This is a genomic window from Nonomuraea sp. NPDC001636, from assembly GCF_040298265.1.
In the GTDB taxonomy this organism is placed as follows: Bacteria; Actinomycetota; Actinomycetes; order Streptosporangiales; family Streptosporangiaceae; genus Nonomuraea.
Window position 1 is genome coordinate 1 of the sequence record NZ_JBEOZT010000037.1, and the last position, 84,459, is coordinate 84,459.

The 84,459-nt window shown below is 71.2% G+C and carries 81 protein-coding genes and 1 pseudogene; 26 read left to right on the plus strand and 56 right to left on the minus strand.

The window, feature by feature from the left end:
* Nucleotides 1-91 precede the first annotated feature (91 nt).
* From ABT158_RS44485 to ABT158_RS44510, 6 genes are all read right to left on the minus strand, one after another.
* Nucleotides 92-697 carry a response regulator transcription factor gene (locus tag ABT158_RS44485; protein ID WP_352364364.1) on the minus strand — a complete coding sequence of 202 codons (606 nt, stop codon included), beginning with the start codon at nt 695-697 and terminating at the stop codon, nt 92-94.
* Entirely contained in the window at nt 694-1,827 is a 1,134-nt protein-coding gene (locus ABT158_RS44490; protein WP_352364366.1) for a sensor histidine kinase, read from the minus strand. Before ABT158_RS44490 ends, ABT158_RS44485 begins: the two co-directional genes overlap by 4 nt.
* Nucleotides 1,824-2,558, minus strand: coding sequence for an ABC transporter permease (locus tag ABT158_RS44495; RefSeq protein WP_352364368.1), 735 nt, complete (start codon nt 2,556-2,558; stop codon nt 1,824-1,826). The genes ABT158_RS44490 and ABT158_RS44495 overlap by 4 nt, the downstream gene beginning before the upstream one ends.
* Nucleotides 2,558-3,442 (minus strand): ABC transporter ATP-binding protein, encoded by an 885-nt coding sequence (locus tag ABT158_RS44500; RefSeq protein WP_352325526.1) that lies wholly within the window; start codon nt 3,440-3,442, stop codon nt 2,558-2,560. The genes ABT158_RS44495 and ABT158_RS44500 overlap by 1 nt, the downstream gene beginning before the upstream one ends.
* Before the next feature lie 70 nt (nt 3,443-3,512).
* A complete protein-coding gene (gene hisG / locus ABT158_RS44505; protein WP_352325534.1) occupies nt 3,513-4,358 on the minus strand; it encodes an ATP phosphoribosyltransferase in 846 nt (281 codons plus the stop codon).
* Nucleotides 4,359-4,417: 59 nt separating this feature from the next.
* Nucleotides 4,418-4,681: a phosphoribosyl-ATP diphosphatase gene (locus ABT158_RS44510; protein ID WP_189652386.1), complete on the minus strand. Its 264-nt coding sequence runs from the start codon at nt 4,679-4,681 to the stop codon at nt 4,418-4,420.
* A 150-nt stretch (nt 4,682-4,831) separates the two neighbouring features.
* Here ABT158_RS44510 and ABT158_RS44515 point away from each other — a divergent pair, with 150 nt between their 5' ends.
* A complete protein-coding gene (locus tag ABT158_RS44515) occupies nt 4,832-5,854 on the plus strand; it encodes an aminotransferase class V-fold PLP-dependent enzyme (RefSeq protein WP_352364371.1) in 1,023 nt (340 codons plus the stop codon).
* 74 nt (nt 5,855-5,928) lie between these two features.
* On the opposite strand, the gene ABT158_RS44520 is transcribed toward ABT158_RS44515, so the two are convergent.
* The 11 genes from ABT158_RS44520 to ABT158_RS44570 all read right to left on the minus strand — a co-directional run bounded on the left by ABT158_RS44520 (nt 5,929) and on the right by ABT158_RS44570 (nt 16,715).
* On the minus strand, nt 5,929-7,869 hold the full coding sequence (locus tag ABT158_RS44520; protein ID WP_352364373.1) for a DEAD/DEAH box helicase: 1,941 nt from the start codon (nt 7,867-7,869) through the stop codon (nt 5,929-5,931).
* 308 nt (nt 7,870-8,177) lie between these two features.
* Nucleotides 8,178-8,537, minus strand: a complete 360-nt coding sequence (locus tag ABT158_RS44525; RefSeq protein ID WP_352325530.1) for a metal-sulfur cluster assembly factor — start codon at nt 8,535-8,537, stop codon at nt 8,178-8,180.
* Nucleotides 8,534-8,971 carry a Fe-S cluster assembly sulfur transfer protein SufU gene (gene sufU / locus ABT158_RS44530; RefSeq protein WP_352325531.1) on the minus strand — a complete coding sequence of 146 codons (438 nt, stop codon included), beginning with the start codon at nt 8,969-8,971 and terminating at the stop codon, nt 8,534-8,536. The genes ABT158_RS44525 and sufU overlap by 4 nt, the downstream gene beginning before the upstream one ends.
* A 2-nt stretch (nt 8,972-8,973) precedes the next feature.
* Nucleotides 8,974-10,230 (minus strand): cysteine desulfurase, encoded by a 1,257-nt coding sequence (locus tag ABT158_RS44535; RefSeq protein WP_352364375.1) that lies wholly within the window; start codon nt 10,228-10,230, stop codon nt 8,974-8,976.
* Nucleotides 10,227-10,973, minus strand: coding sequence for a Fe-S cluster assembly ATPase SufC (gene sufC / locus ABT158_RS44540; protein ID WP_352325533.1), 747 nt, complete (start codon nt 10,971-10,973; stop codon nt 10,227-10,229). The genes ABT158_RS44535 and sufC overlap by 4 nt, the downstream gene beginning before the upstream one ends.
* A gap of 2 nt (nt 10,974-10,975) precedes the next feature.
* A complete protein-coding gene (locus tag ABT158_RS44545; RefSeq protein ID WP_352325535.1) occupies nt 10,976-11,293 on the minus strand; it encodes a non-heme iron oxygenase ferredoxin subunit in 318 nt (105 codons plus the stop codon).
* On the minus strand, nt 11,290-12,411 hold the full coding sequence (sufD, locus tag ABT158_RS44550; protein ID WP_352364378.1) for a Fe-S cluster assembly protein SufD: 1,122 nt from the start codon (nt 12,409-12,411) through the stop codon (nt 11,290-11,292). Before sufD ends, ABT158_RS44545 begins: the two co-directional genes overlap by 4 nt.
* The gene (gene sufB, locus ABT158_RS44555) at nt 12,411-13,823 is read right to left on the minus strand and encodes a Fe-S cluster assembly protein SufB (RefSeq protein WP_352364380.1); all 1,413 of its coding nucleotides are present in this window, start codon (nt 13,821-13,823) and stop codon (nt 12,411-12,413) included. The genes sufD and sufB overlap by 1 nt, the downstream gene beginning before the upstream one ends.
* Nucleotides 13,820-14,518, minus strand: a complete 699-nt coding sequence (locus ABT158_RS44560; protein WP_352328768.1) for a helix-turn-helix transcriptional regulator — start codon at nt 14,516-14,518, stop codon at nt 13,820-13,822. Before ABT158_RS44560 ends, sufB begins: the two co-directional genes overlap by 4 nt.
* A gap of 91 nt (nt 14,519-14,609) precedes the next feature.
* Nucleotides 14,610-15,845 carry a multidrug effflux MFS transporter gene (locus tag ABT158_RS44565; protein ID WP_352364382.1) on the minus strand — a complete coding sequence of 412 codons (1,236 nt, stop codon included), beginning with the start codon at nt 15,843-15,845 and terminating at the stop codon, nt 14,610-14,612.
* A 93-nt stretch (nt 15,846-15,938) separates the two neighbouring features.
* Nucleotides 15,939-16,715 carry a VOC family protein gene (locus ABT158_RS44570; protein WP_352364384.1) on the minus strand — a complete coding sequence of 259 codons (777 nt, stop codon included), beginning with the start codon at nt 16,713-16,715 and terminating at the stop codon, nt 15,939-15,941.
* 156 nt (nt 16,716-16,871) lie between these two features.
* On the opposite strand from ABT158_RS44570, the gene ABT158_RS44575 reads away from it, so the two are divergent.
* From ABT158_RS44575 to ABT158_RS44585, 3 genes are all read left to right on the plus strand, one after another.
* Nucleotides 16,872-17,780, plus strand: coding sequence for an ABC transporter ATP-binding protein (locus ABT158_RS44575; protein WP_352364386.1), 909 nt, complete (start codon nt 16,872-16,874; stop codon nt 17,778-17,780).
* Nucleotides 17,777-18,547, plus strand: a complete 771-nt coding sequence (locus ABT158_RS44580) for an ABC transporter permease (protein WP_352328760.1) — start codon at nt 17,777-17,779, stop codon at nt 18,545-18,547. Before ABT158_RS44575 ends, ABT158_RS44580 begins: the two co-directional genes overlap by 4 nt.
* A 128-nt stretch (nt 18,548-18,675) precedes the next feature.
* Nucleotides 18,676-19,593: an EamA family transporter gene (locus ABT158_RS44585; RefSeq protein WP_352364388.1), complete on the plus strand. Its 918-nt coding sequence runs from the start codon at nt 18,676-18,678 to the stop codon at nt 19,591-19,593.
* Nucleotides 19,594-19,847: 254 nt separating this feature from the next.
* On the opposite strand, the gene ABT158_RS44590 is transcribed toward ABT158_RS44585, so the two are convergent.
* From ABT158_RS44590 to ABT158_RS44600, 3 genes are read right to left on the minus strand one after another with little or no spacing between them, the layout of a single operon-like run.
* Nucleotides 19,848-20,516 (minus strand): GntR family transcriptional regulator, encoded by a 669-nt coding sequence (locus ABT158_RS44590; RefSeq protein ID WP_352364390.1) that lies wholly within the window; start codon nt 20,514-20,516, stop codon nt 19,848-19,850.
* Nucleotides 20,517-20,528: 12 nt separating this feature from the next.
* A complete protein-coding gene (locus ABT158_RS44595) occupies nt 20,529-21,500 on the minus strand; it encodes an ornithine cyclodeaminase family protein (RefSeq protein ID WP_352364392.1) in 972 nt (323 codons plus the stop codon).
* The gene (locus ABT158_RS44600) at nt 21,497-22,537 is read right to left on the minus strand and encodes a proline racemase family protein (protein WP_352364393.1); all 1,041 of its coding nucleotides are present in this window, start codon (nt 22,535-22,537) and stop codon (nt 21,497-21,499) included. Before ABT158_RS44600 ends, ABT158_RS44595 begins: the two co-directional genes overlap by 4 nt.
* Before the next feature lie 117 nt (nt 22,538-22,654).
* Between ABT158_RS44600 and ABT158_RS44605 the strand changes: the two genes are divergently transcribed.
* Together ABT158_RS44605 and ABT158_RS44610 are read left to right on the plus strand one after the other, a co-directional pair.
* Nucleotides 22,655-23,641, plus strand: a complete 987-nt coding sequence (locus ABT158_RS44605) for a COX15/CtaA family protein (protein ID WP_352364394.1) — start codon at nt 22,655-22,657, stop codon at nt 23,639-23,641.
* A gap of 22 nt (nt 23,642-23,663) precedes the next feature.
* On the plus strand, nt 23,664-24,371 hold the full coding sequence (locus ABT158_RS44610; RefSeq protein ID WP_352364396.1) for a SanA/YdcF family protein: 708 nt from the start codon (nt 23,664-23,666) through the stop codon (nt 24,369-24,371).
* Here ABT158_RS44610 and ABT158_RS44615 read toward each other — a convergent pair.
* Entirely contained in the window at nt 24,347-25,537 is a 1,191-nt protein-coding gene (locus tag ABT158_RS44615; protein WP_352364398.1) for a PrsW family intramembrane metalloprotease, read from the minus strand. The two genes, ABT158_RS44610 and ABT158_RS44615, sit on opposite strands and share 25 nt — an antisense overlap.
* A gap of 125 nt (nt 25,538-25,662) precedes the next feature.
* The gene (locus ABT158_RS44620) at nt 25,663-26,607 is read right to left on the minus strand and encodes a heme o synthase (protein WP_352364400.1); all 945 of its coding nucleotides are present in this window, start codon (nt 26,605-26,607) and stop codon (nt 25,663-25,665) included.
* A gap of 335 nt (nt 26,608-26,942) precedes the next feature.
* Here ABT158_RS44620 and tkt point away from each other — a divergent pair, with 335 nt between their 5' ends.
* The 6 genes from tkt to pgl are packed head-to-tail and all read left to right on the plus strand — an operon-like array spanning nt 26,943 to nt 35,002.
* A complete protein-coding gene (gene tkt / locus ABT158_RS44625) occupies nt 26,943-28,973 on the plus strand; it encodes a transketolase (RefSeq protein ID WP_387680351.1) in 2,031 nt (676 codons plus the stop codon).
* 7 nt (nt 28,974-28,980) lie between these two features.
* Nucleotides 28,981-30,072, plus strand: coding sequence for a transaldolase (gene tal, locus ABT158_RS44630; protein WP_352364404.1), 1,092 nt, complete (start codon nt 28,981-28,983; stop codon nt 30,070-30,072).
* On the plus strand, nt 30,069-31,685 hold the full coding sequence (locus ABT158_RS44635) for a phosphoglucose isomerase-related protein (RefSeq protein WP_352364406.1): 1,617 nt from the start codon (nt 30,069-30,071) through the stop codon (nt 31,683-31,685). Before tal ends, ABT158_RS44635 begins: the two co-directional genes overlap by 4 nt.
* Before the next feature lies 1 nt (nt 31,686).
* Nucleotides 31,687-33,288 (plus strand): glucose-6-phosphate dehydrogenase, encoded by a 1,602-nt coding sequence (gene zwf, locus ABT158_RS44640; RefSeq protein ID WP_352364408.1) that lies wholly within the window; start codon nt 31,687-31,689, stop codon nt 33,286-33,288.
* The gene (opcA, locus tag ABT158_RS44645) at nt 33,288-34,202 is read left to right on the plus strand and encodes a glucose-6-phosphate dehydrogenase assembly protein OpcA (protein WP_352323011.1); all 915 of its coding nucleotides are present in this window, start codon (nt 33,288-33,290) and stop codon (nt 34,200-34,202) included. Before zwf ends, opcA begins: the two co-directional genes overlap by 1 nt.
* A gap of 26 nt (nt 34,203-34,228) precedes the next feature.
* Nucleotides 34,229-35,002 carry a 6-phosphogluconolactonase gene (gene pgl, locus ABT158_RS44650; protein ID WP_352364410.1) on the plus strand — a complete coding sequence of 258 codons (774 nt, stop codon included), beginning with the start codon at nt 34,229-34,231 and terminating at the stop codon, nt 35,000-35,002.
* A 39-nt stretch (nt 35,003-35,041) separates the two neighbouring features.
* Here pgl and add read toward each other — a convergent pair whose 3' ends face one another.
* Nucleotides 35,042-36,061: an adenosine deaminase gene (add, locus tag ABT158_RS44655; protein WP_352364412.1), complete on the minus strand. Its 1,020-nt coding sequence runs from the start codon at nt 36,059-36,061 to the stop codon at nt 35,042-35,044.
* Nucleotides 36,062-36,237: 176 nt separating this feature from the next.
* Here add and ABT158_RS44660 point away from each other — a divergent pair, with 176 nt between their 5' ends.
* Nucleotides 36,238-37,029, plus strand: a complete 792-nt coding sequence (locus ABT158_RS44660; protein ID WP_352364480.1) for a class I SAM-dependent methyltransferase — start codon at nt 36,238-36,240, stop codon at nt 37,027-37,029.
* A gap of 225 nt (nt 37,030-37,254) precedes the next feature.
* Here ABT158_RS44660 and ABT158_RS44665 read toward each other — a convergent pair whose 3' ends face one another.
* Together ABT158_RS44665 and ABT158_RS44670 are read right to left on the minus strand one after the other, a co-directional pair.
* Nucleotides 37,255-38,124 (minus strand): oxidoreductase, encoded by an 870-nt coding sequence (locus ABT158_RS44665; protein ID WP_352364414.1) that lies wholly within the window; start codon nt 38,122-38,124, stop codon nt 37,255-37,257.
* 39 nt (nt 38,125-38,163) lie between these two features.
* Nucleotides 38,164-38,958 (minus strand): hypothetical protein, encoded by a 795-nt coding sequence (locus ABT158_RS44670; protein ID WP_352364416.1) that lies wholly within the window; start codon nt 38,956-38,958, stop codon nt 38,164-38,166.
* Nucleotides 38,959-39,031: 73 nt separating this feature from the next.
* Here ABT158_RS44670 and ABT158_RS44675 point away from each other — a divergent pair.
* A pseudogene (locus tag ABT158_RS44675) lies at nt 39,032-39,553 on the plus strand (Clp protease N-terminal domain-containing protein); the annotation flags it as partial.
* A gap of 54 nt (nt 39,554-39,607) precedes the next feature.
* On the opposite strand, the gene ABT158_RS44680 reads toward ABT158_RS44675, so the two are convergent.
* A complete protein-coding gene (locus tag ABT158_RS44680) occupies nt 39,608-40,630 on the minus strand; it encodes a GNAT family N-acetyltransferase (RefSeq protein WP_352364418.1) in 1,023 nt (340 codons plus the stop codon).
* 107 nt (nt 40,631-40,737) lie between these two features.
* Between ABT158_RS44680 and ABT158_RS44685 the strand changes: the two genes are divergently transcribed.
* Together ABT158_RS44685 and ABT158_RS44690 are read left to right on the plus strand one after the other, a co-directional pair.
* Entirely contained in the window at nt 40,738-42,114 is a 1,377-nt protein-coding gene (locus tag ABT158_RS44685; RefSeq protein WP_352364420.1) for an NAD(P)/FAD-dependent oxidoreductase, read from the plus strand.
* 51 nt (nt 42,115-42,165) lie between these two features.
* Complete coding sequence (locus tag ABT158_RS44690) at nt 42,166-43,770, plus strand: amidohydrolase (protein WP_352364422.1); 1,605 nt, start codon at nt 42,166-42,168, stop codon at nt 43,768-43,770.
* A 49-nt stretch (nt 43,771-43,819) separates the two neighbouring features.
* On the opposite strand, the gene ABT158_RS44695 is transcribed toward ABT158_RS44690, so the two are convergent.
* The 5 genes from ABT158_RS44695 to gap form a co-directional block, all read right to left on the minus strand.
* Nucleotides 43,820-44,164 (minus strand): RNA polymerase-binding protein RbpA, encoded by a 345-nt coding sequence (locus ABT158_RS44695; protein WP_082310244.1) that lies wholly within the window; start codon nt 44,162-44,164, stop codon nt 43,820-43,822.
* Between the two features lie 74 nt (nt 44,165-44,238).
* Nucleotides 44,239-44,469 (minus strand): preprotein translocase subunit SecG, encoded by a 231-nt coding sequence (gene secG / locus ABT158_RS44700; protein WP_352364424.1) that lies wholly within the window; start codon nt 44,467-44,469, stop codon nt 44,239-44,241.
* Between the two features lie 99 nt (nt 44,470-44,568).
* The gene (gene tpiA, locus ABT158_RS44705; protein ID WP_352364426.1) at nt 44,569-45,354 is read right to left on the minus strand and encodes a triose-phosphate isomerase; all 786 of its coding nucleotides are present in this window, start codon (nt 45,352-45,354) and stop codon (nt 44,569-44,571) included.
* Between the two features lies 1 nt (nt 45,355).
* Complete coding sequence (locus tag ABT158_RS44710) at nt 45,356-46,543, minus strand: phosphoglycerate kinase (protein ID WP_352364428.1); 1,188 nt, start codon at nt 46,541-46,543, stop codon at nt 45,356-45,358.
* Nucleotides 46,544-46,580: 37 nt separating this feature from the next.
* Entirely contained in the window at nt 46,581-47,585 is a 1,005-nt protein-coding gene (gap, locus tag ABT158_RS44715; protein WP_352364430.1) for a type I glyceraldehyde-3-phosphate dehydrogenase, read from the minus strand.
* 182 nt (nt 47,586-47,767) lie between these two features.
* On the opposite strand from gap, the gene ABT158_RS44720 reads away from it, so the two are divergent.
* Complete coding sequence (locus tag ABT158_RS44720; protein WP_352364432.1) at nt 47,768-48,502, plus strand: hypothetical protein; 735 nt, start codon at nt 47,768-47,770, stop codon at nt 48,500-48,502.
* 187 nt (nt 48,503-48,689) lie between these two features.
* On the opposite strand, the gene whiA is transcribed toward ABT158_RS44720, so the two are convergent.
* The 7 genes from whiA to ABT158_RS44755 all read right to left on the minus strand — a co-directional run bounded on the left by whiA (nt 48,690) and on the right by ABT158_RS44755 (nt 55,286).
* Entirely contained in the window at nt 48,690-49,670 is a 981-nt protein-coding gene (gene whiA, locus ABT158_RS44725) for a DNA-binding protein WhiA (protein ID WP_138714326.1), read from the minus strand.
* 72 nt (nt 49,671-49,742) lie between these two features.
* Complete coding sequence (locus tag ABT158_RS44730; RefSeq protein WP_352323040.1) at nt 49,743-50,699, minus strand: gluconeogenesis factor YvcK family protein; 957 nt, start codon at nt 50,697-50,699, stop codon at nt 49,743-49,745.
* A gap of 11 nt (nt 50,700-50,710) precedes the next feature.
* Nucleotides 50,711-51,577 carry an RNase adapter RapZ gene (gene rapZ, locus ABT158_RS44735; RefSeq protein ID WP_352323031.1) on the minus strand — a complete coding sequence of 289 codons (867 nt, stop codon included), beginning with the start codon at nt 51,575-51,577 and terminating at the stop codon, nt 50,711-50,713.
* A 44-nt stretch (nt 51,578-51,621) separates the two neighbouring features.
* Nucleotides 51,622-53,526 (minus strand): excinuclease ABC subunit UvrC, encoded by a 1,905-nt coding sequence (gene uvrC, locus ABT158_RS44740; protein WP_352323041.1) that lies wholly within the window; start codon nt 53,524-53,526, stop codon nt 51,622-51,624.
* 129 nt (nt 53,527-53,655) lie between these two features.
* Nucleotides 53,656-54,093, minus strand: a complete 438-nt coding sequence (locus ABT158_RS44745; protein ID WP_352364435.1) for a Rieske (2Fe-2S) protein — start codon at nt 54,091-54,093, stop codon at nt 53,656-53,658.
* A gap of 76 nt (nt 54,094-54,169) precedes the next feature.
* Nucleotides 54,170-54,610, minus strand: a complete 441-nt coding sequence (locus ABT158_RS44750) for a Rieske (2Fe-2S) protein (RefSeq protein WP_352364437.1) — start codon at nt 54,608-54,610, stop codon at nt 54,170-54,172.
* Between the two features lie 259 nt (nt 54,611-54,869).
* Nucleotides 54,870-55,286 carry a Rieske (2Fe-2S) protein gene (locus ABT158_RS44755; RefSeq protein WP_352364439.1) on the minus strand — a complete coding sequence of 139 codons (417 nt, stop codon included), beginning with the start codon at nt 55,284-55,286 and terminating at the stop codon, nt 54,870-54,872.
* Nucleotides 55,287-55,528: 242 nt separating this feature from the next.
* On the opposite strand from ABT158_RS44755, the gene ABT158_RS44760 reads away from it, so the two are divergent.
* Nucleotides 55,529-56,275: a DUF2306 domain-containing protein gene (locus ABT158_RS44760; protein WP_352364441.1), complete on the plus strand. Its 747-nt coding sequence runs from the start codon at nt 55,529-55,531 to the stop codon at nt 56,273-56,275.
* Nucleotides 56,276-56,389: 114 nt separating this feature from the next.
* On the opposite strand, the gene uvrA is transcribed toward ABT158_RS44760, so the two are convergent.
* Complete coding sequence (uvrA, locus tag ABT158_RS44765) at nt 56,390-59,230, minus strand: excinuclease ABC subunit UvrA (RefSeq protein WP_352323036.1); 2,841 nt, start codon at nt 59,228-59,230, stop codon at nt 56,390-56,392.
* Between the two features lie 217 nt (nt 59,231-59,447).
* Between uvrA and ABT158_RS44770 the strand changes: the two genes are divergently transcribed.
* Together ABT158_RS44770 and ABT158_RS44775 are read left to right on the plus strand one after the other, a co-directional pair.
* The gene (locus tag ABT158_RS44770) at nt 59,448-60,239 is read left to right on the plus strand and encodes a maleylpyruvate isomerase family mycothiol-dependent enzyme (RefSeq protein WP_352364443.1); all 792 of its coding nucleotides are present in this window, start codon (nt 59,448-59,450) and stop codon (nt 60,237-60,239) included.
* Nucleotides 60,236-60,892 (plus strand): MBL fold metallo-hydrolase, encoded by a 657-nt coding sequence (locus ABT158_RS44775; RefSeq protein WP_352364445.1) that lies wholly within the window; start codon nt 60,236-60,238, stop codon nt 60,890-60,892. The genes ABT158_RS44770 and ABT158_RS44775 overlap by 4 nt, the downstream gene beginning before the upstream one ends.
* A 4-nt stretch (nt 60,893-60,896) precedes the next feature.
* Here ABT158_RS44775 and ABT158_RS44780 read toward each other — a convergent pair whose 3' ends face one another.
* The 13 genes from ABT158_RS44780 to ABT158_RS44840 all read right to left on the minus strand — a co-directional run bounded on the left by ABT158_RS44780 (nt 60,897) and on the right by ABT158_RS44840 (nt 73,969).
* Nucleotides 60,897-61,172 (minus strand): hypothetical protein, encoded by a 276-nt coding sequence (locus ABT158_RS44780; protein ID WP_352323039.1) that lies wholly within the window; start codon nt 61,170-61,172, stop codon nt 60,897-60,899.
* 35 nt (nt 61,173-61,207) lie between these two features.
* Nucleotides 61,208-62,035, minus strand: coding sequence for a CDP-diacylglycerol--serine O-phosphatidyltransferase (gene pssA, locus ABT158_RS44785; protein ID WP_352364447.1), 828 nt, complete (start codon nt 62,033-62,035; stop codon nt 61,208-61,210).
* A complete protein-coding gene (locus tag ABT158_RS44790) occupies nt 62,022-62,663 on the minus strand; it encodes a phosphatidylserine decarboxylase (protein ID WP_352329585.1) in 642 nt (213 codons plus the stop codon). Before ABT158_RS44790 ends, pssA begins: the two co-directional genes overlap by 14 nt.
* A gap of 108 nt (nt 62,664-62,771) precedes the next feature.
* Nucleotides 62,772-63,755 (minus strand): TerC family protein, encoded by a 984-nt coding sequence (locus ABT158_RS44795; protein ID WP_352364449.1) that lies wholly within the window; start codon nt 63,753-63,755, stop codon nt 62,772-62,774.
* A 176-nt stretch (nt 63,756-63,931) separates the two neighbouring features.
* Entirely contained in the window at nt 63,932-65,032 is a 1,101-nt protein-coding gene (locus ABT158_RS44800) for a glycosyltransferase (protein WP_352364483.1), read from the minus strand.
* Nucleotides 65,033-65,524: 492 nt separating this feature from the next.
* On the minus strand, nt 65,525-67,117 hold the full coding sequence (gene murJ, locus ABT158_RS44805) for a murein biosynthesis integral membrane protein MurJ (protein WP_352364451.1): 1,593 nt from the start codon (nt 67,115-67,117) through the stop codon (nt 65,525-65,527).
* A gap of 72 nt (nt 67,118-67,189) precedes the next feature.
* Nucleotides 67,190-68,041, minus strand: coding sequence for a hypothetical protein (locus ABT158_RS44810; protein ID WP_352364453.1), 852 nt, complete (start codon nt 68,039-68,041; stop codon nt 67,190-67,192).
* Between the two features lies 1 nt (nt 68,042).
* Nucleotides 68,043-69,017, minus strand: a complete 975-nt coding sequence (locus ABT158_RS44815) for a copper transporter (protein ID WP_352364455.1) — start codon at nt 69,015-69,017, stop codon at nt 68,043-68,045.
* Entirely contained in the window at nt 69,014-70,210 is a 1,197-nt protein-coding gene (steA, locus tag ABT158_RS44820; RefSeq protein WP_352364485.1) for a putative cytokinetic ring protein SteA, read from the minus strand. Before steA ends, ABT158_RS44815 begins: the two co-directional genes overlap by 4 nt.
* Before the next feature lie 73 nt (nt 70,211-70,283).
* Nucleotides 70,284-71,993: a DNA repair protein RecN gene (gene recN, locus ABT158_RS44825; protein WP_352364457.1), complete on the minus strand. Its 1,710-nt coding sequence runs from the start codon at nt 71,991-71,993 to the stop codon at nt 70,284-70,286.
* A gap of 94 nt (nt 71,994-72,087) precedes the next feature.
* Entirely contained in the window at nt 72,088-72,990 is a 903-nt protein-coding gene (locus tag ABT158_RS44830) for an NAD kinase (protein WP_352364459.1), read from the minus strand.
* Nucleotides 72,987-73,799: a TlyA family RNA methyltransferase gene (locus ABT158_RS44835; RefSeq protein WP_352364461.1), complete on the minus strand. Its 813-nt coding sequence runs from the start codon at nt 73,797-73,799 to the stop codon at nt 72,987-72,989. Before ABT158_RS44835 ends, ABT158_RS44830 begins: the two co-directional genes overlap by 4 nt.
* Nucleotides 73,796-73,969 (minus strand): hypothetical protein, encoded by a 174-nt coding sequence (locus ABT158_RS44840; protein ID WP_352326208.1) that lies wholly within the window; start codon nt 73,967-73,969, stop codon nt 73,796-73,798. The genes ABT158_RS44835 and ABT158_RS44840 overlap by 4 nt, the downstream gene beginning before the upstream one ends.
* Before the next feature lie 127 nt (nt 73,970-74,096).
* Between ABT158_RS44840 and ABT158_RS44845 the strand changes: the two genes are divergently transcribed.
* The gene (locus ABT158_RS44845; RefSeq protein WP_352364463.1) at nt 74,097-74,444 is read left to right on the plus strand and encodes an SCP2 sterol-binding domain-containing protein; all 348 of its coding nucleotides are present in this window, start codon (nt 74,097-74,099) and stop codon (nt 74,442-74,444) included.
* A 437-nt stretch (nt 74,445-74,881) separates the two neighbouring features.
* Here the strand turns inward: ABT158_RS44845 and ABT158_RS44850 are convergent, their stop codons facing one another.
* Entirely contained in the window at nt 74,882-75,853 is a 972-nt protein-coding gene (locus ABT158_RS44850; RefSeq protein ID WP_352364465.1) for an HAD-IIA family hydrolase, read from the minus strand.
* A gap of 122 nt (nt 75,854-75,975) precedes the next feature.
* On the opposite strand from ABT158_RS44850, the gene ABT158_RS44855 reads away from it, so the two are divergent.
* Nucleotides 75,976-76,413 (plus strand): TipAS antibiotic-recognition domain-containing protein, encoded by a 438-nt coding sequence (locus ABT158_RS44855; RefSeq protein WP_352364467.1) that lies wholly within the window; start codon nt 75,976-75,978, stop codon nt 76,411-76,413.
* Between the two features lie 813 nt (nt 76,414-77,226).
* On the opposite strand, the gene ABT158_RS44860 is transcribed toward ABT158_RS44855, so the two are convergent.
* Nucleotides 77,227-77,652 (minus strand): tetratricopeptide repeat protein, encoded by a 426-nt coding sequence (locus ABT158_RS44860; protein ID WP_352326203.1) that lies wholly within the window; start codon nt 77,650-77,652, stop codon nt 77,227-77,229.
* A gap of 144 nt (nt 77,653-77,796) precedes the next feature.
* Here ABT158_RS44860 and ABT158_RS44865 point away from each other — a divergent pair, with 144 nt between their 5' ends.
* On the plus strand, nt 77,797-79,320 hold the full coding sequence (locus ABT158_RS44865; protein WP_502911621.1) for a DUF1015 family protein: 1,524 nt from the start codon (nt 77,797-77,799) through the stop codon (nt 79,318-79,320).
* 241 nt (nt 79,321-79,561) lie between these two features.
* Nucleotides 79,562-80,782 carry an IS110 family RNA-guided transposase gene (locus ABT158_RS44870; protein ID WP_352364487.1) on the plus strand — a complete coding sequence of 407 codons (1,221 nt, stop codon included), beginning with the start codon at nt 79,562-79,564 and terminating at the stop codon, nt 80,780-80,782.
* Between the two features lie 106 nt (nt 80,783-80,888).
* Here ABT158_RS44870 and ABT158_RS44875 read toward each other — a convergent pair whose 3' ends face one another.
* Complete coding sequence (locus tag ABT158_RS44875) at nt 80,889-81,281, minus strand: single-stranded DNA-binding protein (RefSeq protein WP_352364471.1); 393 nt, start codon at nt 81,279-81,281, stop codon at nt 80,889-80,891.
* An 83-nt stretch (nt 81,282-81,364) separates the two neighbouring features.
* On the opposite strand from ABT158_RS44875, the gene ABT158_RS44880 reads away from it, so the two are divergent.
* A complete protein-coding gene (locus ABT158_RS44880) occupies nt 81,365-82,318 on the plus strand; it encodes an MBL fold metallo-hydrolase (protein WP_387679901.1) in 954 nt (317 codons plus the stop codon).
* An 81-nt stretch (nt 82,319-82,399) separates the two neighbouring features.
* Here the strand turns inward: ABT158_RS44880 and ABT158_RS44885 are convergent, their stop codons facing one another.
* Complete coding sequence (locus tag ABT158_RS44885; protein ID WP_352364474.1) at nt 82,400-83,413, minus strand: hypothetical protein; 1,014 nt, start codon at nt 83,411-83,413, stop codon at nt 82,400-82,402.
* Here ABT158_RS44885 and ABT158_RS44890 point away from each other — a divergent pair.
* Nucleotides 83,357-84,459 (plus strand): hypothetical protein (locus ABT158_RS44890; protein ID WP_352364476.1); only part of this gene is annotated, 1,103 nt, incomplete at its 3' end. The two genes, ABT158_RS44885 and ABT158_RS44890, sit on opposite strands and share 57 nt — an antisense overlap.

Genomic DNA, 84,459 nt, shown 5'->3' on the forward strand with positions numbered 1-84,459 from the left:
TTCGTTCTTCTTGGTCGTTGAACCAACTACCGGAGACCTCTTCGTTCAACGATCACCGACACGCCTCACACGCGATCTTTCGAAACACGGCCTAGACCCAGCCCTGCGCCTTGGCCCGCCGCACCGCCTCGATGCGGTTGCGCGCGTGCGTCTTCTGGATGGCCGAGGACAGGTAGTTGCGCACCGTGCCCTCCGACAGGTGCAGGCGGACGGCGATGTCCCCGATGGTGGAGCCGTCGGCGGCGGCGGCCAGCACGTCGCGCTCGCGCGCCGACAGCGGGTTCGGCCCCGCGCTCAGCGCCGCCGCGGCCAGCCCCGGGTCGATGACCCGCTCCCCCGCCTGCACCCGGCGGATGGCCGCCGCGAGATCCTTGGCCGGGCTGTCCTTGACCAGGAACGCCACCGCCCCGGCCTCCATCGCGGTGCGCAGGTAGCCGGGCCGCCCGAACGTGGTCAGGATCATCACCCGGCAGCCCGGCACCCGGGCGGCGATCTCGGCGGCGGCGGTCAGGCCGTCCTTGCCGGGCATCTCGATGTCCAGCAGCGCGATGTCGGGGGTCGCGGCGACCGCGACGGCGACGGCCTCGTCCCCGTCGGCCGCCTCGCCGACCACCTCGATGTCGGGCTCCAGGCCGAGCAGCGAGGCCAGCGCGCCGCGGATCATGCCCTGGTCCTCGGCCAGCATCACCCGGATCACGCGGCCGTCCCCACCCTGACCGGCACGAGCACCCGCAGCCGGAATCCGCCCTTGGGCGCGCCGCCCGCCTCCATGGTGCCGCCCGCGCCCGTCACCCGTTCGCGCAGGCCGCTGAGCCCGCTGCCGGTGCCCTGCGGCTCGCCGCCGCGTCCGTCGTCCATGATCTCAAGGGTGGCGTGTTCGCCGTCGTACGTCACCTGGATCTCGCAACGGGCGGCCCGCGCGTGCCGTACGACGTTGGTGACGCCCTCGCGCACCGCCCAGCCGAACAGCCCGTCGAGCAGGTCGGGCAGCGGCGTGCCGGACACCCGCACCTCGGCCCGCACGCCCGCCGCCCGCAGCACCGTCCGGGCGCCGTCGATCTCCTCCGACAGGCTGCGCTGCCGGTAGCCGGTGACCGCCTCGCGCACCTCCACCAGCGCCTGCCTGGCCACGGACTCGATGTCGGCGATCTCCTGCCGCACCTGCGGCGACTCCTCGGCCAGCCGCCCGGCCAGCTCGCTCTTGAGCACGATCAGCGACAGGCTGTGGCCGAGCAGGTCGTGCAGGTCGCGGGCGATGCGCAGGCGCTCCTCCGTGGCCGCCAGCCTGGCCACCTCGCCCTGCGCCTCGTGCAGCCTCAGCGTCAGCACCCGGCTGTTGCGGATGCTGATGAACAGCACGCCCAGCGTGACGACCTGCAGCCCCAGGACGACGACGCCGGCGAACTCGTCGCCGGTCAGCACCCCGGCCGCCACCACCACCGCCAGGTTCACGCCCACCCCGCCCAGCGCCCAGGCGGGCGGGAGGGTGAACCCGTAGAGCACGACCGTGTAGACCGGCAGCGTGAGCCAGGCGCCGCCGAAGGCGAACGCGCTGACCACCGCGATCACCGCGGTCACGCCGAGCAGGGGGAAGGTGGCGCGCGAGCGCTCGTGGAAGCTCTTGGCGCTGATCACCGTGCCGGCGAAGCAGCCGATGAACGCGACCAGCGCCACGGCCCCCCAGATCGCCCGGGCGCCCGTGACGCCGCCCGCGACGATCTCGGCGATCGGGAAGACGAGGTAGACCATGCCGACGGACATCCCGAGCAACCGCCGCCTGGGCGACGGCCGCTCGTCACCGAAGTGCAGCTTGTCGGCGAAACTCATGCCCGAACAGTAGCCCGGCGGTAGAGGTAGGCGGCAGCCCCGCCCAGGACGACCGCCCATCCGCCGACCACCAGCACGTCGGTCAGCGCGACGCCGTGCCCGGCGACGATGCTCCAGCCGAGGCTCGCGTAGTGGTAGGAGGGCATGATGTCGGCCACGGTCCGCATGGTGTCGCCGAACACCTCGGGCGGGAACCACAGGCCGCCCGCGATGGCCAGGACGAACATGCAGATCATCGCGGCCGGCTGCGCGGCGTCGGCCGTCAGCAGCGACCCGATCGCCAGGCCCAGCGCGATGAACGGGATCGTCCCCAGCCACATGGCCAGCAGCAGCGGCACCCACCGGCCGACCGGCATCGACACGCCCTGCTGGACGATCCCGACGACGGCCACCAGCAGCAGCGAGGGCAGCACGAGCAGCATGGCGGTGCCGAGCTTGGTGGCGATGATCATCCAGTTGGGCAGCGGGGTGATCTGGAGCTGGCGCAGCCAGCCGGACTGCCGTTCGGTCGCCCACGGCACCGCCGAGCTCATCATCGACGAGGCCAGCGCCCCGTAGGCGGCCATGGAGACCATCAGCACGACGCTGTAACTCACCCCGGCGCCGTCGGTCTGCTTGCCGTAGATGTTGGCGTTGATCAGGTACAGCACGACCGGGAAGATGACCACGAAGATGATGTAGCGCCGGTTGCGCAGCATGCGCATCGCCTCGGTCTTGGCGTAGAACAGCATCAGGACTCCCTGGTGAGCGCGAGGAAGGCGTCTTCGAGGTCGGCGCCGGTGAGCTGGAGGCCCCTGACGTCGAGCTCGGTGCCCCGGAACAGGGCGGCCACGGTCGCGTCGGGGTCGGAGGTGTGCAGCGTGGCGGTGCCGGCGGCGACCTCGACGGCGGTGACGCCGGGCAGCCGGTCGAGCCCGGCCGCGGGCTGGTCGCCCAGCGTGAAGCGGACGACCTGGCCGCCCACGCCCGCCTTGATCTCGGCGGCGGTGCCGTCGGCGGCCAGCCGGCCGCGGGCGATGACGATCACCCGGTCGGAGTGCTCGTCGGCCTCCTCCAGGTAGTGGGTGGCGAACAGCACGGTCCTGCCGCCGGCGGCGTAGTCGTGCATGCTGGCCCAGAACCGCAGCCTGGACTCCACGTCCATGGCCGCGGTCGGCTCGTCGAGCAGCAGGATCTTCGGCGCGCCGGCGATGGCCAGGGCGAACCTGACGCGCTGCGTCTGGCCGCCGGACAGCTTGTTCGCGCGCCTCTTGACCAGGTCCGACAGGTCGGCCAGCTTGAGGATCTCGGCCAGCGGCAGCGGGTCGGGATAGAGCCGGCGGACGACCTCGATGAGCTCCTTGACCGACAGCTCGGGGATGAGGGCGCCGTTCTGCAGCATCGCGCCCAGCTCGCCGGAGCGCACCGCGTGGTCGGGCGTGCGGCCGTGGATGGTGATCGTGCCGCTGGTGGGGCGGAGCAGGCCGAGCAGCATGTTGATCGAGGTGGACTTGCCCGCGCCGTTGGGGCCGAGCAGGGCCACGGTCTTGCCAGGCTCGATGGCGAGCGAGAGGTCGTCGACGGCAAGCACGTCCCCGTAGCGCTTGCTGACCTGGTCGAACACGATGGCGTTCATGTCAGCAAACGCTACGGGCGCGGCTTTTCCCCCGTTAGTGTGATCCTTCCGGGGTTGACGGTGACATTTGTCAGAGGCGGCAGGCGTAGATGTCGGTGACCAGGATGGCCCGCGCGCCGATGTCCCAGAGCTGGTCCATCACCTGCTGGTGGCCCTTGCGCCGGACCATGGCCCGGACGGCGACCCAGCCCTCGCGGTGGAGCGGCGAGACCGTGGGCCCCTCCATGCCGGGCGTGAGGGCGATGGCCTCCTCGATGCGCTCGGCGCGGATGTCGTAGTCCATCATGACGAAGTCGCGGGCGTGCACGACGCCCTGCAGGCGGCGGACGAGCTGGCCCATGCCCGGCGTCTCCGGCGCGCTCTGCCGCTTGATCAGCACGCCCTCCGAGCGCATGATCGGCTCGCCGAACACCTCCAGGCCGACGTTGCGCAGCGTGGTGCCGGTCTCCACGACGTCGGCGACCGCGTCGGCCACGCCGAGCCGGATCGCGGTCTCGACGGCGCCGTCGAGCTTGATCACGCGGGCGTCGACGCCCTGGTCGGACAGGTACTTGTCGAGCAGCCCCGCGTAGGAGGTGGCGATGCGCTGCCCGTCGAGGTCTTTGACCGACGACATCGTGCCCGCCTTGGCGGCCAGGCGGAAGGTGGAGCCGCCGAAGCCGAGCGGCATGATCTCCTCGACCGGCGCGCCGGAGTCGATCAGCATGTCGCGGCCGGTGATGCCGAGGTCGAGGGTGCCCTCCCCGACGTAGACGGCGATGTCGCGGGGACGCAGGAAGAACAGCTCGCAGCCGTTGTCCTCGTCGACGACGACGAGCTCCTTGCTGTCCCTGCGGGACCGGTAGCCGGCCTCCTTGAGCATGTTCTGGGCGGCTTCGCTGAGCGCGCCCTTGTTCGGTACGGCCAGACGCAGCATGTTCGGGTCTTCTTCCTCACTCATGGTCGACGGGACTCCGGAAGCGGGCGCGGGGCGCCCTAGAGATGCTTGTACACCTCGTCGAGCCCGATGCCCTTGGCGATCATGAGCACCTGCACGTGGTAGAGGAGCTGGGAGATCTCCTCCGCCGCCCTGTCGTTCGACTCGTGCTCGGCGGCCATCCAGCTCTCGGCGGCCTCCTCGACGACCTTCTTGCCGATGGCATGCACGCCGGCGTCGAGCGCGGCCACGGTGCCCGAGCCCGCGGGCCTGGTACGCGCCTTGTCTGACAGCTCGGCGAACAGCTCTTCGAAGGTCTTCATGGTCTCTCTCGTCGGTCGGTTGGCGTGCCTGACAAGCCTAGTCTGCGCGCGACGGTGACGCCGCCCGGAGTCCGCCACGCGAGACGGCCGCTTCCTGCCCGTCGTCCGGCCGCCGCTTGGTCTCCGGAGGGCCGTTCTAGGCTGGTGGTCATGGACATCGCGACCGTGGGCAAGCTCTGGGACGCCGATCCCGGCTGGCTCAACACCCCTTCGTACGGCCTTCCGCCCCGCCCGGCCTTCGAGGAGCTGCAGGCCGTGCTCACCGAGTGGCGGCACGGCAGCGGCGACTGGGCGCCCTGGGACGCCTCGGTCGGCCGGTCCCGCAGGGCCTTCGCCCACCTGGTCGGCGCCGAGCCGGCCGACGTGACGGTCGGCTCGACGGTGTCGCAGATCATGTCCACGGTGGCGACCGCGCTGCCGCCGGGGGCGCGGGTGCTGGTGCCGGAGATCGAGTTCACCAGCAACCTGTTCCCGTGGGCGGTGGCGGCCGAGGTCGAGACCGTGCCCGCCGAGCGCCTGGCCGACGCCGTCACGAGCCGGACCGACGCCGTCGCCTTCAGCCTCGTGCAGTCGGCCACCGGCTACGTGACGCCGCTGCACGACGTCGTCGCCGCCGCCCGCGCCCACGACGCGCTGGTCATCGCCGACGGCTCCCAGGCGTGCGGGTGGCTGCCGGTGTCGGTGGCCGACGGGATCGACGTGCTGGCGTGCGCGGCGTACAAGTGGCTCATGGCGCCGCGCGGGGCCGCGTTCGGGTACCTGTCGCCCCGGGTGCGCTCCCTGATGCGCCCGCTGGCGGCCAACTGGTACGCCGGCGACGATCCGGGCGGCTCCTACTACGGGCCGCCGCTGCGGCTGGCCTCCGACGCCCGCGCCTTCGACCTGTCGCCGGCCTGGTTCTGCTACGTCGGCGCGGCGCCCGCGCTCGAACTGCTCAACGAGATCGGCGCCCAGCGCGTCCACGAGCACAACGTCGGGCTGGCCAACCGGTTCAGGGCCGGGCTGGGGCTGGAACCGTCCGACTCGGCGATCGTGTCGGTGGAGGCGCCGGGCGAGCGGCTGGCCGCGGCCGGCATCCGCGCCGCGGTGCGCGCCGGCCGGGTCCGCGCGGGCTTCCACGTCTACAACACCACCGACGACGTCGACCGCGCTCTCGACGTCCTGACCTCGTAACACGCCCGGGAACGACGAAGCCCGCCGCCCTCCCCCGCGGGAGGTGCGACGGGCTGTCGTTCGTTCAGCCGGCGTCAGCGCTCGAAGCGGCGGCCGCCGTTGTTGCGGCGGAACCCGCCGTTGCCGCGCTCCTCGGAACGGAAGCCGCCGCCGGGGCGGAAGCCGTCGCGGGGGGCGCGCTCGTCGGAGCGGGCGGGCCGGTCACGGTCGCCCGAGAACGGGCGGCCACGGTCGGCGCCGAAGCGGCCGCGGTCGTCGGCGCGGAAACCGCCGCCGCCACGCTGGCCGTCACGGAACCCGCCGCCACGCGGCGCCTCGGACCGGTAGCCGCGGTCGTCCTGGCGGAACGCCGGGCGGTCGTCGGAACGGAAACCGCCACGGTCGTCCTGACGGGCGGGACGGTCGTCGGAACGGAAACCGCCACGGTCCGCGGAACGGAAACCACCGCGGTCGTCCTGACGGGCGGGACGGTCGTCGGAGCGGAAACCGCCGCGCGGCCGGTCGCCACCCCTGCGGTCGTCGCCGAACGTGCGCGGCTCGGCCGGACGCTGCCCGCCGCCGAACGGCCGCTCGCCCTCGGCGTGCCGGCGCGGACGACGGTCCTCACCGGACTCCTCGTGACGGCGCGGACGACGGTCGTCGCCGCCGGCGAAGGTGCCGTCCTCGTGCCGGCGCGGACGGCGCTCGCCGTCGAACTCGCGGCGCGGACGACGCCCGCCCCGGCGCTCGGCGCCGCCGTGACCGCCCTCACGGCGCGGGCGCAGCGGCTTGCGGACGTCGGGCTCCCACACGGGGATGGCCTCGCCGCTCGGCGTCCTGGCCCCGGCCACCTCGGCCAGCCGGGGGTGCCCCGGGGTGGCCTTGAGCCGGAACGGGTGGATGCCGGCGCGCCTGGTCAGGGCGTCGGTCGAGCGGCGCTCGTTGGGCAGCACCAGGGTGACGACGGTGCCCTTCTCGCCCGCGCGGGCGGTACGGCCGCCGCGGTGCAGGTAGCTCTTGTGGTCCTGCGGCGGGTCGACGTGCAGCACCAGGCTGATGTTGTCGACGTGGATGCCGCGGGCCGCGACGTCGGTGCAGACCAGCACGTTGATCGAGCCCTCGCGGAACTCGGCCAGGATGCGGGTGCGCTGGTTCTGGCGCTTGCCGCCGTGCAGGCCGCCGGCCTTGATGCCGACCCGGGCCAGCTGCTTGCACAGCCGGTCGACGCCGTGCTGGGTGCGGACGAAGATGATCGTACGGCCCTCGCGGTTGGCGATCTCGGCCGTGACGTCGAACTTGTCGTCGCGCGTGACCTGCATCACGTGGTGCTCCATGGTGTCGACCGGCGAGGTCGCCGGGGCCACGGAGTGGGTGATCGGGTCCTTGAGGAAGCGGCGCACCAGCTTGTCGACGTCGCCGTCGAGGGTGGCCGAGAACAGCAGGCGCTGCCCGTCGGTCGGGGTCTGGGCCAGCAGCTCGGTGACGACGGGGAAGAAGCCGAGGTCGCACATGTGGTCGGCCTCGTCGAGGACGGAGACCTCGACCTGCGCCAGCGAGCACTCGCCCTGCCGGATCAGGTCGCCCAGGCGGCCCGGGGTGGCGATCACGATGTCGACGCCGCGGCGCAGTGCCTCGATCTGCTTGCCCATGGACATGCCGCCCACGACGACCTTCATCCGCAGCCCGAGGCCGCGGCCGAGCGGTTCGAGCGCGTCGTGCACCTGAAGGGCCAGCTCACGGGTGGGCACAAGGATCATCGCGCGCGGGTGGCCGGCGGCGGGCCGCACCCCCGCGATGCGAGCCATGGTCGGCAAACCGAAGGCCAGGGTCTTGCCCGAGCCGGTCTGGCCACGGCCCAGGACGTCATGGCCGGCGAGCACATCCGGGATCGTCGCAGTCTGGATGGGGAACGGGCTGTCGATGCCCTGCTTGGCCAGGCCGGTGATGAGCGGCTTGGGAAGGCCGAGCAGTTCGAACTCCGACGGGCCCGTCTCGGGGGCGGTCTCGTCGAACGCGGGCATGACAGCGTCAAGCATGGTCACGAAATTCGTGCCTTTCAGTCGAAGTGGCGCGTCACTTCTGCGAAAGGACGAGCCGGGACATACGGCCTAATGCCGTACACGTTGCGTTACGCCCGCCGTCGAGGCGGGACTTCCCAGGGGGGATACACCGGGGCACCGGCCGCAGGCGGCGCGATGACGCGAGATGAGGCGTCTGGTGTATACCTGGTGCCAACGCCGGGGATGTTATCGGATATTCCCTGGACGGGTACGGACCTTCCGAAACCCTTCCTTGGCACACTGAAACGGCTGACGCCCAACGCCAGCCGTTACAGCTAGAAAGATCAGACGTTGAAGCCTAGCATACGGAGCTGCTCACGCCCTTCGTCGGTGATTTTGTCCGGGCCCCACGGCGGCAGCCAGACCCAGTTGATCTTCACGTCGGAGACCATGCCCTCCAGGGCGGAGTGGGCCTGGTCCTCGATGACGTCGGTCAGCGGGCAGGCCGCGCTGGTCAGCGTCATGTCGATGGTGGCCACGGGCTGACCGGCGTCGGACGGGTCGAGGTTGAGTCCGTAGATCAGCCCCAGGTCGACGACGTTGATGCCGAGCTCGGGGTCGACGACGTCTTTGAGCGCCTCCATGACCTCCTCGACGGTGGTGTCACCGTCGAAGCCGGTCGGAGTCTCCACGGGCTTGCTCATTGGGCACTCCTCACCACAGCGTCCTTGTAGGCCATCCACGACAGCAGCGCGCACTTGACGCGTGCCGGGAACTTGGCCACGCCCGCGAACGCCACCGCGTCCCCGAGCACCTCCTCGTCGGCCTCGACCTGCCCCCGGCCCTGCATGAGCCGGGTGAACTCGTCGACCACCGACAGCGACTCCTCGACCGTCGAGCCGGTGGCCAGCTCGTGCAGCACGGAGGCGGCCGCCTGGCTGATCGAGCAGCCCTGGCCGTCGTAGGAGACGTCCTCGATCTTACCGGCGTCGCCCACCCTGACCCGCAGCGTGATCTCGTCGCCGCACGTCGGGTTCACGTGGTGAACCTCGGCGTCGTACGGCTCGCGCAGCCCCCGCCCCTGCGGGTGCTTGTAGTGTTCCAGGATCAGCTCCTGGTACATCGACTCGCCGATCATGGCTATGCGAACACCTTCTGAACGTGATGGAGGCCGCGCACCAGGGCGTCGATCTCGCCCGTGGTGTTGTACAGGTAGAACGACGCCCGCGTGGTCGCCGGTATTCCGAACCGCAGGTGCAGCGGGCGCGCGCAGTGGTGCCCGACGCGGACGGCGACCCCGAACTGGTCGTCCAGGATCTGCCCCACATCGTGGGGGTGTATGCCTTCCAGCGTGAACGACAGCGTGCTGCCACGCTGGTCGAGGGAGTCGGGCCCGATCAGCCGCAGCGACGGCACCTCGCGCAGGGCGTCGAGGGCGTAGGCCGTCAGCGAGCGCTCGTGCGCCTCGATGGCGTCCATGCCGACCGCGGTGAGGTAGTCGACCGCCGCGCCCAGGCCGATGGCCTCGACGATGGGCGGCGTGCCGGCCTCGAACTTGTGCGGGATCGGCGCGTACGTCGAGCGGTCCATCCAGACCGCCTCGATCATCTCGCCGCCGCCCAGGAACGGCGGCATGGCCTCCAGCAGCTCGGTACGGCCCCACAGCACGCCGATGCCCGAAGGGCCGACCATCTTGTGACCGGTGAAGGCCACGAAGTCGGCGCCCAGCGCGGCCATGTCCACCGGGTGGTGCGGCACGGACTGCGAGGCGTCGAGCATGATCAGCGCGCCGACTTCGTGCGCCCGCGCGGCCACCGCGGTGACCGGGTTGACCGTGCCGAGCACGTTCGACTGGTGGGCGATCGAGACGATCTTCGTACGCTCGGTGACGACGGCCGGGTCGAAGTCGAGCCGCCCGTCGTCGGTGACGCCGAACCACTTCAGCGTGGCGCCGGTGCGCTGCGCGAGCATCTGCCACGGCACGATGTTGGAGTGGTGCTCCATCTCGGAGATGACGATCTCGTCGCCGGGGCCGAGGGTGAAGCGCGGGTCGGTGCCCGCGGGGTTGCCGAAGGAGTAGGCCACGAGGTTGAGGGCCTCGGAGGCGTTCTTGGTGAAGATCACCTCGTCGCGCGAGCCCGCCCCGACGAACGCCGCCACCTTGTCGCGCGCGCTCTCGTACGCCTCGGTCGACTCCGCGCCGAGCACGTGCATGGCCCGCCCGACGTTGCTGTAGTGCAGCGCCAGGTGGTCGCGCATGGTGTCGATGACCTGGTTGGGCTTCTGCGAGGAGTTGCCCGAGTCGAGGTAGACGAGCGGGCGCCCGTCGGGCAGCTCGCGGGAGAAGACCGGGAAATCCTTCCTGATCTTCTCCACGTCCAAGCTGGTGGAAGTCATGCAGATGCCTTCGTGTACTGCTCGTAGCCCTCGGCCTCGAGCTTGTCGGCCAGCTCCGGCCCGCCCTCCTCGACGATCCGGCCGCCGGCGAAGACGTGCACGAAGTCGGGCTTCACGTAGCGCAGGATGCGGGTGTAGTGGGTGATCAGCAGCACGCCGGTCTCACCCGTGGAGCGGAAGCGGTTGATGCCCTCGGAGACCACCCGCAGCGCGTCGACGTCGAGGCCGGAGTCGGTCTCGTCGAGCACGGCGATCTTCGGCTTGAGCAGCTCCAGCTGGAGGATCTCGTGGCGCTTCTTCTCGCCGCCGGAGAAGCCCTCGTTGAGGTTGCGCTGGGCGAAGGCGGCGTCGATGGACAGCGCGTCCATGCCGGCCTTGAGGTCCTTGGCGAACTCGCGCAGCTTGGGCGCCTCGCCGCGGACCGAGGTGACGGCCGAGCGCAGGAAGTTCGACACCGACACGCCGGGGACCTCGACCGGGTACTGCATGGCGAGGAACAGGCCGGCGCGGGCGCGCTCGTCGACCGACAGCTCCAGCAGGTCGACGCCGTCGAGCAGCACCTGGCCGCCGGTGATCGTGTACTTGGGGTGACCGGCGATCGCGTAGGCGAGGGTGGACTTGCCCGAGCCGTTGGGGCCCATGATGGCGTGCGTCTCGCCGGACTTCACCGTCAGGTTGACGCCGCGCAGGATTTCCTTGTCCTCGACGGCGACCTTGAGGTCACGGATCTCTAGGGTGGACACGTTTATGACTCCTTCGAGAGCGAGACGAGGACGTCGTCGCCGTCGATCTTGACTGTGTAGACGTTCACGGGCTTGGTGGCGGGCGGGCCGGTGGGCTTGCCGGAGCGCACGTCGAAGCACGAGCCGTGCAGCCAGCACTCCAGCGTGCCGTCGTAGACCTCGCCCTCGCTGAGCTTCACCTCGGCGTGCGAGCAGACGTCGTGCAGGGCGAAGACGTCGGCGCCCTTGCGCACCAGCGCCACCGGGGTCTCCCCGACCTCGACGCCGATGACGCCGCCGTCGGGGATGTCGGCGACCTGGCAGACCTTCTCGAAACTCATCGCGCGAGCTCCGCCTCCACCGCGGCCAGCACGCGGTCGCGGATCTCCTCGATCTGGATCTTCTCGATGAGCTGGCCGAGGAAGCCCCTGATGACCAGGCGGCGGGCCTCGTCGTAGGGGATGCCGCGGGCCTGGAGGTAGAAGATGTGCTCGTCGTCGAGGCGGCCCGAGGCCGAGGCGTGCCCGGCTCCGGCGACCTCGCCGGTGAGGATCTCCAGGTTGGGGACCGAGTCGGCGCGGGCGCCGTCGGTGAGGATGAGGTTGCGGTTGAGCTCGTAGGTGTCGGTGCCCTCGGCCTCGACCCTGATGATCACGTCGCCGATCCAGACGGCGTGCGCGTCCTGCCCCTGCAGCGCGCCGCGGTAGTCGACGTTGCTCTTGCAGTTGGGCTGGGAGTGGTCGACCAGGAGGCGGTGCTCCAGGTGCTGGCCGGCGTCGACGAAGTAGACGCCGGACATGTCGGCGTCGCCGCCCGGCGCGGTGTAGGCCACGCTGGGCGAGAGCCGGACCAGGTCGCCGCCGAGGGTCACCACGAAGCTGCGGAAGGTCGCGTCCTTGGCGAGCTGGGCGTGGTGGTGGGAGACGTGCACGGCGTCGTCGTCCCAGTCCTGGAGGCTGACGACCTTGAGGTTGGCGCCGTCGCCGACGACGAACTCGATGTTGTCGGCGTAGACGGCGCTGCCCTTGTGGTCGAGCACGACCACGGCCTCGGCCATCGGCTCCACCTTGACCACGATGTGGCCGTAGGCGGCGCCGTCGCCCTCACCGGTCAGGGTGAGCACGGTCGGCTTCGACGTGACGGCCTCGCGCGGCACCGTGATCACGGTCGCCTTCTCGAAGCTGTTCCACGCCTGCGCGCTGACCCGGTCGGTGGGCGTGAACGCCTTGCCGACGCGGGCGTCGTCGCGCCCGACCGTCTCGACGACGACCTCGGGCGCGGCCTCGACGTCGAGGCGCACGTGGCCCACGGGGTCGGCCTTGCCGTTGTGCAGGCCCTTCAGGCGGGACAGCGGCGTGAAGCGCCACGACTCCTCGCGCCCGGTCGGGACCTCGAAGTCGTCCAGGTCGTAGGACGCCTTCTCGTGCAGGGTCGACAGGGGCTTCTCGTTCAGGCCCATCAGCCGACGGCTCCTTCCATCTGCAGCTCGATCAGCCGGTTGAGCTCGAGCGCGTATTCCATGGGCAGCTCGCGGGCGATCGGCTCGACGAAGCCGCGCACGATCATCGCCATGGCCTCGTCCTCGCCGAGCCCGCGGCTCATGAGGTAGAAGAGCTGGTCCTCGCTGACCTTGGAGACCGTGGCCTCGTGGCCCATCGAGACGTCGTCCTCGCGCACGTCGACGTACGGGTAGGTGTCGGAGCGGCTGATCTGGTCGACCAGGAGCGCGTCGCACTTGACGGTGCTGGCGCTGCCGTGGGCGCCCTCCTCGATCTGCACGAGACCGCGGTAGGAGGTGCGGCCGCCGCCGCGCGCCACCGACTTGGAGATGACGCTGGAGCTGGTGTTGGGCGCCAGGTGCACCATCTTGGAGCCGGCGTCCTGGTGCTGGCCCTCGCCGGCGAAGGCGACGCTCAGCGTCTCGCCCTTGGCGTGCTCGCCCATCAGGTAGACGGCCGGGTACTTCATCGTGACCTTGGAGCCGATGTTGCCGTCGATCCACTCCATGGTCGCGCCCTCGTAGGCGACGGCGCGCTTGGTGACCAGGTTGTAGACGTTGTTCGACCAGTTCTGGATGGTCGTGTAACGGCAGCGGGCGTTCTTCTTCACGATGATCTCGACGACCGCGCTGTGCAGCGAGTCGGAGGAGTAGATCGGCGCGGTGCAGCCCTCGACGTAGTGGACGTAGGAGTTCTCGTCGACCACGATCAGGGTGCGCTCGAACTGGCCCATGTTCTCGGTGTTGATCCGGAAGTAGGCCTGCAGCGGGATCTCGACCTCGACGTTCGGCGGCACGTAGATGAACGAGCCACCGGACCACACGGCGGTGTTGAGCGCGGCGAACTTGTTGTCGCCGACCGGGATCACCGAGCCGAAGTACTCCTTGAAGAGCTCCTCGTGCTCCTTCAGGCCCGTGTCGGTGTCGACGAAGATGACGCCCTTCTCCTCAAGGTCCTCACGGATCTTGTGGTAGACGACCTCCGACTCGTACTGGGCCGCGACGCCGGCGATGAGGCGCTGCTTCTCCGCCTCGGGGATGCCGAGCTTGTCGTAGGTGTTCTTGATGTCGGCGGGCAGCTCGTCCCAGGAAGCGGCCTGCTTCTCGGTCGAGCGCACGAAGTACTTGATGTTGTCGAAGTCGATGCCGGTGAGGTCGGAGCCCCAGGTGGGCAGCGGCTTCTTGGCGAACAGGCGGAGGCCCTTCAGGCGAAGGTCGAGCATCCACTCCGGCTCGTTCTTGAGCGCGGAGATGTTGCGGACGACCTCCTCGGACAGGCCACGCTTGGCCGCCGCGCCCGCGGCATCCGGGTCGGCCCAGCCGAACTTGTAATTCCCGAGGCCTTCCAGCTCCGGGCGGTCGGTGACAGTCACCTTCCGGTCTCCTTGCTCTTGTCTCTGTGTGCGGATTCAGCCAGCGACTTGGGGCTCACGTGGGTCGTGCAGACCCCGTCGCCGTGCGCGATCGTGGCCAGGCGCTGCACCGGGGTGCCGAGCAGTTGCGCGAACGCCTCCGTCTCGGCCTCGCAGAGCTGCGGGAACTCCGCGGCCGCGTGAGCCACCGGGCAGTGGTGCTGGCAGAGCTGGTCGCCGCCCGACTTGGCCTTGCTGGCCGAGGCGGCGTATCCCTCTGCCGACAGCGCCTGCGCCAGCACCTGTACGCGCTGGTCCGCCGGCACCGTCCGCATGACCGGCTCCAGCCGCGTCAGCAGGCTCGACACCTGCGAGCGGGCGAAGTCGGTCACGGCTTCTCGCCCCATGCGCTCGGCCAGGAAGCGGAGTGCGCTCCCGGCGAGGTCGTCATAGGCGTGCTCGAAAGCACTGCGCCCCGCGTCGGTGATGGCGAACAGCTTGGCGGGCCGTCCGCGCCCGCGCTGACCGCGCGGCCTGACCGTGCGAGGCTCTATCATTCCCTCGGCCAGCAACGCGTCGAGGTGCCTGCGCACCGCGGCGGGCGTCAGCCCCAGCCGCTCGCCGAGCGAGGCGGCCGTCACGGGACCATGCTCAAGGATCAGCCTGGCGACACGCGCGCGGGTGCTGCGCTCGCTACCGGGCTCGATCGTGGGCATGTTTTTCACAACATCAGTGTGCCGTAATTCCTTCCCGCTGCACAAACGAATCGGAGCAGGCCACCAATGGAATTGCTCACGCAGGTAAGGCTTACCTAACCTTTCGGCGTCCCAGGATCGCGAACGCGAGCGTGGAGCAGACGATGAGACCGAGCATCACGCAGGCCATCGGCACGGCCGTGCCCTCGCCCGCCAGGCCGACCAGCGGGGCGGCCAGCGCGCCCAGCGCGAACTGCAGCACGCCGAGCAGCGCCGAGGCGCTGCCGGCGATCTGGGCGGGCTGCCCCGCCAGCGCGAGCGCGCCGGTGCCGGGCAGGACGAGTCCCTGACCCAGCATGATCACGAACAGGCCCGCCACGATGCCGGTCAGGCCGAGCCCGGCGAGCGCGGCGGTCAGCAGCAGCGCGGCGCCCACCAGGCCGGTGACCAGCCCGACGACCACCAGGCGGGCGGGCTCCACACGGCCCGACAGGCGGCCGCCGAGCTGGGCCATCGCGGTCAGGCCGAGCGCGTTGAGCCCGAAGATGAGCGAGTACTGCTGCGGGGTGGCGCCGTACACCTGCTGGAGCACGAACGGCGAGCCGGAGATGTAGCCGAACATCGCCGCGAAGGCCAGCCCGGCGGTGAGCGCGCAGCCCATGAACGCGCGGTCGCGCAGGAGCTGCCAGAAGATGCGCACGGTGTGCGCCAGCCCGCCGCTCTCGCGCCGCTCGGCGGGCAGCGTCTCGCGCACCCCCGGCAGCACGGCCAGCAGCAGCACGAGCCCGGCGAGGCTGAGCGCCACGAACACGCCGCGCCAGGAGGTGAAGGCGAGCAGCTGGGCCCCGGCGATGGGGGCGAGGATCGGCGCCAGGCCGCTGACCAGCATGAGCGTGGCGAAGATGCGGGCGATGGCGGCGCCGTCGTACAGGTCGCGGACGACCGCGCGCACGATGACCAGCGCCGCCCCGCCCAGGACGCCCTGCAGCAGCCGCAGGACGATCAGCACGGGCACCGACGGCGCGAACGCGCACAGCAGCGAGGCCACCATGAACCCCGACACGCCCACGATCAGCGGGACCCGCCGCCCGCGCACGTCGCTGACCGGGCCGGCGACGACCTGGCCGACGGAGACGCCGATCAGGCAGGCGGTGAGGGTGAGCTGGACCTGCGCGGGAGCGCTGAGCATCTCCTCGGTGATGGCGGGCAGAGCGGGGAGGTACATGTCGATGGACAGTGGGCCGATCGCCGACAGCGCGCCCAGGATGACCAGCAGCAGCCCCCGCCTCCCGCCCTTGGTCTCGCCCTTGCTCCCAATGGCGGCGGACGCGGCTTCTGCCACGGACATGCGTGAACCCCTTCCCCTCGCAGGCCGATGACCCACGAGGGCCGAGGGATCAAACCGGAATTCGGTCCTCCTAATTCCCGGTTATCAGATATTTCATGATGTTTCGTTGAGCTGGATGACCCCGAACGCCGCGCCCTGCGGATCGATGAGCTGCGCGAACCGGCCGGGCGGCGCCTCGGTCACGCCGGTCAGCACGTCGGCGCCCGCGTCGGCGGCGGCGTGCAGGGCCGCGTCGAGGTCGGCTACCGCGAAGTAGGTCAGCCAGAACGACGGCAGCTCCGCCGGGGCCTCGTCGGGCATCGGGATCATCCCCGCGACGGCCGCCTCCCCCGCCACCCACTCCGTGTACGCCATGCCGCCCAGGTCGGACGTGCGGGACGTCCAGCCGAAGACCGCCGAGTAGAAGCGCTCGGCGGCCGGCGCGTCCCGGGTGCACAGCTCGTTCCAGCAGAACGCGCCGGGCTCGTTGACCAGCTCCGCCCCCGCATGGGCGGCCGCCTGCCAGGCGCCGGCGGAGGAGCCGTCGGGGGCCCGCAGGACGACCATGGTGCCCTCGTCGAAGACCGCCATGGGCTCCGCCACGACCGTGCCGCCGGCGTCCCTGACCCGGCCGGCCAGCGCGGCGGCGTCGTCGGTGGCGACGTAGGTGTTCCAGAGCGAGGTGGAGCCGCCGTCGCGGACGGGGCCGATCCCGGCGACCTTGCTGCCCTCGTGGACGAACATCCCGTAGCCGCCGGCCGCCGGGTCGTCGACCATGTCGGCCCGCCAGCCGAACAGATCCCCGTAGAACCGGACCGAGCCGGGGACGTCGGTGCTGGCCAGGTCCACCCAGCACGGAACTCCTGGGTCGTATGCACTGCGTCGCGACATGTGGAGCTCATCGCCGTCCTTCCCCCGGTTCTCACGCCTTTCCGGGGAACGGTCCGGTCAAGGGCCGTCCATTTCCGGACAGGGCCGCCCGACGGGCGTTCGCCGGGCGCGTACCTGGGGGCAGGACCGCCCGGCGCAGTCCCTAAACTCGTGGCCATGGATTCCCCAGCCGTCGAGATCGTCGACCTGGTCAAACGCTACGGCGGCCGGACCGCCCTCGACGGCCTCACCCTGCGGGCCGGCCGCGGCGCGGTCACCGCCGTCCTCGGGCCCAACGGCGCGGGCAAGACGTCCACGGTCGAGATCTGCGAGGGGTTCCGCAAGGCCGACTCCGGCACGGTCCGGGTGCTCGGCATGTCGCCCACGCTGCCCGAGCTGCGGCCCCGCGTCGGGGTGATGCTCCAGGCGGGCGGGGTGCCGCCGGCGATGCGCTGCGCCGAGTGGCTGCGCCTGGTCGCGCGCTTCTACGCCCGTCCCCACGATCCCGGCGCGCTGCTGACCCGGCTCGGGCTGGCCGAGCACGCGCGCACCCCCTACCGGCGGCTGTCGGGCGGGCAGCAGCAGCGGCTGTCGCTGGCCGCGGCCGTGATCGGCAGGCCGGAGCTGGTGTTCCTCGACGAACCGACCGCCGGGCTCGACCCGCAGGCCCGGCACGCCTGCTGGGACCTGGTCGGCGAGCTGCGCGGCGCCGGGGTGTCGGTGGTGCTGACCACCCACCACATGGAGGAGGCCGAGCGGCTGGCCGACCACGTCGTGATCATCGACAGGGGGCGCGTGGTGGCCGAGGGCAGCCCGGCCTCGCTGACCGGGGCCGAGCGGCAGCTCAGGTTCAGGGCCAGGCCGGGGCTCACGCTGGAGGAGCTGCTCAACGCGCTCCCGGTGGGCAGCGCGGCCAAGGAGTCGCCGGCCGGCCACTACATCATCGAGGGCCAGGTGGGTCCCGAACTGCTGGCCACCGTCACGGCCTGGTGCGCGGCCGAGGGCGTCACGGCCGACGACCTGCGCATCGAGCGCCGCACCCTCGAAGACGTCTTCCTCGAACTGACCGGCAGGGAGCTGCGATGACCCCCGTGCTCGACCTCTCGCCCGCGCCGGGCGCCGCGCCGTTCCCGCGCATGGTGCTCGCGCAGGCCGGCTCGGAGGTCCGCACGATGCTCCGCAACGGCGAGCAGCTCCTGCTCACCCTGATCATCCCGGTGCTGCTGCTGGTCGGCTTCTCGCTGGCGCCGCTGGTCGACGTCGGGGGCGGCCGGCGGGTCGACTTCCTGGCGCCGGGCGTGCTGGCCCTGGCCGTCATGTCCACGGCCTTCACCGGGCAGGCCATCGGCACGGGCTTCGAGCGCCGCTACGGCGTGCTCAAGCGGCTGGGCGCGACCCCGCTGTCCAGGGCCGGGCTCATGCTGGCCAAGACGGCCGCGGTGGTGGCCGTGGAGGTCATCCAGGCGGCGGTGATCGTGGCCGTGGGGCTGGCGCTGGGCTGGCGGCCCCACGGGTCGTTCCTGGCCGCCGCGGTGCTGGTCGTGCTGGGCACGGCGGCCTTCAGCGGCCTCGGCCTGCTCATGGCGGGCACGCTGCGGGCCGAGGCGACGCTGGCCGCGGCCAACCTGGTCTACCTGGTGCTGCTGGGGGCGGGCGGGGTGATCTTCCCGCTGTCGAAGTTCCCCGAGGGCGCGCGGCCGGTCCTGGAGCTGCTGCCGATCTCGGCGCTGACCGGCGGCCTGCGCGCGGTGCTCGCCCAGGGGGCGGCGCTGCCGCTGGGGCCGGTGCTCGTCCTGGCCGGCTGGGCCGTGCTGACCCTGGCGCTGGTCTCGCGGCTGTTCCGCTGGGAGTGAGGCAGCTGTTCCGCTGGGAGTGAGGCTGTTCCGCTGGGAGTGAGGGGGCGCGCCACCCCGCGTGCGGAAATGTCGTCCGAGGTCAGTACGCTCTGGACGACCGCCCCACCTTCCGCGCGAGGAGTTCCGTGACCGACTTCGCCCTCGACGATCCCTTCGATCGCCGCCCGGCGCTGCCCCGTCCTGGCCGCCTGCTGCGCCAGGCCGCGGACTCGATCCCGCCCTCGTCGCTGGTCCTGCTGTCCATCGTCTCGGTGCAGCTCGGCGCCGCGTTCGCCAAGAACCTGTTCGCCGTCCTGCCCCCGAGCGCCGTGGTGTTCCTGCGCATCGCGGCAGGCGGCCTGATCATGGCCGCGGTGGCCAGGCCGAAGCTGCGGGGGCTGGGGTGGCGCGACTGGGCGGTCGGGGCCGGGTTCGGCCTGACGCTCGCGCTGATGAACCTGTCGTACTACGAGGCCCTGTCGCGGCTGCCGATGGGCGTCGCGGTGGCGATCGAGTTCCTCGGCCCGCTGGGCGTGGCCGTGGCCGCCTCCCGGCGCAGGCTCGACCTGGCCTGGATCGGCCTGGCCGGCCTCGGCGTGGCGCTGCTGGCGCCGTGGGGGCAGCAGGCGTCGGCGGCCTGGTGGCTCGGCATCGGGTTCGCCCTGGTGGCGGGCGCGTGCTGGGCGGCCTACATCCTGCTGTCGGCGGCGGCCGGGCGGCGTTTCCCCGGCACCACCGGGCTGTCGTTCGCGATGATCGTCTCGACCCTGGTGATCGCGCCGGTGGGCGTCACGACCGGCGGCGCCGACCTGCTGCAGCCGTCGCTGCTGCTGATCGGGCTGGGCGTGGGGCTGCTGTCGTCGGTCATCCCGTACTCGCTGGAGCTCCACGCGCTGCGGCGCATGCCCAAGCACGTGTTCGGCATTCTGATGAGCCTGGAGCCGGCCGTGGCGGCGCTGTTGGGCGTGCTGGTGCTGGGCGAGGTCCTGCACGTGCAGCAGTGGGCGGCGATCGTGTGCGTCGTGGCCGCCAGCCTCGGCTCGACCAGGATGACCGGGCGCTGATCACCGGGCGGTAGGGAGTACCGAGGAGGTGCCGCCGCGCGCCCGCGGGGATGGGGATCTCTCGGGCGCGCGGCGGAGGGCTCGGCTTGAGGTGGGCGGGTCGCCGAGCCCGGTGAAGGTCAGCGGACGCGGGCGTCCGCGTGACCGGGCTTATGAGGCTCTCAGGAAGATCAGTTCGTGAAAGCTTTCACCAACACATTACCTCAAAACGGACAAACCCTCTTAATTCGGACGGTAAAGAAACGCGGCAGACGTCAGTGCTCGGCCCAGATGCCCCGGACGTGGCCGATGTGCTCGCCCATCAGGTGGCCGACCGCCTTGCCGTCGCCGCTCTTGAGCGCGTCGAGCATGGCCAGGTGCTCCCGGGCGGAGTCGGTCAGCGAGCCGCGCTCGGCCAGCTGCGACAGACCGTAGAGCCGGGCCCGGTTGCGCAGGTCGCGCACCACCTCCACCAGGTGCACGTTGCCCGCCAGGGCCAGCAGCTCCAGGTGGAAGCGCAGGTCGGCGTCGATGTAGGCGAGCAGGTCGGCCCGGTCGGCGGCCGAGACGATCTCCTCGGCGATCGGGCGCAGCCGTTCGAACTCCTCGGCGCGGGCGCTGTCGGCCAGCCGCGAGACGGTGGGCACCTCGATCAGCTCACGGATCTGGGTCAGCTCGTCGAGGTCGCGGTCGGACAGCTCGGTCACCCGAAAGCCCTTGTTGCGCACGGCCTCGACCAGGCCCTCCTTGGCCAGGTCGAGCATGGCCTCGCGGACCGGCGTGGCCGAGACGCCGAACTGCGCGGCAAGCACGGGCGCGGAGTAGACCACCCCTGGCCGCATCTCGCCGGTGATCAGCGCGGCCCGCAGCGCGTGCGCGACCTGCTCGCGCAGGCTCTGCCGCTCCCCCACCATCGGCAGGTCGAGCCGGTCCTCGGCAGCCATCCGCCTTCCCTCCTACTTCCACGCCTCGTACGCGGCCGCGGCGACCACCAGGTCCTGCCACGCCATGCCCGTGCTCTTGAACACCCGCGGGCCGGGACCGGCCACCACCCTCCCGGCGATCAGCTCGGCGAGGTTCCCGGCGAGATGACCAGAGGTGATCGTACCGTGGCGGATCGGGATGATCACGTCGCCGGCTTCCTCCAGGGCGGCCGATCTGGCCTCGACGACCACGGTGGCGCGGGCGACCAGGTCGCCGTCGAGCTCGCGGACGCCGGGCTCGTGCGACCCGACCGCGACCACGGTGACGCCGTCCCGGGCGAGCTTACCGGGGAACAGCGGCTGCGCGGCCGTGGTGCAGCAGGCGACGAGGTCGGCGGCCCGGATCGCGTCGGCCACCGCGTCGGCCACCGCGTCGGGCACCACGCCGGCGGGGGTTCCAGCGGTCAGGGATTCGGCGGTCAGGCCCAGGGCGCGGCAGCGGGCGGCCAGGGCGGCGGCGCGGGCGGGGTCGCGGCCCACGACCGTGACGTGCTCGACGGGCCGCACCTCGCGCAGGGCCAGGACGTGCCCGTACGCCTGCGGCCCGCTGCCGAACACCACCAGGCGGCGCGCGTCCGGCTCGGCCAGGTGGGCGACGGCCAGGGCGGAGACGGCGGGCGTGCGCAGGGACGTGAGCGCGATGCCGTCCAGGGCGGCGAGCGGGGCCAGGGTCGGGCCGTCCAGCAGCAGGTACGTCCCCTGGATGCGGGGCAGCCCGCGCCCGGGGTTGGCGGGCGTGACGGTGACGGCCTTGACCCCGGCGTAGCGGCCGGCGGCGGCGGGCATGAGCAGCAGCTGCCCGGCCGGCAGGTCCACCGTCGGCCGCCGGGGCGTCAGCTCGGGGTCGAGCCCGTCGCGCAGGGCCTGTTCGAGGACGGCCACCGCGCGGCCGACCGGCACCAGCCGCTCCAGCACCGGCCCGTCGATGTAGGGAAGAGCGCTCATCGCAGCGTGAACCCCGTTCCGATCGGGTCGTCGGGATCGAGCTCGAAGGCGTGCCGGCCGGTGCGGTAGGCCATGCCTTCGATCTCCGGCACGATCCCCTCGGCCGTCACCCCGGCCACCCGCGCCCGGAAGACGGACCCGACGACGCTCTCGTGCACCAGGGTGCCGCGCAGGCCCGCGTCGTGCAGCAGCGCCATCCTGGCGGCGGTGCCCGACCCGCACGGCGACCGGTCCACCTCGCCGTCGGCGAAGACGGTGACGTTGCGCTGCCGGACACTCCCATCAGCACCCGGCGCCCCGCCGCCCGCCACCCCGCCGCCCACCGACCCGCCGCCCACCGACCCGCCGCCCCGCACGGCGTCGTCCGGCAGGTCGTCGTAGAAGATGACGCCGTAGACGCCGGACAGGCGGTCGTCGCGTGGGTGGCGGGTGGCGGGGTGGCCGGCCAGGGCGGCCTTGATGCGGCGGGCGTGCCCGACGAGGTCGGTCAGGTGGCGGGGCTCGACGGACAGGCCCAACTCCCCAGCCGAAATAGACGCATAAATCGCCCCGCCATACGAAATATCAACCTTCGTTCCAGCGACGGCCACGTCCCGGGCGATCACGTACGACGGGACGCTCACGAACGTCACCCCCGCCACCCGCCCGCCCGAGCACCGCACCCGCGCCCTGACCCGCCCCGACGGCACGTCCACCACCACGTCGGTCTCCCCGTCGGGGTCGGCCTCGACCAGCCCCTCCTGCACCGCGTACGCCCCGAGGGCGATCGTGCCGTGCCCGCAGGCGGTGGAGAAGCCGTCCTTGTGCCAGAACAGCGCGCCGAGATGCGCCCCGGCGTCGTCGGGCGGGACCAGGAAGCAGCCGTACATGTCGGCGTGCCCGCGCGGCTCGTGGCACAGCAGCCGCCTGACGTGGTCGGCGTGGGCGGGCGCGTTCTCCCGCCGGGTGAGCACGTCCGCCCCGGGGATGCCGGGGACGCCTCCGGTGACGATCCGGAACGGCTCACCGCCCGTGTGGTAGTCGACAGTTGTGATCACAGTTCGAAACCCCTCCGGAACCGGGTCGGGAAAGTCGCCAGGAGTAACATGTCACATTGTCACGTTCCGGAGAAGCCCCTGACGGGACCGTCCCCCCTGGCCCGTACCATCGTTGACGTGAAGGAATCCACCACCCGCCCCAACGTCCTGGCCCGCGCCCTGCGCTCGTTCTGGGCGCCGAGTGCGCGCTCGATGCGCGGCTGGGCGCTGGCCTCCGTGGTGGCCAACGCGGGCATCGCGGTGACCGGCGCGGGCGTGCGGGTGACCGGTTCCGGGCTCGGCTGCCCGACCTGGCCGAGGTGCACGCCCGACAGTTTCGTGCCCGTCGCCCATCCCGAGATGTCGATGCTCACGATGCTCATCGAGTTCGGCAACCGGCTGCTGACGTTCCTGGTGCTGGCGGTGGGCGCGGCGTGCGTCATCGCGGCGCTGCGCCTGGTCCCGCGCAGGCGGGCGCTGGTGCGTCTGGCGCTGCTGCAGCCGGCGGGCGTGCTGGCCCAGGCCCTGTGGGGCGGGCTGGTGGTGCGCAGCGCGCTCAGCCCGTTCACGGTCGGCATGCACTTCCTGATCTCCATGGCGCTGATCGCCGCCTGCTGGATGCTCTACGCCCGCGCCGGCGAGGGCGACGGCCCGGCCGCCGGGGTGGCCCACCGCGACGTCCGGCGGCTCGGCCACGCGCTGCTCGCCGCCACGGCGGTGCTGCTGGTGGCGGGCGTGGTGGTCAGCGGCACGGGCCCGCACTCGGGCGACGTCATCGCCTCCCGGTTCGGCTTCGACATCGAGACCGTGGCCCGGCTGCACGCCGACATCGTCTACGTCGTCGTCGGCCTGACGTTCGCGCTGCTGTTCGCGCTGCGCGTGACCGGCGCGCCCCGGGCCGCGCGGCGGGCCGTGCTCGGGCTGTTCGTCGTGGAGCTGGGTCAGGGCGTGATCGGCTACACCCAGTACTTCCTGGCCGTACCCGCCGCGCTGGTGCTGCTGCACGTGCTCGGCGCCTCGCTGGTGTGGATCGCCGCGCTGCGGGTGGTCACCTCGCTGCGCGCCAGAGGCCCGCTGGAGGCCCCGGCCGCCGCCGCTCACGCGGAAGCGCCCGCTCCGGTCTGACCGTTGTGCGATGGTATGGGGTGTGCTGCGACTCCCTAGGCTCTCGCGCAGGCTGCTGCGCCGTACCTACCAGGGGCTGGTGCTGGTCAGCGTGCTCGCGCTGGCGCCCATGACCTGGGCCTGGCTCGACAGCTCGCCGCACCGCGTGGTGGCCGGCACAGGGGGCTGGCTGGGCCGGGTGCCGCCCGCGCAGGCCGCGCTGGTGCTCGGCGCCGGGCTGTGGCGCACGCAGCCCACGCCGATGCTGGCCCGCAGGCTCGACGTGGCCGCCGAGCTCTACCGGGCGGGCAAGGTGCGGGCGCTGCTGCTGTCGGGCGACAACAGCCGCAAGGAGTACGACGAGCCCACCGCCATGCGCGACTACCTGCTGCGCAAGGGCGTGCCGGCGGACGTGATCGTGCTCGACTACGCCGGGTTCGACACCTGGGACTCGTGCGTACGGGCCCGCCGGGTGTTCGGCGCCGAGCGGGTCACCGTCGTCACCCAGGTCTTCCACCTGCCAAGGGCCGTCGCGCTGTGCCGGACGGCCGGGCTGGAGACGTTCGGCGTGGGCGACGACTCCACCCGCCAGTGGGCGGCCACCACGTACGCCTACGCCACCCGGGAACTGCTGGCCACCGGCAAGGCCGTCGTGGACGCGCTGCTGCTGCACTCCGACCCGGTCTTCCCCGGCCCGCGCGAGGTCTCGCTGACCGAGATCCTGGCTCAGCGGGGCGCGCCGGGCGCGTAGCCGGGCGGCGGGGTGCCCCTGGCCATCCGGCGGGCGTGCACGGGCGGCACCGGGAAGTCGGCGCGGGCGGTGCTCATGCACTCCAGCAGGGCCCGCTGCTCCTCGTGGAAGGCCTGCTCGTCGACGATGTGACGGGCCGCCCGCTCGTGCAGCAGGCCGAGCTCGGTGGCGGCGAGCTGGTAGTCGCGCATGGCGCGCACCCCGCGCTTGCCGCCGTAGGCCCTGGCCCACTGCCTGGCCTGCCGGCGCCTGGCGAACGTGGACAACATGTAGATGTCGGCCGGCCCGACCAGCCTGGTCGGCTCGTACGGCGGCAGGTAGGTCTGGATGAGCGCGACGATGCGCCGCCGGTCCCTGAACACCACGCCGATCAGCACGACGAGCACCACCAGCAGCGCCAGGTAGGCCACCACGAGCCCGGGGAAGCCGCCGTAGGAGGCCAGGCCGTTCCACAGGCCGTGCAGGATCATCGCCCCCGACCAGCCGGCCAGCACCAGGAACACCCGCTCGGGCCCCTGGCGCTGGGCCGCGTAGGCGACGGCCACCCCGATCATCGAGCTGAACAGCGGATGGGCGAACGGCGACAGGATGCCGCGCAGCACCACGGTGACCGCCAGGCTGCTGACGCCGTTGCCGTTGAGCGCCGACAGGTAGTAGCTGACGTTCTCGCTCATGGCGAAGCCGAGGCCGACCATGCTGGCGTAGATGATGCCGTCGGTGGGGCCGTCGAGCTCGGCCCGGCGGAACTTCAGCAGGCCGAGCAGCACCAGGCCCTTCATCGTCTCCTCGACCACCGGCGCGCCGAAGGTGGCCGCCAGGTTGCGGGCGCTGGTCGGCGAGAGCTTGGCCGTGTCGATGAAGTAGTGGAGGTTGAGCGAGTTGATCGCGCCGGCGACCAGCACGGCGATGCCCGCGCCCCAGGCGAAGGCGAAGATCAGGTTGCTGCGCGGCTCCGGCTCCATGCGGTCGAGCGCCAGCACGGCGGCCAGCAGCAGCGGCACCGGCGCCAGGGCGAGCCCGAGCGCGATGAAGAACTGCACCGGCTCACCGTTGATCACGTCGAAGGAGAACGAGACCAGGGCGCAGATGCCGGTGAGGACCAGCCCGGTGATCAACGCGAACGACGGGCGGTCCTTCAACACCCAGCGTGGATCACGGGTCGCCATACCGTGACTTTAACGGATCGAAGGGCCGGGGTCCGTGCCGACCGCCCGCGCGGGACAGCCACTCCTCACCGTCCGGACATGCACGTCGGGGGCCTCGCGCACGGCGGTCGGGACGGTCACGGCGCTCAGGCCAGCAGCGGGTCGATCGCGACGGCGAGGAAGAGCAGCGCGAGGTAGGCGTTGGACCAGTGGAAGAAGCGCATCGGGCGCAGGTCGACGCCGCTCTTGCCGGCGTTGAGCCGGGCCAGCAGGCGGTGGACCTCCCACAGGCAGACCACGCCGAGCACGACCGCGACGACCGGGTAGAACAGCGTGGTGCCGGCCACCGGCCACAGCGCCAGCGAGCACAGCACGGTCGCCCAGGTGTAGGCCACGGACTCCAGGATCACCCGCCGCTCGGTGGCCACCACCGGCAGCATCGGCACCTTGGCCGCCGCGTAGTCCTCCTTGTAGCGCATGGCGAGGGTCCAGGTGTGGGGCGGCGTCCAGAAGAACACCACGCCGAACAGCACCAGGGGCGCCCAGTCGAGCCGCTCGGTGATGCCCGCCCAGCCGATCATGACCGGCATGCAGCCCGCGATGCCGCCCCAGACGATGTTCTGGGCCGTGCGGCGCTTGAGCACCATCGAGTAGACGATGACGTAGAACAGGATCGCGCCGGTGGACAGCGCCGCGGCCAGCCAATTGGTGGTGAGCCACAGGCCAACAGTGGACAAAATCCCCAGGACGATCCCGAAGACCAGCGCGCCGCGCGGGGACACCTGGTGCCGGGCCAGCGGCCGGCGGCGGGTGCGCCGCATCTTCTGGTCGATGTCGCGGTCGACGTAGCAGTTGAGCGCGTTGGCGCTGCCCGCCGACAGGGTGCCGAAGACCATCACGGCGATCGACTTCCACAGCGGCGGCAGGCCGCCGGCCGCCAGGAACATCACCGGCAGGGTCGTGATCAGCAGCAGCTCGATGATCCGCGGCTTGGTGAGCGCGACGTAGGCCTTCACGACCATGCCGAACGTGCGCGGCGCCCCGGGCTCGGTCGAGGGGGCCGTGGCCTGCCTGTTGGTCAGCACCGTCAAGGCGCTTCCAGCCTGTGCGGAGTCAACGCGTAACCTCTGATTAGAGCGGATCGATGAGTGGCGCCGTGGCGCCTCTGCGAACAAACAAACTGTAGTCGCAGGGGCGGACGGTCCGGCCAATGGGGGGCTTGCGCCATTCATGGACACGCGAGGGTGGAATGGGAATCGATCGCCAGCTCCACTCGGTTAGGGTCCCGTGTGGGCGGGATAGCCAACAGGTACTGCCAAATGACAACTAGATTCCGGAGATCGAGCACTTGAGCACCGAACTCGTGCCAGCCCTTGAATGGACCGACCTCGACAAGAAGGCCGTCGACGTCGTCCGGGCCCTGGCGATGGACGCAGTGGAGAAGGCGGGCTCGGGTCACCCCGGCACCGCCATGAGCCTGGCCCCCGCCGCATACCTGCTGTTCCAGCGCGTGATGCGCCACGATCCCAGCGACCCCAACTGGGCGGGCCGCGACCGGTTCGTGCTGTCGTGCGGCCACACCAGCCTGACGCTCTACATCCAGCTCTACCTGTCGGGCTACGGCCTGACGCTCGACGACCTGCGGCGGCTGCGCCAGTGGGACAGCCTGACCCCGGGTCACCCCGAGCACGGCCACACCGCCGGCGTGGAGACCACCACCGGCCCGCTCGGCCAGGGTCTGGGCAACGCGGTCGGCATGGCGATGGCGGCCCGCCGCGAGCGCGGCCTGTTCGACCCCGACGCCGAGCGCGGCTCCTCGCCGTTCGACCACCACATCTGGTGCTTCGTCAGCGACGGCGACATCGAGGAGGGCATCAGCCACGAGGCCAGCGCCCTGGCCGGCCACCAGAAGCTCGGCAACCTCGTCGTCCTGTACGACGACAACCACATCTCCATCGAGGACGACACCCTCATCGCCAAGTCCGAGGACGTCGTCAAGCGTTACGAGGCCTACGGCTGGCACACCGAGAGCGTCGACTGGACCGCCGGCGGCGAGTACGAGGAGGACGTCCAGGCGCTGTACGAGGCGCTGGAGGCGGCCAAGGCCGAGACCGACCGGCCCTCCTTCATCCGGCTGCGCACGATCATCGGCTGGCCGGCGCCGAACAAGAAGAACACCGGCAAGATCCATGGCGCGGCCCTGGGCGAGGCGGAGATCGCCGCGACCAAGGAGATCCTGGGCATGGACCCGGCCAAGAGCTTCGACGTGCCGGCCGAGGTGCTGCAGCACGCCCGCGAGGTGGTCGCCCGCGGCCGTACCGAGCGCGCCGAGTGGGACAAGGGTTATGCCGAATGGCGCCTGGCCAACCCCGAGCGGGCCAAGGAGTTCGACCGCATCTCCCACCGCGAGCTGCCCGCCGGCTGGGCCACGGCCCTGCCCGAGTTCGAGACCGGCTCCTCGATGGCCACCCGCAAGGCCAGCGGCGAGGTGCTGGGCGCGCTGGCGCCGGTGCTGCCCGAGCTGTGGGGCGGCTCGGCCGACCTGGCCGAGTCGAACCTGACCACGATGAAGGGCGAGCCGTCCTTCATCCCCGAGGAGTACCAGACCAAGGACTTCCCCGGTAACCGCTACGGCCGCACGCTGCACTTCGGCATCCGCGAGCACGCCATGGGCGCGATTCTCAACGGCATCGCCCTGCACGGCGGCACCCGCCCCTACGGCGGCACGTTCCTGGTCTTCTCCGACTACATGCGCCCCTCGGTGCGCCTGGCCGCGCTGATGAAGCTGCCGGTCACCTACGTCTGGACGCACGACTCCATCGGCCTGGGCGAGGACGGCCCCACCCACCAGCCGATCGAGCACCTGTGGGCGCTGCGCGCCATCCCCGGCCTCGACGTCGTCCGCCCGGCCGACGCCAACGAGACCGCGCATGCGTGGAAGACGATCCTGGAGCACACCGACCGTCCCGCCGCCCTGGCGCTGACCAGGCAGAACGTGCCGGTCTACGAGGGCACCAGCGCCGACGGCGTGGCCCGCGGCGGCTACGTGCTGCGCGAGGCGTCCGACGGCCAGCCGCACGTGATCATCATCGCCACCGGCAGCGAGGTCGAGGTGGCCGTGCAGGGCCGCGAGCTGCTGGAGGCGCAGGGCATCCCGGCACGAGTGGTGTCGATGCCGTGTGTCGAGTGGTTCAACGGGCAGGACTCCGCTTACCGGCAGACCGTCCTGCCAAGCTCGATCAGGGCTCGGGTCGCGGTCGAGGCCGGCGTCGCGCTCGGCTGGCACCAGTTCGTCGGCGAGTGCGGCGAAGTGGTCAGCCTGGAGCACTTCGGCGCCTCGGCGCCGTACAAGACGCTGTACGAGCAGTTCGGGCTCACGGCCGAGCGCGTGGCGGCCGCGGCCAAGGCGAGCCTCGCCAAGCTGGGTCAGGACAAGGGCGAGACGACGGGAAACTGAGAAGAAGATGAGCGAGAACCTCAACAAGCTGTCCGGCCAGGGCGTTTCCATCTGGCTCGACGACATCAGCCGCGAACGGCTGCGCACGGGCAACCTCGACCAGCTGATCCGCGAGAAGAACGTCGTCGGGGTCACCTCCAACCCGACGATCTTCGCCGGCGCGCTCAGCAAGGGCGACGCCTACAACGCCCAGCTCCACGACCTGGCCGTCCGCGGCGTCACCGTGGAGGAGGCCGTCCGCGCCATCACCACGTACGACATCCGCTGGGCCGCCGACGTGCTGCGCCCGGTCTACGACGCCACCGGCGGCGTGGACGGCCGCGTCTCGCTGGAGGTCGACCCGCGTCTGGCCCGCGAGAGCGAGAAGACCGTGGCCGAGGCCAGGGCGCTGTGGTGGATGGTCGACCGGCCCAACCTGTTCATCAAGATCCCGGCCACCCTTGAGGGCCTGCCCGCGATCACGCAGGCGCTGTCGGAGGGCATCAGCGTCAACGTCACGCTGATCTTCTCCCTGGAGCGCTACCGCGCGGTCATGGACGCCTGGCTGGCCGGCCTGGAGGCCGCGCAGGCCAAGGGCCTGGACCTGGCCACGATCGAGTCGGTGGCCTCGTTCTTCGTCAGCCGGGTCGACACCGAGATCGACAAGCGGCTCGACAAGCTCGGCAAGCCGGAGCTGAAGGGCAAGGCCGGCATCGCCAACGCGCGCCTGGCCTACGCCGCCTACGAGGAGGTCGTCAGCTCCGAGCGCTGGCAGCGCCTGCGCGCCGCGGGCGCCCGTCCGCAGCGCCCGCTGTGGGCCTCGACCGGGGTGAAGAACCCCGACTACTCCGACACCATGTACGTCGACCAGCTCGTCGCCCCCGGCACCGTCAACACGATGCCGGAGAAGACCCTCGACGCCACCGCCGACCACGCCCAGGTCACCGGCGACACCGTGCGCCCCTTCTACGAGCAGGCCTGGAACACCATGGCCGCGCTCAAGGACGCCGGCATCGACTACGACGACGTCGTGCGGGTGCTGGAGGAGGAGGGCGTCGAGAAGTTCGAGGCGTCCTGGAACGAGCTGCTGGAGAGCGTCACCAAGAATCTGGTGCCATGATCGAGGTGTCCTACCGCGAGGAGGGGGTGGCCGCGGCCGCCTCCTCCGTCGCGGGGCGCCTCGTCGCCGACGGCGTGCCCGCGCGGCTGGCCGGCGGCGACCCCACGCTGTGGGGCGAGGACGCCGAGGCGGTGGCGGCGGTCCGGCTCGGCTGGCTGACGCTGCCGCGCACCTCCCGCGAGCTCCTTCCCGAGCTGGGCAAGCTCGTGGAGCGGGCACGCGCCGAGGGCCTGACGAACGTGGTGCTGGCCGGGATGGGCGGCTCGTCGCTGGCTCCCGAGGTGATCTGCCAGACCGCCGACGTGCCACTGACCGTACTCGACACGACCGACCCCGCGCAGGTCCGGCGGGCGCTGAGCGACCTGCTGGAGTCCACGGTCGTGGTGGTGGCCAGCAAGAGCGGCTCGACCGTCGAGACCGACTGCCACCTGCGCATCTACGAACAGATCTTCACCGAGGCGGGCATCTCGCCCGCCGACCGGATCGTGGTCGTCACCGACCACGGCTCACCGCTGGAGCAGCGGGCCGTCGACGGCGGCTACCACCTGGTGCTGGCCGTCCCCGACGTGGGCGGCCGCTATTCGGCGCTGTCGGCGTTCGGGCTGGTGCCGAGCGCGCTGGCCGGGGCCGACGTCGAGCGGCTGCTGGACGACGCCGAGGAGGTGCTGCCGCTGCTGTCCCTGGACACCGGCAACCCCGGCCTCGACCTGGGCGCGGCCCTCGGCGGCGCGGCGCTGGCCGGGCGCGACAAGCTCGTGCTGGAGGACCAGCTCTCCGGCATCAACGGGCTGCCCGACTGGATCGAGCAGCTCGTCGCCGAGTCCACCGGCAAGCAGGGCAGGGGCATCCTGCCGATCGTCAACGCCGACCCCAACCACACCAGCGACGAGCTGGTCGTCGCGATCGAGTCCGACGACGGCGCCGTACGCGTCGACGGGCCGCTCGGCGGCCAGTTCCTGGTCTGGGAGTACGCGACCGCCGTGGCCGGGCTGCTGCTGGAGATCGACCCGTTCGACCAGCCGAACGTGGCCGAGTCCAAGGAGAACACCGCGGCCCTGCTGGCCCTGCCCGACCTGCCGCTGGGCGCGCCCGCGCTGGTCGACGGGCCCGTCGAGGTCTACGGCGCGGTCCGCTCCCACGACCTGCCCGGCGTGCTGGCCGAGCTGCTGAAGGCCATCCCGCACGACGGCTACCTGGCCGTGATGGCCTACCTCGACCGGCTGGCCGCCTTCGACGCGCCGGTGCCCGAGGGCGCCGACTTCGAGCAGATGACCGACGCGTGGATGATGGCCGACGCGGCCACGCTGCGCGCCCTGCTCGCCATCCGCACCAACCGGCCGGTGACGTTCGGGTGGGGTCCGCGTTTCCTGCACTCGACCGGCCAATACCACAAGGGCGGGCCGCAGAACGGCGTGTTCCTGCAGATCACGGGCGCGGTGACCGACGACGTCGCCGTCCCCGGGCAGCCGTACACGCTGGGGCGGCTCCAGCTCGCGCAGGCGCTGGGCGACCTGGCCGCGCTGGAGACCCGCGGACGGCCCGCCGTACGCCTGCACTTGACGGACCGCGCGACGGGTGTCGCGCATTTGCTCGCAGCCGCACAGGAGGTTTGAGATGACTGACGAAGCATCTCCTGAGGAGGAGGTCGTCGCGGTGGCGGCGGCCGTGGCGAACACCGCCACGACATTGGAGGTCGCCGAGGCCAACCCCTTGCGCGACCCGCGTGACAAGCGGCTGCCGCGGGTGGCGGGGCCGTGCGTGCTGGTGCTGTTCGGCGTGACGGGCGACCTGGCCAAGCGCAAGCTGCTGCCGGCCATTTACGACCTGGGCAACCGCGGCCTGCTGCCGCCCGGTTTCTCGCTGGTCGGTTTCGCCAGGCGCGACTGGAAGGACCAGGACTTCGCGCAGTTGACGCACGACGCGGTCAAGGCGCACGCGCGTACGCCGTTCCGCGAGGAGGTCTGGAAGCAGATCCTCGAAGGCATCCATTTCGTGCCGGGCGAGTTCTCCGACGACGGAGCCTTCGACGCGCTGGCGATGGCGTTGGCGGAGATCGACCAGACCCGCGGCACGGGCGGCAACTACGCTTTCTACCTGTCCGTCCCGCCCAAGTTCTTCCCCGTGGTGGTCGAGCAGCTCAAGCGCACCGGCCTGTCCGACGCGCCTGAGGGGTCCTGGCGGCGGGTGGTCATCGAGAAGCCGTTCGGCCACGACCTGAAGTCGGCCCACGAGCTGAACGAGATCACCACGTCGGCGTTCCCGGAGAGCTCGATCTTCCGGATCGACCACTACCTGGGCAAGGAGACGGTCCAGAACATCCTGGCGCTGCGCTTCGCCAACAACCTGTACGAGCCCATCTGGAACCGCAGCTTCGTCGACCACGTGCAGATCACCATGGCCGAGGACATCGGCATCGGCGGGCGCGCCGGCTACTACGACGGCATCGGCGCGGCCCGCGACGTGATCCAGAACCACCTGCTCCAGCTGCTCGCGCTGGTCGCCATGGAGGACCCGACCTCCTTCGACGCCTCGGCGCTGCGCCGGGAGAAGGAGAAGGTGCTCAAGGCGGTGCGGCTGCCGTCCAACCTGGGGCTCAACACCGCCCGCGGCCAGTACGCGGCCGGGTGGCAGGGCGGCGAGAAGGTCGTCGGCTACCTCCAGGAGGAGGGCATCTCCGCCGAGTCGACCACCGAGACGTACGCGGCCGTCAAGCTGGAGATCGCCAATCGGCGGTGGGCCGGGGTGCCGTTCTACCTGCGTACCGGCAAGCGGCTGGGCCGCCGGGTCACCGAGGTGGCCGTGGTGTTCCAGCGGGCGCCGCACCTGCCCTTCAGCAAGACCGACACCGAGATCCTGGGCCAGAACGCCCTGGTCATCCGCGTCCAGCCGGACGAGGGCATCACCGTGCGGTTCGGGTCGAAGGTCCCGGGCACCGCCATGGAGGTCCGCGACGTGTCCATGGACTTCGCCTACGGCGAGTCCTTCCTGGAGTCCTCACCCGAGGCGTACGAGCGGCTGCTGCTCGACGTCATGATCGGCGACCCGCCGCTCTTCCCGCACCAGCGCGAGGTCGAGCTGTCCTGGACGATCCTCGACCCGATCGAGGACTTCTGGGCCACGCAGGGACAGCCCGAGGCCTACGAGTCGGGCTCGTGGGGCCCGGAGTCGGCCGACGCGATGATGGCGCGCGACGGCCGCGTGTGGAGGAGACTCTAGTGACGACTTTCATGCTGTCGGACACGACGGCCGGCAAGATCTCGGCGCAGCTCATGCTGCTGCGCCACCAGATGGGCGCGCCCGCCATCGGCATGGTGCTGACCCTCGTGGTGGTCTCCGAGGAGCGCCACCAGTACGACGCGCTGCGCGCCGCCACCGAGGCGGCCCGCGAGCACCCCTCGCGCATCATCGTGGTGATCAAGCGGGAGGAGGCCGAGCCCAACCGGCTCGACGCCGAGCTGCGCATCGGCGAGAACACGCCGGGCGAGGTCGTGGTGCTGCGCCTGTACGGCGAGCTGACCCAGCACGCCGACTCCGTCGTCAGCCCCCTGCTGCTGCCCGACACCCCCGTGGTGGCCTGGTGGCCGGGCGCGGCCCCCGACGTGCCGTCCAAGGACGCGATCGGCGCCCTGGCCCAGCGGCGCATCACCGACGCCAAGGGCTTCGAGAACGGCGGCGCCGCGTCGCTGGTCACCCGCGCCAAGGGGTACGCCCCTGGCGACACCGACCTGGCCTGGGCCCGGCTGACGCCGTGGCGCAGCCTGCTGGCCGCCGCGTTCGACCAGCCGGTGGGCAAGGTGCGCAAGGGCGTGGTGGAGGCCAGCGCCGGGCACCCGAGCGCGCCGCTGCTGGCGGCCTGGCTGTCGGAGCGGCTGGGCGCGCCGGTCAAGGTGGGCGAGTCGGCCGGTCCCGGCCTGACCGCCGTACGGCTGCAGACCGGCGACGGCGAGCTGTCGGTCATGCGTTCTGACGCGCGGCTGGCCACGCTGTCGCGTCCCGGCCAGCCCGACCGGAACGTGGCCCTGGCCCGGCGGCACACCTCCGAGCTGATGGCCGAGGAGCTGCGCCGGCTGGACAGCGACGAGGTCTACGAGGCCGCCGTCAAGCGCTTCGCCCGTACGTACAAGGGCTGACCCCCTCCACTTGAGAAAGAAGTGTCGTGAGCGTTCCCAACGTTGTCGTGCACCGCGACGCCGACGTCCTGGCCAAGGCCGTGGCGGCGCGCATCATCACGCGCCTGGTCGACGTGCAGTCGGCCAAGGGGTCGGCCTCGATCGTGCTGACCGGCGGCACGGTCGGCATCGCCACGCTGGCCGCCATCGCCGCCACGCCCGCCCGTGACGCCGTCGACTGGCGGCGCCTGGACGTCTGGTGGGGCGACGAGCGTTTCGTGCCCACCGGCGACAAGGAACGCAACGAGACCGGCGCCCGCCAGGCGCTGCTCGACCACGTGGACCTGGACCCCGACCGGATCCACGTCATGCGCGGCCCCGACTCCGGCATGACAGCCGAGGAGTCGGCCGAGGCGTACGCCGCCGAGCTGCGCGCCGCGGCCCGCCCCGAGGACCACGGCCCGGTGCCGGCCTTCGACGTCATGCTCCTCGGCATGGGCCCCGACGCGCACGTGGCCTCGCTGTTCCCCGGCATGCCCGCCCTGTACGACACGCGCCCGGTCGTCTCCGTGCACGGCTCCCCCAAGCCGCCCCCCACCCGCATCTCCCTGACCCTGCCCGCCATCCAGGCGGCGCGCGAGGTGTGGGTGGTGGCGGCCGGCGAGGAGAAGTCGGGCGCGGTACGCCTGGCGCTGTCGGACTCGGGGCACGTCCAGGTGCCGGCGGCCGGCGCCCGCGGCCGGGCCGGCACCCTGTTCCTGCTCGACCGCGCCGCCGCCGCCAAGATCCCCCCAGAACTCGGCCGCCTGGCCTCCCCCTGACCTCGGACGCGAGTCGGGGGCGCACGACGTGCCTGGCCGTCAGAGGTCGGCGGTCAGGGTGTCGATCTCCTTGAGGAGGGTCTGCTTGCGGTCAGCGGCCAGGTAGGAGGCATTGACGGCGTTGCGGGCGAGTTGGGCCAGCTCGGTGGCGCCCAGGCCGAGCACGTGGGCGGCGGCGCGGTACTCCCCCGCCAGCGTGGTGGCGAACATGGGCGGGTCGTCGCTGTTGAGGGTGACGTACAGGGCCTCCTCCAGCATCCGGGGCAGCGGGTGGGCGGCGAGCTCGGGCACCTGGCCGGTGCAGACGTTGGAGGTGGGGCAGACGTCCAGGGGCAGCTGGGTCTCGCGCAGGTGGGCGACCAGGCGGGGGTCGGACAGGCAGTTGATGCCGTGGCCGATGCGCTCGGCGCCGTAACCCTCGATGACCTCCCACATCGTCTCGGGGCCGCTCATCTCGCCGCCGTGCGGGACGCTGTGCAGGCCGGCGGCGCGTGCGGCGGTGAAGGCGTCGCGGTAGGCGTCGCGGTACTTGGGGCGGTCCTGTTCGATGCCACCGATGCCGAAACCTACCAATGCGGCGGGAGGTTCGCGCAGGGCGTGGTCAACGGTGATCCGGGCGGCCTCCTCGCCGTACTCGCCGGGGATGTCGAAGATGTAGGCCATCTCCACGCCGTGGTCGGTCAGGGAGCGGCGGGCGGCCAGGTCGAGGGCCTCGGTCACCTCGCGCATGGGCATGCCGACCACGTGGTGGGCGTACGGGGTGACCTGCAGCTCGGCGTACCGGCCGCCCTGTCCGGCGAGGTCCCTGGCCAGGCCGAGGACGAGGGTGGCGACGTCCTCGGGCTCGCGGACCAGGCTGTTGACGGCCTGGTACACGCGGGCGAAGTGGGGGAAGTCGAGGAAGGTGTAGAAGCGGCGCAGTTCCTCCTCGGAGGTCGGGACCTCACTGCCGGGATGCCGCCGGGACAGCTCCAGCACGGTGTCGACCGAGGCCGATCCGACCAGATGTACATGCAGCTCCACCTTGGGCAGCGCGTCGATGAAGGCGTCGATGGTCATGGCGAAGACCATAAGCCTGAGATTTCCTTCTAAAACAGGGAATCGGGCGAAATTTCACCTCAAGATGTCAGGATTCGGGTTGCGGGGTAGGCTCCGGGGTTGTGAGGGATCCCGAGGCCTACGACCGCGGCTTCGCGCGGCTCAGCTCGCACACCGTCCAACCCCTGCTCGCCGCCGTGACCCGAGTCGACACCGCGACCCCAGGCGACACCGCACCCCCAAGCAATACCGCGACCCCAGGCGCCGACCTGACCCCATACTCGGAAGGCCGGGGGGCGCGGCGTCCTGAGGGCGGTGTTCCGGAGGGGCGTCGGGAGCGGATCCTTGACGTCGGATGTGGCACCGGCGTGGTCACGGCGGCCGCGCTCGCGGCCGGCGCCGAGGTCACCGCCGTGGACGCCGACCCCGCCATGCTGGAGCTGGTCGCCCGCCGCCACCCCGCCGCCACCGTCCGCCGGGCCACCCTGCCCGTCCTGCCGTTCGAGGACGCCTCCTTCGACGCCGTGGCGGGCAACTTCGTCGTCAACCACGTCGCCGACGTCCCGGCGACGCTCGCGGAGCTGCGCCGGGTGCTGCGTCCCGGCGGCGCCGCCGCGCTGACCTGGTGGAAGTCCGACGAGATGACGGCCACGAACGTCTTCGCCGAGGCCCTGGCGGCGGCGGGGGTGCCGTACGAACCCCCGGTCCGCCCCTTCGCCGCCGTGGAACGGCCGGAACGCTTCGCCGGGCTGCTGGAGGAGGCGGGCTTCACGGCCGTGGACGTGCGGACCCTGCGCTGGCGACACCGGGTGGACGTCGCAGCCTGGTGGAGCGGCGTGGTCGAGGCGGGCGGCCCGCGTTTCGAGACGATCGCCCGCCAGCCGCCGGAGACCTACGCCCGCGTCCGGGCCTGCTACGACCGCCTGGCCGCCCCGTACGCCGGCACGGGCTTCCCCGTCTGCGCCCATCTGGCCCGCGGCCTGCGCTGACCGGGCGCAGGACCGGCGGCACCCGCACGCCGCCGACCGGCTCCTCGCCGAAGGGCGGCCCGGTGAAGATCGTGGGTACCGCATCAGACTCGGGAGCGACGTCCGCGTCGAGCTCGCCGCGCCCTCCGGCCCGTTCGACCAGGGCACGCACGCCGACCGCCGTGTGGCAGCGTCGAGGACAGCCCCCATGAGCGGCGGGTGCCTGCGCTCCCGGCGGCACGTCCTTCAGCGGTGGGCGATCTCCTCGAACCCTACGCCCGTGAGCTGCGCGGACACCTCCCACAGCCGCCGCGCGACCTCCTCGGACCTGGCCGTCTCCGACGGCGTGAGCAGCTTCAGCCGGGGGCCGACGAACTCGCCGCCGGTGACGTCCGGCGAGGTGGCGGCGTACAGAGAGGGGGCGGCGCCGGCGTCGGCCGACTGCAGGAACAGGCGCAGGAGGGGCTGCAGGGGCCCCAGCTTGACGAAGCGGGTCGCGGTGGCACCCGGGTGGGTGGCCACGCTGATCAGGCCCGCACCGGCGCTGCTGGCCCGTCGCTGGAGCTCCAGGGTGAAGAGCAGGTTGGCGAGCTTGGACCGCCCGTACGCGCTCATCCGGCCGTAGCCGCGTTCCAGGGCGAGGTCGTCGAAGTCGAGCCTGCCCATGGAGTGCGTGTCGCTGGAGACGGTGACCACGCGGGCGTGCGGAGCGGCCAGGAGCCGTGGCAGGAGCAGGCCGGTGAGCGCGAAGTGGCCGAGGTGGTTGGTGGCGAACTGGAGCTCCCACCCGTCCTCGGTCAGCTGGCGGGGGACCAGGCCGATCCCGGCGTTGTTGATCAGCAGGTCCACCTTGTCCACCGTGTCGGCGAAGCGCCGGATCGAGGACTGGTCGGCCAGGTCGAGGGCGCCGTACGCGACGTCGGCCCCCGGCACGGCCCGCCGGATCTCCGCCACGGCGGCCTCGCCCTTGTCCGCCGAGCGGGCGGCCACGATGACGCGGGCGCCGTGCCGGGCCAGCTCGCGGGCGGTGGGCAGGCCGATGCCGCTGTTGGCGCCGGTGACGATGGCCGTTGTGCCGGTGAGGTCCGGGATGTCGGCGGGCGTCCAGGGGGCCATCGCCCCTCCTTGCAGGTGTACGAACGCGTTTCGTGCACCTTAGTCCAGTCGTCGGCGGGCGTGACGCTCCTCGCGGCGCGTGACCTCCAGACGTTGCCGGACCTCCTCCAGCCGCTTGCGGGCCTTGGCGAGCTTGCGTTCCAGCCGGGCGACCTTCTCGGCGCGCTCGTCGTGGTCGCGGGTGACCGACTCCAGGGCCTCGGCCCACTCCCGGTGGGCCGCCTCGGCCTCCGCGCGCTCCTTCGCCTTCCTGGCCTCCTTCGCCTCCTTGGCCTCTCGCGCCTGCCTGGCCTCGGCCTCCGCCCGCGCTTCGGCCGCCGCGTCCTTCCCGCCCCGCCCCCGCCCACGCGCCCCGGTGGCGGGCGTGGTGGCGGGGGCGGGGGCGAATCCGCTGTAGTTGAGTGGTTTGGCCAGGCGGCCGGCCCGCACCTGGTCGGCGGCTCCAGCGTCCACGACGGCGGCGTCCAGCGTCTGGTCCACCTCCGAGGCGGCCGCCGCCGACAGGCCGCCGGCCTGCCTGGCCAGCCTGGCCACCTTGGCGGTCGCCTCGCCACGTGACCGGGTCAGCTCGGCCAGCGCCTCGGCGTCCTGCGCCTGCCAGGCCGCGCGCAGCCGCTCCCCCACGCCGAGCAGTTCGGCCAGCTCGGCGGGGTGCTCCTGGGCCAGCCGGTTGACCGCCCAGGCTGAGACGGTGGGCTTGCGCAGCTTCGCGATGTCCCGCGAGAGCCGTACGTCGCCCGCCTCCTTGGCCGCGCGGACCTCGGCCGCACGGGCGGCGGTGAACTCCGCCGGCGGGACTGCGTAGAGGCGGCCGGCCACCTCGTCAAGATCCACACAGGACAAATACCCCACACGGCGTGGTTTGTAGCGCATAGTGGAGGCAGCCCCAGTCGAACGGAGGCCTCCGGTGTTCGAACGCTTCACCGACCGTGCGCGCAGGGTCGTCGTGCTCGCCCAGGAGGAGGCGCGGCAGATGAGCCACGACTACATCGGCACGGAACACATCCTGCTGGGCCTCATCCACGAGGGCGAGGGGCTGGCCGCGCTGGTGCTCGACGGCTGCGGCGTGGAGCTGGAGCACGTACGGGCCTTCGTGGAGCGCGAGGTGGGCCGCGGGGCCAGCTCGCCGAGCGGGCACATCCCCTTCACCCCGCGCGCCAAGAAGGTGCTGGAGCTGTCCCTGCGCGAGGCGTTGCAGCTGCGCCACAACTACATCGGCACCGAGCACATCCTGCTCGGGCTGATCAGGGAGGGCGAGGGGCTGGCCGCCCGGGCTCTGGCGGACACCGGCGCCGACCTGGCCGACGTCCGGCAGCGCCTGCTCGACCGGGTGGGCCGCGGCACCAGGGAACGTCCGACGGAGGTGTACTTCGGCGGCGGCTCGGTGCTCGCCGAACGGCTCACCCGCATCGAGGAGAGCCTGGAGCGCATCGAGCGCCACCTGGGCATCGGCCCGGCCGAGTCCGGCGAGCCCGAGGAAGGCCTAGGCTGAGGCCCGTACGCCGACCGGCAGCCGCGCCTCCACGACGCCCGGATCCTCGGTCCGGCCGAGCGAGGCGCCCAGGCTGGTCAGCAGGCCGCGCATCCGCGCGTTGTCGGCCAGCAGGGTGGCCCTGACCTCGGCGTACCCGAGGTCGCGGGCCTGCCGCACCAGCATCCGGGCCAGCACGGTGCCCAGGCCACGCCCCTGCCAGCGGTCCTCGACCAGGAAGGCCATCTCGGCGATGCCGGGGTCGGGGGTGAACATGAGGTTAGCCATCGCCACGACCTGGCCGTCGTGCCCGGCGACCAGCGAGAAGCCCCTGCCGCGGTCGCAGAGCCGGTCGAACGTGCGCGGCGGGAGCGCGGGCATCGAGGTGAAGTAACGGAACCTGCGGGCCTCGGGCGAGCACCTGTCGTGCAGGTCGCGCACGGCCTCGCGGTAGATCGTGGTGAGCGGCCGCACGGTGACCTCGGCGCCGTCGGCCAGTTTCAGGGCCTGTTCGGACGGGGCCTGGCCGGGCGCGGGCTGGGCGAGCCGGGCGAAGGACGCCGCGCGGGCGGCCTCGGTCAGCGTGAACGGCAGCCCGGTGCGGCGCAGCCGGACCGCGCGCCGCCGCGCCACGGGCACGACGAGCAGGGTCGGGTCGGGGAGATCGCTCACCGGTTCACCGTAGATCCACCGGGCGTCGTCCGCGCGCAGCAGCTCGGCCAGCAGCTCGGGCAGCCGCCAGGGCATGGAACGCAGCCGGGAGGCCAGCAGCAGCGCCCTGGTCGGCTCGTCGGTCAGCTCGTGGGCGGTGGCGGGCACCACCTGGACGCGCCGGCCGCCGGCGGCCTCCAGCGCCTCGCGCACGGCCTCAGGGCCGGCCGGGATGTCGGCCACGAACTCGTCGACCGTGCCGTCGGCGTCGGACTGGACGCTCAGGCCGAGGATGTTGCCGCCCCTGGCGGCCAGGGCCGAGGCCAGCGAGGCCAGCCGTCCGGGTCGCTCGTCCACCGTGGTCCGGATGCGCAAGAATCCCATGGGAGGAGCATGCCCGAGATGTGTTACATGCCCGATAACGACGGGTTTCATCACGAATTTCGTCGTGAGATGCGGCACCTGATCCTGATATAGCAGGATATGGGGCCATGAATGCGCGAGTTCCCTTGTCGTCCGGATTCGTCAACGGTGACGTGTCCTTCTGGTACCGCTCGTCCGGGGTGCCGGAGCCCGGTCCGCGGCTCGACGGCGACCTGCAGGCCGACGTGGCGATCGTCGGGGCCGGCTACACGGGGCTGTGGACCGCGTACTACCTCAAGAAGGCCCGCCCCTCGCTCCGGGTGGTGCTGCTGGAGCAGGAGTTCGCCGGGTTCGGCGCCTCGGGGCGCAACGGCGGCTGGCTGACCGGCGACCTGGCCGGCTCCCACGAGCGGTACGGCTCGGACGCCCGCCGTCTGCAGCGTGAGATGTACGCCTCCATCGACGAGGTCATCGCGGTCTGCGCGAACGAGTCGATCGACTGCGACATCGTCAAGGGCGGCGTGGTGAACGTGGCCCGCACCCCCGCCCAGGCCGACCGGCTGCGCGCCTCGGTGGCCGCCGCCCGCGCCTGGGGCATCGAGGAGGCGGACCTGCGCCTGGCCGACCCCTCGGAGCACGTACGCGTGGCGGGCGCCCTGGCGGCCTCCTGGAGCCCCCATTGCGCCCGCATCCAGCCCGCCAAGCTGGCCCAGGGGCTGGCCAGGGCCGTACGCGACCTCGGCGTCCCGGTCTACGAGCGCACCCCGGTCACCGAGATCGCCCCCGGCCGGGCGGTGACCCCGTACGGGACGGTCACGGCGGCGTACGTCATCCGCGCCACCGAGGGCTTCACCGCCCGCCTGAACGGCCTGCGCCGCCAGTGGCTGCCCATGAACAGCTCCATGATCGTCACCGAGCCGCTCCCCGCCTCCTTCTGGGACGAGGTCGGCTGGCGCGGCGCCGAACTGCTCGGCGACCTCGCGCACTACTACATGTACGCCCAGCGCACCGCCGACGACCGCATCGCCTTCGGCGGCCGGGGCCGTCCCTACCTGTACGGCTCCCGCATCGACGCCCGCGGCCGCACTCACGAGTGGACGGTCGAGGCCCTGTGGCGGCTGCTGGTCGACTTCTTCCCCGCGGCCCGCTCCTCCTCGGTCGCGCACGCCTGGTCGGGCGTGCTGGGCGTGCCGCGCGACTGGTGCTCAACCGTGCACGTGGACCGCGCGACCGGCCTGGGCTGGGCCGGCGGCTACACCGGGCACGGCGTGACCACGACGAACCTCGCCGGGCGCACCCTTCGTGATCTCATACTCGGGGAGGAGACGGAGCTGACGTCCCTGCCGTGGGTGGGGCGCAAGGTGCGCTCCTGGGAGCCCGAGCCGCTGCGCTGGATGGGGGTGCACGCGATGTACCGCCTGTACCGGGTGGCCGATCACCGGGAGCGTTCCATGCCCCGCACCTCGGCCCTGGCCCGCTTCGCCGACCTGATCACCGGCCACTGACGCCGCGCTGAGAACCGCACTGAGAACCGCACTGAAAAAGGGAGAACCTCCATGAACATCCTCTTCCGTGGTGGCGGCGCCTTCATCGGCGGCGCCGTGCGGCGCGACGCCGTGCTGGTGCGGGACGGGGTGATCGCCGCCGTCGGCCCGGAGGGCGAGCTGTCCCGCAGCGCCCCCGGCCACGACACCGTCGACCTGGACGGCGGCCTGCTCACCCCGGGTTTCATCGACGCGCACTTGCACCCAGTACAAGCCGGACTCGAACGAGCGAAGTGCGACTTGTCAGAGATTTTTGGCCTAGACACCTACATAGCCAAGATCTCCGACTACGCCACGAAAAATCCAGAAAAAGAGTGGATCGACGGCGGAGGCTGGGACATGTCAGCCTTCCCCAACGGCCTCCCCCACCGCTCCCAGCTCGACTTCCTCGACCGGCCGGCCTACCTGATCCAGCGTGACCACCACGCCGCCTGGGTCAACTCCCGCGCCCTCGACCTGGCCGGCATCACCCGCGACACCCCCGACCCCGCCGACGGCAGGATCGAGCGCGACGCCGACGGCACCCCGTCGGGCGTCCTGCACGAGGGCGCGATGGACCTCGTCGGCCTGCTGGCCCCCCGGCCCACCGCCGAGGACCAGGCCAGGGCCCTGGCCGAGGCCGAGCAGCACCTGTTCTCGCTGGGCGTCACCGGCTGGCAGGACGCCATCGTCGGCTCGTACGCCGGCTCGGACGACCAGCTTCCCACCTACCTCGACGCCGCCCGCGCGGGCCGGCTGCGCGCCCGCGTGGTGGGCGCGCTGTGGTGGGACAGGACGCGCGGCGAGGACCAGATCGAGGACCTGGTCCGCAGGCGGGCCGCCGCCGAGCGGCTGGACCGGTTCGCCGCCACCTCGGTCAAGATCATGCAGGACGGCATCACGGAGAACTTCACCGCCGCGACGCTGGAGCCGTACTGCCGGTGCGGCGGCACGGGCCTGTCCTACGTCGATCCGGGCAAGCTGAAGCAGTACGTCGCCGAGCTGGACCGGCTGGGCTTCCAGGTGCACTTCCACGCCATCGGCGAACGTGCCGTGCGCGAGGCCCTGGACAGCTTCGAAGGCACCGACCCGGCCAACCGCCACCACATCGCCCACCTGCAGATCATCGAGCCCTCCGACGTGCCGCGCTTCGCCGCGCTGGGCGTCACGGCCAACCTGCAGCCCCTGTGGGCCACCCACCACGCCCAGATGGACGAGCTGACGCTGCCGTTCCTGGGTGAGCCGCGCTCGTCGTGGCAGTACCCCTTCAAGGATCTCCAGGCGCACGGCACCCGGTTCTGCGCGGGCAGCGACTGGCCGGTCTCGGACGCCGACCCGATCCAGGGCATGCACGTGGCGGTGAACCGTACCGAACCGGGCGGATCGGTGCACGCGGGCTACCCGACGGCGCAGACGCCGTTCCTGCCCGGCCAGCGCCTCGACCTGGCCACGGCGTTGAGCGCGTACACCGAGGGGTCTGCCTGGATCAACCGCTCGCCGGCGGGCGTGATCGCGCCCGGCCGCCCGGCCGACCTGGTGGTGCTCGACCGCGACCCCTTCGAGCTGCCCCCGGCCGACATCTGGACGACGCGGGTGCGCATGACGTTCGTCGACGGCGTGGCGGTGCACGGCCGGTGACGCGCGAAGGGCCCCGGTGACCAGCACCAGGGCCCTTCCGCCGGCTCGCCTACCAGGGGGACTTGTTGTTGCGCAGGCGCTCCAGTGCCTCCTCGAGGATCGCCTTGCCGTCCTTGTCGCTCCGGCGCTCCTTCACGTAGGCCAGGTGCGTCTTGTACGGCTCGTTCTTGGGCGGGGCAGGCGGGGCCTCCTCGTCCTGTCCGGCTGGGAGGCCGCAACGTGGGCAATCCCACATCTCGGGGACCGCCGCGTCGCTGGCGAAACTGGGGCGCGTCTCGTGCATGTTGGCGCACCAGAACGAGACCCGCACTCTCGGAGCTGCCTCGCCGCGCTCGGCCTCCCCCATAGGGCCGGCGCCGACTCGGCTGCCACGGATCGCGTTGCCACTACCCACGGATGAACTCCTCGCTCGATCGCCCCGCGTCGTGACACGGGGGGAGAATCACTGTCACGCGTTAATCAGTTGTCTCAAGGCCGCATGAGCAGGCCGAGAGCGATGATGCAGACGAACCAGATGGTGCCCGTGATGACGGTCAGCCGGTCGAGGTTGCGCTCCACCACCGAGGAACCACCGAAGTTCGACGAGAAACCGCCGCCGAACATGTCAGACAGGCCGCCACCCTTGCCCTTGTGGAGCAGGACGAGCAGGATCATGAGACCGCTCGCCAGGATGAGGGCGATGGAGATTCCGATTTCCACGGTATGCCTGTTCCTTCAGTGCTCTGTTACGCGTGACGATTCAAACTTGCCTCTTGAGGGTACGGCCTGGTGTCAAGTCGCACCCTCAGAACGACTCAGTTAGCCAGGCAATTCGGAGAATCGGCAGATCTTGGCGAACTCCCCGGCGTCGATGCTGGCACCGCCCACAAGCGCGCCGTCGACATCGGGTTGAGCCATGATCCCCACGATATTGCCGGACTTGACCGAGCCACCGTAAAGGATACGGACCGCGGAGGCCACTTCGGGGTCGTAGAGCTCCGCGAGTCTCACCCGCAACGCTCCGCAGACCTCCTGGGCGTCCTCCGGGGTGGCCACCTCGCCCGTGCCGATCGCCCACACGGGCTCGTAGGCCACCACTATCGATTTTGCCTGCTCGGCGCCGATTTTGCGCAGGGCGCCGTCGAGTTGACCGAGACTGTGCGCGATGTGGCCGCCCTCTTGGCGCACCGCCAGCCCCTCGCCGACGCACAGGATGGGCGTGAGCGAGTGCCGGTAGGCCGCCTGCACCTTGGCGTTGACGAGGTCGTCGTCCTCGCCGTGGTACTGGCGGCGCTCGGAGTGGCCGATGACCACGTACGTGCAGCCGAGCTTGGCCAGCATGACGCCCGACACCTCGCCGGTGTAGGCGCCGCCGTCGTACTGGGACAGGTCCTGGGCCCCGTAGACGATGCGCAGCTTGTCGCCGTCGACCAGCGTCTGGACGCTGCGCAGGTCGGTGAAGGGCGGCAGGACGGCCACCTCGGCCTTGTCGAAGTCCTTGTCGCTGAGCGCGAACGCCAGCTTCTGGACCAGGGCGATGGCCTCAAGGTGATTGAGGTTCATCTTCCAGTTGCCGGCGATGAGCGGCTTGCGCTGCTGGGCCACCTCAGTCCTCCAGAGCCGCTAGTCCGGGAAGGGTCTTGCCCTCAAGGTATTCCAGGCTGGCCCCGCCGCCGGTGGAGATGTGCGAGAAACCGTCCTCGGGCAGGCCCAGCCTGCGCACGGCCGCCGCGGAGTCGCCGCCGCCGACCACCGTGAAGGCGTCGGAGCCGATGAGCGCCTCGGCCACCGCCCTGGTGCCGCCGGAGAACGCGTCGAACTCGAACACGCCCATCGGCCCGTTCCAGAAGACGGTCTTGGCGTCGGCCAGCTTGCTCGCGAACAGCTCGCGCGTCTTGGGCCCGATGTCGAGCCCCTCGCGGTCGGCCGGGATCGCGGTGGCCTCGACCACCTCGTGCTCGGCGTCGGCCGCGAAGGTGACGGCCGCCACCACGTCGACCGGCAGCACGAGGTCGACGCCCCGCTTGCCGGCCTCGGCGAGGAAGCCGCGCACCTGGTCGAGCTGGTCCGCCTGGAGCAGCGACCGGCCCACCTCGTGGCCCTGGGCCTTGAGGAAGGTGTAGGCCATGCCGCCGCCGATCAGCAGCCGGTCGACCTTGGTGAGGAGGTTGGCGATGACGCCCAGCTTGTCGGAGACCTTGGCCCCGCCCAGGACGACCACGTAGGGACGCTCGGTGTCCTCGGTCAGCCTGCGCAGCACCTCGACCTCGGCCACGACCAGCCCGCCGGCCGCGTGCGGCAGCAGCTTGGGCACGTCGTAGACGCTGGCGTGCTTGCGGTGCACCGCGCCGAACCCGTCGCCGACGTAGAGCTCGGCCAGGCCGGCCAGCTTCTCGGCGAACGCGCCGCGGACGGCGTCGTCCTTGGACTCCTCGCCCGGCTCGTAGCGCAGGTTCTCCAGCAGGGCGACCTGGCCCTCCTGGAGGGCCTCGACCGTCTGCCGCGCGCTGTCGCCGACCACGTCGGTGGCGAAGGCGACGTCCTGGCCGAGCAGCTCGCCCAGGCGGGCGGCCACCGGCCTGAGCGAGTACTCGGGATCGACCTTGCCCTTGGGCCTGCCCAGATGGGCGCAGACGACGACCTTGGCGCCGCGCCCGGCCAGCGCCTGGATCGTCGGCACCGACGCGCGGATGCGGCCGTCGTCTGTGATCTTCTCCCCGTCGAGCGGGACGTTGAGGTCGGCGCGCACGAGCACGCGCCGCCCCTTGACGTCGAGATCGTCGAGCGTGCGCATGCTCATGCTCCTGTTCCCGCAGCGGCCTCGGTCACGCTCACAGGTCGCGGCCGACCAGCTCGATCAGGTCGGCGAGGCGGTTGGAGTAGCCCCACTCGTTGTCGTACCAGCCGACGACCTTGACCTGGTTGCCGATGACCTTGGTGAGGCCGGCGTCGAAGATGCAGGAGTGGGGGTCGGTGACGATGTCGGAGGAGACGATCTCGTCCTCGGTGTAGCTGAGGATGCCCTTGAGCGGGCCCTCGGCGGCGGCCTTGACCGCAGCGTTGACCTCCTCGGCGGTGACCTCGCGGCTGACGTCGACGGTGAGGTCGGTGGCCGAGCCGGTGGGGATCGGCACGCGCATGGCGAAGCCGTCGAGCTTGCCCTTGAGCTCGGGCAGCACCAGGCCGATGGCCTTGGCGGCGCCGGTGGAGGTGGGCACCACGTTGAGGGCGGCGGCGCGGGCGCGGCGCAGGTCCTTGTGCGGGCCGTCCTGCAGGTTCTGGTCCTGCGTGTAGGCGTGGATGGTGGTCATCAGACCCTTCTCGATGGTGAAGGTGTCGTGGAGGACCTTGGCCATCGGAGCCAGGCAGTTGGTGGTGCAGGACGCGTTGGAGATGATCGTGTGGCTGGCCGGGTCGTAGACGCCCTCGTTGACGCCCATCACGATGGTGACGTCCTCGTTCTTGGCGGGCGCGGAGATGATGACCTTCTTGGCGCCGTTGTCGGCGTGCACCTTGGCCTTGGAGGCGTCGGTGAACAGGCCGGTGGACTCCACCACGACGTCGACGCCGAGGTCGCCCCAGGGCAGCTTGGCCGGGTCGCGCTCCGCGAACGCCTTGATCGCCTTGCCGTCGACGGTGATCTCGTCGCTGGAGGCCTTCACCTCGTACGGCAGACGGCCCAGGATGCTGTCGTACTTCAGCAGGTGGGCGAGCGTCGCGTTGTCGGTCAGGTCGTTGACCGCGACGATCTCGATGTCCTTGCCGCTGGCGGCGACCGCGCGCCAGAAGTTGCGACCGATGCGGCCGAAGCCGTTGACGCCTACGCGGATGCTCACGGAAACCGATCTCCTCGAACAGATGGCGGTTGAATCTCAACCACGAACACTATCGGACCCAAATTGGTTTAGACCACTGCAGGTACCGCCCTGCGTATCCCCGTTCAGCGGGCACAATTTGCGAGCTTCGAGTAAAGTGCCCGACTCGTCGGAGTAAATTCGTGCATTCTCTGGGGGCTGAGATGTCACATAAGCGGTCCGGCCTGCTTCCTGGACTGATCGCGGGGCTGGTCGCCGCGCTGGTCTGCGCGGCGGTCCTGGGGCTGGCGGTGCTGTTCCAGGACCGGCTGCCGAAGGCCGTGGCCACGCTGGGCAACGGCCACGCCCTGTCGGTGACGCTGTCGCTCCTGATCGCGCTGCTGGTCGCCGTGGCCGTGGGCGCGGCCCGCCCGCGCAACCGGGCGCTGCCGGTGGTGGCCGCCGTGTACGCGGCGGCGGCCGTCGCCGGCGGCCAGATCTCGGGCGTGTCCATCATGCTCGGCGCCGCGCGGCACACCTCCGCGACCGGCACGCCCTTCTCTCCGCGGATCGGCGACATCACGGCGGCCAACGCCGGCGAGGGACTCCCCCGCGCCCTGGCGGTCTACCGCGAGCCGCTCACCCAGACGTGGCAGATGTGGCTGTACATCGCCGTCGCCGCCGTGGCCGCGCTCCTGCTGGTCACGCTGCGCGTCTTCCGCGTACGCCGCGCCGACCGGGCCGCCCTGGCCGCCCAGGAGGCGGCGGAGGAGGCCGGGCAGGAGTACCGGGCGCCCTTCGAGCCCGCGCAACCGCCCGCCCAGTCGTCCGCCCAGTCGTCCGCGCAGTCGTCAGCCCAGTCGCCCGCACAGTCGTCCGCGCAGGTGCTCGCGCAGTCGCCTGGGCAGCAGGCCGCGCCCGCTGACCTGTTCACGCCGCGCAAGCCCGCCAGGGACTGACCGACGCCCACTCAGCAGCCGTCGGACGGCCCACAGCGCGCTTCGTCACGGCGAGCGGCCCGTGAGCCCTCACGACCGGCCATGACGGGCGTGCGGGGACGTCGGCGCGTGCGGGCCACCGCGCGGAGCCGTACGGGATGGGGGTCTCCCGGACGGCGCCGCGGGCGCCCGCACGGCGGCGAGCCCGCTACGGCGCCAGCATGTCGACGGTGAGGTTGGCCTCGGTGTTGGGGATGCCCAGGTCGGAGGCGCGCTTGTCGGCCATCGCCAGCAGCCGCCTGATGCGCCCGGCGATGGCGTCCTTGGTCAGCGGCGGGTCGGCGATCTGGCCCAGTTCCTCCAGCGACGCCTGCTTGTGCTCCACCCGCAGCCGCCCGGCCACCACCAGGTGGTCCGGCGCCTCCTCGCCGAGGATCTCCAGCGCGCGCTGCACCCGCGCGCCCGCCGCGACGGCCGCCCGCGCCGAACGCCGCAGGTTGGCGTCGTCGAAGTTGGCCAGCCGGTTGGCGGTGGCCCGCACCTCGCGGCGCATCCGGCGCTCCTCCCAGGCCAGCACGCTGTCGTGCGCGCCGAGGCGGGTGAGCAGCGCGCTGATCGCGTCGCCGTCGCGGACCACGACGCGGTCGACGCCGCGCACCTCCCGGGCCTTGGCGTGGATCTTCAGCCGCCGGGCCGAGCCGACCAGCGCGAGCGCGGCCTCCGGCCCCGGGCAGGTGACCTCCAGGGACATCGACCGCCCCGGCTCGGTCAGCGAGCCGTGCGCCAGGAAGGCGCCCCGCCAGGCCGCCTCGGCGTCGCAGGCCGCGCCGGCCACGACCTGCCGTGGCAGGCCGCGCACCGGGCGCCCGTGGTTGTCGATCAGGCCCGTCTGCCGGGCCAGCGCCTCACCGTCGCGGTAGACGCGCACCACGTAGCGTGAGCCCTTGCGCAGCCCGGCCGGCGCGAGCACGAGCACCTCGGCCTTGTGGCCGAACACCTCGCCGATGTCCTTGATCAGCCGCCGCGCGGTGGCGTTGGTGTCGAGCTCGGCCTCGATCACGATGCGGCCGCCCACCAGGTGCAGGCCGCTGGCGAACCGCAGCAGCGTGGAAACCTCCGCCTTGCGGCAGCACGGTTTCAGCACCGGCAGGCGGCTCAGTTCGTCCTTCACCACACCTGTCATCGCCATAAGCGTTAGTCCTTCCCCCATTCAGACCGGCTCCCGCCAGTCTCTCGCACCTTCGCGCCACGCCGACCAGGATCAACGCTTCTGGAGGAAAATCTCGTCCAGGACGGAGGCAAGACGTCGTGGGTCATGCCGGGGCGAGCCGTCGGCGGCGGCCACGTCGGCCAGGACGAGCCGGGCGCCGAGCGCCGCCGCGGCCTTGTCCAGGGCGTCGAGGTCGTCGACCACGCCGGTGTCGGCCAGCACGACGTCGAAGGCCAGGTCGGGGGCGTGCTGGCGGAGCACCTCCAGGTGCTGCTGGGGGGAGAAGTCGTCGGTCTCGCCCGGCTGGGGGGCCAGGTTGAGGGTGACGAGCCGCTTGGCCTTGCTGTCGTGCAGCGCGCGGGCCAGCTCGGGGACCTTCAGGTGCGGCAGCACGCTGGTGAACCACGAGCCCGGCCCGAACACCAGCCAGTCGGCCTCGTGCACCGCGGCGACCGCCTCGGGACGCGCCGGCGGGTCTTCGGGCACCAGGGAGATGGCCTGCACCCGGCCCGGCGTGAGCGCGCAGGCGACCTGGCCGCGCACGGTCGAGGTGACGCCGTCGAGCTCGACCTCGGCCACGATGTCGAGCGGCACCGAGGCCATCGGCAGCACCCTGCCGTGCGCGCCGAGCAGCCGGCCCACCCAGTCGAGGCCGGCCACCGAGTCGCCGAGCAGCTCCCACAGCGCCACGATCAGCAGGTTGCCGACGGCGTGCCCGTGGAGCTCGCCCTCGCTGCGGAAGCGGTGCTGGACGACCTCGCTCCAGGTGATGCCCCACTCGTCGTCGCCGCACAGCGCGGCCAGCGCCATGCGCAGGTCGCCGGGCGGCAGCACGCCGAGCTCGCGGCGCAGCCGGCCGCTGGAGCCGCCGTCGTCGGCCACGGTCACGACCGCGGTCAGCCGGTCGGTCACGACCCGTAAGGCCGACAGCGAGGCGTAGAGCCCGTGGCCGCCGCCGAGGGCCACCACGCGGGGGCCGTTCAGCGGATGGGGCAGCCCCGCCTCCATACGTTCATGGGTCACTCCCGCCCCACATCCCGGTGACTGACCTGGACCTCCATGCCGCGGTCGCGCAGGCGGGCGGCGACCTGCTCGGCCATGGCCACGCTGCGGTGCTTGCCGCCGGTGCAGCCCACGGCCAGGGTCGCGTAGCTCTTGCCCTCGCGGGCGTAGCCGGTGGCGACGACCTGCAGGACCTCCTCGTAGGCGTCGAGGAACTCCTTGGCGCCCGGCTGGCCCAGCACGTAGTCGCTGACCGGCGCGTCGAGGCCGTTCATCGGCCGCAGCTCGGGCACCCAGTGGGGGTTGGGCAGGAACCGGCAGTCGACGACGAGGTCGGCGTCGACCGGCAGGCCGTACTTGAACCCGAACGAGACGACGTTGAGCCGCAGCCCCGGACGGTCATCGCCGCCGAAGTAGGCGACGATCTTGTTACGCAGGTCGTGCACGTTGTGGGACGAGGTGTCGATCACCAGGTCGGCGTTGGCCCGCACCTCGCGCAGGATGCCGCGCTCGCGGGTGATGCCGTCGACCAGGCGGCCCTCGCCCTGCAACGGGTGGGGCCGGCGGACGTTCTCGAACCTGCGCACCAGCTCCTCGTCGCTGGCCTCGAGGAAGACGACCCGCACGCGCACGCCGCGGCCCTCCAGCTCCTCGATGGCCGCGTTGAGGTCGGTGGTGAAGGCCAGGCTGCGCACGTCGACGACCGCGGCCACCTTGTCGGCGGCCAGCTTGACCTTGCCCGCCTCCTCCGCCATCGCGAACAGCAGCCCCGGCGGCAGGTTGTCGATGACGAACCAGCCCAGGTCTTCCAGCGCCTTGGCGGCCGTGCTGCGCCCCGCCCCGGACATGCCGGTGACGATGACGAACGCCGGCTCGGTGCTCATGGCCTCACTCCGTTCGCCGACACCCTGCGCTCCCTCGCGGGTGTTCACGATGTATCTCCCTTCAGCGTCGACACGATGACCTCGGCGAGGGCCGGCCCGATGCCGGGAACCTCGCAGATCTCGGTCGCGCTGGCCTCGCGTAGCTTCTTGACGGAGCCGAAGTGCTTGAGCAACGCCTGCCTGCGCGCCGGCCCGAGGCCGGGCACGCCGTCGAGCGCGCTCTCCTTCACTGACTTGGACCTCTTGGAACGATGGTAGGTGATGGCGAACCTGTGTGCTTCGTCGCGGACGCGTTGCAGCAGGTAGAGACCCTCACTTGAACGAGGCATGATCACTGGCTGGTCGTCGCCGGGCAGCCACACCTCCTCCAGCCGCTTGGCCAGGCCGCACACCGCGACGTCGTCGATGCCGAGCTCGTCGAGCGCCCGCTGCGCGGCGGCCGCCTGGGGGCCCGCGCCGTCGACGACGACCAGGTTGGGCGGGTAGGCGAACTTGCGCGGTTTGCCGGTCTCGGGGTCGATGGGCCCGTGGCCGTCGTCGTCCTCGGCGGCCAGCTCGCCGGTGGCCGAACGTTCCTCCAGGTAGCGCCGGAACCGCCGCATGATCACCTCGTGGATCGAGGCGACGTCGCCCTCCTTGGTCTTGATGGCGAAGCGCCGGTACTCGCTCTTGCGCGCCAGACCGTCCTCGAATACCACCATGGACGCCACGACGTTCTCGCCCTGCAGATGGGAGACGTCGTAGCACTCGACGCGCAGCGGCGCCTGGTCGAGGTCGAGCGCGTCGGCGATCTCCTGCAGCGCCTTGCTGCGCGTGGTCAGGTCGCCGGCGCGGCGGATCTTGTGCTGGGCCAGGGACTCCTTGGCGTTGCGCTCGACGGTCTCCATCAGCGCCTTCTTGTCGCCGCGCTGCGGGACGCGCACCTCGACCCGGGCCCTGCGCTGCTCGGTCAGCAGCTCGGCGACCGCCTCGGCGTCGGGCGGCAGCGCGGGCACGAGCACCTCGCGCGGCATCGACTCGGGCCCGGCCTCGCCGTACATCTGCAGCAGGAACTGCTCGACCAGCTCGCCGGGCGAGGTCTCCTCGACCTTGTCGACCACCCAGCCCCGCTGACCGCGGATGCGGCCCCCGCGCACGTAGAACACCTGGACGGCGGCCTCCAGCGGATCCTCCGCCAGCGCGATCACGTCGGCGTCGGTGGCCTCGCCGAGCACCACGGCCTGCTTCTCCAGCGCGCGCTGCAGCGCCTGGATGTCGTCGCGCAGCCGGGCCGCCCGCTCGTACTCCTGCTCGGCGGCGGCCTCGCGCATGTCCTTCTCAAGGCGCTTGATGAAGCGGGTGGTGTTGCCCGCCATGAAGTCGCAGAAGTCTTCGGCCAGCTCGCGGTGCTCCTGCGGGGTCACCCGGCCCACGCACGGCGCCGAGCACTTGTCGATGTAGCCCAGCAGGCACGGACGGCCGATCTGCCCGGCCCGCTTGAACACCCCGGCGCTGCACGTGCGCACCGGGAAGACGCGCAGCAGCAGGTCGACGGTCTCGCGGATGGCCCAGGCGTGCGAGTAGGGGCCGAAGTAGCGGGTGCCCTTGCGCTTGGCGCCCCGCATGACCTGGACGCGCGGGAAGTCCTCCCCCATCGTCACCGCGAGGTAGGGGTAGGACTTGTCGTCGCGGTACTTGACGTTGAAGCGCGGGTCGAACTCCTTGATCCAGGAGTATTCGAGCTGCAGCGCCTCGACCTCGGTGCCGACGACGGTCCAGTCGACGTCGGCGGCCGTGGTGAGCATCGACTGCGTGCGCGGATGCAGCGCGGAGAAGTCGGCGAAGTAGGAATTGAGCCGCTGCCGCAGGCTCTTGGCCTTGCCGACGTAGATCACCCGGCCGTGCGCGTCCCTGAACCGGTAGACCCCCGGCGACTCGGGGATCGAACCTGGTCTGGGCCGGAAACTCAAGGGGCTGCCCGCTGCTCTCGCCACGGTCAAAGACTAGTAGGCGCCACCGACAAGGTGACCCGCCGAGCCTTCGGACGGCACGACGGGGCTCACCGCGTTCTCGGGTCAAGCCATGCATCACGCCGGCGGTCAGGCCAGGGTGATCTGGTCGCCCTCCACCTTGATCTGCTGGGCGGCCAGCGGCTTGTCGGCCGGCCCATCGGTGACCGAGCCGTCGGCGATGTTGAACTTGCTGCCGTGGCACGGGCACACGATCGCGCCGTCCGCGACGCTGCCCACGGGGCAGCCCTTGTGCGTGCAGATCGCGCTGAAGGCCTTGAACTCGCCCGCCGTCGGCTGCGTCACCACGATCTTCTGGTCCTTGAAGATCGTGCCGCCGCCGACGGGGATGTCGGCGGTCTTGGCCAGCGCGCCGCCGGCCTGCGGGGCGCTGGACTGCGACGCGCCCGGCTGGGCCGCGCTCGACTGGCCGCCCGCGTCGGGGGCGGTGGCCGCCGGGGTCTCGGTGCTTCCGCCGCAGGCGCTGATCGCCAGGGCCAGCCCGCCCGCGCCCACACCCGCTATCACTGCCCGACGGCTTCGAAGGTCATCTCCCATGCCTCCCACCCAACCGGAGGCAGGTGAGAAATTCATGAGACGGGGATTAGGCGAGTCTGATCTTGTCGCCATCCACGGTGATCTTCTTCTCGGCGAGTGGCGCGCCGGCGGGGCCGTCGGCGACCGAACCGTCCTCGATCTTGAACTTGCTGCCGTGGCAGGGGCAGTTGATCGTGCCGTCCGAGACGCTGGCGACCGTGCATCCCGCATGGGTGCAGATCGCCGTGAACGCCTTGAACTCCCCCTCGGTCGGCTGCGTCACCACGACCTTCTGGTCCTTGAAGACCGCGCCGCCGCCGACCTGGATGTCGCCGGTGTCGGCCAGCGCCTTGGCCTTCTTCTTCACCTTCTTCTTGGGCTCCGACGACGGCTCCCCACCGGCCGTTTCCTCGGCGGCCGGCGCCTCGTTCGCCGCCGTCGTCGGCGAACCGTAGCTCGCGCACGCCGTCAGAACCGCCGCGAGCCCGGCGCCTCCGGCGCCGAGCATGACCGTCCGGCGCGTCGTTTCTGTCATGGTGCGTCCTCCCAGGTCTCGGTCTCACATGCAGGTACGGCCGGTGCCCCCGCACCGGTTCAGCCTGCACGCCCCCAATCCCGGAAACCACGCACAATTACCCAGAAAAAGCCTTCCCCGGCCTGCCCCGCGAACCACGAGCGCCGACCTCAGCCCGCGCCATCAGAACGATCCTCAGCCCGCGTTCTCTGAACGCGCGCCCCATCCTGAGACCCGCTCTCAGGCCGCGTCCTCAGACCACGACGATGCCGTCGCCCTCCACCTTGACCTGGTAGACCGTCAGCGGCGCGGTCGCGGGCCCCTTGGTGGCCTGGCCGCTGTCGGCGGCGAACTCGCTGCCGTGGCACGCACACGTGATGACGTTGTCCTTCGGCGTGCCCACCGTGCATCCCTTGTGCGTGCAGACCGCACTGAACGCCTTGTAGACGCCCTTCGTGGGCTGCGTGATCACGATCCGCCACTCCTGCACGATCGTGCCGCCGCCGACGGGCACGTCCGCCGTCTTGGCGAGCACCTTGCCCTTGATGCTCGACGCCGGTTGCGCCTTGGCGTCCCCCGCCCCGCAGCCGGCCAGCGCCAGCCCGCACGCGGCCACCCCCGCCACGCCGAGCATCTCGCGCCGCCCGATGCCGCCGCCGTTTTCGGGCATGGCTTCGCCCTGATTCGTCACCGTCATGAATTAGCCGACCCTTCGCGTCTCCGCCGACCCCCAGCAGGTCAAGCCGTTACCCGTGCGTCAACTTTATTGGCCCCACCCCTCGGTCCGCCCATCGGGTGACCAATACGGTCGTCGTCGCGGCAACAAGCGGTCGGCGCACGGTGGGTGCACGGTGGGCACACGGTCAGCGGACGGTACGCCCGCGGTCAGCGCCGGGCGCGAGCGTGTCGCTCATGACACTCACCGAGACTCCCAAGCCCACGACGTCCGGGCCACGCTGGTGGCGGCGTCCGTGGGTGGCTCCACTCGTGGTGGTGGCGATCGCGTTCGTCGCCTTCTCGCTGCCGCCCTACCTGTCGCTGGACCCGAGCCGGTCGCGGGTGCCCGCGCCCGACTTCTTCCCGCCGCACTTCGCGGTGCTCTCCCTGCACGTGATCTTCGGCTCGATCGCGATGATCTCGTGCTGTCTGCAGGTCTGGCCGTGGTTCCGCGCCCGCCACCCGCGGGCGCACCGCATCATCGGCCGGGTGTACGTCTTCGGCGGCTGCCTGCCCGGCGGCCTGCTGGGACTGGTGGTCAGCCTGGCCACGCCCTTCGGCCCGGTGACCAGGGCCAGCGGGGTGGTGCTGGCGCTGCTCTGGCTGGGCTGCACCCTGGCCGGCTGGCGGATGGCCAGGCAGCGCAGGTTCGTCGATCACCGCAGGTGGATGATCCGCAGCTTCGCCCTGACGATGTCGATCATCACCAACCGCCTGTGGGGCGCGGTGTTCGTCATCTCGCTGTCACCGCAGCTCGACACCACCTTCCACGGCGACCAGGCGTTGCTGGCCGCCACGGTCGGCGCGCTGAGCGCCTGGCTGGGCTGGGTGCTGCCGCTGCTGTTCGCCGAGTGGTGGCTGGAGCGCGGCGACGCCGCCAAGCGCCGCCGCCGCGCCCGAGCCACCCCCCTGACTCCCGGCGAAACCCGAGCCACCACCTGACCCAGCTGAGCCCCAGCCGCATCGAGCGACCACCCGCCTCACAGCGAGACGAACCCAGCCCGAACCACCACCCGCCTCACAGCGAGACGAGCCGCACCCGAGCCGGCCCCTGCCTCAGAGCGACAAAATCTTCCGCAGGAAGCGCCCGGTGTGGCTCTCGTTGACCAGCGCCACCTCTTCGGGCGTGCCCGCGGCCACGAGCGTGCCGCCGCGGGACCCGCCTTCGGGGCCCATGTCGATGATCCAGTCGGCGGTCTTGATGACGTCGAGGTTGTGCTCGATGACGATCACCGTGTTCCCGCCGTCGACCAGCCGCCCGAGCACGCCGAGCAGCCGGCGGATGTCCTCGAAGTGCAGACCGGTGGTGGGCTCGTCGAGCACGTAGATCGTCCGGCCGGTCTGGCGGCGCTGCAGCTCGGAGGCGAGCTTGACGCGCTGCGCCTCGCCGCCGGACAACGTGGTCGCCGGCTGCCCGAGCCGCACGTAGCCCAGGCCGACGTCGTTGAGCGTCTGCAGGTGCCGCTTGATCGCCGGGATCGCGTCGAAGAAGGCCAGCGCCTCCTCGATCGGCATGTCGAGCACCTCGGCGATCGTCTTGCCCTTGTAGTGGACCTCCAGCGTCTCCCGGTTGTACCGGGCGCCGTGGCAGACCTCACAGGGGACGTAGACGTCCGGCAGGAAGTTCATCTCGATCTTGATCGTGCCGTCGCCCGCGCACGCCTCGCAGCGCCCGCCCTTGACGTTGAAGCTGAACCGACCGGGCTGGTAGCCGCGCACCTTGGCCTCGGCCGTCTGGGCGAACAGCTTGCGCACGTGGTCGAAGACCCCGGTGTACGTGGCCGGGTTGGAGCGCGGCGTACGGCCGATCGGCGACTGGTCGACGTGCACGACCTTGTCCACCTGATCCATGCCGTTGATGCGGGAGTGCCGCCCTGGCACCGTGCGGGCGCCGTTGAGCTCCTTGGCCAGCGCGTTGTAGAGGATGTCGTTGACCAGCGTCGACTTGCCCGAACCGGACACGCCGGTCACCGCCGTGAACACGCCCAGCGGGAACTCGATGTCGACGCCCTTGAGGTTGTGCTCGCGCGCGCCCTTGACCGTGATCTGCCGCTTCTTGTCGCGCTTGCGGCGCTTGGCCGGGATCGGGATGCTCCGGCGCCCCGACAGGTACTGGCCGGTCATGGACTCCTCGCTGGCGAGGAGCTCCTGGACGGTGCCGGACACCACGACCTGGCCGCCGTGCTCGCCGGCGCCGGGACCGATGTCGACCACCCAGTCGGCGGCGGCGATGGTGTCCTCGTCGTGCTCGACGACGATCAGCGTGTTGCCCATGTCGCGCAGCCTGATCAGCGTGTCCAGCAGGCGCATGTTGTCACGCTGGTGCAGGCCGATGGACGGCTCGTCCAGCACGTAGAGGACGCCGACCAGCCCGGAGCCGATCTGCGTGGCCAGCCGGATGCGCTGGGCCTCGCCACCGGCGAGGGTGGCGGCGGCGCGGTCCATGGTCAGGTAGTCGAGGCCGACGTCGAGCAGGAAGCCCATGCGGGCGTTGATCTCCTTGACCACCCGCTCGGCGATGTGCATGTCACGGTCGGACAGCTTGAGCTCGGCCAGGAACTTGGCGCACTCGCCGATCGACATGGCCGCGACCTCGGCGATCGACCTGTCGTCGACCGTGACGGCGAGGGTGACCGGCTTGAGCCGGGCGCCCTTGCAGGCCGGGCACGGGATCTCACGCATGTAGCCCTCGAAGCGCTCGCGCGTGGCGTCGCTCTCGGCCTCGGCGTGCCGGCGCTGCACCCAGGGGATGACGCCGTCGAAGGTGGTGTAGTAGGAGCGCTGGCGGCCGTAGCGGTTGCTGTACCGCACGTGCACCTGCTCGTCGTGGCCGTACAGCAGCGACTTCTGGGCCTTCTTGGGCAGCCGCTCCCACGGCGTGTCGAGGGTGAACCCGACCGTGTGGCCGAGCGCCTCGATCAGCCGGACGAAGTATTCGCTGGTGTGGCCGCCCGACCACGGGTGCAGCGCGCCGTCGCCGAGCGTGCGCTCGGGGTCGGGCACCACCAGGTCGGGGTCGACCTCCATCTTGGTGCCGAGGCCGGTGCACTCGGGGCAGGCGCCGAAGGGCGAGTTGAAGGAGAACGAGCGCGGCTCCAGCTCCTCGAACGACAGGTCGTCGTAGGGGCAGTAGAGGTGCTCGGAGTAGAAGCGCTCACGGCCCGGGTCGTCTTCCGGCAGGTCGACGAACTCCAGCGTGATCGTGCCGCCGGACAGCTGCAGCGCGGTCTCGACGGAGTCGGTGAGCCGGCGGCGCGAGGACTCCTTGACCGACAGGCGGTCGACGATGACCTCGATGTCGTGCTTCTCGTACTTCTTCAGCGTCGGCGGCTCCTCCAGCCGCACGACCGTGCCGTCGACCCTGGCCCGCGCGAAGCCCTTGGTCTGCAGCTCGCGGAACAGCTCGGCGTATTCGCCCTTGCGGCCGCGGATGACGGGGGCGAGCACCTGGAAACGGGTGCCCTCCTCCAGGTCCATCACGCGGTCGACGATCTGCTGCGGCATCTGCCGGGCGATCGGACGGCCGCAGGCCGGGCAGTGGGGCTTGCCGATGCGCGCCCACAGCAGGCGCAGGTAGTCGTAGACCTCGGTGATGGTGCCGACGGTGGAGCGGGGGTTCTTGCTGGTGGCCTTCTGGTCGATGGACACCGCGGGCGACAGGCCCTCGATGAAGTCGACGTCGGGTTTGTCCATCTGGCCGAGGAACTGGCGGGCGTAGGCCGACAAGGACTCGACGTAGCGCCGCTGGCCCTCAGCGAAGATCGTGTCAAAGGCCAGGCTCGACTTGCCGGAGCCGGAGAGGCCGGTGAAGACGATCAGCGAGTCTCGCGGCAGGTCAAGCGAGACGTCCTTGAGGTTGTGTTCTCGTGCACCACGCACGATCAGGCGGTCTGCCACGGCGATCCCGGAGGTCGAAAGGCGGATAGGTCCACGGGGGATGGTAGACGGGGGCACCGACATTTTCGGCGAGCCGATCCCCGGCCCCCGAAAATCCGTCCTTCACAGGTTACGGCCATCTCCCGCGTCGGCAGGAGCCCTTTGAGGGTCAACCACTTGACCTGCCGCTTTATGCCCGCGCCCGACCTTGGACACCTAAGTGATGAAATATCCGGACATGACTGTTCTACCCGCGGTACAGGCCGAACTCGCCTCCGCGACCGACCGGCTGCTGGCCACGGCCGCGTCCCTGTCCGACGCCGACGTCGCGGCCCCGTCCCTGCTGCCCGGCTGGACCAGAGGGCACGTGCTCGCCCACCTGGCCGGCAACGCCCGCTCCCATCTCCGCCTGCTCACCTGGGCGAGGACGGGCGTCGAGACCCCGCAGTACCCCTCCCTGGAGGCCAGGACCGCCGAGATCGAGGCGGCCGCCGCCCGTCCGGCCGCGCGCCACCTGGCCGACCTGGCCGACAGCGCCGCACGTCTGGCCGCCGCGATCCGCGATCTGCCCGCCGCGGCGTGGCCGGCGCCCGTACGGGGCATGCGGCCGCCGTCGCATCCCGCCTGGTACGTCCTGGTACGCCGGCTGCGCGAGGTGGGCATGCACCACGTGGACCTCGGCGCCGGGTACGGCCCCCGCGACTGGCCGGAGACGTTCGTCCGCCGCGAACTGCACGACCTGCGCCGATCCTGGCCGTACGGCCGCAGCACGGTGAGCGAGCTCGTCCTGACCGGCGAGCCGGGGCAAAGGTGGCCAAACCTCGGCCACGGCCCGGCAGTCCAGGGCCGACCGGCCGACATGCTGGCCTGGTTGACGGGAAGGTCGGACGGCGAGGGCGTTACCCTGGTGCCCTCGGGACAGCCGTCGCCGCCTGGTGACGGTGGCGCGCTCCTTCCCGAGCCGCCGCCGTGGCTGACGATGCCGGCGCCCGCTGATCTGCCCGCGACGCCCCCGAAGGACTATCCATGACCTACACCGGCGACGTCCGGGTCGGCGGCCCCGCCGACGTGCGCGAGCTGCCCGCCCTGACCATCTCCAAGCTGGCGGTCGGCCCCCACGACAACAACGCCTACCTGCTGCGTTCCACCGAGACCGGCGACGAGCTGCTGATCGACGCCGCGGCCGACGCCGACCGGCTGCTGGCGCTCGTCGGCGACCAGCCGCTCGGCGCGATCGTCACCACCCACCAGCACGGCGACCACTGGCAGGCCCTCGAACAGGTGGCCAGGGTCACCGGCGCCGAGGTGATCGCCCATCCGCTCGACGCGCCCGCCCTGCCCGTCCCGGTCAGCCGCACGGTCGGCCACGGCGACACGATCGCCCTCGGCCCGGTCACCCTGGAGGTCATCCACCTGCGCGGCCACACCCCGGGCTCGATCGCGCTGCTCTACGACGGCGGCCCCGACGGCCGTCACCTGTTCACCGGCGACTCCCTGTTCCCCGGCGGGGTGGGCAACACCGGCAGGGAACCGGAGCGTTTCGAGCGGCTTTACACCGACGTGACCGAGCGCATCTTCGACCGCCTGCCCGACGACACCTGGGTCTACCCCGGCCACGGCAAGGACACGACACTCGGGGCCGAACGTCCCTCGCTGCCCGAGTGGAAGGCCAGAGGCTGGTAGCAGTTCACCTGCCCGCGGCCAGCACGCGCACGATGCGCCCGGCCGCCAGGGCGGGATCGTCGGCCAGGCCCACGAGCTCGCCCCACGACCAGCGGTAGAACCACCCTTCGGGCAGCGGCACGCAGTCGATCGTCTCGGCCAGCAGCGCGGTGTCGGGATCGCTGATCCGCAGCGCGGGCGGGTCGGCCCGCAGGGTGGCGGTCAGCCCGCGCTGCTCCAGCTCGGTGGCCAGCTTGCCGAGGTAGTACGTACGCGTGTGCTCGCGCGGCATGGCCGACATAAATCCATCAAAACCGAAGATGGATGAAAAATCCCCTAGTTGCCGATTCGCTCGGCTTCCTTGCGCAGCTCCCGCTTGTAGAACAACATGCGCAGCGGGATCGCCGCGACGAGCGCGATCTGCATGGTTGCGCCGATCTTGATCGGCAGGTCGCCGCCTTCCGGCCAGGCCACCCAGACCGTGAGGAAGGCCACGTTCACCATGATCCACCCGAGGACGACCGCTGCGAGCTGCCCCTTCGGCTTGGGGTACTCGATCCGGCTGACCATCAGCCAGGCCACGCCGAGCACCGCGAACAGCGCCCAGATGCTGGGCTGGAACAGCAGCACGATGGAGATCACGGTCATGGCGCCCATGGGGATGGGCAGGCCCATGAAGTCGCCGCTCTTGGTCTTGACGCACGCGAAGCGCGCCAGCCGTACGACACCGGCGACCAGCACCGCCGCCGCGGCGGTGACCACCGCGATGAACGGCACCGAAGGCGGCGCGCCGACACCCCAGATCACGACCATGAACGCGGGCGCGAACCCGAAGCTGATCACGTCGGCCAGGTTGTCCAGCTCGGCGCCCATCGCCGAGGCGCGGAAGCGCCGCGCGACGAGCCCGTCGAACAGGTCACAGGTCGCGCCGATGAGCAGCAGGACGATGGCGGTGGCGAAGTAGCTCGGCGTCGGTGTGAACTTGCCGTCGGCGACCGTGAGCTGCTGAATCGCCGAATAGGCCAGGACGCAGACGGCGAGGAACCCGCAGACCGCGTTGCCCAGCGAGAGCGAGTCCGCGGCGGACAGGCGGAACGCCTTGCCCACGGGACCGCGGGGCTCTTCCTCGCCCGCCTGCCAGCTGCCGGCGTCAGCCGTGGTCAATTCTGGTCACCCCCGCAACCGTCTTCTCCCCCACGGTGACCGCGGGCGAGATGCCTTCGGGAAGGTAGATGTCGACCCGCGAGCCGAACCGGATGAGCCCGATGCGCTCGGTCTGCGCCACCTTCGCCCCGGCGCTCAGGTACGGCACGATCCGGCGCGCCACGGCGCCCGCGATCTGCACCATCTCGATGTCACCCAGCGCGGTCTCGAAATGCCACACCACGCGCTCGTTCTGGTCACTGTCCTTGTTGAACGCCGGCAGGAACCCACCTGCGACATGCTGCACGGACGTGACATTTCCCGCAAGAGGGGCACGATTGACGTGCACGTTCAGGGGGCTCATGAAGATCGCGACGCGGGTGCGGCCGTCCGGCCAGGGGTCGATGCTCTGCACCACGCCGTCGGCGGGCGACAGGATGCGCCCCTCGCCAGGAGTGCGCTCGGGGTCGCGGAAGAACCAGAGCATGCCGCCCGTGAGCGCACCCAGCGGGGCCGCAGCCAGGGCCCAGCGCCGGTCTCGGCGCGTCAGCAGCGCGGTGGCGGCCGCCGCGGCCGCCGTCGGGAGGAGCCACGGGGAGACCCCGCGCGCGAGCCGGACGCGGCTCGACTTAGCAGAATCGTCTGACACGTACAACCTTTGGTGGTGACTGGACTAGGCGCTTTGCCATGCTGTTACGGAACTCGCAACTATTACACGGCGCAACTTCACAAGCAAAGCGCCTCGATAGCCGTTCCGCTAGACCTGCTCCGGGTGCGTGTGCTCGCCTTCGCCGCTCGTCATGCGGGCTTTGATCAGGCTCGCAACCGTGGTGATCGCCATGGTGGAGCCGATGACCGTGAGCGACACCCAGATGGGAATTTCGGGTGCCCAGGAGACGCCGCTGGCATGCAACGCCTCCATTATCAGCTTAACCCCGATGAACCCGAGGATGAACGCCAAACCATAGCTGATGTAGACGAGTCGCTGCAGCAACCCGCCCAGCAGGAAGTAAAGCTGACGCAGCCCCATCAGGGCAAACGCGTTGGCCGTGAAGACGACGTAGGGGTCTTTGGTGAGCCCGAAGATGGCCGGAATCGAGTCGAGGGCGAACAGCAGGTCGGTGGTGCCGATGGCGACCATCACGATGAGCATGGGGGTCACCATGCGGCGGCCGTCGATCTTGACGCTGACCTTCGAGCCGACGTACCCCTCGGTGGTCGGGAACGCCCGGCGCACCCACCTGAGCAGGATGTTCTCGTTGAACTCGTCTTCCTCGCCCTTGAGATGCTGCCGGATCAGGTTGACGGCGGTGTAGACGAGGAAGGCGCCGAAGACGTAGAAGAGCCAGCTGAACCGCTCCAGCGCGGCGGCGCCGAGCGCGATGAAGATGCCGCGCATGACCAGCGCGAGCACGATGCCGACGAGCAGCACCTTGTGCTGGTAGGGCCGCGGCACCGCGAACCTGCTCATGATGATGAAGAAGATGAACAGGTTGTCGACGCTCAAGCTGTACTCAGTGATGTACCCGGCGAAGAACTCCCCCGCCTTGTCGGCCCCGAAGGTGGCCCACAACCCCACACCGAACAACGCGGCCAGGGCGACATAGAAGGTGACCCAATATCCGGCCTGCCGCATCGAGAACTCACGGGCTTCACCGCGGTCGACGATCCAGAGGTCAAAGGCGAGGACGACCAGCAGACCGCCGATGACGGCGATCCAGGCCCACACGGGTACGGTCACGATTCAAACCCTCCGGCATGCATGACTCATTGCCGGAGGTCTCTCCCGCCCGCGAACGACGCGGACCGGCAGCCCCGGGGGCCCCGTGGAGCGGGGCTGCACCGTGATGACGAGGCTGTCGCGAAGGGATACTCCCCTCCCTAACCCACGCAGTATACGCCGACACTCTGATCCCATCATCCATTCGATCTTGCCCCCTCGTACACCCCGAGGACGCTCTCCACGGCATCGTCACCGTCCGGCAACTCCCGTCCGCGCCGGGCCGCCGCCTCGGCCAGCGTCCGCGCGACCTCCGGCTCGCCCAGGACCTTGCGCAACGCGCCGCGCAGCCCTTCGGCGTCCCCGTACGGCACCAGCATCCCCGCGTCCCCGACCAGCCACGGGATCCCGCCGACGTCCGAGGCCACCACCGGCTTGCCCGCCATCAGCGCCTCGCTGAGGCTGAGCGGCAGCCCTTCCCAGCGGCTGCAGTTGACCAGGACGGACGCGGCCGCCAGCAGGTCGGGGACGTCGTCCCGATCCCCGAGAAGCAGGACGGGAAGGCTCCGCCCCCGGATCCGGTCCTCCAGTTCCGCCCGCAACGGCCCCTCGCCCGCGACGGCGAACAGGGGCACCGGCGACTCCCACGGCCCGGCCGCCACGTCCAGCAGGGTGTCGAGCCCCTTCTGCTGGGCGAGCCGCGCGACCGTCAGCACCAGGGGACGATCACCCACCCCCAGTTCCTCCAGCACCTCTTCCGGCCTGCGCCGGGCGGGCCGGAGCGGAGGCGCGGGCACCACCGCCTCCGCCACCTCCCGAGCTCCCAGGACGCTCATCCGCTCCGCCAGGTCCGGTGAGACCACCAGCACCCGATCGGCCCGCCGCGCCACGATCCGCTCCAGCACCCCGTAGACGAACCCCACGAAACCGCCGGCGGTAAGCGCATTGTGCAAGGTGACCACCACCCCCGGCCGTTCCCGGCCATCGCCCCTTCGCTTCCCCTGAACTCTGAACGCCCTCAGGGCCAGGCTCGCCAACGCCCCCGCTCGCAGGCCATGGGCGTGCACGACGTCGGCGTCGCGCGTCAGCCGCCGGATCGCGAGCACCGCGCGCAGGTCGTTCAGCGGATGCGGGCGATCGGACACGGGGACCTCGGCGAACGCGGCTCCCGCCGCCCGGAAGGAGAACGCCTCCTCGACACTCCCCGGCCCCACCACCGCCGCCTGGTGGCCGCGTTGCACCAGCCCTTCGACGAGCATCCGTACATGCCGCCCGGTCCCACCCGACGTGGTCCCCATCACAAAAGCCACCCGCACGACCCCTCCTAGCCCCTCACCGCAAACCACAGCCACACCTCAAAGCTGAAACCGTAACCCGAATCACATCGGAGTTCCCCGACCCCACCCGCACAGCGCACCGGCAAGCCCTGCCGCACGCAGAAGACCTCGCCTCGCGGAACCAGCATCAACTGCAACCCACACGCGCCAGAAGAGCAGAAACTACGGAAACCAGGAGCCGCGCCACTACGGACCAAGCGCCGCCAGGCGTGCCAGCCCCGCGTGACCAACCGTCCGCCCCCAGAGGCGCGACCCAGCAGCGCAAGCCCCATAGGCCGCACGGAACCAGCCGTACGAGATCAGCCGTTCGGGCGTCAGAACCCGCACAACCAGCCGTCCGGGCGTCAGAAGCCATGCGCGACCAGCCGTCGGCCCACCGAAGCCGCACGCTGCGACCAGGAACCGCAGGAGCGCACCCGCCCTACCCCAGCCCGGAGGATCGGTGGCAGTGGGTCAGCCGCCCCGTCGGAGCAGCCCAGCCACCACTCGGGCATCCGGCCGGTCCACCACCGCCACGACGGCAGCCCCCACCGCCACGGCCACCACCGCCGCCAGCACCACCGCACCCACGTTCGGCCAGATGCCCGAGGCACCGAGCCACCTCACCACCCCAGCCCCCGCCAGGTACCCCAGCACACCACCGGCGACCGCCGCCCCCGCGGCCCGGGGCAGCCCCGCCGCGGCACCGCTCCCGCGCGCCCGCACCACGGCCCCGAGCAGCAACACCCCACCGGCGGTCATGCCGACGCTCATCCCCAGCGCCATCCCGCCGATCTTCCACCCGGCGGGCAGCAGCAGCACCAGCACGGTCTGCGCGACGATGACGACCAGCCACCCCGCCACCGTCCCGATGGCGGCCGCCCGCCCGAGCCCGGCCGCGTAGAGCACCCGGCTCAGATGGGCGATGAGCCCGTAACCGACGATGCCCGGCGCGAACAGCGCGATCGCCAGGGCGAGCTGAGGCGGCGGCACCTCGCTCCTGCCTCCCAGGAACACCACCGCCCCAGGCCCCGACGCGGCGGCCAGCACCCCGGCGGCCAGCCCCGTGACCAGCACCACGGCCCGCGTGGTCCGCGCCGCCAGCGCCGAGAACGCGACCGCGTCGCCCGCCTGCGCCGACAGCCGGGGGAACGCGCTGGTGGCGATCGGCACGGCCAGCACCGCGTACGGCACCAGGTAGATCGCCCACGCGTAGTTGTAGACGGTGAGGGCCCCGTTGCCGATCGCCTTGTTCGACAGCAGCACGACGACGATCATGGCGGCCTGCTGGGCGAGCAGCGCCGCGATCCCGGCCAGGGCGAGCCTGCGCACCTGCCCGGCCACGCCGTCGGGGAAGCGTAACGTGGGCCGCCACCGCAGCCCCAGCCGCGACACGGGACCGACCACGGTCAGCACGAGCGAGAGCACGCCCAAACTGGTGCCCACCGACAACGCCAGCTCGGCTGGCCCGGGCAGGTGCGCCGGGTCGACGGTCCCCGAGCTGAGCGGCACGAACAGCAGGTACGCCACGATGACCACGATGCTGGACACCAGCGGCGCGACCGCGGGCCCGGCGAAGCGGCTGTGCGACTGCAGCACGCCGTAGAGCACGACGGCCACGCCGTACAGCGGGATCTGGGGGGCGAAGACGACCAGCATCCGGGTGGCGACGGCGACGAGCTGGGTCGTGTCGCACCCGTTGACGGCCTCGCCGAGGAACAGCCCGATGACCGGCCGGGCGAACAGCGCGGTGAGCGCCCCCAGCGGCACCAGGACCACGACGACCCACGTGAGCAGCGCCGAGCTGATGTGCCCGGTGCGCTCGCGCGAGGCGGCGGACCCGGCCAGCACCGGCACCACCATGCCCGCCAGCGCACCTCCGACGACGACCTCGAAGACGATGTTGGGGATCTGGTTGGCCGTCATGTAGGCGGTGGACAGGCAGTTGGTGCCGACGGTCTGGGCGAAGGCGTACTGCTTGGCGAAGCCGGCGATCCGGGCCAGCACGGTGATCGCCCCGATGAGCAGGGCACCACCCGCCACGCCCCGCGCCGTCACGCTCCGCACCCGGCCTCCCCCGCCCAGTATCCGGTCACGCGGACATCCTGGCAGGTGCCACCGACAATCGCGCGCGGAGGGTCACACGTGGTCGACGGGACGCCGCCCGAGCATGTCGATCCGGTTGAGCACCGGGTTGGCGGCGATGACCTTGGTGAAGCTGACCTTCTCCGAGGCCGCGGTGAGCGCCGCGACCGTGCCCAGGAGGACGAGCCTGCCGGGCCTGCCGAGCTTGGTGACCGCGGCCAGCCCGAGCAGCGCGCCGAGCGAGTTGGCGCCCGCGTCGCCGAGCATGGCACGCTCGCCGAGGTCGTCGGGCAGCAGCGCCGCGGCGGCGCCCAGCGGCACGGCGGCGAGGGCCGCGGCGGCGGGCGAGGACCGCAGCAGCGAGACCGCCAGCAGCGGCCCGCCGGCCAGCAGCCCGACCTTGATCGCCCGCCCGGGACGCAGGTCGAACAGGTTGGCGAGGTTGGCGGCGCCCGCGATGGCCGCGCCGTTGACCAGGGTGTCGACGGGCCCGTCGGAGACGAGGGCGGCGGCGCCCAGCCCGGTGGCGCCGATCCCGAGGATCTTGACGGCGCCGCTGGTGACCTCGCCGCGGGCCAGAGCCGTCAGGTGGCCCTTGAACCCCTTGGAGGACGTGGTGCCGTAGAGGTCGTCGTAGGCCCCGAGGGCGCCGGTGCCGACGCCGGCCAGCACCGCGGCCAGCCGGGTACGCGGCGCCAGGCCGGGCGTGAGCGCGGCCGCGGCGCCGGAGCCGGCCACGAACGCGGGCCCTTCCAGCAGGGTGATGGGCTCGCCGCGGTGGTTCTTGCGCGTCCAGCGGCCGCCCAGGTCGGCCGGACGGTTCCGGGTGAAGGCGGAGTAGGCGGCACGGGCGGCGGCGGCACCGATCGCGGCGCCGGCCAGCGCGTAGAGCAGGCCACGGGCCATGTCAGCTCCCTGACTGGGTCGGTGAGGGTGTGGTGGTCGGCAGCGCGGGCTGGGTGGCCGAGGCCCCCTTGCCGATGCCGTACTGGCCGGCCCGCCCGCTCAGTTGCTCCCGGAGAGCGTAGACGACCACGACCCGGCCCGTGGGCATATCGACGGTATCGACGCTGGACACGCGCTTGGCGACGTCGCCGTCGTCGCGCAGGGCGCTGACCGCGCCCCCGGTGACGGCCGTGTTGGCGGCGCTGCCCGCCAGCACCGCGCCCTTGCCCGCGGCGTCGAGCCGGTCGGCGACCGAGACGAGCGCGCCCAGCTGGGTCTCGGCCTGCTCCCCCTCGTACGCCTTCTCCGGCGCGAACATCACCGCCAGCATGGCCCGCTTGGCGGGGTCGCCATCGGTGCTGACCAGCCCGCCCGCCTCGAACCCGCTGATGACGGCGGCGGTCGCGGCGTTGGGAGTGCCCGCCTGGGCCTGGTCGGTGGTGAGCAGCGTGGAGGCGAGGAGTGCGCCGGCCTTGTCCCAGACGGTCGCCGTGGACGGGAAGACCATGTCGACCGGTTTGAGCTGGTTGACCAGGCCGTCGAGCACGCCGCTGCGGTCGGGGTCGAAGAACTTCTCGGTCAGCGTGACGCGCCCGCTCACCTCGGCGCCCGCCTCCTCCAGCACCTGCTGCTCGGCCTCGCGGAACGTGGTGCTCGACCCCGGCGCCTCGACCAGCAGCACGCGCTGGCCGGTCAGCTCGCCGGCCACCAGCTTCGGGGTGACGCTGGTGACGAAGGCGTCGTTGCCCGCCTCGCGGCCCTGGAGCTGGTCGATCTGCACGCGCAGCTCGTCCTTGGTCTTGGTGAGCTGCGCGGAGATCTCCTGCGCGGACTTGACCGCGGGCTCCTGCAGCAGCGTGGTGCCCAGGACGATCCCGACCGCCAGCGCCAGGAAGATCGCGACGATGGAGACGACGTGGTAGCGAAAATCGATCACGAGAAGAGTCCGACCAGCCAGAAGATGAATGCGTTCCAGACGTCTTGCAGGCCGTTCAGCCAGGTCTGGCCGAGCGGCGACAGGAAGAGCGCCACCCCCATGGTGATCAGGGCGGTGATCACCAGCATCAGGAGCTGGGAGGTGGTGATGCGGCTGCGGTAGAGCCTGCTCACGCCCTTGGCGTCGATGAGCTTGCTGCCGATGATCAGCCGGGTCAGGAAGGTGCTGGCCATGCCGGAGCGGCCCTTGTCGAGGAACTCCTCCAGGGTGCCGTGGGTGCCGACCGCGACGATCAGCTCGGCGCCCTTGTCGTCGGCCAGGAGCATCGCGATGTCCTCGCTGGTGCCGGTGGCCGGGAAGATGACCGCCTCGCGGCCGAGCTGGTGCACCCGCTCCAGGCCGGGGGCCCGGCCGTCGCGATAGGCGTGCACGACGAGCTCGGCGCCGCAGGTCAGGGCCTTGGTCGAGACGGAGTCGAAGTCGCCCACGATCACGTCGGGGAGGTAGCCGGCCTCCAGCAGCGCGTCGGCGCCGCCGTCGACGCCGACGAGGACGGGGCGGTATTCCCTGATGTAGGGACGAAGAGTGGCGATGTCTTCCTTGTAGTGATATCCGCGCACCACGATGAGGACATGTCTGCCCTCCATCGGGGTACGGATCTCAGGCACGCCGACTCCGTCGATGAGAAGCTTGCCCTCACCGCGAACGTACTCCATCGTGTTGACGGCGAAAGCCTCGATCTGCACGGCCAGCCCGGCGCGCGCCTCGGCCATGGCCGCCTCGACGGCCTCGGCCGTCTGCTCGTCGCCCTTGCCCACGACGTCGTCGTCGAGGTAGATCACGCCCTCGTGGAGGCGGATGACGTCGCCGTCCTTGACGCGTTCGAACAGCTCAGGATTGGCGTTGTCGACGAACGGCACGCCCGCGTCGAGCAGGATCTGCGGACCCAGGTTGGGGTAGCGGCCGCTGATGCCCGCGGCGACGTTGACCACAGCCGCCGCCCCGCATGCGACCAGCGCCTCCGCGCTGACCCGGTCAACGTCGACATGGTCGATAATCGCTATTTCCCCGGGCTGGAGGCGTTTGGTCAGCCTCTTGGTTCGCCGGTCGATTCTCGCCACTGCCGTCACACCGGGAAGGTCACCGACCTTCCTGCCACGGAGGCCCGGCATCTTGCTCCCCGGAACCTTCATCATGACCATCCTGCCAGAGGGAAACAGCGCGGAGGCCAAGCACTACGCCGCGTGTCCACTATGTCACGCTGAATCACCTGTCGGCCGCTGCGAGCCCGAGCAGCTCCTCCGCGTGTGCCCGGCCCAGTTCGGAGTCCTCCAGACCGGCCAGCATGCGCGACAGTTCGCGGACGCGCCCCTCGTGGTTGAGCGTGACGACACCGCTGCGCACGACGCTGCCGTCGCTGGCCTTCTCGACGACCAGATGCTGGTCGGCGAAGGCCGCCACCTGCGGGAGGTGGGTGACGACGATCACCTGCGCGGTGCGCGCGAGCCGGGCCAGCCGGCGCCCGATCTCGACCGCGGCCTTGCCACCGACCCCCGCGTCGACCTCGTCGAACACGAACGTCGGCACCGGGTCGGCACCGGCGAACACGACCTCGATGGCGAGCATGACGCGGCTCAGCTCACCGCCGGAGGCGCCCTTGTTGAGCGGCAGCGGCGGCGCGGCCGGGTGGGCGGCCATCCGCAGCTCCACCTCGTCGACGCCCTCCGGGCCGAACTCGGCGCTCTGGGTGAGCTGCACCACCACCCGGGCGTGGGGCATGGCCAGCGCGGTCAGCTCTTCGGTCACGGCCTGGCCGAACCGCTCGGCGGCGGCCTGGCGCACCTTGGTGAGCTCGGCGGCCAGGGTGGTGAGCCTGGTGGTGAGCTCCTCGTGCTCGCGGGTGAGCTCCTCGATGCGCTCGTCGTCGCCTTCGAGCTCGCCCAGGCGGGCGGCCGCCTGCTGGGCCCAGGCCAGCACCCCCGCGCTGTCCTCGGCGTACTTCCTGATCAGGCTGCCCAGCACGGACCTGCGCTCCTGCACGGCCCCCAGACGGGCGGGATCGGCCTCGATGGACTCGGCGTAGGCGGCCAGGTCGGTGGCGACGTCGGAGATCAGGTATCCGGCCTCGGCGAGCCGGTCGGCCACACCGGCGAGCTGGGGGTCGTAGTCGCGCACGGCCTCGACGGCCGCGCGGGCCTCCCCGAGCAGCGAGATCACGTCACGGGCGCCGCCGCCGGCCTCCATCGGATCGCCGAGCAGCGCGGTGTGGGACGTGGTGGCGGCGCTGCGCAGCGCGTCGGCGTGCGAGAGGCGCTCCTCCTCCTCGCGCAGCTCGGCGTCCTCGCCCGGCTTGGGGTCGACCTTCTCGATCTCCTCCAGACCGAACCGCAGCCGGTCGGCCTCCTGGGCACGCTCCCTGGCCTGGGTGGTCAGCTCGTCGAGCAGCGCCCCGACCTGCTTGTGCCGCTTGTACGCCTGCGAATACGCCCGCAACGGCTTGACCAGCTCGTTTCCGGCATAACGGTCGAGCGCGGCGCGCTGCCTGGCGGCCTGCAGCAGCCGCTGCTGGTCCATCTGCCCGTGCACCGCCACCAGGTCGTCGGCCAGGTACGTCAGCGTGCCGACGGGCACCGTACGGCCCCCGAGCCAGGCCCTGGAGCGGCCCTCGGCCGAGACGGTGCGCGAGATGATCAACTCGCCGTCCTCGACCTCACCGCCGAGGTCCTCGACCTGCTGGGCGACCCGGCCGCCGGACTCGACGACGAGCGTGCCCTCCACGGTCGCCTTGTCGGCCCCCGGACGGATGCGCGAGGGATCGGCCCGGCCGCCGAACAGCAGCCCGAGCCCCGTGACGACCATCGTCTTGCCCGCGCCGGTCTCGCCGGTGACCACGTTGAAGCCCGGCGAAAGCTCGAGTACGGCCTCGTCGATGACGCCGAGCCCCTGGATGCGGACCTCCTCGACCCTTGGTCGCACTGCCCACTCCCGTCACTGCCGTGCCTGATGGCCGGTCGATTGTCTCCGGACACCTGTTGCCCATGGGATCCTACGCGCTCCGCCCCCCATTCATTCAGGGTCGCACTCTCCCGCGCCATCCCTGAACCGGTAGTTCGAACTTGGCGACCAGCCTGTCGGTGAAGGGCGCGCCGGTGTTCTCGACGCCGTGCAGACGGGCCAGGCGCACCGGCTCGGCGCCCCTGCGCACCTCCACACGCGACCCTGAGGGCAGCTCGAAACGGCGGCGGCCGTCGCACCACAGAACGCCGCCCGGAGTGTCCGGCAGGATCTCCACGGCCATCGTGGACCGGGGCGAGACCACCAGCGGCCGCGCGAACAGCGCGTGGGCGCTGATCGGCACCAGGAGCAGCGCCTCCACCTCCGGCCAGACCACCGGCCCGCCGGCCGAGAACGCATACGCCGTCGAACCCGTGGGAGTGGCACATATCACGCCGTCGCAGCCCCACCGGGACAGCGGCCGCCCGTCGATCTCGGCGACCACCTCCAGCATGCGTTCCTGCTTCTCCACGGTGACCTCGTTGAGCGCCCACGTGTCGGCGATCACCCGGCCGTTCTGCCTGGCCAGGACGTCGATCGTCATGCGCTCCTCGACGTCGTAGCGCCCGGCGACCACGCTGTCGACCGCCGAGGCCAGGTCGGCCACCTCCGCCTCGGCCAGGAACCCGACGTGCCCGAGGTTGACTCCGAGCAGCGGCGTGCCGGCGGGCTTGGCCAGCTCGGCCGAGCGCAGCAGCGAGCCGTCGCCGCCGAGCACGATCATGACCTCGGCGTCCTTGGCCGAGCCGGGGTCGTCGCTGGGGACGACCTCCACCCCGCCACAGCCGATGTCACGTGCCTCGGTGTCCAGGACGCGCACGTTGATGCCCGCCCCGACCAGCCGGTTGATGACCAGCCGGGCGCTCTCGACGGCGGCGCCCCGCCCGGTGTGGACGGCGACCAGCACGGTCCGGTTCATTGCGGCCCTTCCGCGACGGCACGCTGGATCTCGGCATCGAGCTCGGCGACGGGCGGATCACCCTCTCCTTTGCCCAGCCACAGCAGGTATTCGACATTTCCGGAAGGGCCGGGCAGCGGGCTCGCGGTCACGCCCCGCACGCTCAGCCCCAGCTCCTGCGCCTTGGCCGCGGCCTCGCGCACCGACCTGGCCCGCAGCTCGGGGTCGCGCACCACGCCGCCCGCGCCCACGAGCTCCTTGCCCACCTCGAACTGCGGCTTGACCAGCATGACGAAGTCGGCCCGCGGCGCGGCGACCTGCGCCAGCGCGGGCAGCACGAGCCGCAGCGAGATGAACGACAGGTCGCCCACGACCAGCGTGGGCGGCTCGCCGACCATGTCAGGGGTCAGGTCGCGCACGTTGACGCGTTCCATCACGGTCACCCGCTCGTCGGTGCGCAGCGACCAGGCGAGCTGGCCGTAGCCGACGTCGACGGCGAGCACGTGGGCCGCGCCGTGGCGCAGCAGCACGTCGGTGAAGCCTCCCGTGGAGGCTCCCGCGTCGAGGCACCTGCGCCCCTCCACCGACAGGCTCTTGAACGCCTCCAGCGCCCCGAGCAGTTTGTGCGCTCCCCGCGAAACGTAGTCGGGCCCGTCGGCCGACTCGGCGACGACGATGGCCGAGGCGGTGTCGACCTGGGTCGCGGGCTTGTGCGCCTGCTGGCCGCCCACGCTGACCCGCCCGGCCTCGATGAGCTGGGCGGCCTGCTCGCGCGACCTGGCCAGCCCGCGGCGCACCAGCTCGCTGTCGAGACGGATCCTCCGGCTCACCGCTCGCCCAGCGCTTCGTCGCCCGCACCCGCGAGAGTGGACTCCAGCCCGGCGAACGCCTCCTCGAACACCGCCACGTGCTCGTTCACCGGCAGCTCGCCCACACGACCGAGACCGGCCACGATGGCGTCGACCCGCTCGTCACCGGTCTCCTCCGGCAGCTCACTCATGACTCGACCGTAACGCCTCGGGCGAGCGCCCGGGACCTTGGCAGGCGTGTCACGCGTTGAAGCTCATACGGGGGTGCTAGTGATGTGGAACGCTACCGACCGCAAAAGGAAAGAAAGGATGCCCAACATGGCAAGCGTCGAGGAGTGCCGGGCGGCACTGGCCAGGCTCGTCGCCCAGTTCGACGAGATCGGCGCGGAGGATCGTGCCAAACACGTGGTCGAGCGCACGGTCAGCGCCCGGGTCTCCGACCTTGACGCGATCTTCTATGGGCGGCTGCACTACGGGGGCCTCGACCCGTTCACCGAGGAGCCGCCGGCGGGCGGCAAACCGGCCGACGTGAAGATCACGATTGCGAGCGACGACCTGGTCGCGCTGGTCGACGGCGAACTGGATCTGGCTCGTGCCCTGCTCGGAGGGCGGGTGAAGATCGACGCGAGCTTCGGCGACCTGCTGCGCCTGCGCAAGCTGATCTGACCGGTTCCGTTCAACGCGCGCGTTCGCTGCCAGGTGACTCTTCAATGTCCTACGCGCGTTCGCTGCCAGGTGACTCTTCAATCTTCTACGGGCGTTCGCTGTCAGGCGACCGTTCAATGTCCTACGCAGCTGCGGAGCGCGTGTGTTCGCTGTCAGGCAACTACTCGGCGCGTGCGTTAACTGTTAGGCGACAAGCGAACAGCGAACCTGCCCCTCGACCCCCGACCGACCCGAGCCGCCCTCCGGCGGCCACGTCGCCCCCATCTAGCGCTTTTCCCGACAAGCCCCCGCGATCCCCTGCACCACGCGCTTGGACGAGGCTGTCGTGTCGCGGGCCGTGGAAGAAGGACGTCGTCACGACAGGGCTCGGGGGCTCCTGGCCGCTGCTGGGCGGGAGAGGCAGGGCCGAGGCAGCCCTTCCGCCCGCGCCGATCGCCTCACCCCACACGCTGCAGGACGTCCTTGACCGCATCCTCCCCGATCTGCCCTTCGCCCGCGGCCGTCCAGGCGGCGTCGCAGGCCGCGCGCAGGCCGTCGATCCGGCTGCCGTCGCCTTCGAGGTGCAGCGTCCCGTCGCGCCACCCGGCCCGCCATCCCCCGCAGGCGCCGTCCCGCACGTCGGGATAGGGCTGGACCAGCGCGCCGAGGTCCTCGGCCAGGTACGTGGGCCGGTGCCGGGGCCCAGCGGTCAGCACGTCGACCGGGGTGGCCACCCCGGTGAACACCAGCAGGCTCTCCACCCCCGCGTTGGAGGCCCCTTCGATGTCGGTGTCCAGCCGATCCCCCACGACCAGCGGTCGCCGAGCGCCCGTGCGGATCATCGACTCCCGGTGCAACGGCGGATCCGGCTTACCGGCGTACACCGGTTCAACTCCGGTGGCGGCGGCGATGACCCGGACCATTGCCCCGTTCCCCGGCAGTTCGCCCCGCCCGGTCGGCATGGTGCTGTCAGCGTTGGAGGCCACGAACAGCGCGCCCTGCCGTACGGCCAGCGCCCCCTCCGACAACATGGCGTACGACAAACCGGGAGCGATCCCCTGAACCACCGCCTCGGGTGACTCGGCCGCGACGGACACCGGCCTGAGCCCATGAGCCCGTACGGCCACCCGCAGCCCCGACCCGCCCACGACCAGCACCGCGGCCCCCGGAGCCACCCGCTCTGCGACCAGCCGCGCGGCCGCCTGCGCCGAGGTCACCACATCGTCCGCCGTGGCCGGGACGCCGAGTTCCCGCAGGTGGGCGGCGATGGCGGCGGGCGTCCGGGAGGCGTTGTTGGTCACGTAGGCGAGCCGGACCCCCTTGCCCTGCGCCTCCTCCAGCGCCTGCCTCGCCCCGGGAACCGCGTGCTGTCCGAGATAGACCACACCGTCGAGGTCGAGCAGCAGGGTGTCATAGCCGTCAATCAGCACAGCGCCTCTTCCCGTTTGACTCTCACGCCGCGTGAGACTTTAGCGTCGCCTTCGTACCCCGCCACAGGAAGCCCTCTCCTCCTGGATCGGGGAAACCCGTACCCGACACCGGAAGGACGCCCATGTCCCGCGAGCCCGACCCCACGACCGAGGAACGCACAGAACCCCCCGGCGCTCCCGCCCATGACGAGTACGCGGCGGAGGCCGAGGAACGCTGGGGCGGGACACACGCCTGGGCCGAATCCGCACGCCGCACCTCGACGTATACGAAGGAGGACTGGCAGCGGCAGGAAGCCGAGGCAGCCGCCCTCTCGGCCCGCCTCGCCGACGCGATGCACGCCGACGTCCCGGCCGACGGCGACCTCGCGATGGACCTGGCCGAGGAACACCGCGCCCACCTCTCCCGCTGGTTCTACGACTGCACGTACGACATCCACCGCGGCCTCGCCGACCTGTACGTCTCCGACCCCCGCTTCACCGCCACCTTCGACCGCACCTCCCCCGGCCTGGCCGCCTACCTCCGCTCCACCATCACCGCCAACGCCACCCGCCACGACTGACCGACCGCATTTACGTAGCCCCGCGTGTGTGGAGACCGCGGCCAGCCCGCACAGAATTGGGGGCACGGCCTCTCATAGCGCCGTGCTGCCGCCGCAGAAACCGGATACGGATGTTCCCGGCAGCCTTCCGCCGCTTCCATGATGGCGGGACAGCCAAATGCAGCCACGGCATGCCTGTCCCCTTACACAAGGGCATCCAGATGCAGCCACGGCATGCCCGCCCCCTCAAACAGGGACGGCCTGGGCAGCTACGACGGCTGTATTCGCCACACCACGCCCCCTGCGCACTCGGCTGGCGCAGCCACCGCACAGGCCCCTCATGTCCCAGTAGTGGGATCTCGCACGCTCCTGCTCTCCACACAACCCGAGTCCGTCGCCGAGCAGCTGGGGAGCCACTACTCCGGTACTGGGCGAAGTCGTCACGACCGGCCAGGTGCTCGGGGTGGACGGCGGGCAAGTGCCGTGATGTCCCCGGCCGCCGTCAGCGGCTGGGGAACGCGCGGACATGGCCGCCCACGCGTGACGGCATGAACGGCTTGCCGAGGCCCTGGAAGGACCTCAGCGACAGCCTCACCCCGATGGGCCGACCAGGGCACGGCATGGTCGCGTGCCAGGCCACGGAAACCCGCCCTCCCGCCCAGGGCCAGACCAAGGAAGCGCTCCGCTGCGGCGACGCCCGCTCAGCACGACGGGCCGCAAGCAGACACCGGGAGCCTCCCATCCGACCTGACGCCCCCAGAGAGGATCGAAACGCCCGGCACAGTCGCTGGGGAAGCGACGTTCGCCATGGCCGGCTCCCGCCCCCGCCTGCCCCTACATCTCTCGTCGAGCCCTCAACGTCGCCCGTACGCTCTTCAAGGCCGACACGTAATGCCGCTCGTCCGGCCGCATGGCCACCGCGATGGCCAGCGGCTCCTGAGCGCCTTCGAGATCTCCCGTACGCCACAACGACAAGCCCAGCCCGAAGTACGCATAATCCTCAGCCGGGTTCGCATCCACGATCTGCCGGAAACTGGCCGCGGCCTCCGCGTACTGCCGGGAGTTGAACTGCGCCCGAGCCAGCGCCTCAAGGATGCTCCGGGACTGCGGCTCAGCAGCGGCGGCCCGCTCCAGCAACGCCGCGGCAGCCGCCGGACTCCCTTCCTTCAGCAACTTCACACCACGCTGATACCAGTCGTAAACACCGCCCCCGGGAACGCCACCCACGGACTCATCGTGACCATTTCCGCCCTGAACCATGCGTGAGGACTCCTTCATCGCTGGACGACGAACCTCGCTCCCGCTCCGCCGCGTAAGGGGCGCGACAGCAAACGATTGGGGCAACTCCTGGTAGGCGCAAGCATTTATGGGAGCATGCCCGGTATGGGGACTCCTGAACTGCCGGTGCCTGACGGACTGGTGCTACGGCCCTTCCGAGGCGTACGTTTCGATGTCGAAGATCCCGCCAAGGTGACCTCCCCACCGTACGACCTGATCAGCGATGCGGACGTCGAAGCCCTCCTTGCCTCCCACCCGAACAACGTCGTCCGCCTCATCCTTCCCTGCAACCCCGAAGCGACACCCGCCACCGAACCCGGCACCCCTCGTAACCCCGCAGACACCCCGCCCAGACTCCGCCACCGGACCGAGGTACCACTCGAAGCCCGCTACTCCGAGGCCAGGGACACTCTGAGGGCCTGGCTGGACGCCGGCGTCCTCGTGGCCGACGACACCCCCGCCCTGTACGTGTACGAGCAGAGCGGCCCGCACGTCCTCCAGCGCGGCCTGATCGGCGACGTCGGCCTGGTCGACCCCGCCGAACGCGTCATCCTCCCCCACGAGGACGTCATGCCCGGCCCCATCGCCGACCGGCTGGCCCTCATGAGCACCACCGAGGCCAACCTCGAACCCATCTTCCTGCTCTACAACGGCGACAACGGCAAGGCGACCCGCCTGGTGGACGAGGTGGCCGCCAAACGACCGCCCCTCGTCACGGCCGGAACCGAGGACGGCCTCACCCACCGGCTGTGGGCGATCACCGACCAGGACGAGATAGACGCCATCAACGCCGACCTGCGCAACCGTCAGGCCCTGATCGCCGACGGCCACCACCGGTACGCCACCTACCGCGTCCTCCAGCGTCAGGAGCACGCCGCCCGCCAGGCCCTGCGGGACGGAACCCACCAGGCCACGCCCTACGCCCCCCAGGCTTCTCAGCACCTCTCCCTCGACGCACCTCCGGACCGCCCCGTAACGCCCTCTCCCAGCCCGGTCACCTCGTTCCGGCACGAGCTGACCGATCACCTGGCCCATCCGTCAGCGGAACCGGCCTCCGCCCCGGCCGAACCCCGGCAGGTGCTGGGCCCCTGGGACTTCGGGCTGGCCCTGATCGTCGACTCCACCGCCTATCCACCCGACCTCAAGGCCATCCACCGCGTCATCCCCGGTCTCCCCTTGACCGAGGCCGCCGCCAGGGCCAGAGGCGCCTGGCAGGTGCACGACTACGACGACCTGGCACAGGGCCTGGAGGCACTGCAGAACGCGGCCGAGCCCGCCTTCCTGCTCGCCGGGGAGAGCGGCACCCATCTGCTCACCGACCCCGACCCGGTGCAGCTGAATCTGGCGATGCCGGACCACCATTCGGACCGCTGGAACTCGCTGAACACCTCCATCCTGAGCGAGTTCATCCTGCCCAAGGTGTGGGGCATGGAGGACGACGAGCGCGCCGTACGCATCGTCCACCACGACACCGAGGCGGCGTTGCGGCTCGCGATCCAGACGGGCGGCACAGCCGTCATCCTCAAGCCGCTCATGGTCCACGACGTGCTGGCGGTCGCCGCGGGCGGCGAGCGAGTGCCCCGCAAGTCCACCTCCTTCGGCCCCAAACCGCGTACCGGCCTGGTCCTGCGCACGTTCGCCATCGACTAATGGGACCTACCGGGTCGGCCTCGCTGGCAGACTCGGTGCCTGGTAGCCGCTGGTGAGTGAGCACTCTGGTCGACCGGACTTCGAGTCCTAGGGTCAGATCGTGCCCTCACCGGTGGTCAGGAGTCTTTGATCGCTGATGGGATGTCGTGCCCGCCGATCGTCTGGCGTGAGCACTGGTCCATTAGTCCGCCGACTGGCTCCTGCGGGCTTCCGTGTCCTGTTGTCGATGGTGGAGGTCGTGGTGTTGTTCGTTGGAGATGACTGGGCCGAGGACCACCACGACGTCGAGGTCCAGGACGAGACCGGCAAGGTGCTGAAGCGGTTGCGGCTGCCCGAGGGCATGGCTGGGATCACTCGGTTCCACGACGTCGTCGGCCGGTTCGTCGCCGAGGACGCCGACCCGTCCCAGGTGCTGGTGTGTATCGAGGTCGACCGGGGCCCGTGGGTGCGAGCGCTGGTCGCGGCGGGATACCGGGTGTTCGGGGTCGATCCCAAGCAGGCTGCCCGGCATCGCGAGATCCTTGGCTCCTCGGGCGCCAAGAGCGACAAGGGTGACGCCCACGCGCTCGCGGACATGATCCGCACCCGAGGGCATCAGCTACGCCAGGTGGCCGGGGACTCCGAGATCGCCGAGGCGGTCAAGGTCGTCACCCGTGCCCATCAGGCGCTGCTGTGGGAACGGACCCGCCACATGCTGCGCCTGCGGGTGGCGCTGAGGGATTACTTCCCTGCCGCGCTGGAGGCCTACAAGCCCCTCGGCCTCACCTCGGATGCGGTCTTGAAGCTGCTGGCCAAGGCTCCTTCCCCCGAGGCTGCGGTGAAGCTGACGCTCGGCCAGATCTCGGGAACGTTGAAGGGCCGCCGCGACATCCCCGCCAAGGCGCAGGCGGTCCAGGAGGTCCTACGCGGCGAGCACCTGGGCCAGGTGCCGCTCGTCACGACCGCCTACGCCTCTACCGTGAAGTCGCTGGTTGCGATCATCGCTGTCCTCAACCAGGAGATCAAGACCCTCCAAGGGCAGGTCGAGGCCCATTTTGGCCGGCACCCGGACGCTGAGGTCATCCTCAGCCAGCCCGGCATCGGCGTCGTTCTCGGCGCCCGGGTGCTCGCCGAGTTCGGAGATGCCAAGGACCGCTACGCCTCGGCCAAGGCACGCAAGAACTACGCCGGGACCTCACCCATCACCCGGCAATCGGGCAAGACACGAGTGGTCCAGGCGCGGTTCGTCCACAACGACCGGCTCGTGGACGCCCTCCACCTCCAAGCGTCCTGCGCCCTCTTGCACGACTCTGCCGTCCGCGCCTACTACGACCAGATCAAAGCCCGCGACATCAGCCACAACGCCGCCCTGCGCCAGGTCGCCAACCGCTTGGTGGGCATCCTCCACGGCTGCCTCAAAACCCACAGCCCCTACGACCAGGCAACCGCCTGGTCGCACCGGTCAGACGACCTCGCTGCTTGACAACAAACGTCCAGGGATGTCTGACGCCGCCCCTGCCGCGTGGCCGCGCCTCCCCTGCCCACCTCCGAGCGCTCTCCGGGGCGGCGCCTCGCCCTCGCCGGCAAGGTCACCCCGCCCCGGCCAACTGAGCCACCTGTCGCGGCCCCAGGCTCGGAAGCACCTCCTCAGACGGCTCAGGAACCGTCTCCTCGACAGGTCTGACGGCACTGACCTCCACCTCGTACCGCCAGATCTTGGCGGCGGCCGGGCCGAAGACCCGGCAGCGGAAGGCGCCCGTCACCTCGATGAAGTCCCGCGGTTTGAGGCCCCGCACGATCTCCGCCACCCCGGGATCGAACGTGACGCACGGGATGCTGTCGGTGAGAGCCGGGCCTCGCCGGTGCCTGCGCCGGCGGCGTACGATGACGCGCCACTTCGTGGCCATGTCGCCGCTCGGCATCGCGTATTCCTCGACCGCCGCCGACAGCCGCCCCACCAGCACGACCTCGTTCCGATCCATTGTCGTCCTCCCGTTTGTGTTCCGGAGGAGATCACTCTCTACGATGAGGGGAAGCCCGGATCGATGCGAACGTCGTTCTGGGGATGACGGATGTACGCGCGGGAGTGCCTGTGGACAACATCACCGCACTAGGCGGCGACGTCTATGAGATCGACACCAAGATGGCCGGATACGCGGGCATCACCGCCGGCTACCTGATCCTGGGAGATCGGCCGTGCCTGGTGGAGACGGGCACCTCGACCTCGTCCCCCGTGGTGCGCGACGCGCTCGCCTCGCTCGGCGTCGGCCCGGACGACCTGGCCACCGTGGTGGTGACCCATATCCACCTGGATCATGCGGGCGGTGTGGGCGACATCGCGAAGTTCTTCCCGTCCGCGCAGGTGGTCGTCCATGAGAAGGGCGCGCGACATCTGGCCGATCCGTCGCGTCTGATGGCCAGCGCCCGGATGGTCTGGGGTGACCAGCTCGACACCCTCTTCGGCGAGTTGTCCCCCACCGAGGCCGAGCGCATCGTCGCCCTGGGCGACACCGGAGCCATCGACCTGGGCAACGGCCGCACGCTGAGCAGCCACTACTCGCCCGGCCACGCCAAGCACCACGTCGGCCTGATCGACTCCGCCACCGGAGACCTCTACGTCGGGGACGCCGCGGGCGTGTACCTGCCCCAGACCGGCGACCTGCGCCCCGCCACGCCGCCGCCGGACTTCGACCTCCAGACGGCTCTCGACTCGATCGCCCTGTTCCAGGCACTTGGTCCGCAGCGGTTGCTGTTCAGCCATTACGGACCGGTCGGCGCGGTCCAGGAGACCCTTGAGCGATCCGCCGAAGAGCTCCGGGTCTGGGTGGATCTCACCCGCCAGGCGCACTCCGAGGGCCTCGACCTCGACCACGCGGTCGCCATGGTCCGCGACCGCACCAAGGAGCGCTACACCGCCCTGCAGTCGGACGACGTGACGGCCGAGCAGTTCGAGCTGCTGAGCGGCGCCCCGTCGAACGTCGCGGGCATCCTCCACTGGCTCAACCGCGTCGAACGATGACGACCGGCCGATCACACCCCATGTGACACAAAAAACTCCGCCGTACCCCTGACCATCAGGGATACGGCGGAGCAACAACACCTACTCGTCGTTCTTCTTCGGCCGGTCCTGAGCGGTTTCGTCCGTCTCGACTTCCAGCACGTCACCGAAGTCCGGCTCGATGAACGCAGGCGTGATCCCCGGCGTTCCGGCCTCCGCCGGCTTCTCTTCCTCGCCACCGTCGGCGGGCTCGCCCGCCTCCGGTTCGGCCGCCTCAGCAGCGACGGCGCCCTTCGGCTCAGCAGGCTCGACCGGCTCGACCGACTCGGCAGGCTGCTCGGCGGCCTCGGGCTCCAGGAGGTCGTCCGCCTCGGCCAGGGCCTCGTCGTCCTCTTCCTCCTCCTCGGCCAGCTTGCCCGCGTCTGCGGCGCCGGCGTCGTCGAAGTCGTCCTCGGCGTCGAGGTCCTCCTCGAAGTCCTCTTCGACGTCCTCGATGACGGCTCCGGTGAGCTCGGCGTAGCGCTCGGCCGCGTCCGTCTCGCCGTCCTCGTCGAAGGCCATCGCACGGGCGAACCAGTCGGTCGCCGCCTCCTGGTGCCCCGCGTCGGCCAGAGCGTCCGCATAGGCGAACGCGAGGCGCGCCGACCACGGCTTGGGCTGCGGGTCGCGCAGCTCGGGCAGGCGCTGCAGGGTGATCACGGCCGCGTCCTGCTGACCGAGGTCACGCCGGGCGCCCGACTCGACGATGGTCAGCTCGATGCGTCCGGCCCGGTCGAGGCGCTCGGCCTCCGGCGAACGTACGAGATCGATGGCCCGCTCCGGACGGCCCAGACCGCGCTCGCAGTCGGCCATGACCGGCAGGTACGCGTCGGACCCCGTCATCCTCCTGGCCGCACGCAGGTCGCTGAGCGCCTCGGAGAAGTGTCCGGCCCGATAGGCGACGATGCCCGCAGCCTCGCGTACGACACCGATGCGAGCGGCGAACCGACGCGCCACCTTGGTGTGTTCGTGCGCCTTGTCGGGGTCGTCCTCCTCCAGGGCGCGCTCCGCCGCGACCAGGTGCCTGCCGACCAGGTCGGAGAGGTCACCGGGCAGCGAACGCAGCTCCTCGCGCACTTCCTTGTCGAGCTCCTCCGCGGTGATGTCGGGCGCCACCTCGGGCAGCCTCTCGCGCTGCGGGGCGTCGGAGTCGCGGTCCTCGCGGCCGTACCTGGCGCGGGTGCCGCCGCCCGGACGCTCCCCGCGGTCGTCGCGCGAGAACGGACGCGACTCACGGTAGCCGCCACCCTCGCGACGAGGCCCGTAGGAGTCGTCGCGACGCGGGCCACGGTCGTAGCCACCCTCGCGACGCGGACCCCGATCGAACCCCTCACGACGCTGGCCACCGCCACGGTCGTCACGGAACCCGCCCTCACGACGCGGCCCCGCTTCGCGACGCGGCCCACGGTCACCGTAACCGCCGCCTTCACGACGCGGCCCACGGTCGAAGCCCTCACGGGGACCACGCTCGGAGCCCTCACCGCGAGGACCACGGTCAAAGCCTTCCCGGCGCGGGCCCCGGTCACCGAAGCGGTCGTCGCGGCGCTCGCCGTACCCGCCGCCCTCACGACGCGGGCCCTGGTCGAAGCCTTCACGACGCGGACCGCGGTCAAAGCCCTCGCGGCGCGGACCTCGGTCTCGGTCGAAACCCTCACGACGCGGCCCCTGCTCGAAGCCCTCACGACGCGGACCGCGGTCACCGTAGCCGCCGCCTTCACGACGCGGCCCGCGGTCACCGTAGCCGCCGCCTTCACGACGCGGCCCACGGTCACCATAGCCACCGCCCTCACGACGCGGCCCCCGGTCCTGGAAGGGACGACGCTCGTCACCCTCACGACGCGGCCCGCGGTCGAAGCCCTCCCGGCGAGGACCACGGTCGAAACCCTCGCGGCGCGGCCCGCGGTCACCGAAGCCGCCGCCCTCACGACGCGGTCCACGGTCGCCATAGCCACCGCCCTCACGACGCGGCCCCCGGTCCTGGAAGGGACGACGCTCGTCACCCTCACGACGCGGTCCACGATCGAAGCCCTCGCGGCGCGGCCCGCGGTCACCGAAGCCGCCGCCCTCACGACGCGGTCCACGGTCGCCATAGCCACCGCCCTCACGACGCGGCCCCCGGTCCT

Coding starts and splice junctions, on each gene's coding strand:
- ABT158_RS44490 (WP_352364366.1), bottom strand. CDS start 1,827: ATGAGTTTCGCCGACAAGCTGCACTTCGGTGACGAGCGGCCGTCGCCC.
- ABT158_RS44495 (WP_352364368.1), bottom strand. CDS start 2,558: ATGCTGTTCTACGCCAAGACCGAGGCGATGCGCATGCTGCGCAACCGG.
- ABT158_RS44500 (WP_352325526.1), bottom strand. CDS start 3,442: ATGAACGCCATCGTGTTCGACCAGGTCAGCAAGCGCTACGGGGACGTG.
- hisG (WP_352325534.1), bottom strand. CDS start 4,358: ATGCTGCGTCTGGCCGTACCGAACAAGGGCGCGCTCAGCGAAGCCGCC.
- ABT158_RS44510 (WP_189652386.1), bottom strand. CDS start 4,681: ATGAAGACCTTCGAAGAGCTGTTCGCCGAGCTGTCAGACAAGGCGCGT.
- ABT158_RS44515 (WP_352364371.1), top strand. CDS start 4,832: ATGGACATCGCGACCGTGGGCAAGCTCTGGGACGCCGATCCCGGCTGG.
- ABT158_RS44520 (WP_352364373.1), bottom strand. CDS start 7,869: ATGCTTGACGCTGTCATGCCCGCGTTCGACGAGACCGCCCCCGAGACG.
- ABT158_RS44525 (WP_352325530.1), bottom strand. CDS start 8,537: ATGAGCAAGCCCGTGGAGACTCCGACCGGCTTCGACGGTGACACCACC.
- sufU (WP_352325531.1), bottom strand. CDS start 8,971: ATGATCGGCGAGTCGATGTACCAGGAGCTGATCCTGGAACACTACAAG.
- ABT158_RS44535 (WP_352364375.1), bottom strand. CDS start 10,230: ATGACTTCCACCAGCTTGGACGTGGAGAAGATCAGGAAGGATTTCCCG.
- ABT158_RS44545 (WP_352325535.1), bottom strand. CDS start 11,293: ATGAGTTTCGAGAAGGTCTGCCAGGTCGCCGACATCCCCGACGGCGGC.
- sufD (WP_352364378.1), bottom strand. CDS start 12,411: ATGGGCCTGAACGAGAAGCCCCTGTCGACCCTGCACGAGAAGGCGTCC.
- ABT158_RS44560 (WP_352328768.1), bottom strand. CDS start 14,518: ATGCCCACGATCGAGCCCGGTAGCGAGCGCAGCACCCGCGCGCGTGTC.
- ABT158_RS44565 (WP_352364382.1), bottom strand. CDS start 15,845: ATGTCCGTGGCAGAAGCCGCGTCCGCCGCCATTGGGAGCAAGGGCGAG.
- ABT158_RS44570 (WP_352364384.1), bottom strand. CDS start 16,715: ATGTCGCGACGCAGTGCATACGACCCAGGAGTTCCGTGCTGGGTGGAC.
- ABT158_RS44575 (WP_352364386.1), top strand. CDS start 16,872: ATGGATTCCCCAGCCGTCGAGATCGTCGACCTGGTCAAACGCTACGGC.
- ABT158_RS44580 (WP_352328760.1), top strand. CDS start 17,777: ATGACCCCCGTGCTCGACCTCTCGCCCGCGCCGGGCGCCGCGCCGTTC.
- ABT158_RS44590 (WP_352364390.1), bottom strand. CDS start 20,516: ATGGCTGCCGAGGACCGGCTCGACCTGCCGATGGTGGGGGAGCGGCAG.
- ABT158_RS44595 (WP_352364392.1), bottom strand. CDS start 21,500: ATGAGCGCTCTTCCCTACATCGACGGGCCGGTGCTGGAGCGGCTGGTG.
- ABT158_RS44615 (WP_352364398.1), bottom strand. CDS start 25,537: ATGGCGACCCGTGATCCACGCTGGGTGTTGAAGGACCGCCCGTCGTTC.
- tkt (WP_387680351.1), top strand. CDS start 26,943: ATGGACGCAGTGGAGAAGGCGGGCTCGGGTCACCCCGGCACCGCCATG.
- tal (WP_352364404.1), top strand. CDS start 28,981: ATGAGCGAGAACCTCAACAAGCTGTCCGGCCAGGGCGTTTCCATCTGG.
- ABT158_RS44635 (WP_352364406.1), top strand. CDS start 30,069: ATGATCGAGGTGTCCTACCGCGAGGAGGGGGTGGCCGCGGCCGCCTCC.
- zwf (WP_352364408.1), top strand. CDS start 31,687: ATGACTGACGAAGCATCTCCTGAGGAGGAGGTCGTCGCGGTGGCGGCG.
- add (WP_352364412.1), bottom strand. CDS start 36,061: ATGACCATCGACGCCTTCATCGACGCGCTGCCCAAGGTGGAGCTGCAT.
- ABT158_RS44665 (WP_352364414.1), bottom strand. CDS start 38,124: ATGGCCCCCTGGACGCCCGCCGACATCCCGGACCTCACCGGCACAACG.
- ABT158_RS44680 (WP_352364418.1), bottom strand. CDS start 40,630: ATGGGATTCTTGCGCATCCGGACCACGGTGGACGAGCGACCCGGACGG.
- ABT158_RS44685 (WP_352364420.1), top strand. CDS start 40,738: ATGAATGCGCGAGTTCCCTTGTCGTCCGGATTCGTCAACGGTGACGTG.
- ABT158_RS44690 (WP_352364422.1), top strand. CDS start 42,166: ATGAACATCCTCTTCCGTGGTGGCGGCGCCTTCATCGGCGGCGCCGTG.
- ABT158_RS44710 (WP_352364428.1), bottom strand. CDS start 46,543: ATGCGCACGCTCGACGATCTCGACGTCAAGGGGCGGCGCGTGCTCGTG.
- ABT158_RS44720 (WP_352364432.1), top strand. CDS start 47,768: ATGTCACATAAGCGGTCCGGCCTGCTTCCTGGACTGATCGCGGGGCTG.
- whiA (WP_138714326.1), bottom strand. CDS start 49,670: ATGGCGATGACAGGTGTGGTGAAGGACGAACTGAGCCGCCTGCCGGTG.
- ABT158_RS44730 (WP_352323040.1), bottom strand. CDS start 50,699: ATGGAGGCGGGGCTGCCCCATCCGCTGAACGGCCCCCGCGTGGTGGCC.
- rapZ (WP_352323031.1), bottom strand. CDS start 51,577: ATGAGCACCGAGCCGGCGTTCGTCATCGTCACCGGCATGTCCGGGGCG.
- ABT158_RS44750 (WP_352364437.1), bottom strand. CDS start 54,610: ATGCTCGGCGCCGGAGGCGCCGGGCTCGCGGCGGTTCTGACGGCGTGC.
- ABT158_RS44755 (WP_352364439.1), bottom strand. CDS start 55,286: ATGCCCGAAAACGGCGGCGGCATCGGGCGGCGCGAGATGCTCGGCGTG.
- ABT158_RS44760 (WP_352364441.1), top strand. CDS start 55,529: ATGACACTCACCGAGACTCCCAAGCCCACGACGTCCGGGCCACGCTGG.
- ABT158_RS44770 (WP_352364443.1), top strand. CDS start 59,448: ATGACTGTTCTACCCGCGGTACAGGCCGAACTCGCCTCCGCGACCGAC.
- ABT158_RS44775 (WP_352364445.1), top strand. CDS start 60,236: ATGACCTACACCGGCGACGTCCGGGTCGGCGGCCCCGCCGACGTGCGC.
- ABT158_RS44780 (WP_352323039.1), bottom strand. CDS start 61,172: ATGTCGGCCATGCCGCGCGAGCACACGCGTACGTACTACCTCGGCAAG.
- ABT158_RS44800 (WP_352364483.1), bottom strand. CDS start 65,032: ATGGGGACCACGTCGGGTGGGACCGGGCGGCATGTACGGATGCTCGTC.
- ABT158_RS44810 (WP_352364453.1), bottom strand. CDS start 68,041: ATGGCCCGTGGCCTGCTCTACGCGCTGGCCGGCGCCGCGATCGGTGCC.
- steA (WP_352364485.1), bottom strand. CDS start 70,210: ATGAAGGTTCCGGGGAGCAAGATGCCGGGCCTCCGTGGCAGGAAGGTC.
- ABT158_RS44830 (WP_352364459.1), bottom strand. CDS start 72,990: ATGAACCGGACCGTGCTGGTCGCCGTCCACACCGGGCGGGGCGCCGCC.
- ABT158_RS44840 (WP_352326208.1), bottom strand. CDS start 73,969: ATGAGTGAGCTGCCGGAGGAGACCGGTGACGAGCGGGTCGACGCCATC.
- ABT158_RS44845 (WP_352364463.1), top strand. CDS start 74,097: ATGGCAAGCGTCGAGGAGTGCCGGGCGGCACTGGCCAGGCTCGTCGCC.
- ABT158_RS44855 (WP_352364467.1), top strand. CDS start 75,976: ATGTCCCGCGAGCCCGACCCCACGACCGAGGAACGCACAGAACCCCCC.
- ABT158_RS44860 (WP_352326203.1), bottom strand. CDS start 77,652: ATGGTTCAGGGCGGAAATGGTCACGATGAGTCCGTGGGTGGCGTTCCC.
- ABT158_RS44875 (WP_352364471.1), bottom strand. CDS start 81,281: ATGGATCGGAACGAGGTCGTGCTGGTGGGGCGGCTGTCGGCGGCGGTC.
- ABT158_RS44880 (WP_387679901.1), top strand. CDS start 81,365: ATGACGGATGTACGCGCGGGAGTGCCTGTGGACAACATCACCGCACTA.